This window comes from Sphingomonas carotinifaciens, assembly GCF_009789535.1.
Taxonomy (GTDB): domain Bacteria; phylum Pseudomonadota; class Alphaproteobacteria; order Sphingomonadales; family Sphingomonadaceae; genus Sphingomonas; species Sphingomonas carotinifaciens.
The window spans coordinates 1,401,458-1,482,500 of sequence record NZ_WSUT01000005.1 but is presented as its reverse complement, the minus strand read 5'-3'; the positions used below and the strand labels follow the sequence as shown (position 1 = coordinate 1,482,500).

The following is an 81,043-nucleotide window of genomic DNA, read 5'->3' as shown; positions in this document are numbered from 1 at the left end:
CGCGGCAGATAGGCGATGTGCGCGACGCCGATGATCGGCGCCATGTGATGCTCGCAATGCGATTGGAAGGGAATGTCCTTCAGCAGCACGATCTCGTCATAACCGCCCACCTCTTCGAACACGCGCGCCAGATGGATAGCGGGATCATCGGCATAGCCGGCGCAATATTCGCGCCAGGCCCGCGCCACCCGCTTGGGCGTATCGACCAGCCCTTCGCGCGTCGGATCGTCACCGGCCCATTCGATCAGCGTGCGGATCGCGTCGGTGACGTGCGAGGGAACGGCGATCTTGCCGTCGGCGGCGACGAGGTCGCCATCCTCCGGCTCGCCGGGAACGACGGTCATGCAGGGTCCTTTGCGTGAAGCCGTGCCGCCGCCCAGGCGACATGATCGGCCATGAAGGTCGAGATGAAATAATAGCTGTGGTCGTAGCCGGGCTGCATCCTGAGTGTCAGGTCGATGCCTGCCGCCGCGCAGGCCGCGCGCAGCCGCTCGGGCTGGAGCTGCTCGTCGAGAAACTGGTCCGCATCGCCCTGATCGACCAATATCTCGGGCAGTCGCGCGCCATCCTCGATCAGCGCCACCGCATCATGCTGGCGCCAGCTACCCCGGTCGCTGCCCAGATAGCCGCCCAGCGCCTTTTGCCCCCACGGCACCTGCGACGGCGCGACGATCGGCGCGAACGCGCTGACCGCGCGGAAGCGATCGGGGTTGCGCAAGGCCAGCGTCAGTGCGCCGTGGCCGCCCATCGAATGACCGGTGATCGCCTGTCGCGCCAGATCGGCCACCGGGAACTCCGCCGCGATCAGCGCGGGCAGTTCGTCCTCGATATAGCTTCGCATGCGGAAATGCGGCGTCCAGGGCTCCTGCGTCGCATCGACATAGAAGCCGGCGCCCTGCCCCATGTCATAGGCCTCGTCGTCCGCGACGCCTTGCCCGCGCGGACTCGTGTCGGGCGCCACGAAGATCACCTTGTGCTCGGCGCAGGGCGCGCGATACTCGCCCTTGTCGGTGACGTTGGCGTGGGTGCAGGTCAGCCCCGACAGATACCACAGCACCGGCAGCCGCTCGCCGGGGTCGTGCGGCGGCACATAGACCGAAAAGGTCATCGGCGTGCCCGTCGCATGGCTGTCATGCCGGTACACGCCCTGCGTCCCGCCGAACGCCGTGTTGGTCGAAACCGTTTCCATCGTCATCGGAATATCACCGTCCGGTTGCCGTTGAGAAAGACCCGCCGCTCGCCCACCCAGGCGACCGCGCGCGCCAGCACCTGCGCCTCGATGTCGCGGCCGATGCGGATCAGATCGTCGATGCTGGCGCGGTGATCCACCCGCTCCACCGCCTGTTCGATGATCGGCCCCTCGTCCAGGTCGGCGGTGACGAAATGCGCGGTCGCGCCGATCAGCTTTACCCCGCGCGCATGCGCCCGGTGATAGGGCTGTGCCCCCTTGAAGCCGGGCAGGAAGCTGTGATGGATGTTGATGCACCGCCCCTCCAGCGCCGCCACCAGCCGCGGGCCCAGCACCTGCATGTAGCGCGCCAGCACCAGGTAATCCGCGCCCGATGCCGCCATCAGGTCGATGATCGCGCCCTCCTGCGCGTCGCGATTGTCCGCGCCGACGGGCAGGTGATGCCAGGGCAGCCCATGCCATTCCACCAGCGGGCGCAACGCATCATGGTTGGACAGCACCCCGACGATCTCGACCGGCAGCGTGTTCGTCCGCCAGCGGTGCAGCAGGTCGTTCAGGCAGTGCGACCCCTTCGATACCGCGACCAGCACGCGCGGCCGATCCCCTGGGCTCGCCACCTCCCAGTCGAAGCCGAAGCGTTCGGCGACCGGCCCCAGCGCCGCCGCCACCGGCTCCCGCGCCGCCGGAAAGCGCTCGCCGCCGCGCCCGAAGACGACGCGCATGAAGAAGCGCCCCGTCTCCAGATCGGCATATTGCTGGCTGTCCAGGATGAAGCCGTCGATCCCTGCCAGCGCGCCCGCCACCGCCGCGACGATGCCGGTCCGGTCCTGGCATTGCAGTGTCAGGACGAAGGGCGCCTCCCCGCTCATCCGATGCGGTGCAGCGCGCAGAGCTTGTTGCCCCATGGATCGCGCAGATAGGCGAGGTACAGCAGGCGCCCGCCCGTCGCATGGCGCACGCCCGGCGGATCCTCGATCGCGGTGCCGCCATGCGCGACGCCGGCCGCCTGCCATGCATCGGCCTGCTCGGGCGACGCGGCGAGGAAGCCCAGCGTACTGCCATTACCGAAACTGGCGGGCTCGCCGTTGATCGGCCGGGTGATGCCGAAGCGTCCGCCGGCATGGGCATAGAACACCCTGCCCCATTCATCGACCACGCCCTCGGGCACGCCGAGCACGCCCAGCACCGCGTCGTAGAAGCGTTTGGCCTCGGCGATATCGTCCGCACCCAGAATCACATGGCTGAACATCAGTAGACCACCACCGAGCGGATCGACTCGCCCGCATGCATCAGGTCGAAGCCCTTGTTGATCTCCTCCAGACTCAGCACATGGGTGATCATCGGGTCGATCGCGATCTTGCCGTTCATGTACCAGTCGACGATCTTGGGCACGTCGGTGCGCCCCTTGGCGCCGCCGAACGCGGTACCGCGCCAGTTGCGCCCGGTAACCAGCTGGAAGGGACGCGTGGAGATTTCCTTGCCCGCCTCGGCCACGCCGATCACGATCGACGTGCCCCAGCCGCGGTGACAGCATTCCAGTGCGGTGCGCATCACCTCGGTATTGCCGGTGCAGTCGAACGTATAGTCCGCCCCGCCATCGGTCAGCGCGGCGACGGCGGCGACCATCTCCTCACGGCTCAGCCCCCGCGCATCGATGAAGTCGGTCATGCCGAACTGGCGGCCCCAGCTTTCGCGCTCCGGGTTCAGGTCAACGCCGATGATGCGGTTCGCCCCCACCATCCGCGCGCCCTGGATGACGTTCAGGCCGATGCCGCCCAGCCCGAAGACAACGACATTGTCACCCACCTGCACCTTGGCAGTGTTGGTGACCGCGCCCACGCCCGTCGTCACGCCGCATCCGATGTAGCAGCTCGTCTGGAACGGCGCGTCCTCCCGGATCTTGGCCACTGCGATCTCGGGCAGCACGGTGAAGTTCGAGAAGGTCGAACAGCCCATGTAATGAAAGATCGGCTGGCCCTTGTAGCTGAAGCGGGTGGTGCCGTCGGGCATCAGGCCTTTCCCTTGCGTGGCGCGGATCGCGGTGCACAGGTTGGTCTTGCCCGACAGGCACGACTTACACTGGCGGCATTCGGGCGTGTAGAGCGGGATGACATGGTCGCCCGGCGCCACGCTGGTCACGCCCGCACCCACCTCGCGCACGATGCCGGCGCCTTCATGGCCCAGCACGCTCGGGAACAACCCCTCGCTGTCCAGCCCGTCCAGCGTATAGGCATCGGTGTGGCAGATGCCCGTCGCCATGATCTCGACCAGCACCTCGCCCGCGCGCGGACCCTCCAGGTCCAGTTCCACGATCTCCAGCGGCTTCTTGGCCTCGAATGCAACGGCGGCACGGGTCTTCATCGACGATCTCCTTGGGCGTGCTGCCCTAACGCCGCTTGGGGGCGCCATGCAACCAACCGGCGCTCCCCGCGATTGACGCGTGGTTACAGGAGACGATCCATGACCGATTTCAAGAAGGGCGACGAAGTGACCTGGAAGAGCCATGGCGGCACCGCACATGGCACCGTCGAGAAGAAGGTCACCAACGATACCAAGATCAAGGGCCATCAGGTCCGCGCGTCCAAGGACGAGCCGCAGTACATTGTAGAGAGTGACAATGGCGGAAAGGCGGCGCACAAGGCGGGGGCGCTCCATAAGGCGTGATTCACACGCCCCCCGCACAAGGGGGACCGCTAGAGAATAGGAAGGACAGAGATGGCCACTGCCAAGCAGGAAGCCGGCGCCAAGAAGGCCGCGACGAAGCAGACCAACGAGGGCACGGGCATCCACGCCCCGGTCCAGCCGTCCGAGGAACTGGGCGCCATTGTCGGCAACGACAAGCTGCCGCGCAGCCAGGTGATCAGCAAGGTCTGGGACTATATCAAGTCCAACAACCTGCAGAATCCTGAGAACAAGCGCGAGATCCTCGCCGACGACAACCTCAAGAAGGTGTTCGGCAAGGACAAGGCGACGATGTTCGAGATGAACAAGTTCATCTCCGCCCATCTGAAGAAGTAAGACCGGCCGGGGGCCCCGCCGCGCAGGCCGCAGGCGGCGCCCCCCGCCTCCTATAGACCGAACCGGAAGCCGTATCCCACGCCCAGCGTGAACTGCGCCCGGCGCCCCCGTTCGCGGACCAGCGGCGAGTCGCCCGCGGCCTCGCCCAGCCGTTCCAGGCTGCCGAACACGGTGATCGCGCTGCGCCGGTCCAGCGGATGCACCATCGACCCGCCGACGCCGTAGGACAGCACGCCGCCATCCGCATCGTATCGCGCCAGCCCGGTGCGCAGCGACTGGCCCGCATCCACCCCGAAATAGGTTTGCATGAAATCCGCGCTGGCGAGCGTCGCGCGCGGCCCGAACCGCACGATGCTGCGCCCCAGCCGCGCGCGGTAGCTGCCGCCGATATCGGCCACCACCCCCTGATGCCCGCCAAAACCCCGCCGCACCTCGCCGCGCAGGCTCCACTGCCGCGCCGGGCCGAACGCCTTTTCGACGAAGCCGCCCGCCTCGCCCGCCGCCTTCACATTGCCCATGCCGACCAGCGCGTCGCTCCCGCCCGCGATCAGGAAGGGCGATCCGCCATCGCGCTCGTCACGCCCGAACCGGATCTTGACCAGCGGCCCTGCACGCCACCCGCCGCCGTTCACCGCATTCCACCCGATCCCGTCGGGCACGGAGGCGAACAGCACGTCCCGGTAATTGATCCGCAGGTCCGGAAACACCGACAGCGACACGTCTCGTGATCCCAGCCACGCCGGGCTCAACACCGGCGCCGCGCCGATCGTGATGCTCCACCCCTCGGGCTGCGCCGGCGGTATCCGCGCCGGTGCCGCCTCCGGTCGCGACTCCTGCGCCGCCACCGGCACGGCCAGCAACGCCGCCACCATCAACGCCATTCCACGCATCACCATCATCCCCGATCAGCAGAGTTCGGCGGATACTGCCCCGTCGGCAGCGAGATGGCGATAGCGGCGCAACCAAAATCGCCAGCCGCCCGGCATACCACGTGCCAGTTAGAGTGGGCTTCGATCGCCTTCGCTCACCCTTCCGCGGCCGCGCCGCTCCCTCCAGCATCGGGTCGGTCATGCCCCCGGCATGACCTGAACAGTGAGGGGCACTGTTCACCCGATGCTCCCGGCGGGAGAGGGAAAAGACGCCGAAGGCGGCGAAGGGTGAGGGCGACCACGTCTGATCGAATTCGACCCTAAAGCATCATGCGCAAAACCTGATGCAACATCCGTTCGGCCTGAGCGAAGTCGAAGGCCAAGCGCCAGGGGCTGTGCTTCGACTTCGCTCAGCACGAACGGAACGGGATGGAGCGGATTTAACGCAGCTTGCTCTAGTGCCGCGCCCAACGACACAGCCCGATCACACCCCTCCGCCGCGCCCCCCCCATCCGTTCGTCTCGAGTAGCCGTCGAGTAGCGGCGCAGCCGCGTATCGAGACGGCGTATCGAGAGACAGGTTGGCGCACGCAGCGATGCCCCGGTACACCCCTGTCAGCTCTACTCAGCACAACGGATCAGGTGCCCCGAAACACGAGTTATCGCAGGTCGAGTTCCAACGGCTTGCGCGCAGCGCGCTTCGCCGGCGTCGGACTCGCCTTCGCTACCGGCACCCGCACCGCACGCGCCACCGGCGGCCGCGGCGCAGGCGTCGCTACCGCCACCGGCACCGGCTCAGGCTTGTCGACCACCCCCGCCTCGACCCGCGCCAGCCGATCCGCGACCAGTGTCGCATCCAGCATCTGCCGCGTATCCCGCAGCGCCGCCACCTCGCGTTCCAGCGCGTCGATCCGCGCCGCCATCATCTTCCACCGCACGGCATCCTGCGTTTCGGCGACCATCGCCTGTGCGGCCTTTTCCTGATGCGCCCGCTCGGCCCGATCGGCGGCATCAAGGCGCGCGGTATTGTAATCCCCCGCCGGTGCCCGCTCGCAACCGCCGAGCATCATCGTCGCCACCAGCATCACGACAGGCAACGGCACCAATGGTCGCATCGCGGCAGCATCCGGCTGGATGGGAAAGGAAGGTGGTGACCCCGACTGGATTCGAACCAGTGGCCCCCAGATTAGGAATCTGATGCTCTATCCGACTGAGCTACGGAGTCACGTCGCGTCCTGATACAACCGCCATCGCGACGGGTCCAGTGGCCCCGGCGGCTCCGACAGGCCGACGCCGGATCAGTTCAACTGCTTGGGCGGCGCCACCGGCAGGGGCAGCGGCGCGATCGGCACACCCTCGTCAATCAGCGCCCGGGCTTCCGCCAGGCTGGCCTGTCCATGGATCACCGTTTCGGCCGCCTCGCCGGCATGGATCGCCCGCGCCTTTTCGGCAAAGGCGCTACCCACCCAGGTCGAGGATTCCAGCGCCTTGGCCTGTGCATCCGCCAGCATCTTCAGCGCCGCCTTCACCGTGTCCGGCGAAGGCGGGTTCCGGGACGGCTCCTGGCGCTGGTTGCCCTTGGCGGCGATCTGCGGGGCCATCACCGCCTTTTCGATCGTCGCATCGTCGCACATGGGGCAGCGCACCTGCCCCGCCTCGCGCTGCGCGGCATAATCCGCCGACGATCCGAACCACGCCTCGAAGACATGGCCGCCGCCGCAGCGCAGGTCGAACACGATCATGCCGGCACGACCTGCACCGGCGGAATCGCGCGTCGATGCGACAGGGCCGGTACGCGTGCGCGCACCTCGGCCGTGCGCGCCGCGTCGATCTCGGCAAAGCCCAGTCCCGCCGCCTCGCCCAGATCGAGCAACACCTCGCCCCAGGGATCGACCAGCAGCGAATGGCCATAGGTCGCGCGGCCATCCTCGTGCAGCCCGGCCTGTGCCGCCGCCACGACATGCACCCCCGCCTCGATCGCCCGCGCCCGGAGCAGGACATGCCAGTGCGCCGCCCCGGTCGGCCGGGTAAAGGCGGCGGGCACGCTCATCACCGTCGCCCCCGCTTCCGCCAGCCCCGCGAACAGCGCCGGAAACCGCAGGTCGTAACAGATGGCCAGCCCCAGCCGCCCGACCGGCGTATCGACCGCAACCGCCGCCTCGCCCCCGGCATAGCTCGCCGATTCGCGCCAGCTTTCCCCGGTCGGCAGGTCGACGTCGAACAGATGCATCTTGTCGTACCGCGCGCGCACCGCACCGCTGCCGTCGATTACGAAGCCGCGATTGGCATAGCGGCCATCCTCGCGCCGCACCGCCAGCGATCCCAGATGCACCCAGACGCCGTGCTTCGCCGCCGCCTCGCGCGTCGCGGCCAGCACCCGATCCTCATCCTCCGCCACGATCGCCGCGGCGGCCCGCCCCCGATCGCGGTCAAGCGCCCCCGACATTTCCGGCGTGAACACCATCGCGGCGCCCTCGACCCGGCTCGCCGCCACCGCCTCGGCCACGGTGCGCGCGTTGACGGCGGGATCGATCCCGCTCGTCATCTGGAGGACACCGACCCTCATGCCGCCAGCAGCGGGTCCAGTCCTCCCTGCCGGTCCAGCGCCGCCAGATCGTCCGAGCCGCCGATATGCCGCCCGTCGATGAACACCTGCGGCACGGTGGTGCGCCCGTTCGCGCGCTGGATCATCTCCGCGCGCCGCGGGCCGCCCATCGTGATGTCGAACTCCTCGGGGCTGACGCCCTTGGAGGCGAGCAGCGACTTGGCGCGCGTGCAATAGGGACAGAACGCCTTGGTGTAGATTTCGACCTTTGCCATGCACGAACAGGTGTGGATGCCGGCCGGGCTTGTCAATCATCCTCTGCCAGCACGCGTGCCCAGCACAACAGCGTCACCGACGCCGCGCCCGCCGCCAGCAGCGCGCGGGCGCACGCATCCGCGGTCGCTCCGGTCGTATAAACATCGTCGATCAGCACCACCCGCCGCCCGGCCACCGCCGCGCGCTCCACCACGCAGAAGGCGCCGCGCGTCACCCGCGCGCGTGCCTTGCCGCCCAGTCCGCGCAGCAGGGGCGTGCGCCGCCACCGCACCAGGACACCAGATTCGTGCGCCACCCCGGTCAACCGCGATAACGCCTGCCCCAACAGCGCCGCCTGGTTGAACCCGCGCGACCATAGCCGCCAGCGATGCAGCGGCACCGGGATCAGCACCTCCGCCCCCGCCGGCATCCGCGCCAGCATCAACCGCGCCATCGTCTCGGCCAGCCCGATCCGCCCGCCATGCTTCAGCTTGACCGGCAACATCCGCGACACCGGCCCATAGGCCACCACCGCGCGCACCCCCGCCAGCCGCGGCGGCCGGGCGATGCATGACGCGCACCGCGCCCCCGCGCCCCGATCATGCGAAAACGGCCGGTCGCATCCCGCACAGGCCGGCGCGCCCAGAAACCGCAGGCCGGACCAACAGGCGGTGCACAGCCGGTGATCCGCCTCCACCACCACCCCGCATGCCGGACAGCGCGGCGGCAGCGCCCAGCTTACCACCAGCGCACCCGTTCGCCGCCACGTCTTGCCCCACCACCCCATGCCGATGCTTGTCGTTGAGCCCGGATCGGCGCACAAGCCGGCGCGTGAACGCTCCTGCCATCTTCGACCGCGCGGCGCGCCGCCGCCGCCGCGACCGCGCCGCATCCCATTTCGCCGAATACGACTTTCTGCGCGCCGCCATGCTCGACGGCATCGCCGAGCGCTTGGGCTCGGTAAAGCGGTCTTTCGAGGCGGTTCTCGATCTCGGCTGTTTCGATGCCGGCTTTGCGGCCCCGCCCGGCGCTCGCGTCGTTCGCGTCGATCCCGGCTTCGCCTTTGCCCGCGCCGCCCGCGGCGTGCAGGCGGACGAGGATCACCTGCCCTTTGCCGACGCCTCCTTCGATCTGGTGGTCAGCGCCGGCGTCCTCGACCAGCTGGACGACCTGCCCGGCGCACTCACCCTGATCCGCCGCGTGCTACGCCCCGACGGACTGTTCCTCGGCGCCTTCACCGGCGCGGGCAGCCTGCCCCGCCTGCGCGCCGCCCTGCGCGCCGGTGAGGCGGAGCGTCCCGTCGCTCGCCTCCACCCCCAGGTCGATGTGCGATCCGCCGGCGACCTGCTGATGCGCGCCGGCTTTGCGTTGCCCGTCGCCGATATCGAGACGCTCGATGTCGGCTACCGCGACATCGGCCGCCTGATGGACGATCTGCGGGGCATGGCGGCGTCCAACGTGCTGGCCGACCGGCGCGCGATCACCCGCACCGCGCTCGCCGCCACTGCCGCCGCCTTTGCCGCGGATGCCGGCGACAATGGCCGCACCGTGGAGCGGTTCGGGATCGTCTTCCTGACCGGCTGGGCGCCCGATCCCTCGCAACCGCTGCCCGCCCGCCGCGGCAGCGCCACCACCTCGCTCGCCCAGGCGCTCAAGCCCCCCGGCTGAGGCGTCAGAGGATCATCCCGCCCGCGTCGCGCGCCAGGATACGGCCCATCGCGTCGAACAACTGATCCATCGCCACCGGCTTGAAGATCACCTCGTCCGCGCCCGCATCGATGCAGCGCGCGCGCAGGTCGATCGCGGTGTCGGCGGTGACGACGATGATCGGCACCTGCCCGCGCGCGTCGCCGCGTGCGCGGATGTGGCGGATCGCGGTGATCCCGTCCATGCCGGGCATGCGCAGGTCGATCAGCACCACCTGGAAATCCTGCGCATCGATCAGGGCCAGTCCGCGCTCGGCATCCTCCGCCTCGGTCATGCTCGCCCCAGCTACATCCAGCATGTCGCGAACCACGCGCCGGTTCATGCGGTCATCCTCGATGAAGAGCACGTTCATGGCGCTCGTCAGGCTCCTGCCGGCAGCGGGTCGTGGCGGCTGTTCATGGTCCGGCTGTAGTCGCTAAGCCGCTTGCGAGACAAGCACTTGCTCACCGTGACGCGACGGACCGAACAACGCGGCGACCACCGCGGCGCCGGCCACCGGCTTTGCTATCACCTGCGTTATGCCAGCCGCTTTCCAGGCGGCGATCCGCTCGGGATCGGGGGCCGGCCACAACAGGGCCACGGGCGGTCCGCCCCGCGCGGCGGCCGCGATCGCCTCCACCGCGCCTTCGTCGCGCACGCTGGCCTCGTCTACCAGCACGGCGGCGACATGGCCCTGCGCCATCCGCGTCGCCGCGTCCTCCGCCGATGCGGCAAAGGCGACCGCGCCGTGCGCCGCGAACAGGCTGCGCCACATCGCGCGCTGGATGGGGTTGCGATCGACCACCAGCAGCACGCGCTCATCCGGAATTTCCACCGCATCCGGCGCCGCGGCGCGCACCAGCGGCAGGGTCAGCGTGAAATCGGCGCCTTCGCCGACCCGACTCGCCACCGCGACATCGCCCCCCATCGCCCGCGCCAGATTGCGGCAGATGGCCAGTCCCAGGCCGGTGCCACCGAACCGCCGCGTCGTGCTGGCATCCGCCTGCCGGAACGATTCGAAGATATCCTCCAGCTTGTCGGGCGGGATGCCGATGCCGGTATCGCGCACCCGGATGTGGAGCATCTCCCCTTCGCACCAGCCGGACAGGCCGACCGATCCCGCCTGGGTGAACTTCATCGCATTGGACAGCAGGTTGAACACGATCTGGCGGACGCGCGCGGCATCGCCCTGCACCCAGCGCGGACATTCGCCCAGCGCCAGCGCGAAGGACAAACCCTTGGCCGCCGCCTGTTCTTCCCACAACCGGCTGGCATCGCGGATCGTCGCTTCCAGATCGTACGGCGCCTGCTCGATCGTCAGCCGCCCCGTCTCCATCTTCGCCACGTCCAGGATATCGTCCACCAGCGCGCGCATCGTGATCCCCGCCCCATGCACCACCCCCAGCCGATCGCGCAGGTCGGCCGACAGGCCACGGTCGGTCAGCATCACCTCGGTCATGCCCAATATGCCGTTCAGGGGCGTGCGGATTTCATGGCTGGTGGTCGCCAGGAACTCGGTCTTGGCGGCCAGCGCCTTGCCCAGCGCCGCGTTCGTCTCCGCCAGGTCGTCGTTGGCCGCCCGGATCGCATTGCGGCTGCGTTGCAGGGTGAACAGCCAGATGCCGAGCAGCGCGATGATGATCGCGGTCGCCGCCACCGTGCCGATCAAGATCCATCGCTGCGTCCGCGCCTGTGCCCGCTCGAACAGGACCTTGCGCTGAAGGTCGTTGGCCTTCAGCGTGGCGATGCGGAGTTCCTGGTTCGCGAAGTCGAACCGCGCGCCCATCAGCGCCGTGCTCGTCGTCGTCGCCAGCTTCGTCGCCTCGTCGTCCAGCCGCTTCAGTGCCACCAGATGCGCCAGCGCCCGCTCCGCCTCCCCCAGCGCGCGATAGGTCTCGAACGCCGTCTGATGCGCCTCGCGCTGCACGATCGTGGTCCTGCTCAGGTCGACGCCCGCGAAACTCTCCCCGATCAGTTGCCCGGCCCGCGCTACGTCCCCCTGCTGCAACGCCGCCTGCGCCGACACGCTGAGCAACGACCGCCGATCGGTGTCGTCCGGATTGGGGAGCACCGTACGTGCCTGCTGGATTGCACGATTGGCAGCGGCAATCTGATGCACCTTGAGCCTGTTGCGCGCCAGATTCCGAAGGATTTGCCCCTGCAGAATAGGACTGTCGATCCGTGTTGCGGCAGCTAGAGCGTCGTTGAGCGGAGCCTTTGCCTTGTCATGCCTGCCCATCTCATCCCAAATAACCGCCATGTTGTTGAATACCGCGATCGTCAAGGAATCGTCGGCCTTGTAGTCCTGGCGCGCCTGTGTGAGATATTTTATCGCATTCTGGTAATCTTTCGCGTCACTGTACAATGCCGCCATCAGAACGAGCGTCAGTGCTTGACTACGCCCGTTATCGAGCTTCCGGTATATACGAAATGCCGCCTGATAGGAGCGAAGCGCCTGAGCGACACGAAGCTTTGCCGCATCTATCCCCCCTTTGGACAACATCACGTCTGCGTGTAGTTTCGAGGTCGGGGCATAGGCATCGGTCAATGCATATGCGTCGTTTATCAACGACTCCGCCTTGTTGAGCTGGCCAAGGCGCATATAGGCCTCCCCCTTCAACCAGTAAGCAGTCGCGGTTGCGACGTTTCTGGCAACGGGGGTGGAAAGCTGCCCGATCAATGCCTCTGCCTGATCCGCGCTTGCGATGGTGATCTGCGGATTGCGCAGCATGGCATCTTTGGCATCGGCGACGGCTGCGTCGAACGCGGCTTGCGCAGCAGGTTGAGCCGACACGGAAACCGAAATGCTCAAAAGCACTGCCGTCAGCAGTGCCTTCAAGAACTTAGCCACGCTGCACCCCGGAAAAGCGGGCAAATGGCACACGCGCTTCGGATGTGGCCGCAAGATGCCGCCCCTCGTCGAAGAATTGCAGCAAGGCATCCAATCCGATCGGGCGACTGATCAGGAACCCCTGCACCATGTCGCACCCCATCACGGTCAGCAACGCAAGTGCCGCCTGCGTCTCCACGCCCTCGGCCACCACCTCCATCTCCAGCGCATGCGCCAGATCGATGGTCGACCGCACGATCAGCGGATCGCGGTTGGAACTGGTCAGTTGCGTGACGAACAGCTTGTCGATCTTCAACTCGCACGCCGGCAACTGCTTCAGATAGGCCAGCGACGACAGCCCCGCGCCGTAATCGTCGATCGCGACATCGATGCCGATCTCGGCAAAGATCTTCAGATTGGCGATCGCGCTTTCCGGATCGCGGATCACCGAGGTTTCGGTGATCTCGAATCCGATCTTCGCGCCGCCATGCTGCACCAGGGTGCAGGCTTCGGCTACGAAGCGCGTATCGCTCAGCAACACGCCCGCGATATTGATGAAGACCGGCACGTCATAGCCGCGTGCCGCCATCGTTTTTTGATCGGTGATGACCTGGCGCAGCGTCCACAGCGTCAGAGCGACGATGTCGCGCGAGTCTTCGGCAATGGGAATGAAGTCGCCCGGCAGCACCAGACCGCGCGTCGGATGCCGCCACCGGATCAATGCCTCGACACTGGCGATCTGCTGGCGCCGGACATGAACCTTGGGCTGATATTGCAGAAACAATTCGTCCGACCGGCCGATGGCGACATGCAGGTCGCGCGCTAGGGCGATCCGGTCGATCCGCGCCGTTTCCACCGGCAGGTCGCGCTCCACCGGGCGCCGCTCGATTCGGGCATCGGCCAGCGCCTGCTCGGCCTCCTCGATCATCCGCACATCGTCATGGTGCGGCATGGAGGCTGCGGTGGCTCCCAGTGCCACATCCAGCGCATATTGCTCGCCATCGATGTCCACGGGCGAATCGAACAGCGCGGTCAGCACGTCCAGCATGGCGGCCAGCACGTCGCGGTCCGCGCCGAACGCGACGATCTCCACTTGCGCCGGCCCCAGCACACGCACCTGGGCGCCATCGATCGCCAGCAACGCCCGTTCGGCGACATCGGCCATCAGGACATCGCACCGCTGGCGTCCGACATGGCGGCGCAAAATGGCGAAGTTAACGATCTCGACCAGGATCAGGAACTGGAATCGCTTGCCCGCTCCGACAGGGGGAAAGCCGATTTCCCCCTGATCTTCGAGCGGGATCGACGCCGGATCGAGCCGGGACAGGGAGGACGGGCTGCGCTTCACGCCTCCACCGCTACGCGTCGCGCCTTGAAGATTGGGTTAAGGATCCCACCCGAATTCCGCATTAAACGCCCGCAACAAAGATGGTTAATGGGTTCTTAACTGCGTTGTAGGGTGGTTAATTTTCTCTTAATAGATAGGGGCACCTCTTCCGGGGGTGCCAATGAGGAGAAAGCAAAATGCTGAAGTTCATTCTGGCGCTGATCCACGGCGAGAACATCCGCCCCTGGTAAGCGGTACCCGGTCCGGTGAACATGCGCTCGCGGTGCGGGGGCATGGTGCACCGGGCCACCTGCATGCCGCCCGGCGCTATTGGTGTCAGGCGCGCAGCGCGTCGATCAGGCGCAGCATGAACGCCGCGCCTCGCTGCATCTGATCGATCTCGATATATTCGTCCGGCTGATGCGCCTGCTCGATCGAGCCCGGGCCGCAGATGATCGTTGAAAATCCCGCCTGCTGGAACTGCCCCGCCTCCGCGGCATAGGGTACCGCCCGCACCGGTCCGTTATCGCCTGCCAAGCGGCGTGCCAGCGTCTCGGCGGCGCCGTTCTGCTCGGGCGCGAAGCTCGGCGTCAGGGATCGGCGCACCACCTCCACGCCTGCCCCTGGAAAGCGCGCGCGCAGCGACGCGTCTGCCTCCGCGCAGGCTCGCAGGAAGGGCGCCAGGATCGCCTCCGGATCCTGCCCCGGTATCGTGCGCAGATCGAAGGCGAAGCGACATTCGCGCGCCAGGATGTTGACCGCCGTTCCCCCCTCCACCTGTCCGATGGTCAGGGTGGCATGATGGGGACAAAATGGTCCGTCAGGATCGCCCTGGGTCGCCAGTCGCTCCGCCAGATCCGCCAGCCGCTGCATCAGGCGCACCGCCACCATGTTCGCCGAAATTCCCAGGTGAGTCAGGCTCGAATGCGCCTCATGACCGGTGACGGCCACCACCCACGTCGCGATCCCCTTGTGCCCGGCGACCACCTCCATGTTCGTCGGCTCCCCCACCACCACCGCCGCCGGTCGGGGCAGCGTCCGCGCGATCTCCCCGATCATCGCCGGCGCCCCCAGGCACCCCACCTCCTCGTCATAGGAAAAGGCCAAATGCACCGGGCGTTGCAAATCGCGCCGCATGGCGAGCGGTGCGGTGGCCAGCGCCAGCGCCAGATATCCCTTCATGTCGCACGTACCCCGCCCGAACAGGCGGTCGCCCCGCTGCGTCAGCACCCAGGGGTCGCTCGTCCATGGCTGGCCGTCGACCGGCACCACATCGCTATGCCCCGACAGCACGACCCCGCCCTCCACGACGGGCCCCAGCGTGGCATAGTAATTCGCCTTTGAGCCATCGGCGTTGCCGACCCGCCGTCCCGTCACGCCGAGCGGCGCCAGCCGATCCTCCACATAGTCGATCAACGCGAGGTTCGACTCGCGCGAGGTGGTGTCGATCGCGATCAGATCGGACAGGATCGCGGTGGCTTCGGCGGCAAGCGTGTCTGGGGTCATCCTCCACCTTAGTCAGCCATGGCGCCCCGGCTCAACCCGTTGCAATCCGACATGGAACGGCCGCCGGACCCGCATGGTCCCGGCGGCCGCCCATCGTCACCCCCCTTAGCGTCAGTAATCGCGCGAGTAGCGAAGAGCCCCGCTCGACCCACCGAACGAGCCGGTGGCGGTCAACAGGCTCAGCGTCCGGGTCAACGCGATCTCCAACTGTGTCGCGGTGAAGCCACGGGCATCGGTGACGATCTCGATATAGATATCGTCGGTCAGATATTTGCCCGCCGCCAGGCTGGTGCCGCGACCGGTCGCCTCATCGCCGCCCAGCACCCGCAGCCGGTCGAAGCCGGTGGCCGAGCGCAGCTTGCCCAGCGGATTCAGCCCGCCGCCCGAACCACGCAGCGAGTTGAGCGCGGAGGCCAGCTGGATCGCCTCGGTCGCCGACAGGTTCTCGGGGTTGGTTCCGAACAACAGACGGCTCAGCACCTCGTCCTGCGGCAATGCGGGTGTCGAGGTGAAGGCGATCTGCGGCCGCTGGCCGGTGCCCGTCACGTTGATGACCGCGGTGATGCCATCGGTCGTGGTCGTCGCCTGGATGTTGATGTCCGGATCGGTCAGCGCACCGCCGCGGAAGCGGACGATGCCGCGGTTCACGTCGAACCGCTTGCCGGCGAACGAGTAGGTACCGCGCACCAGGTCCAGCCCGCCAGAGATCGTCGGCGCCGCGCTGGTGCCGCCCACGCGCAGGTCCATTTCCCATTCGGACTCGAGGCCCATGCCCGAGACGAACAGCTGGTTGTCGGCGCGGACGCGGATGTCGAGTTTGAACAGGCCGGCGGGAGCGGGTGCGGGCCGATCGGTGGGACGACCGGGGCGCAGTTCGGAGCGGCGGCGGATGCCGGTCAGTTCGGGCACCTCGGCCTGCCCCTGGCGGATGATCTGATACCGTGCGTTGGGCACGGTCAGGTCGCCCTGGATCAGCCCGCCGTCGCGCCCGTGGGTCAGCCGGATCGTGCCGCTGGTGGTGGCCGCCAGCGCATCGCTGTTCGCCAGCCGGGCATTGTTCAGCTGCGCGCGGATATCGACCGGATAGCCGCTGTCCGCTGCCAACCCGACCGTCCCTTGCGCCTGCACGGTGCCGTCGCCGGCGCGCGCCTGCATCCGGGTGATCTCCAGCCGGTCGTTGGAGAAGCGTGCCTGCAACTGCATCTGCGACAGGCGCGTGCCATAGGTTTCGTTGTCGTAGGTAAGGTTGTCGGCGCGGATCAGGCCGTTCAACTGCGGTGCCGACACCCGACCGGAGAAATCCGCCGCGATGGCGATCGGCCCGGTCAGTTGCTGCTCGGGCAGCGCCGCGAACGAGAACAAAACGGCAGACGGACCATTATAGCGGATACCGCCGGACAGCGGCGCGGACATCAGCCGCTCCGTCCATGATCCGGCACCCGGCGGCAGCGGGCGGAGATTGGCGAGCATGCGGCCCACCACGGTCTGCCCGCGACGCACCAGCGCCCGCGCCTCGCCACCATCGGCCAGCAGGCGACCGGCGAACACCACGTCCACCGGCTCCGACACCGCCGCAAGGCCGGTGCGCTGGAAGCCGCTGATCGTCAGTCGTGCGTCGGCGGTCGGGAAGGTCGCCCCGCTCGCCTGCGCATAGTCCAGGCTGCCGGTCGCCTGCCCGGAGATGCCCAGATTGGGCATGAAGGCGCTGAGCACCGCCAGGTTCATCCGGTCCAGCCGCACCTGCGCCTGGGTTGCCGCGCCATAGGAGCCGGCAAGACGCGCCGATCCCTGGTCGAACGTGATCTGCGTCGGCGCCAGGCGATAGGTACCGTTCGCATTGGTGATGCGGGCCGGATTGGCGGTGCGGAAATTGATTCCGTTCGCCAGCCCCTGCAACGCCACCAGATACTGGTTCGGCGAAAGCTGCGCATTGGCCGCCACGCGGAACGGCACGCCGCTCGATCCGGTCAGCAGCGCCTGCGCCGTGCCGCGCCCGCCGGTATAGTTCACCTTGGCCCGCGCCGCCTCGATCACCGTCGGGCCGTAGCGCGTATCGCCGAGCTGCACATCGGCCACGACCTGCGGGGCGGAGGGCAGCATGACGATGCTGGCATTGGCCAGCGCGCGGCCGATGGTGAAATCGACCATGCCGGGCACGCGCGCATTATAGGCGCGCGCGTTCACGTCGGCGCGCTGGTTGCCGCCCTGATCGGCGAGACGCACCTGACCGGAGATGCCCTGACCGGCGAATTGCAGCCCGCCCGCAAAGGGCCCGCGCGGGCTCTGCACGATGCGGCCATTGGCGGTGATCCCCGCGAACAGCACGCGGCGCACGTCGACCGCCAGTTGATTGCCGGGCCGCACCAGCACGTCCGCGGTGAACGGGCCGTAATTGGTGCCGCCGGTGGCGTTCACCGCATAAGCACCGCCCTGCCCCACGACCCGCGCGTTGAGGTCGACCAGACCCACGCCGACGCCCGGCCGCGGCGCGCGCAGCACCACCACCGGATTGGTCTGCGATCCCGTCACCCGCGCGAACAGCGGGCCATATTGGGTGGAATAGGCATCGGCATTCACCGCCACCGCGCCGGAGGCCGGATCGTAGCGCCCCTGCCCCTGCGTGATGCGGAATTGCGGCGCGTTCATCCGGAGATTGCGGAAGGTGACGATGCCTTCCGGGCTGTACCCGACATCGGCGCGGATCGCCGCATTGCCGCCCAGGAAGCTGCGTGCCCCTTCGTTGAAGATCTGCGAGGTACGCGCCACCACCCGGCCGGTCACGCCGAAGCCCGTCGGCGTCGCCACCAGATTGGCATCGGTCGACAGGTTGATGATGCCGATGCTCTCCACGCGGTAGTTGTTTACCCGCCCCTTCAGCGCACCGGTGTAGCGGCCCGTCTCCATGTTCGCGACGATCACCGCGGTCGCATCGATATTGTCGGAGCGGATGCGCAGATTGTCCGACAGGATGTTGGGCATCGCGATCGCGAAGTCGCCCTGGATGGCGACGTTGTTGGCCAGCCCGCCCACCGCGGCGTTCAGCCCGGCGACGCGCTTCGCACGCGCCTTGACCGGCACCAGGATGCGGTCGCTGTTCACCCGTGCCAGACCTTCGGCGTACAAATTCTCGACACTGGTCTCGCCAAAGCCGATGGCACCTGCGCGGACCTTGTAATCCACGGTCGGCGTCGCGAACGCACCGTCGAGGACCACGCGGGCCAGCACGTCCCGCCCGGTCAGGTTCGGCGCGATCGCACCCGGCGTCAGCAGCCTGGCATCGACCGCGAAGTTGCCGAAGCGGCTGTTCGCCAGATCGATCAGACCGCCCGCATCCACCACCAGGGCATCGGAGCGCAGCTTGGCGCGGGTATCGGCCCGCCGCTCGTTCAACGTGGTATCGATCGCCACCTGCAATGCAGGCGCGGTCAGCCGTTCGACCGGCCCTTCCAGATACAGGCCGGGCCGCGTCTGTCCGCGAACCTCGATATGCCCGTCGCGCGCTGCAACCCGCAGATTGGCGAGTTCACCCCCGCCCAGCGTCGCCAGCGCGCGCCCGTTCCACGCCTTCCAGCCGCCCGCGCCGTCCACCGACACGTTCAGCGGCGCCTTCAGCGAGGCCATCGACGCCACCACGCCGCCCACCGGCGCGGACAGCTTCACATCGACGCTCAGCTTGTCCTGATCGGGTACCGCATCCAGCATCAGGCGCAGCGAGTCGCCGCCCGCGACGCCCTGCCCGCGCAGCGCGTTGGCGGATGCCTGGATCTGTGCGCGGCGGTCCGCGATATGGACCGCGCTGTCGATGCCCAGCACATGGCGCTGGCCGGTCACCGCCGGCTCGATCACGAAGCGCGCGATCCGCAAACGGTTCACGTCGATGTCGAGATCGGGCAGCAGCGGCGCATTGGGGTCGCTCGGCGTCGGCTTCAGCTCGGGCTGGCGCGCCAGCGTGACGAGCCCGGCCGACAGGCTGCGCACATCGACATGGTTGTTCGCAAAGGCAAAGGGGCGCCAGTCCACCTCCAGCCGCGGGCTGGACAGGAACACGCCCTTGGGATCGCTGACCCTCAGGTCGGACAGCGTCATGCGGCCATAAAGCGACCCGTCGATCCGCCCGACCTTGATGTTCAGCCCGGATGCGGTCGTGTACCCGCCCAACTGGTCCGCCACGAAGCGTCGGCCGGGATCGGTGTTGATCCCGAACACGATGATCGCCAGCAGGGCGACGATCGACAGGATGGCGATGCCGATCCATTTCAGCACGCGCTGCCACAAGGGGCGCTTGGCAGGCACCGGCGCCTGATGCGCGTTGTCCGGCTGCGGCTCGGCCATGGTCCGTTCGTCCGTCATCAGAAGGCCTGCCCGATCGAGATATAGAGCGCGATTCTGCCGTCTCCCGGTCGCTTGTTCAGCGGGGTCGCCACGTCGACGCGCATCGGCCCGAAATTGGTATAGAAGCGCCCGCCGATGCCTGCGCCGAAGCGCAGGTCGGAGAAGGAGGGCAGCGTGCTTTCATAGCTGTTGCCGGCATCGATAAAGGGCACGATGCCGAAATTGCCGAAGCGGTAGCGCGCCTCCAGCGCGAATTCGTTCAAGGAGCGCCCGCCGACCGGATTGCCGTCCGGATCGAGCGGCCCGAGCCGCTGGAAGCCGTAACCGCGCACCGATCCGCCGCCGCCGCCATAATAACGCCGCGACGGCGCCAGATCGTCCCGGTCGATGCCGAAGATCGATCCGGCGCGCGCGCGTCCGGCGATCACGATGCTGCTGGTCGCGGGGTAGTAGAAGGTGCCTTCCACCATGCTGCGGCCATAGGGGCGCACCGCGCCGCGTACCGACGTTTCCGGGCTGAGGTTCAGCTTCAGGCGGAAGCCCTTGGCCGGGTTCAACAGGCTGTCGGACCGATCCCACACCACCTGTCCGGGCAGGGCCGCGATGCCATAGGTGCCACGCCGCCGCTCGCCGCGGGCGAAATCATACACGCTCTCGTTGGTGCCGGTCAGCTCGACGCCGTAGCTGTAGGTGAACGGCTTCTGCCAGATCGGGGTCGAGTCATAGCTCCACCGTGCCGACAGCGTGCCGATAAAGGCGTCGAACGCATCGTAATTCAGCCGGCTGGCGGAGGCGACGGCGGTAAAGGTCCGGTCGCGGCGTCCGGCGTTGGAACGGCGGAACGTGCCGCTTGCACCCTGCTCCTGCGTACCGGCGACGACGCTGGCGATCAGCGCGCCCTCCTGTGGGAAGAGGTTGCGATGCGTCCACGTCCCCTCGACGCGGATGCCCTGCCCGACCTGATACCCGGCCGAGCCGCCCAGCGACCGGTCCGGCCCCTTGGTCTGGTTCACCATCAGGTCGATCTGCTCGGTCCCGTCCGGGTTCATCCGGCCGGTCCGCTGTGGCTGGACGGAAACCGAGCGGAACAGGCTGGTGGCGATCAAGGCCTCGCGCAGGTCGTCGGTCAGACGCGAATCGTACAGCTCACCCTGCTTGAAGCGCGGAAAGACGTTCAGATGCTCCAGATCGAAGACCGGGTCGCCGCTGGTCGTCAACTGGCCGAACGACGATCGCGGCCCGGTTTCCACCGGCAGGGTGTAGGCACCGGTCGGCTCGGGGCTCTGGTCTTCCAGCAAGATGTCGCGCTCGCCGACCTTGGCGAAGGGATAGCCCCGCTGCGGCAGGACTAGGCTGACATTGGCTTCCGCGCCCTGGATGCGCGCCGCCTCGATCGGGTCGCCCACCTTCAGCGGCAGGTTGCTGCGGATCAGGTCCGGCGGCGTGACCGGCTCGGCGTTGATCGTCACCGAAGACAGGCGATACAGCCGCCCCGGAGTCGCGGTGACCACCGCGCGCAGGCGGCCGGGCTTGCCATCCTCGCCCGGCACCTGCTCCACCGTCGAGATCGCGGTCGCGTCATAATAGCCCAGGCTGCGCATCAGGCGGATCGCCAGTTGCTCGTCCTCGCGGGCACGCGCCGATACCTGCGTGGCATTCGCCGCCTTGCCACCGCCTTCGCGCAGCGCCGACAGCGACTTGAACTCGTCCTCCAGGTTCAGCGGTTCCAGCCCGCGGACCGCGGTTTCGTAGCGGATATCGGGCTGGTCGGCGTCCTTCACATCGGCGGCGGTCTGCAGCGGGGTGGTGTCAAAGGTCGCGAGCGGCTCCAGCGGCTGCGCCAGTACCGGATCCTCGGGGGTGGGCGCGCCCAGCGTGTCGCCCACCTGCGGCACCGTGGCACCGTTCGCCGGCGGCAGGGGCTGCGTGGTCGGGCGGGTCGCCGTGCCGGAGGCGGCGGGCTGCGCCGGAGCATTCTGGATCATCGGCTCCAGCGGCGCATTGATGTCGCCGCTCAGCGGCGGCAGCGCGGCATCGAATTCGGATTCCGGAACGATCGGCGCGTTCCCCTGGGGGTCCGCTTCCTGATCATCGGCGCGCGGTGCATCGGGGCCTTGCGCGGGCGCACTACCGGGCTGAGCGATCTGCGCCGAGGCGGGAGACACGGCCGCCAGAGCGAACGCCAACCAATATTGCCGGCCATGAAGTACTGCCACGCGAACGAAGTCCCCTTTCCGCTGCGGGGGACCCGTGTTCGGTTTGAACCCCGCCTCGACCCGTAACGTTTCGGGTCTGTGTTGGTTTCACTCGGTCACGATCCGGCCCTATCGGCGGCACAGCCGACCAGCCCGGCCAGCGGCGCGACCAGTCCGTCCTGCCCCTCGCGCTCCAGGCGCAGCGTCGCGGCGGACACCAGCGCACCACCGGTCAGGTCGGCGCGCGGCTGCACCGTCAGGTCCAGCGTCGCGGTCGTGCTACCGGTCCGGTACACCGTGGTCGCGGCCAGCCCCAGGCCTGCCATGCCCGTCGCACTGGCGGCGGCCAGATCGACCGGCTTGCCGTCCAGCACGATGCGCAGCCGCCCCGGCTCGGCCATGCCGACGAAGCGGCGGTCGGACGGGCTCCACAGATAGGCGGCACAGCCGGTGCTGGGCAGCGCCTGTGCCGGCAGCGTGCCCAGCGTGGGCTCGGCGAACGGGGCGAAAGCGGCGGCAAGGATCGCGATCATGGGCCCCCTCCTACCATCAGCAGCCAGGCCGGGTAAGCCGCCGCGGCAAGCAGCACGCCCAGCGGCACCGCATCGCTTGCCCGCACCGTGTGTCCGCGCAGCATCCGGATCAGCACGACGGCCAGCCCCAACAGGCTCGCCGCCAGCAGGACCGGGGGCAACATCCGCCACCCCAGCCACAATCCGATCGCCCCCAGCAGCTTGGGGTCGCCGCCGCCCAGCCCCTCGCGCCCACGCAGGTGCCGATAGGCAAAGGCGATCGCCCACAACGCGCCGAAGCCCGCCACCCCGCCGATGATCCGGTCGGCAAGCGCCGGCAGGCCGGCGATCAGCCCGAGCACCGCCAGCGGCCCGGTCAGCCGGTCGGGCAACCAGAAGGCGCGCAGGTCCAGCGCGCCGAGCGCCAGCAACAGCCATCCGAACGCCGCCCCCGCCATGCCCGGCCAACCGGCCACCCAGCCGGCGGACAGGCCGATCGCCAACCCCAGCCCCTCGATCCGCCAATGAACCGGATCGATCGCCGCGCCGCAGCGGCGACACCGGCCACGCTGGATACAGGCGCTGACGATCGGCACCAGCTCGCGCGCACGCAGCGTCACGCCGCATCCGTCGCAGGCGGAGCGCCCGGTGGCGATCGATCGTCCCTCGGGCCACCGGATCACCAGCGCCGCGATGAAACTGCCAAGGATCGCGCCCAACAGGCCGAGCGCGATGGCTGCCTCAGTCACCGACCATCCGCCATAGATACCGATACACCCCCAGCAGGTTGATTCCGAACAGCACCACATTCTGCGTGCCCAGCGCCCAATCCTGCGACAGGATCGCCCCGCTGATCCAGCAGATCGACGACGCGGTAAAGATCACGAATCCCCATCCCGTCACCCGTCGCCCGAAATCCAGCGACACCATGAAAGCGGCCAAGATGCCCGACAAGGCCGCCGCCCATTTCAGCGTGGTCATCAACGTTTCCATGATCGCGCCGGCATCCCTCTGCTAAAGCGAGGTTCCACAACGCGGGATCGACCGCCTCTATCCCCCGGCCCCTTGGCGCCCTATGTCGCTCCCGAAAAAATAGAGTCCTCTGGAGAGAAGCATGTCCACCGATCCCGTCGTGATCCTGTCCTATGCCCGCACGCCCATGGGCTCGTTCCAGGGTTCCCTGGCAGGCGCCACCGCGACGGAGCTCGGAGCCGCCGCCGTCGCCGGCGCGGTCGGGCGCGCGGGTGTTGCGGCCGACGCGGTGGAGCGGATCCTGATGGGCTGCGTGCTTCCTGCCGGCCTCGGGCAGGCGCCCGCCCGCCAGGCGGCGATCGGCGCCGGCCTTGGCACCCATGTCGAGGCGACGACCCTCAACAAGATGTGCGGATCGGGCATGCAGGCCGCGATCATGGCGGCGGAGGGGTTGGCTGCCGGATCGGCCGACCTGATCGTCGCGGGCGGCATGGAGAGCATGACCAACGCGCCCTATCTGTCGAAAAAGCATCGCGGCGGCGCGCGCATCGGTCACGACACGATGTACGACCACATGTACCTCGACGGGCTGGAGGATGCCTATGAGCCCGGCCGCCTGATGGGCAGCTTCGCCGAGGATACCGCGGCGGAATATCAGTTCACGCGCGAGGCGCAGGACCGCTTCGCGATCGCCTCGCTGGAACGGGCCCAGGCCGCGCAGAAGAGCGGCGCCTTCGACCGCGAGATCGTGCCCGTCACCGTGCGCGGCCGCAAGGGCGACACGCAGGTCACCCTCGACGAGCAGCCCGCGCGCGGCGATATCGCGCGCATCCCGACGCTGAAGCCCGCCTTTTCGCGCGACGGCACGATCACCGCGGCCAACGCGTCCTCGATCTCGGACGGTGCCGCGGCACTGGTCATGACCCGGATGAGCGTCGCCGAGCGCCTTGGCCTGACGCCGATCGCCCGCGTCGTCTCGCACGCCGCGCACGCCCATGCGCCCGCGCGCTTCACCACCGCGCCCGTCTTCGCGATGCGCAAGGCGCTGGGCAAGGCCGGCTGGCAGGCAGGCGATGTCGACCTGTACGAGGTGAACGAGGCGTTCGCCTGCGTCGCGATGATCGCGATGCGCGACCTGGACCTGGGTCATGAGCGGCTGAACGTGCATGGCGGCGCCTGCGCGCTGGGCCATCCGATCGGGGCCAGCGGCGCCCGCGTGCTGGCGACCCTGTTGTCGGCGCTGGAGACGCGCGGCGCACGCCGCGGCGTCGCATCCTTGTGCATCGGCGGCGGCGAGGCGACGGCGATGGCGGTGGAGCGCCTCTAGCCCCGCCTCAGGGCAGGCGCTCGCCCGGCTCCACACCCCAGAGCCGGTCGACGGTGACATAGCCCGCCTGCCCCTTCACGTCGAACCGGCACCAGCCGCCGCCGCACGCGCTCAGCCGCCCGACCACGCCCGGCGCCGCGCGCCACGCGATGCTGGCGCCGTCGCTCGGCCGGGCATACATCGGCGCCGGCTCCGTTCCGCGCACGATCGCGGTGCGGGTATCGCGCAGCAGCGCGGCCAGCATCCAGCCCTCGGTACCGTCCGGGTCCTGCACGCGGCGCCATTCCTTGAACACCGCCACCACCTTCACCGGCAGGTCGACGCGCTGGTACAGCCAGCTGGCCGGATAGCTGCGCGCCGGCCCGGTGCGCATCCGCGCCTGCCCCGCCCCGATCGAGGCATAATAGGGCAGCGCCCGCTTGCCCGGGGCATCGGCCGCCCCGGCATGGTCCGGCATCACCCCCGCCAACACCAGTGCCGCCACGGCACCCGCGATCCACCTGCGCATCGTCAACCAGCCCCCAGTTCGTCTATCCGCGCTCTACGCCGAGCCGCCCGGCTCCATCAACCACCGTTGACGTTGGCGGGCGCATGGCTCAATCCGGCGTCATGTCCGACACGCGCCGCTGCCCCCATCCCCGGGTCATCGTCACCCGCGAACTGCCCGATGCGGTGGCCGACCGGATGACCGCGCTGTTCGATGCCAGGCTGAGCCGCGGCGACGCCCGGATGACCACGGACGAGCTGGTCGCCGCCGTCGCCGAGTGCGACGTGCTGGTCCCCACCGTCACGGACGTGATCGATGCCGACCTGATCGCCCGCGCCGGCCCGCGCCTGCGCCTGATCGCCAATTTCGGCGCAGGCGTGAACCATATCGACCTTGCCGCCGCCCGCGCGCGCGACATCATCGTCACCAACACCCCCGGCGTCCTGACCGAGGATACCGCGGACATGACCATGGCGCTGATCGTCTCGGTCCCCCGCCGGCTGGCGGAGGGCGAGAAGCTGGTCCGCTCGGGCGAGTGGAAGGGGTGGAGCCCCGGCGGCATGCTCGGCCACCGCATCGGCGGCAAGGCGCTGGGCATCGTCGGCATGGGCCGCATCGGCCAGGCGGTCGCGCGCCGTGCCCGCGCCTTCGGCCTGTCGATCCATTACCATAATCGCCGCCGCCTGCCGCGCAGCATCGAGGACGAACTGGGCGCCACCTGGCACCCCGATCTCGACGAGATGCTGGCGATCGCCGACATCGTCACCATCCACACGCCCCTCAATGCCGACAGCCGCGACCTGATCGATCGTCGCCGCATCGGCCTGATGCGGCCCCATGTCTATCTCATCAACGCCAGCCGCGGCGGCATCGTCGACGAGGAGGCGATGGTCGATGCGCTGGAGGGCGGTCGCCTTGCCGGGGCCGGGCTGGACGTGTGGCGCCATGAACCGCGGATCGACCCGCGCCTGCTGGCGCTGCCCAATGTGGTGATGATCCCGCACATGGGTTCGGCCACCCTCGAAGGGCGCGTCGCGTCGGGCGAAAAGGTGATCGCCAATATCCGCATGTGGGCCGACGGCCATCGCCCGCCCGATCAGGTTCTCGACGGCTGGGCCTGAACAAAGTTTTGATCCAGATCAATTAACTGATCGGAACCGATCGCGGCCCTGCTGCATTGGCCTGTTGCAATTTACCGCAACAGGAGCTTCCAACCATGAAGAAAGTCGCGCTTTGCGTGGCGCTTGCCGCGTCCGCCCTCTCCATGTCCGCCTGCTCGACGCTGCGCGGCGCTGCGATCGGTGGCGCCGGTGGTGCGGGCGTCGCCGCCGCCACGGGTAACAGCGTGGAAAAGGGTGCCGCCGCCGGTGGTGCCGCGGGCGCCGTGATCGGCACCGTCGCGGACTAAACGGAATGGCGTCAGCCTGACCCGACCAACCGTTCGTGTCGAGTAGCCACCGGGTAGCGGCAAGGCCGCGTATCGAGATGGTGTATCGAGAGGCATGTTGCCGCCCATGGCAGCGATGTCCCGATACGCTCCTTTGGAACTACGCGACACGAACGGATTGGAATGAGAGTGCTCGATAAGAACTGCTGACGTCGGGCCTCTTATTTCGCCTGCTGCTCGACCGGCACCGGCGTCAGCTCATAGACCTGCAGGTCCTCGCCCGGCAGCACCAGCCGCCAGCGAAACGGCCCGATCCGCTCGACCACGCCGAACAGGTCGCGTTCCGGATCCTCGCCATAGCCGAGCGATCCGTCGCCCGCCTGTTTCTGGCGCGCCCCCATGAACACATAGCGCTTCGTGCCATCGGGATAGAGCCACCCGCCCGGCAACGCGCTTCCCGTCTGCTTGGTGAAGCTCAGCCGCTCGCCATCCTCGCTGCCGACATAGCAGAAGAATGCCGGAAAACTCCGCACCACCCGCCCGCTCATCACCAGCAACCGGCATTTGTACGATCCGGGTGGCAGGGCGGCATGGTCCAATGCCGCATCGCCGCGCAACAGGTCGCCCTCGCTGGCCACCGTCGCCCGGCCGCGTCGCTCCAGCCCGGCCTGTGCCGCCGCCCACCGTGCCGGCAGTCCTTCCAGCCGCAGGGCATCGCCGGGGCTGATCGTGCTGCGCCAGGCGGGTTCCTCCTGCGAGGTCACGACCGGCGTCACCGCCGGGCGCACGGGTGCGTGCCGCCCACCGCCACAGGCCGCCAGCGCGCCGCACAGGCCCATCCCGATCCACCGCATCATGTTCCCGCCCCTTCGCACCACCGAACCCGGCGATGCCGATACAGACGTTAACGAATGGTTAGGGCAACCCCGGCGATCGGGGTAGTCCGTATCACCAGCGCGACCGGCGATCCGTGAACGGCGCGATGTCGGTCTGAGGCCGATCGGGGCGGCGCGCGGTGCCTTGTGCAAACGGTTCGATCGCGACCGCGGCAAAACCGGCATAGCGCATGTCGGTTTCGGGCGGCATCGCGCATCCCTCCCCCGCCACCGCCATTTCCACCTGATCGATGCCACCGGTCTGGAGCACGTTGCGCACGGACCGGAAACGGTTCCAGGCGACCTGTCGCCCTTCCTCGTCGCGCGTTTCCAGCGGCATGCAGACCAGCGTCGTGCCCTCGGTCCACGCGGCGCCTTCCGGCGTCATCGCGTCCAGCACCGGGCGCTGATTGGGGTGGAGTTCGCCCACCCCGCGCGAGAAATAGACCTTGCGAATGCCCGGCGCCACGACCGGCGGCACGCCGTCGGCGGCCGGGCTCGCCGCCTGCAACGCCATCACCACGAGACCGACGATCATCGCATCATGCTCCTTCGCATCCTACAACGAAGAATAGGCGATTTCGGCCCCGATGCCCAGTATGCGGCCCGACCGATCAGTCGCCGGTCAGGATGCGATCGACCAGTTGCTTCACCGACGGCACGAAGCCGTTGGAATAGAAGGGATCGCGTTTGAAGTTATACGCGGCATGGCCGGCAAACATCAGGTTGCTCTCCACATCCCCGCCATGCGCGATCTCCTGCAACGTCTTCTGGATGCAGAAGCTGCGCGGATCGGCCAGTCGCCCGGTCGAATTCGTCTCGGTGTCCGCCCAGCTCGAAAACAGGCACTGCGACAGGCAGCCCATGCAGTCCGCCTGATCCTTGCGGATTTCCTTGGTTTCCTCGGGCGTGACGAAGACCAGCGTATTGTCCGGCGTCTTCAGCGCGGTGGTGAAGCCATGCCCGAACCATTCGCGCGCGCGCAGCAGGTCGTTGCGCGTCACCCAGAAATTCTTGCCCTTCACGCCCACGTCGAGCTGAAAGACATGGTCGCCCGCTTCCTGCGTGGAAAAGGCGATCTGCCGGTCCGACCGCGCTTCCAGGTTGCGCAGGAAGGGATTGCGCACCGCCGACGAATAGAAACCGGTCGGGCTGAACCGGTGGAGCAGCACGTCGCCCTCCTCGATCGTCATCAGCCGCGCCTTCCACGCCTCGGGGATCGGGCTTTCGCGGGTCAGCAGCGGGCGGGTGCCGAACTGGAAGGCGATGCGCCCCAGCTCGGGATTGTCGATCCAGTCGTTCCAGTCGCGCAGGTACCAGACGCCGCCGGCCATCACGATCGGCACCTCGTCCGAAATGCCGCCCTCGCGCATCGTCTCGCGCAGCGCCTTGACGCGGGGATAGGGATCTTCCGGCTTCAACGGATTTTCGGCGTTGGACAGGCCGTTATGCCCGCCCGCCAGCCAGGGGTCCTCATAGACCACGCCCGCCAGCCACTCGGCCGCCTTGGAATAGGCGCGCTTCCACAGCGCGCGGAACGCCCGGCCAGAGGACACGATCGGCAGATAGCTGACCTGATGCTCGGCGGCGATCTCGGACAGCTTGTACGGCATGCCCGCACCGCAGGTGACACCCGCGACCAGCCCCTTTGTCCGCTCCAGCACACCCTGCAACACGCGCTGCGCGCCGCCCATTTCCCACAGCACGTTGATGTTGATCGCGCCGTTGCCGCCGGCAATGTCCCAGGCGCGCTTGACCTGCTGCACCGCGCCCTCGATCGCGTATTCGATCAGTTCCTCGTGCCGCTCGCGCCGGGTCAGCGCGCGGTACACCTGCGGGATGATCTTGCCTTCGGCGTCGTAACTATCTGCATTTACGGCAGAAACCGTGCCGATGCCGCCCGCGGCGGCCCAGGCGCCGGCGGATGCGTGGTTCGTCGCGGCCACACCTTTGCCCCCTTCGACGATCGGCCAGACTTCGCGGCCGTTATACAGGATGGGGCTAAGGCCTTTGAACACGACGACACCTTATGGGGGACAGCAAAGCCCCCATATAGCGATTGCCTCGCGCCGTGCGAGCGAATTGCGACTCACCGCGCTGGGCGCAGGAACCCGCAAGGCCTCGCAAGCGCTTGGGCTCCCATGTCCGACACCGGCCTGACCGCCCGCATCCGCGAGAACATCGTCCTGTTCGGCGCCCTGGCCGCCAATCTGGGGATCGGCATCGCCAAGTTCGTCGCCGCCGGGATCACCGGATCGTCCTCCATGTTGACGGAGGGCGTCCATTCGGTCGTCGACAGCGGCAATCAGGTACTGCTGCTCTATGGCCAGAAAAAGGCCCGCCGCGCCCCCGATATCGTTCACCCCTTCGGCTATGGCCGCGAGCTGTATTTCTGGGCCTTTGTCGTCGCGATCCTGATCTTCGCGATCGGTGCCGGCGTCTCGATCTATGAAGGGGTGCGCCACATCCGCACGCCCGAGCCGTTGCGCGACCCCACCGTCAACTACATCGTCCTCGTCATCGCCTTTGTGCTGGAGGGTGCTTCCTGGACGATCGCGGTGCGCGAGTTCGCCAAGGCCAAGGGCGATACCGGCTGGTGGCGCGCGATTCACCAGTCCAAGGACCCCGCCGGCTTCATCGTTCTGTTCGAGGATTCGGCCGCCTTGGCCGGCCTCGTCATCGCCGGCATCGGCGTCTGGGCCAGCCATGCCTATGCCGACCCCCGCATCGACGGCGTCGCCTCCGTCCTGATCGGGTTGATCCTTGCCGCGGTCGCGGTGCTGCTCGCCCGCGAGGCCAAGGGGCTGCTGATCGGGGAGCGCGCCGATCCGGTCACCGTTGAGCGCATCCGTGCGCTGGTCGATGCGCAGCCGTGGATCACGCACGTCAACCATGTCCGCACCGTCCATACCGCGCCAGACAGCATCTTCGCCGCGATCAGCGCCGACTTCGTCGACGACCTGCCCATGGGCGAGGCGGAGACGCTGATCGAGCATCTGGAGGACGATCTGCGCGCTGCCGTACCGATGCTCTCGTCCATCTATATTCGCCCCGAAAAGCGCGAAAATGCCCCTCCGCTTGGGGCCCGACCTGCGATATGATGGGCCATGCGCCCGCTCCTTCGCCTGCTCGCTCCCCTGCTGCTCTGGCTGGCATCGGCGATGCCGGCGCAGGCCGCGGTCACCATCACCTTCTGGAGCCATGAGCTCGGCAACAGTTTCCCGCACACCTTTTTCAGCCTGCGGGGCGTGGCCGATGCCGGTGGCCCGCCGGTCGACAGCTATTTCGGCTTCACCGCCCGCTCGGTCAGCCCGGCGCTGTTGTTCGGATCGGTGGCGGGCCGTCTCGATCGCCCCACCCCCGGCTATGTCGCGGGCAGCGACGCGCAATTCTCGGTGGTGATGACCGATGCGCAATATGCCGAGATCCTGGCGCTGATCGCCGGCTGGAGCGAGGATGGCGGCGACAGCCGCTACGATCTGGGCACGCGCAACTGCATCCATTTCGTCAAGGAGGCGGCCGGCCGCCTCGGCCTGACCGGGCTCGACCAGCCGAAGCTGATGCGCAAGCCGCGCTCCTATCTGAAGGCGGTGGCCGCGGCCAATGCCGGCCGCGTCACTCCGATCGGCCAGCATGGCAGGGCGTATCTCGCCACGCTGCCGCCGATCGCGCCGGTGGCCGCGGCTCAGCCCGCCGGCACGATCTCCACCACGTCCAGCAGCGATTCATAGGCGGGATAGGGCATCGCGATCCGCCAGCGCGCCGGCCCGACCCGCTCGACGATCCCCACCATGTCGCGCGCCCGGTCCCGGCCATAGGCCAGCGGCCGCGCCTCGTCCGCCAGCATCAGCGTTCCCAGAAACACCGCGCGCGCATCGGTATCGGCATAAAGCCGCCCGGCGAAGCGCTGCGATCCGTCCAGCTTGACCAGCCGGCTGCCGCCCTCCGACACCCGGCATCCGAAGAAGGGATAGGCGACGTAGCGCAGGCGCGTCATGCCCTTGGCGCCCAGCTTGATCGTGCGGCAGCGATAGTCGCCGTCGGGCAGCGCGGGGTCGGCCAGCGCCCGGTCGCCATCCACCAGCGCGCCCAGCGCGGCCGCTGCCCGGGCATGTTCGCTGGCCCGTACCTGCGCCATCGCCTCGACCCATGCGTCGCGCCACCGCCGCAACCGTCCCCGATCCTCCTTGGTGGCCACCCGCCGCCAGTCCGCCCGATCCGCTGCCACGGCCGACCCCGCGACCACCACCAGCACCGCCGCCCCTAACACCCCCCTCATGCCGCAGTCCACCCCCCGTCCATCGCCAGGTTCGCCCCCGTGATCGAACGCGCCTCGTCCCGGCACAGAAACAGCGCCATCGCGGCCACCTCCTCACAGGTCACGAACTGCTTGGTCGGCTGCGCGGCCAGCAGCACGTCGTTGATCACCTGATCACGGCTCAGCTTGCGCGCGGTCATCGTGTCGGGGATCTGCTGCTCGACCAGCGGCGTCCAGACATAGCCCGGCGAGATGCAGTTCACGGTAATCCCGTCCGTCGCCACCTCCAGCGCCACCGTCTTGGTGATCCCCACCACGCCGTGCTTGGCCGCGACATAGGCCGACTTGTTGGGGCTGGCGACCTGGCTGTGCGCCGACGCGGTGGAAATGATCCGCCCCCAGCCCTTGGCCCGCATGTGGGGCACCGCCGCGCGCATCATGTGCCACGCCGCCGACAGGTTGATCGCGATGATCGCGTCGAACTTGTCGACCGGGAACGTGTCGATCGGCGCGACATGCTGGATGCCGGCATTGTTGACGATGATGTCGCACGATCCCGTCTCGGCCACCGCCTGCTCGACCATCGCCGCGATCTCGTCGGGCTGGCGCATGTCGGCGGGCACGTACAGCGCCGCCGCCCCGCTCGCCTCCGCCAGCCGGGCGCGCTTCTCCTCGATCGCCTCCGCCTCGCCAAAGCCGTTGATGACCACCGACGCGCCCGCCTTGGCCAGCACCTCGGCAATCGCAAAGCCGATCCCCGAGGTCGATCCGGTCACGATCGCCGTCTTGCCCTGCAGGAACATGCTCATCCCCCTCACCCTTGCCTTGTGTTCGCCATCAGCATGACGCGAACCCATCGCCCCGTGCAACCGTCGAGGCCGGTCGGGGGTTCATCACGCCAACGCAACTTTCGCCAGGGAAGAGGGGCGCCCATGCGGCTCGACGATTATGACAACGACATCAATGTCGGTGAGGCGCAGGGTGGCGGCGGATTCGGCGGCGGTGGCGGCGGTCTGCTGTTCGGGCTGCTGCCGCTGATCGGCAGCCGCTTCGGATGCGGCGGCATCGTCGTCGTGCTGATCATCCTCGCCGTTCTCGGAATGAACCCGCTCAACCTGCTTGGCGGCGGCGGTCAGGTCGGCACGCCGGTCAGCCGCGGTCCCTCCACGGGTACCGACGTCCGTCAGGTCTGCGACGCCACCCCGGCCAGGCGGGAGACGTGCCAGGCTTACAGCAATGCGCAGAATACCTGGGAACAGATTTTCGCGCAATCGGGCCAGCGGTTCGAGGTGCCGATGCTCCGCTTCTACACCGGTTCCGGCCAGTCCGGCTGCGGCGCGGCACAGTCCGCCATGGGGCCGTTCTACTGCCCGTCGGACAACGGCATCTATCTTGACACCAGCTTCTTTGACGAACTCGCCAATCGCTTCGGCGCCCAGGGTGATTTCGCGCGCTATTATGTGATCGCGCACGAATTCGGCCACCACATCCAGCATCTGCTCGGCACCTCGACCGAGGTCAGCCGGGCGCAGGCCAGCGCTGGCCGCGCAGAGGGCAACGCCCTGTCCGTCCGCCTGGAGCTACAGGCCGATTGCTATGCCGGCGTCTGGGCCGCCCGCAACCGCAACCGCCTGGAACCCGGCGATATCGAGGAAGGCATGACTGCCGCCCGCGCGATCGGCGATGACACGCTGCAACGCGAAGCCGGCGGTCGCGTGGTCCCCGACAGCTTCACCCATGGCACCTCCGAACAGCGGATGCGCTGGCTGCGCCGTGGCCTGGAAACCGGCGACCCGGCGCAGTGCAACACCTTCGACGCCGCGATCGGCTAGAACCGATCGGCTAGAACAGAATATGGGGGGCGGTGACATCACTGCCCCTGACGCCGCGGAGCCAACCGCCGGATCAGAAAGGATGAATCGATCGCCGCCGGCGATCCGACCGGTCGAACGGGTAATGCCGCTGCCGGTCGGCGCCGCTCGGGCGCCAAAGGCCCACCTCCAGCGTCTGCCACCCCGACGGCATCGCATGATAGCCGTTGATCGACCAGAAAACCCGGCTCGGCATCACCGCGGGAGGATCGGTCACGCGCGTGCCCGGCGCCCCCTGCGGGATCGTCCGGGGAAGCGGCGCGCTTTCGACCGCGTCGTTTGCCGGTATGGCGAATACCGGCGCCTCCAACGGCGTCACTTTCTCGACCGCGGCAGTCCAACGCGCCTGATGCTCCGCCGCCTTCTCGCGCCGCCATGCATCGCGGCGCCTTTCACGCCGGCTACGAACGAAGTTGGAAACGGCGGCACCACTGCCGGCAAGCAGCGTGCCGCCCAAGACGATCTCGACAATCACGATCAAACCCACCCACCCGATTACTCCGGACGGGTATATCAATTTTGATGATTAGGAACCTGCGTTGTTTTACAACTAACCAAAAGGTTCCCGGCCATCTCAAACTTATCTGGCCAAGATCCGGTCACAGCTTCACAAGCATCTTTCCGGTGTTACCCCCGGAAAACAGGGCTAAAAATGCCTCCGGTGTGGCATCAAGTCCTTCAAACACCGTTTCCTGCCGCTGTAAGGCGCCGTTCTTCACCAGATCACCCATGTCGGCATAGAATTCACCGGCGCGATCCAAATAGTCGCTGACGATAAATCCCTGCATTCTCACACGCTTGCCGATCATCTGCGCCAGATGCCGGAGGCTGGTTGGCTTTGCCTCGTTATACACCTCGATCATCCCGCAAATCGCGAAGCGCGCGCGCAGACGGGCCTGGGCCAGCGCCGCATCCAGATGGTCGCCGCCAACATTGTCGAAATACACGTCGATCCCCTTGGGTGCGGCCTCGCCCAGCGCTTCGGCGATCGGACGCCCGGACTTATAGTCGATCACCGCGTCCGCGCCGATCTCACGCACCCAAGCGCATTTTTCCGCGCCGCCGGCCGATCCGATCACGGTCATGCCCTTGGCCTTGGCCAGTTGCACTACCGTCGATCCGACGGCACCGGCCGCGGCGGAGACGAACACCGTGTCGCCGGCCTTGGCCTCGGCCACCGCCAGCAGGCCGAAATAGCCCGTCACTCCCGGCATGCCGAGCTGCCCCAGAAAGGCCTGCGGCGCGACATCGATCGGCGGCAGCGCCTGTACCTGATCGGCAGGCAGCACCGCCTCGTCCCGCCATCCGGCCATGTGGCTGACCATCGTCCCGACCGGCACGGCATCGGCCCGGCTTTCCACGACCTCGCCCAGCGCATGGCCCTGCATCGGCTGCCCCAGTTCGAACGGCGGGACATAGCTTTTCACGTCGTTCATCCGGCCGCGCATATAGGGGTCGACCGACAGCCACCGGTTGGCGACGCGCACCTGCCCGTCCTCCAGGCTACCCGATTGCTGCTCGACCAGCGCGAAATCGCTGGCCTTGGGCAATCCCTTGGGCCGGTTCGTCAGCGTCCATGCCTGTGCCATCGCGGTGTCTCTCCTGCTTGTTTCTGCGCGGCGATCATGCCGCGCGCCCTGCCAAATCGAAAAGGCCAAATCAAAAAGGCCCGGGCATGCGGCCCGGGCCTTTTCCTTGAACGTTCCGGCGGCGCACCGCCGGATCACCTCACCGGATCAATAGGTCCCGGAAAAGCTCTTGTTCAGCCCGTGCGAACCGTCCTGCCCGGCCTGACCCGACTGGCCGGCCTGATTCGCCTGGCCGGTCTGGTTCGACTGCCCGGCCTGACCCGTCTGGCTCGTATGGTTGGACTGGCCAGTCTGGTCGCGCCGCCCGTCCGGCCGATCACCGAACAGCGCCTGTGCGTCTTCCTCGTCACGCCAATGCTTCTTGGCTTCGTCCGCGGTCTTCGCCAGCGTCACCTTGGTATCCACGGTCTGCAACCAGCGCGACGGGATGGAGTGATGACGACCACCCGCATCGCTGTCGTTCTTGGTCAGCAGGATGCGGTCGCCACGAACCTTGTCGACCGTGCCGACATGCGTCCCGTCGGAGCCGACCACGTCCATATGCTCGGTCACCTTGTTCAGCAGGTCGCGCTGCCCCTGGCGCTGGGTGCGCCACGTGCCGAACTCGTTCTCGAACTTGGAGCGGTTCTCGCTCCGATACTCGTCATAATCGCGGTCGAGTGCCGCAATCTGGCCGGAGCGCCAGCTGTGATAATCATTGTCGCGCTCGGCATAATAACGCTCGTCATAGCGCGAATCGGCCTCGCGCCGACGCTCGGCCTCCTCGTCGCCGAACCAGGAACGGACCTCGTCCCCGGCGCGCGCCATGAAGCCGCGCTCCTCATAGTCATAGCCCTGCGGCTGACGCCCGTAATCCTGCGAGGAACGGCCGCCGCCGCGATGATCCTGCTGCTCGCGATAGCGCGAGTCCTGGCCGTATCCACCGCCGCGATAGTCGCTGCGCGCCGGACCGTAATCCTCGCCGGCAAAACGACGATGCCCGTCGCCACGCGAGCCCTCGTCGCGCACGCCGTAGCGTTCGTGATTGCGATAGCCGCCATATTCGCCGCCGCGGCCATAGCCGCGCTCGCCGCCACCGAATCGGCTACCCTGATAATCCTGACCCCGGTAATCCTGGCTCCGATAGTCCTGGCTGCGGTAATCCTGGCCCTGCCCGTATCCGCGATCACGCTGAGCGTAACGCTGATGCCCATAGTCGCGCGCGCCATAGCCGCGGCGCTCATCGTCGAACGACCCGGCGGCGTCGTAATCACGCGCGCTGGAATAGGTGTAATCACGACCCGATCCATAATCGCGACCATAGTCGAAATCGCGGTCGTCCCGGTTACCGCTCCGCGAATTGCGATCGTACGGCATGGTATCCTCCTGATGTTCGGTCCTACGGCATCCGCCGTGCTGTAACGGCCCGGTCGGATATTCCAGATTGAACAAGGGTCGAGGCGAATGATGGTTCCCGCCGGCCCGGACGAGCCGGTCGCCTCCCGCGACTAAATCTGGATCAATGCCGCCCGCCGGCGGTGCAGCCGAAAATACCGGGCGGGTGAAACCGCTGTTGCATCGCCCGATCGGCCTCGCTAAGGGCATCACTTCCGGCCCTCGGGGCCGGACCGGGGCGGGGCCGTAGCTCAGATGGGAGAGCGCTGCAATCGCACTGCAGAGGTCAGGGGTTCGATTCCCCTCGGCTCCACCACCCCGCCTTTTCTGACATCATCCGCATCGAACCGCCCTGGCACGGGACCCGCGCCCCCGATCCGCCACCTCGCGCGTTCCCCTGTCATGCCTCCTTCTGCGATGCCTGATGCCATCCCGGCCGCTACCCTGATCCTGATGCGCGACCGCCCTGATGCGGCGCCTGAAATCCTGATGGTCGAGCGGGCCGCGGCACTCGCCTTTGCCGGCGGCGCCCTGGTATTCCCCGGCGGCCGCATCGATCCCGCCGACCTCGCGCGCGCCGATGGTCACGGCCTTCCCGTCGATGACGCTGCCGCACGCATCGCTGCCATCCGGGAGACGATCGAGGAAGTCGGCATCGCTGTCGGCCTGGATGCAGCGCCGGGCGCCGTGTCCGACCGGGCCGCACTTGCCGGGTCGCTCAGCGCGGCGACACTCGATCTTGCCGCGTTGATCCCCTTTGCCCGCTGGCGCCCGGATCATGCAGTGGCGCGCATCTTCGACACGCGCTTCTATCTCGCCCGCCTGCCCGCCGATGCCCCCGCGCCGGAACCGGATGGCGGGGAAACCGTGCGGGCTTTCTGGACGACGGCACAGGCCGTGCTCAACGCCGCCGATGCCGGTCGGGCCATGCTCATCTACCCCACCCGCCGCACGCTGGAGCGCCTTGCCCGCTTCGCCAATTTCGCGGACGCCGCCGCCGACGCGGCCCGTCATCCCGTCCGCACGATCACGCCCTTTGTCGATCACCGCGCCGACGGCGACTGGCTCTGCATCCCGGAGGATAGCGGTTATCCGGTCACCGCGGAACGCCTCGCTGCGGCGACCCGCGGCTGATGCGGACGCTGCGCCGAACGATCGCCGCGCTGGTCATCGGCGCCGTCGTCGCGGCGCTGCTGTTCGTCGCCTGGGGAATAATGCGGGGCCGCCCGCAGGATCTGCCCTGGACCCCGCTCGATCTCGGCGCGCCGGTCGGGCTGTTCACCGGCCGCAAGTTGACCGCATTGGGCAGCGAATTTCCGCAATGCCGGCGCCTGCTCGACAAGGCCGGGGTCCGCTACACGGTTTTGCCCCCGCGACGGGACAGCGCGCAATGCGGCTATGACGATGCCGTCCGCCTGACCGGTACGGGGGCGCAGCGTATCGGCTATCGTCCCGCCGGGCTCGGCATCGCCTGTCCGGTCGCCGCAGCCCTGTCGCTCTGGGAATGGACCGTGGTCCAGCCTGCCGCCCAGAAGCGTTTTGGCAGTCGCGTCACCGCCATCGACCATTTCGGCAGCTATAACTGCCGCCGCATCTCCGGGCGCGACAGCAGCACCTGGAGCGAGCATGCCACGGCGGACGCCATCGATATCGCCGGCTTCCGCCTGGCGAACGGGCGGCGCATCACCGTCGCGCGCGACTGGACCGGCGGGGCGGAGAATGCCGCGTTTCTGCGCGAGGTGCGCGACGGCGCCTGCCGGCTGTTCGCCACGACGCTGTCGCCCGACTATAATGCGGCCCATGCCGATCATCTTCACCTCGACCAAGCCGATCGCGGCACCGCCGGCTGGCGGGCATGTCGCTGACTGAAAGCTCTTTTATGCCCCAATCACGCAGCTACGCCGCCTTCCTCTTCGACATGGACGGCACCCTCCTGAACAGCATTCCCTCCGCCATCCGCGCCTGGACCCGCTTCGCACAGCGCCACGACCTGCCGGTCGAACACGTCCTCTCGATCATGCACGGCGTCCGCGCCATCGAAACGATCCGGCGCCTGGCACCGGCCGGCGTCGATCCGGTGGCGGAGGCGGAGGCGCTGACCCGGGACGAGATCGCCGATGTCGGCGATGTGGTGGAGATCCCCGGTGCTGCATCGATGCTGGCGACGCTGCCGCCGGATCGGTGGGCGCTGGTCACCTCCGCGCCGCGCGCATTGGCGCGCGCCCGCCTTGCCGCCGCCGGCCTGCCCTTCCCCGCCCACAGCGTCACGGCGGACGATGTCTCGCGCGGCAAGCCCGCTCCCGACGCCTTCCTCCTCGGTGCCCGGCGCCTCGGGGTCGACCCGGCCGATTGTCTGGTCTGGGAGGATACCGTCGCCGGCATCACCGCGGCCGAGGCGGCGGGTGCCGACGTGATCGCGGTCACCGCCACCCATGCCGCGCCGATGGCGACCCCCCATGCCACCATCACGGACTATCGGACGCTGTCGGTAACCCAGGATGCCGATGGCAGGCTGATGCTGCGGTTCGACTCCGAGACGTAAGGCGTGGAGGGCGCGGTCGAGCCGTGACCGGGCCCGCCACCTCAATTCGCCAGCGACGTTCCCGAATCCACCTTTTCCACCCAATGCGGGAAAAAGGCCGGCTGGCGGTTCGACCAGCCCGATGCGGTCGCCGCCGCCTCGCTGATCGACTGGAGCAGCTTGCGCCGCAGTTCGGGGTTGAGATGCGGCAACGCCGCCGCCGCGCAAAAGGCCGCGGGCAGCCATGGCCGTACCTCGGCCCCGATCAGCCGCTCGTACAGGAAGCGGAATGCCGCAAAGCTGGTCAGCCGCCCCTGCCCCAGATCGAACGCCGCCAGCGTGATAAGCGGCGCCAGAAACGGCTCGGCCGCCTCCAGTCCGCTGTCACCCGGAATGCCGCGGCGCAGCTCCGGCAATGCGTTGTAGAGCCGCGCCTGCGCCCGGATGCTTGCCGCCTCCACCACGTCGCGCGACCAGCGGAGCATGGCATCCTCGCGGTCCAGCCCGATGTCCAGCGAGCGGCGGATATAGCGCTGGGTCGCCGCGCCGAAGCCGGCAAATTCCTTCATCTCGGCCAGCGTCATCGCGCCTTCCGCCGGTCTCATTCTCGATCCCATGTCCATCACCCCGCCCGCTCGCTCATCGACCGGATGATGATGCACCAGGATGGTTAACATGATCCTGAACGGCCACCACCGGCCTTGTCATCAAAGGATCATGGAACGCGCTGCGTCGCAACAAAGATTGCGACGAACCGAAGCCCGCCGCAATCCCCGAAGCCTGTGATGATGCCAAAGGGCAACAATCCGTTGCGTCAGCCGTCCTTCAGGCGACGTTCCGCTTCTTCGTCATAGCCCGACGAGGGTGCCGGACCGTGATTGTGGACCGGCTGGGTCGAGGAGGGCGGATCGCTGGCATCCATCGACTCGTCCAGCCCGGCGTCGAGTCTCGCATCCCGGCTTTCCGGGTCACGCGCCAGCCGCTTGCCGATCGAACGATCGCGCCCGGCATCCTGCCGTTCGTTGCGGCCCTCGTTGTTGCTGCCGCTGGTGGATTCGGTGTCGTCGCTGCTCATGGCACACTCCCCATGTGAATACTCGTGTCGCAGGGAGAACGATCAAGCCCAACCGCCGTTCCTCCTGATACGGATCAGCACAGTTCGCGCACGGTGACCGACTGGCCATACATCACCGCCTCGCCCCAGATCGTCATGAAGGCGATATCCGTCGCATCCCGCCCGACCGCGACGCGCGCGATATCCCGGCACGACGCCATGCCCGTCGGGTCGACCAGGCGCCATGCTCCGTCCAGCCACAGCTCGGCCACCGCATGGAAGTCGGGCGGATCGACACCGGGCGCATAGGCCGAGACGCACCGCGCCGGGATCGCCGCCGCCCGTGCCAGCGCCACCAGCAGATGGGCATAGTCCCGGCACACACCGGCGCGCATCGCAAAGGTGTCGAGCGCCGTGGTCACCCCGCTGCTCGTCCCCGCCCGGTAGCGCAGGGACGCCCGCACCCAATCGGCCAGCGCCTGCGCCAGCGCCCCGCCGGACAGCCCGGCGAATTCGGCCCGGACAAAGCCTTCGAACCGGTCGGACGGACAATATCGGCTCGGCATCAGATAGGCGACCACCGCACCGGGCAGCGCACGGGCCGGGGTCGCGCCGTAGTCTGCCAGCACCACCGCCGGCCGCTCCACCTGCACCACCGCGCGATATTCGGCGACCAGCCGCCCCTCGCCGCGTGCCCAGCATCGCTGCCCGATCCCGTCCTCGCCCGGCACTGCGGCGATCGCGGTATCGGACCAGAGGATGAGCGACTCCTGCTCGATACGCTGATCGGCCATCGCGGCGGCCTCCACCTGCAACAGCACGTCCGCCGGTTCGGCAAAGCCGTAGTCGAGCCGCACTTCGATCGACAGCCGCATCGCCCACCCCCAAAAAGAAAGGGCCCGCCGGGGTCGTCCCGACGGGCCCTGATCGCTCCGTTATTCCCTGGCGTCAGTCGCGATTGCCGCCGAACAGGCGCAGGATGAACAGGAACATGTTGATGAAGTCCAGATACAGGCTCAGCGCCGACATGATGACCACCCGGCCCTGCATGTCCGTGCCGCGGACCTGATAATACATCTCCTTGGTCCGCTGCGTGTCATAGGCGGTCAGTCCTGCGAACAGCAGCACACCCACCGCGCTGATCACCATGCCCATCGGGCCCGATTGCAGGAACATGTTGATGATGCTGGCGACGAGCAGGCCGACGACACCGATGATCAGGAAGGTGCCGAACACCGACAGGTCACGCTTGGTGGTGTAGCCATACAGGCTCAGCGCCGCGAAACCGGCCGCGGTGGCGAAGAACGCCTGCGCGATCGCCAGCGGGCTGTAGACCAGGAAGATCGTCGACAGCGACAGGCCCATCACGATCGCGAATGCCCAGAACAGCATCTGCATCGTCGAGGTCTTCATCCGCATCTGGCCGAAGCTCAGCGCGAACACGAAGCCCAGCGGCGCGAACATGATGACGTATTTCAGCAGCCCGCCGCCCATGAACACCTGCGCGGCCGGGCTCGATGCACCGCCCCACGCGAACAGCAGCGCGACGATACCCGTCAGCAGCACGCCGGAGGACATGTAGTTGTAGACGGACAGCATGTACGAGCGCAGACCCGCGTCGACCGCGGTAGAGCCCGTCTTGTTGGCGGTGGTTCCGAACGGCGCGGCGCTCGGCCGTGGATCAGACCAGTTAGCCATGGTGAAATTCGCTCCTTTGCCCGGCCATATGCCGGTTGTTGGAAATATCGCTCTGACGACGACTCTTTTCAAGCCACCCGGTTCCGCTCCGCGTCGCAGACATGTTTTGTAACAGCCCGCCCGATTGATGCCCCGGATCGCCGGTTCGAATCGACGACCATGCGGATCGCGCCTACAGTTGCGCCATGCCCCGCCTGTTCGTCGCCCTGCGCCCGCCCCCCGCCATTCGCGACCGGCTGATCGACGTGATGGACGGCGTGCCCCATGCCCGGTGGCAGGAGGACGAGCAGCTTCATTGCACCCTGCGCTTCATCGGCGAGGTGGAGCGGCCGGTAGCGGAGGACATCGCCGCCGCGCTGGCGCAGGTCCATGCGCCCGTGCCGGTGGTATCGCTGGCCGGCGTCGGTGCGTTCGACCATCGCGGTCGCGTCGACACGCTCTGGGCGGGGCTGCACCCGGTCGATGCGCTCGCCCATCTCCATCGCAAGGTCGATCAGGCCTGTGTGCGGGCCGGGCTGCCCCCCGAACGGCGCGCCTATCGCCCGCACATCACGGTGGCGCGCCTGTCCCGCTCCGCCGGCACCGCGCCCGAGATCGCCCGCTGGCAGGCCCGCCACCTCGCCTTGTCCAGCGCCCCCTTCCCCCTCCCCCACCTCATCCTCTACCAGAGCCACCTGACCACCCACGCCGCCCACTACGAACCCGTCGCCCGCTGGCCGCTGGAACCGGGCGAGGATTCAAGCGGTTCGCATGATGGATCACCGACAAACGATATCAGGGAGTGACAGGATGAAGACGCTTTCCATCGCCACCACCACGCTGCTGCTGACGCTTGCCGCCTGCAACGACGATCTGAAGACGGGCGCCCCCGTGCCGGAGGGCCGCTCGGCGACCGCCATGCTGCGCACCGCCGCCGGGGCCGATGCCGGCCGCGCCACCGCGACCGAAGTCGCCGACGGCATCCGCATCACGGTGGACGCCAGCAACATACCCGCCGGCACGCACGGCACCCATGTCCACACCACCGGCCGCTGCGACGCGCCCGACTTCACCACCGCCGGCGGTCACTGGAACCCCACCGAGCGCAAGCACGGCACGATGAACCCGCAGGGGCCGCATCAGGGCGACCTGCCCAACATGATCGTCGGCACCGACGGCCGCGGCACGATCGCCCTCACCGTTCCGGGTGCGACACTCGCCTCGCTGCTCGATGCCGATGGCGCCGCGATGGTCGTCCACGCGGCTGCCGACGACCTGAAGACCGACCCATCGGGCAACAGCGGCGGCCGCATCGCCTGCGGCGTGTTCCAGCCCGCCTGATCCGCGGCAAGCCGTGCGGGAGCGGGATGACACCGGATCGATCCATCCCCTCCCCTGCGTGTCGAGTAGTTGCCGCTCCTCGACGCGAACGGATCAAGGTGATGTCATCACCCTTTAATTGATCGACCGCCCCCGGCGCAGCGTGCCGCGCTCCAGCCGGTCGAGCAGCGAATCGATGCTCGGCGGCTCGGCCTCGTCGTCGATCCGAGGTTCGGCCGCGATCGGCATCGGCGAAGCATCCTCCTCCACCCGGCGGATGGGCGTCACCGCAAAGGTCTCGATGCGCTCGATTTCCTCGGCCGAGGGGAAGGTCGCGACCTCGCCCGGCGGATCGATCCGGATGGTCGATCCCACCGAACCCGCCGGCGACAGCGGCCGGACCGGTTCGCGCGGCACCGCCAGGATCGCGGACGGATCGAACGCGGCAAGCGGCTGGTCCAGGTCCTCGGGCAGTGTCCGTTCCTCGGGCGGCGGCGCAGGCACGACCGGCACTTCCAGTTCGGCCGCATTCAGCGGTCGGCGCGGCGGCGCATCCGGATGCGCGTCGGCCCGGCGGATTTCGGGCAAGTCCTCGTCGCTACGGCGCGCGCGCGGCGCCAGCAGCCCGCCCGTGCCCCATAACAGGAACAGGGCGGACCAGACGATCGCCGCCGCGCACCCGCCGCCGACCAGCGCCAGCAACAGCCGTGCGGTCGATCCCAGCGGCGGGTTCGCCGCGGGCACCAGCGCCGCGATCCCGGTCTGGCGCACCCAGCTTTCCAGCGCCTCGGCCGGCGAGGTGAAGACCAGCGCCAGCACCGCCAGCCCGGCGGCCAGGCCACCGGCGATCGGCAGATATCGGGTGGGGGCGGTGGCAGCCATCAGTGATCCATCGGCGCGACATCGATCAGCCGCTGATAGACAGGGGCATAGCGCGCAATATTTGACGACCAGTTACGCTCGTCTTCCACGAACTTGCGCCCCTTGTTCCGTCGTTCGTCCCATTGCCCGCGATTGTCCAGCAGCGTCGCCAGCGCATCCGCCAGCGCCGCCGGATCGTCGGGCGGGAACAGCGTGCCCGTCTCGCCATCGCGAATCAACTCGCGATGTCCCCCCACGTCCGATGCCGCGACCAGCCGCCGCTGCGCCATCGCCTCCAGCGGCTTCAACGGGGTGACCAGATCGGTCAGCCGCATTCGCTTGCGCGGATAGGCCAATATGTCGACCAGGCTGTAATATCGCTCCACCTGGTCATGCGGCACACGGCCGACGAAGCGGATCGCCGCGGCCACCGGCGACGCCGCCGCCTGCGCGCGAAGCGCCGCCTCCATCGGCCCGCCGCCGACCATCAGCAACCGGGCCAGCGGCCGCGCCGCCACCAGCCGCGGCATCGCCGCGATCAGGTCGTCCAGCCCTTCATAATCATAAAAGCTGCCGATGAAGCCGATCACCTCGCCGCCCTCCAGCCCCAGTTCCGCCGCCAGCGCCGCATCCCGCGGCACCGGCGTGCCGAACACTCCGAGGTCGACGCCGTTGGGCGAGACGGTCAGCTTGGCCGGGTCGATCCCCCGTCCGATCAGGTCGGTCTTCAGCCCTTCGCAGATCACCGCCACCGCATCGGCCCGGCGACAGGCCCATGTCTCCAGCGCGCGCGTGGCGCGGTAGCGCGCCGATCCTTCGCGCCCCGTGCCGTTGCCGACCGCCGCATCCTCCCAGAAGGCGCGAATCTCATACACCAGCGGCAATTTGCGCCGCCGTGCGACGACCAGCGCGGCCAGGGCATCCAGCACCGGCGAATGGGCATGCAGGATGTCGGGCCGAAACGCATCCACCGCCGCCTCGATCCGGCCGGCATAGCGCGCCACCCCGCCGATCTCGCCGCGCCATCCCGCCGGCACCGGCCCTGCTGTGCGGTGAAAGGTCAGGCCGTCCACCGCTTCCACCGCCTGCGCGCTCGTGCCCTGGCGCGGGCCGGTCACCGCCGCGACCTGCCACCCGCGCGCTTCCTGGGCTTTCAGGATCGCGCGGGTGCGGAAGGTGTATCCGCTTTGCAGCGGCAGGCCATGGTCCAGTATGTGCAGGATACGCATGATGGTCTTGTGAACGTCCCTGCCTTAACGCCGCGTCAATCCCGCCCGGCCTACGGCATGTCGCAACAAGGGCCGTATGGGGCGGGTCATGAGGGCGAAGCAACAGGCATGACGGGGGGTGGGCGATGATCGACAATTTCGCGCTCGGCCTCACCCACGGCCTGATGCTGCTGGCGGCGTGGCTGCTCCTCAAACGCCCCGATCTCGACCGCGAGGATGATGCGGGCGGTCCGCCTGCCCGGTTCAAGCGACGACGCCCGCGTGCGTGATCTCGTCTTTATCGCATTTCTGGCGGCGCTGTTCGGCTTCGGGCTGAAACGGCCGTTCCTGCTCGTCCTCGTCTATATCTATATCGACATCGTCTCGCCGCAGCGGCTGACCTATTATCTGCTCAACGCGGTGCCGATCTCGCTGATCGCGGTGCTCGCCGCGGTCGGCGGCTGGGCCCTGACCGACGACAAGCGGGGCCTGCGCATCGCGCCCCGCCAGATCCTGATCGGGCTGCTGCTCGTCTATTGCGGCATTACCACGCGCTTCGCCGATTTCCCCATCGAGGCGGCCGACAAATGGGATTGGGTGTGGAAGGCGCTGGCATTCGGCGCGTTTCTGCCGTTCACGCTGCGCACCCGGCTCAGGATCGAGGCGCTGTTGCTGTTCATGACGCTGTCGGCCGGGTCGATCATCATCGTCGGCGGGATCAAGACGCTGGCATCGGGCGGCGGCTATGGCGAGCTGAACCTGATGGTGACCAACAATACCGGGCTGTACGAGGGCAGCATCATCTCGGCGGTGGCGATCACGATGATCCCGATCATCCTGTGGCTGGCGAAATACGGCACCATCTTCCGGCCCGACTGGCGGGTGCGCGGCTTTGCCTGGGCGCTGGTCTTCGCCTGCCTGTTGATCCCGGTCGGCACCTCGGCGCGCACCGGCCTGCTCTGCATCGGCCTGCTCGCGGTCCTGATGCTGCGCGACGTGAAGCGGCGCCTGCTCTATCTGGCCGCACTCGGTGTCGCGGGGCTGATCGCCACCCCGCTGCTGCCCTCTTCCTATACGGAGCGGATGGGTACGATCAAAACCTATCAGGGCGACGAATCCGCCTCCACCCGGCTCGCCGTCTGGGCATGGACCTGGGATTACGCCAAGTCGCACCCCCTGGGCGGCGGCTTCAACGCCTATCTGCAGAACCGGGTGAGCTACGAACTGGTCGAGACCTCGGGCACCGCGGCCAACACGCAAACCGACCGCCGCCGCGCGCAGGACAAGGCCCGCGCCTATCACAGCAGCTATTTCGAGGTGCTGGGCGAACAGGGCTGGCCCGGCGTCATCCTGTGGCTGTCGATCAATATCGGGGGACTGATCCGCATGGAAATCCTACGCCGCCGCCACCGCTCGGAGGACGATCCCCTGCGCTGGGGCGGCGCGCTCGCCGGCGCGCTCCAGCACGCGCACCTCGTCTATCTGCTCGGCGCCGCCTTTGTCGGCATCGCCTTCAACCCCTTCATCTACCAGTTGATCGGCGCCCAGATCGGCCTGGACACCTATCTCACCGCCAGACGCAGCGCCGCCACCAAACGCAACTTCGCGCGCCATGCCGCCGCAGCGGCTGCCTGATCCCCATGGCCGGACTGTTCCTCCACGCCCAGGGCGCCCGCGGCCTCGTCGCCGACCCGCACGCCGCCGCCACCGCGCAGTTCACCGCGCTCGGCTTTACGCATCCCCACCATTTCGCCTTTCCCGGCTGGCACGGCCTCCATGTGCCCTACATCCTCGGCGGCCCCGACACCCTGCTGGTCGACGGCCCCGACATGGTCGCGGTCGCAGGCACCCTCGCCTTCGACGGACAACTCGGGCAGGACGCCCTGCGCGCCCTGCTCACCGCGTTCGAGCCACCGCGGCTCGACTGGTCGCGGCTTGCCGGGCAGTTCGCGGTGCTGATCCGCAAGCGCGGACGCAACTTCCTGTTCACCGACTGGTTCGGCGCCTTTCAGCTTTTCCATGACGAGGACGGCCAGGTCTTCTCGACCTCGCTTCTCGCCGCGCTGGACGTACAGCAACGCGTGCGCTTCTCGCCCCAGGGGCTTTACGAATACGCCTTCAACGTCACGCCCATCGGCGACGATACCGTGTTCGAGGGGCTGCGCACGCTGGAGCCCGACCGCATCGTCGAGCTGCTGCCCGACGGCATCCGCTACCACCCGGTCACACGCACGCTGCCCGGCATCGATCCCGCCCGCGCGCTGCCCGACCGGATCGCCTCGGCTAGGACGCGGCTCCATGCGGTCGTCGCGCCGCATGTCGCGGCGTTCGACCGCATCAACAGCCCGCTGTCCGGCGGCCTCGACTCGCGCCTGCTCCTTGCCGCCCTGCGCGAAGCTGGCGCCCGGCCCGACCTCTACGTCTATGGCCCGCCGGGCAGCGAGGACGTCGCCGTCGCGCAGGCGATCGGCCGTGCAGAGGGCGTGCCCGTCGCCTGGATCAACAAGGCCGACACCCATATCGCGCCCGACGCCTTTGCCGACCATGTCGCGCGCGAGTTCCATGTCTGGGACGGCCTGCCCAATTACGGCAACATCTTCGACGGCGGCGGCAACACTGCCGCCGCCCATGCCCGCCATGCCAACGGCGCGCTCGCCGCCTCGGGCGGTTGCGGAGAAATCTTTCGCGATTTCTTCTATCTGCCCGACCGCGCGATGACCGCGGATGCGGTGGCCGCCACCTTCTTCGCCCGCTTCCTCGCCACCGACGCGACCGCGCGCTTCGACCCGCACGCCTTTCTCGACCGCATCGCCGCCAAGATCGCCTCCGCGATCGCCATGCCCCGCCACGCCCGCATCCCCCGCGACCGCATCGAACACATCTACCCCGCCGTCCGCTGCCGCGCCCTGTTCGGCCGCGAGATCAGCACCGAGGCGCGGTTCGGCGCCTATCTGATGCCGTTTCTGGACCACGGCGTCGTCGCCGATGCGATGACGCTGCCCCTGGCCCTGAAGCGCGCCGGCCGGTTCGAGGCGCAACTGATCGCCGCGATCGATCCCGGCCTTGCCGCGCATCCCTCGGCCTATGGCCATGACTTTTCCGGCCCGCCCTCGACCCGGCACCGTTTTTCCGAATGGCAGTCGCGCATCCGCCCGCCCTGGCTGCGCCGGCAAAGCTATGCGCTGCGCCGCCGCCTCGCCGCGCAGGGTGACGAGCATGGCGGCCTGCTCGCCCCCGAATATATGCACCGGGTGATCGATCCCGATTTCCCCGTCATGCGCCGCTGGTTCGAAATGGACCGCGTCGCCGACAGCGGGCTGTGGCGCCGGCTGGCGTGCCTGGAATATCTCGGCCAGTGGCTGGGCAGCCGACTGGCCGAGTGAGCCGGATCAGCGGCCGATCCACCCGCCAAGGCCCAGCATCGCCGGCACGCCGTCCATGACCTTGTTCAACGCCCGGTTCGTCGGCGATATGCAGCCGCGATCGTGCGTCAGCACCGTCTCGCGCCCATCGTCCCCGACCCAGGCGATGCGATAGCCCTGCTGGTCGCTCACCTGCTGCTCGCACCGGGTCTGCGCGGTGGCCCCGGTCATCGGGCGATAGGGGGCCAAAGCGGCGGCAAGGCGGCGATAGGCGGCGACGCCCGCCTGTCGTTCCTGCTGCCCCCTGGCGGCGACATGCTCCTGCCCGTCGAACGTCACCTGCCCGTTCGGCAACACCGTCACCGCATAGACCGGGCACGTCCCGTAGCAGGGCGACACGCTGTAGCGGATCGTCTCACCCGTTGCAGCCGCGGCCCCGTCCGCCGCGCTATCCGTCATCGTCGTGCAGCCGGCCAGCACTGCGGTTAGTGCGATCAGGCTCAAAGTCTTCGTCATGCGTCATGTCTCCCGTGCAATCGATGACAGGACGAAGCCGCCGGCCTCCAGCCTTTATCCCCCAGCCCTTATCTCGGCGTCACCAGCGCCTTGCGGTCAGGCTGATCCCCGCACCCAGCCGGTTGCCGCGCAGCACCAGCGCCTCGCCGGACCAGTTGCCGACCAGCACCGGCTTGTACGTCACCCCCGGCGCCAGCGTGGCGATGTTGTTCTCGACCACCAGCCCGGTCGAATCGTTCTTCGCCCCCTCGGGCGCGACGGTGATCAGCGTGGAATGATTGTCCTTGTTGCGCCCCACCACGAAGGTGTTGCCCGCAATCCGGCCCTGTGCGCCGTTGGACAGGTCGATCATGTAGTTGGTCGCCTGCCCGCGCGTATCGTCGAAGCTGCTGTCGGTCACCGTGATCCGCTTGGCGCGGCTTTTCAGATAATGACCGCCCGTGCCCCGCTCGAACCGGCTGGCAGTGACGGTCAGCCCGCCATAGCCGCCGATATAGATGCCATGCGCGCCGTTACCGGTCGGGTCCTTGCCCAACCCGGCAAAGGTCGAATGATCGATGGTGACCGTGGCGGCGGGATCGTCGGCGGACAGGATGCCCGACTGGCTGTCCAGGAACATCGCGTTCTCGACCGTCAGCGGGCCTTTTTCCAGACGGATACCCGCGCCATTGCCGTCCGCCACCTCCAGATGGGAGAACACGATACCCTCGACACGCGCACCGCGCCCGCGCAGCACCAGCGCCGCCTTGTCCTCGCAGGTGACGCGCGTGAACACCACCCGGCCCGGCACCGCCGCGACATAGGCTATGCGACCCGCATCCTGCACCGCGCATTCGCGGTAGGTGCCCGGTGCGATGCGGATGGTCCCCTCGCCATCGCCGATCGCGCCCACCGCCTCCTGCAACGTCGCAAAGCCGCGGTTGCCGACGGTAAACGGCGCGCCACTTCCCTGTGCCACCGCCGGGCCGGCGATCAGGATCAGGGCAAGGGGAAGCATGAATCGCATCGCGGACTCTCCGACCGGGGGAATGTGCCCGCGATGCCATAGCGGGGCCGCAGACGCGACGGCGGCCCCGCTCATCCGCGTCCCGTTCCGGGTCAGGCCGGCTCGTCGGCCAGTTCCTCGACCAGCGCATCAATGATCGCCTGGTTGAAGGCGGGAATGTCATCCGGCTTGCGGCTGGTGATCAGGTTGCCGTCGACCACGACTTCCTCGTCCACCACATCGGCGCCGGCATTTTCCAGGTCGGTGCGGATCGAGGGGAAGCTGGTCAGCCGCCGGCCGTCGACCACGTCCGCCTCCGCCAGCAGCCAGGGGCCGTGGCAGATCGCGGCGACGATCTTGTCGTCCTCCATAAATTCGGTGACGATCTCCACCGCGCGCTCGTTCAGGCGCAGCTTGTCCGGGTTGCAGGTGCCGCCCGGCAGCACCAGCGCGTCATAATCGTCGGTGTCGACCTCGTCGACGGTCAGGTCCGGCGTCGCGGTCTCCGCCTTGTTCAAATCCTGCTCCATGCCCTGGATCGGGTCGCGCTTCAGCGAGGCGAGGCTCACCTTGGCGCCCGCCGCCTCCAGCGCCTTGCGCGGTTCGAACAGCTCGACGGTCTCGAACCCGTCTGCCGCCAGCATCAGGACGCGGGCTTGGGATAGATCGGCCATGACAATTCTCCATGGGAGGAAGGGGTATCGGTGAAGGGGAACGCCGCCTCAACCCGCCGCCCCCTGCCCCCGTTCCGGAACGAAGCGACCGCCGGCGCATTTCCCAAGACCATCCGAGGGAGCAACGATGCCCACCAAACTCGTCTATTGCGATGACACCAAGCCCGGCATCACGCGCAAAAAGGTGCGTGGCGGCTGGGGCTATTGGAACGCGAAGGGCGAGCGCATCACCGACCGGGACGAGATCGACCGGCTGAACCGGATCGGCCTGCCCCCGGCCTATGTGAATGCCTGGTATTGCCCCCGGGCGAACGGCCACGTCCAGGCGGTCGGCTGGGACGAGAAGGGCCGCAAGCAATATCGTTATCACACCGACTTCCGCGAAGCGCAGGAAGCGGCGAAATACGAACGCTGCGCCGAATTCGGCCACGCGCTGCCGCGTTTGCGTAAACGGGTGGAGGCGGATCTGGCCTTGCGCGGGCTTTGCAAGGAGCGCGCCGTGGCCGCCGTCGTCCGGCTGCTCGACATCGCGCATATCCGCGTCGGGAACGAGGCCTATGCCGCCGCCAACAAGAGTTTCGGCGCGACCACGCTGCGCAAGCGCCATGGTAAGGTAAAGGGCCAGACGCTCAAGCTGCGCTATCAGGGCAAGTCGGGCAAGGTGCGCGACTGCCGCATCACCGATCGCTCGCTCGCGCGCTTCGTCAAAAGCTGCCAGGATCTGGACGAACAGCATCTGTTCGCCTGGCTGGACGATGCGGGCGAGGCGCATCCCGTCACCTCTTCCGACGTGAACGCCTATATCAAGCAGGCGACGGGCGGCGATTTCACCGCCAAGCATTTCCGCACCTGGGCCGCCAGCGTCACCGCGTTCGAGGCGCTGGCCCGCGCCGAAAGCGACCTCAGTTTGAAGGCGCTGCTCGAACCCGTCGTCGCACGGCTCGGCAACACCCCCGCCATCGCACGCAAAAGCTATGTCCACCCTTCGCTGATCGCCCTGGTCAAGAAGGGTCAGTCCAGCTTTCGCCAGGCGCTGCGCCTCCCGCGCGCAAAGCGCCACCTCAGCCGAGAGGAATGCGGCCTGATCGCCTTCCTCGAACAGGGCACGCCGGCCTTAGCGGCCGCCTGACCGGGAAGATTGATGTCGAATAATTCCGCCGCTGCCAAAGAGCCCATTTTCGATACCACCAACGTCCCCCGCCAGATCGATCGCCTGATCGACGCCAGCACGCTTTGGGTGCAGACGCACTGGCTGCAGGTGCTGATCGCCTTTGGCATCGGCGCGGTCATCGTCATTGCGCTCCATGCCGCCCGCCGCCTGGGCAATCGCCTGTGTGCGCGCCCCGGTCTCGCTGCGGGCTGGGGCATCATCATCGGCCGTGCCGTGGTGCGGACCAACAACTTCTTCATCATCATGCTCGCGGCGCAACTGGTCGTCGGCTATGCCGGTGCGCCGCGCGAGGTCGCCAGCACCGTCGGCTTCCTGTTCACCGTCGCCGCCGTGTTCCAGGCCGCGATCTGGGCGCGCGAGCTGATCCTGGGCGCGATCGAACACCGCACCCAATCCGAGCATTATTCGGGCGAGGCGTTGCTCTCCGCGATGGGCCTGATCCGCCTGCTCGTCACCTTCGCGCTGTTCGCGATTGCGCTCGTCGTCGTGCTCGACAATCTCGGGGTCAACGTCACCGGCCTGGTCGCCGGTCTCGGTGTCGGCGGCATCGCGATCGGTCTGGCGGCGCAGGGCATCTTCGCCGACCTGTTCGCCGCGCTCGCCATCATCTTCGACCGGCCGTTCCGCCGCGGCGACACGATCAGCTACGGCACGACCAGCGGCGTGATCGAATCGATCGGGCTGAAATCGACCCGCATCCGCGCCTTTACCGGCGAGCTGCGCGTCATCTCGAACCGCCAGCTTCTCGACAAGGAGATTCAGAACACCACGGTGCGCAACCATATCCGCATCGGCTTCACCATCGGCGTCACCTATGAAACCGCGCCCGAGACGCTGGAGCGCGTGCCCGCCCTGCTGCGCGAGATCGCCGAGGCCGAAGAGGTGACCGTCGCCCGCGCCGGGTTCGAGACGTTCGGTGCCAGCAGCCTCGACTATGCGCTCCAGTTCGACATCGCCGGCAATGACTGGCCGACTGCGCACGCCAAGCGCGACCGGATCATGGTCGCGATCATCCGCCGCTTCGCCGCCGAGAAGATCGGCATCGCCTATCCGACCCAGACCACCTACACCGCCGCACCCGACGGCACGCTGGTCATGCCCTACGCCCCTTCGCTCACCAAGGGGGCGTAGGGGTCGGGAAGGCTGTATCGACCTTCCCTACCCTAACGCCCGAAGACGATTTCGATCCGCCCCCCATGCCGTTCGCCTCGAGTAGGGATCGAGCTTGTCGAGAGCCCGTATCAAGAGGTACCCCCCCCTCGAAGGCCTCTCGATACGCCGTCTCGACAAGCTCGCCGGCTACTCCAGACGAACGGATTCAGATCCCCCCTTCGTCCAGCGACAACAGCGTCGCGTTGCCGCCGGCCGAGGTGGTGTCCACCGACACCGCCCGTTCCGCGCAGAAACGATACAGGTAATGCGGCCCGCCCGCCTTCGGCCCGGTGCCGGACAGCCCCTCGCCGCCAAAGGGCTGCGACCCGACCACCGCGCCGATCATCGACCGGTTGACGTACAGATTGCCCACTTCCGCCTCCGCCTCGGCGACTTCCACGGCGCGCGCGATACGGCTGTGCAGGCCCATGGTCAGGCCATAGCCCTTGGCATTGACTCGCGCGATCGTCTCGCTCAGCGTCCCCGCCGCCCAGGTCGCGACGTGCAGGATCGGGCCGAACCATTCGCGGTCCAGATCCTCGATCCGGTCCAGCCGGACCAGCGTCGGCGGCACGAACAGGCCGTCCGCCGGTGCGTCCAGCGTCTTGATGACGCGCGCGCCCGCCTGCTGCCGATACGCCATCAGCTTGTCATAGGCGGCCCGGTCGATCACCGGCCCGACATCGGTCGCCGGGTCGCCCGTCGGCCCCAGCTTCAGCGTCTCCATCGCACCCGTCAGCATCGCGATCACGCCGTCCGCCACTTCCTCCTGCACCAGCAGCAGGCGCAGCGCCGAACACCGCTGCCCCGCCGACCGGAAGGACGAGGTGACGACATCGGCGACCACCTGTTCGGGCAGAGCGGTCGAATCGACGATCATCGCGTTGATCCCGCCGGTTTCCGCGATCAGCGGCACGATCGGGCGGTCGTCATCGGCCACCAGCGTGCGGGCGATCCGCTTGGCGGTGGCGGTCGATCCGGTAAAGGCGACGCCCATCACCCGCGCATCCTCGGTCAGCGCCTGTCCGACCTCCGGTCCGCCCGTCACCAGCACCAGTGCGTCGGCCGGTACGCCGGCCCGGTGGGCAAGCGCGACCGCAGCCCGCGCAATCTCCGGCGTCTGCGGCGCAGGCTTGGCGACGACGGTATTGCCCGTCACCAGGGCCGCGACGGTCTGTCCCAAGAAGATCGCCAGCGGGAAATTCCACGGCGCCACCGTCGCCCACACGCCGCGCCCGTCCATATGCAGCGTGTTGCGCTCGCCCGTCGGTCCGGGCAGCTCCACCGGCTGCAGCCGCGCCCGGGCTTCACCGGCGTAGTAGCGGCAGAAATCGGCGGCCTCGCGCACTTCCCCGATCGCGTCCGGGATCGTCTTGAACGCCTCCTGCACCAGGATCGCCATCAGGCGGTCGCGCTCCTCCTCTAGCAGATCGGCCAGCCGCTCCAGGATCGCCGCCCGTTCCGCCACCGGCCGCTTGGACCACTCTCCGAACGCCGCCTGAGCACGCGATACGGCGGCCTTGACGTCGGCGGCCTGCGTGTCGCCGGTTTCGCGCGCCACCGGCACATTGACGGCGGATCGAGTCCGCTCCAGCGTCGAAATGTCGCTCAGGTCGATGCCGCCCGAATTGCGATGCCCCGGCCGGAACAGATCGATGGGCAGCGGGATCGACGGGTGCCGCGCCCCGCCGACCGCCGCGATCTTCGCCACCGGGTCCGCCAGTATCTCCGCCTCGGTCAGCCGCGCATCGGCGAGCTGGTGCACGAAACTGGAGTTCGCCCCGTTCTCCAGCAGCCGCCGGACCAGATACGCCAGCAGGTCGCGGTGCCCGCCCACCGGCGCATAGATGCGGCAATGATACCCCTGCTCCCGCACCAGCCGCTCGTACAGCCCATCGCCCATCCCATGCAGCCGCTGAAACTCGAAATCGCGGTGGTTGCCCGCCCATTCCAGGATGGTGGCGACGGTCAGCGCATTGTGGCTGGCAAAGGCGGGACGGATATTTTCGGCCGCCAGCATGTCCTTGGCGACCGCCAGATAGGACACATCGGTCGCCGCCTTGCGCGTGAACAGCGGATAGTCCGCCAGTCCCTCGACCTGCGTGCGCTTGATCTCCGAGTCCCAGTACGCGCCCTTGACCAGCCGCACGTTCATGATCCGGCCGAGGCTGTTCGCCCATTCGACCACCGGCCGCGCCCGCTTGCCATAAGCCTGCACCGCCATGCCGAAGCCTTCCCAGCCGTTCAGGCTGGGCAGCCCTGCGACCGCGCCGATGATGTCGAGACTCATCTCCAGCCGCTCGGACTCCTCGGCATCCACCGTCAGCGCGATTCCATGCCCCGCCGCCTGCACCGCCAGCGCCTCCAGCATCTCCGTCAGCGCCGGCACGCACTCCGCCCGCCGCGCGACCTCATACCGCGGATGCAATGCCGACAGCTTCACCGACACCGAATGCCCCGCCGCCGGATCGCGGCCCACCGCGTCGATCGCCTGCACATAAGCCTGGAAGTAGCGCTGGGCGTCCTCGTGCGTCCGGGCCGCCTCGCCCAGCATGTCGAAGCTGGCGGTAAAGCCCTTGTTCTCCGGCTTCTTCATCCGGCGCGTCGCCTCATCGATGGTGCGGCCCATCACGAAGATCTCGCCCATCATCCGCATCGCAGCGCCCACGCCCTGGCGCACGAACGGCTCCCCCGCCCGCGCGATCAGGCGCTTGAGCGGTCCCGTCTCGCCCTCGCCGACCAGCGCACGGCCGACGACCAGCCCCCAGGTGGCGGAGTTGACGAGGCGCGACGCCGACTTGCCGGTATGCGCACGCCAGTCCGCATCACCCAGCTTGTCCGCGATCAGCAGGTCCGCCGTTTCCGGGTCCGGCACGCGCAGGAATGCCTCGGCCAGGCTGAGCAGCGCGACGCCCTCGGACGAGTTCAGCCGATATTCCTGCAGGAACTGGTTCACCCAGCCCCGGCTCTGCGCCGCGCGCAGGTCGGCGAGCAGGCCCGAGGCATGCCCCATGATCCGCTCCCGTGATTCCGGACTGGTCGCCGCGCGGTCCAGAAGCGGTTTTAGAACATCGGGTTCGGCAGCGCGGTACAGCTTGGCCATGTCTTTGCGGGCGTTGGACGCGATGGCAGTCGTCATGTTCAAATATCCGGTCAGGCAAGGCTTGCCGAACGACCCGGCCAGCCCCTAGAAAAGCGATACAGCGCGCTTAGCGCCAAATTCGATGGAGGGGTACTCGCCTGTGACGACGATTACCGTTGCAGCCATGCGGGATCGCATCGGCACGGAAACCGTGTCCGACTGGATCACCGTCACGCAAGCGATGATCGATGGTTTCGCCGAGGCGACCGGCGATCGGCAATTCATCCATGTCGACCCGGCCCGCGCCGCGCAGACGCCGTTCGGCGGCACCATCGCGCATGGTTTCCTGACCCTGTCGCTGATGCCGCAGCTTGCCGAAAAGGTCGCGGATGCCCCCGTCGTACAGGGGATGCGCATGGCGGTGAACTATGGCGGCAACTCCGTCCGCTTCGTCACGCCTGTGCGCTCCGGCGCGCGGGTACGCGGCCGCTTCCACCTCGCCGCCTTCGATGAGAAGCGACCGGGACAATATCAGCAGGTCACCGATTTCACCGTCGAAATCGAGGGTGCCGATACGCCCGCGCTCGTCGCGCAGTGGATCACGCTGATCTATCTCTGACCATTGGCAAAGGATTGTTCCCCGATGCGCTCTGCCGTCCTCGTTTCCACCGCCCGCACCCCGATCGGCCGTGCCTATCGCGGCGCATTCAACGACCTGCCCTCGCCAACTCTGGCCGCCCATGCGATCAAGGCCGCGCTCAATCGCGCCCGCGTCGACGGCGCCGAGGTCGACGACGTGATCCTGGGTGCTGCGCTTCAGCAAGGCCATCAGGCGACCAACATCGCGCGCCAGTCGCTGCTCCGCGCCGGTTTGCCGACCAGCGTCGCGGGCATGTCGGTCGACCGGCAATGCGCCAGCGGCCTGATGGCGATCGCCACCGCCGCCAAGCAAATCGTCCATGACCGGATGGACGTGGTGATCGGCGGCGGCGTGGAAAGCGTCAGCCTGGTGCAGACGCCCAAGATGAACGTCGCGCCCGATCCGGAACTGAAGGCGATGCATCACGATATCTACATGCCGATGCTGCAAACCGCCGAGGTGGTCGCCAAACGTTATGGCATCACGCGCGCGCAGATGGACGAATATGGCCTGCGCTCGCAACAGCGCACCGCCGAGGCACAGGCGGCCGGCCGCTTCGATGCCGAGATCGTCCCCGTCACCGCGACGATGGCGATCATCGACAAGGAGACCAAGGCGATCAGCCACCGCGAGGTGACCCTCGCCAAAGATGAGGGCAATCGTCCGGAGACGACGGCGGAGGGTCTTGCCGCGCTCAAGGTCGTGCTGCCCGACGGCACGGTCACCGCCGGCAACGCCTCGCAACTATCGGACGGCGCCTCGGCCAGCGTGCTGATGGAGGAAAAGGAGGCGGAGCGTCGCGGCCTTACCCCGCTCGGCCGCTATGTCGGCATGGCGGTCGCCGGCACCGAGCCGGACGAGATGGGCATTGGTCCGGTCTTCGCCGTCCCCAAGCTGCTCGACCGGTTCGGTCTGAAGATGGACGATATCGGCCTGTGGGAATTGAACGAGGCGTTCGCGGTCCAGGTGCTGTATTGCCGCGACCGGCTCGGCATCCCCGATGATCGCCTGAACGTAAACGGTGGCGCGATTGCGATCGGCCATCCTTATGGCATGTCGGGCGCCCGCATGACCGGCCACGCGCTGATCGAGGGCAAGCGCCGCGGCGTGAAGCATGTCGTCATCACCATGTGCGTCGGTGGCGGCATGGGGGCGGCCGGATTGTTCGAGGTGCTGTAATTGAATCGATAAGCGCCATCGTTTATATATGATGGTGGCGAGGACATCCGCCTTTCTGCGAGCCCCGGTCGTTGCAGCGGCCGGGGCTCAAACGTTTGGGGCTCGGGTTGCAGCCCGAGCCCCGCCCGTGTGCTTACCTGCGTACGACCTCGATGATCTTCAGGACCAGCGTCCCGAAGGCAAAGAGCGTACCCAGGATCAGGCACAGATCGGCTACGGACATCCATTTTCCTTTGTGCGTCTGGCGGCGGGATTGCCGCCGGGACGGATCATGGCCGCCTAGTCAGCCGCCCGCAACCATCCGGCCGCCCCCGTCGTTCTCCCAGCGACCCCATAAAGGAGACGTTCGATGGCAGACCATGACAGCCCGCAGGAAATCGCCGCCAAGTTCATCGGCAAGCTGAAGGACAGCCCGTATGTGATGATCGGCCTGAACGACGGCCAGCATAGCGAGCCGATGACCGCGCAGGTGGATGACGATCATCCCAACACCCTGTTCTTCTTCGCCGGCAAGGACAACCGCATTGCCAAGGGCGGTCAGGCCATGGCCCAGTTCGTCGGCAAGGGGCATGACTTCTTCGCATGCCTGTCGGGCAAGGTCGGCCAGCATAACGACCGCGCTCTGATCGACAAGCTGTGGGACAAGCAGGTCGAGGCCTGGTTCCCGGGCGGCAAGGAAGATCCCAATCTTGCGCTGCTGCGCTTCGATATCGACTCGGCGGAACTCTGGGAAACCGACGTATCGGTCTCCGGTCGCCTGAAGATGCTGTTCGGCGGCACGATCAGCGCGGAGGAATCGTCCAGCCACGCCAAGGTGAATTCGGTCGCCTGACCTGGGAAATGCGGGCGGCGGTCATCCGCCGCCCGCACCCGTTGATCACGCGTTCGCCGCGATCCATTCCTCGACCACCGGCGCAATGCGGTTGCGCCACTTCGACCCGTTGAAGATGCCGTAATGGCCGACATTCTCGGCCATCAGATACTTCTTCTTGTTGTCAGGCAGTGCCGTCGCCAGCGTCAATGCCGCCTTGGTCTGGCCCAGCCCCGAAATGTCGTCGCGTTCTCCCTCGATCGCCAGCAGCGCGATGTCGGTGATCGCCGCCGGATCGACCGGACGGCCGCGATGTGTCATCTCGCCCTTGGGCAGGGCATGCGTCTGGAAAACCAGCTTCACCGTTTGCAGATAGAATTCGGCGGTCATGTCGCATACCGCGCGATATTCGTCGTAGAAGTCCTTGGTCTGCTCCGCACCCTGACCATCGCCCTGGACCAGATGCTTGAACATCTCCCAATGGCTGATCATGTGGTTGCCCAAGTTCATCGACATGAACCCGGCGAGTTGCAGAAAACCCGGATAGACGCGGCGGCCGGCGCCGGGATAGGTCATCGGCACCGTGGCGATGGCATTCTGTTCGAACCAGGCATGCGGCCGCTCGGTCGCCAGCGTATTGACGGCGGTCGGCGCCTCGCGCGTATCGACCGGGCCGCCCATCATCGTCAGCGACTTCGGCCGGCACGGATGCCCATCCGCGCTCATCAGCGCCGCCGCGGCATAGCTGGGAACGGAGGGCTGGCACACCGCCAGCATGTGCGCGCCCGGCCCGATCGCTTCCAGAAAGGCGATCAGATAATCGATATAATCGTCCAGATCGAACCGCCCGGCGGACACCGGCACCAGCCGCGCATCGCGCCAGTCGGTGATATAAACCTCGCATGACGGCAGCATCCGCTCGACGGTGCCGCGCAACAGCGTCGCATAATGCCCCGACATCGGCGCCACGATCAGCAGCTTGGGGCTGTTCTCCACGCCCTCGCGCCGGAACCGCTTCAACTGCCCGAACGGCAGGCGGGTCACGATCTCCTCGGTCACCGCCACCTCGCGACCGTCGATCGTCGTGTGCGTCAATCCGAAGGCCGGCTTTCCGCGAGTCGCGGACGCATGGGCGAACACCTCCAGCGCCGATCCGATAATCGCACCGCCGCCGAAATAAGCGAAGGGATTGGCGGGGTTCTGCAACAGGCCGGCCCCGAAATTGGCCAGCGCGCTTGCACCCGCCATCATCGAACGGTGCATTTCATAGGCGTCGTACAGCATTCGCGATCCTCACTCCCCAAATGGGGTTAGGCCCTGTTTATCACGAAGTGGTCGCCGAATGATGACCAATATATGGCGTCTTCGTCATGTCGGGGCGTTTCGTTCCGCCATCGGATTGATCCCTCAACGCACGAACCCGCCCGTTCGATGCGACGCCCGCACTGTGCCGATCGACCCGCCCCCCGTTGAGCGGCCTGCCCCACACTGCTAGGCGCTTGTCGCATGGCTCGTTCCGCCGCTACTCCGCCCCGCCGTCTCGGCAGCCTGTCGATGGTCTGGACCTTCGCCTCGCGCTATCCGCTGCAGATCGCGATCGCCGCGCTGTCGCTGCTCACCGCGGCGGCAGCGACGCTGTTCATCCCGCGCACCTTTCAGAAGGTCGTCGATAACGGTTTCGCCGCCGGTGCCGACAAGAGCGATGTCGCACCCTATTTCCAGGGGCTGTTGCTCGTTGTGCTGGTGCTGGCGGTGGCGACCGCGGTGCGCTTCTACTTCGTGTCGTGGCTGGGCGAGCGTACCGTTGCCGACATCCGCGCCGCCGTGCACCGCAACCTCCTGCGCCTCGCACCCCGCTATTTTGAGGAAAACCGTCCGTCGGAGATCGCCAGCCGGCTGACCGCCGATACCGCGATCATCGAACAGGTGGTCGGCTCCACCGTGTCGGTGGCACTGCGCAACATGGTGATCGGTGCGGGCGGCCTGATCTACCTGTTCGCGCTTGCCCCCAAGCTGGCGGCGGCCCTGCTGCTCAGCCTGCCGGTCATCATCCTGCCCATCGTCCTGCTCGGCAAGCGCGTGCGCAATTATTCGCGCGACAGCCAGGACCGGCTTGCCGATATCGGTGCGATCGCGGTGGAAACGCTGGGCGCGATGAAGGTGGTGCAGGCGTTCGGCCAGGAAGCCCGCGAGGCCGACCGGTTCGAGGGTGCGGTGTCGCGCGGCTTTGCGGCCTCGCGCCGTCGCTTTGCGCTGCGTGCGGTGATGACCGCGCTGGTCATCGGGCTGATCTTCACCGGCATCACCCTCATCCTGTGGGATGCCGTCGCCGACGTCGCCACCGGGGATCTGTCGGGCGGTGCGCTGACCGCGTTCGTCATCACCGGAATCATCGTCACCGGCTCCTTCCAAGCGCTGACCGAGGTGTGGGGCGACCTGCTGCGCGCCGCCGGCGCCGCGCAGCGCCTGGCCGAACTCCTCGCCGAACAGCCCGAGATCGCCGCGCCCCCCGCCCCCGTCGTTTTGCCGATCACCACGATGGGCGCGCTTCGGTTTGAGGATGTCCGCTTCCATTACCCCACCCGCCCCGAGATCGCGGCGCTGAACGGCTTCTCGCTCGACATCCATCCCGGGGAAACCGTGGCGGTGGTCGGCCCCTCGGGCGCCGGCAAGTCGACGCTGTTCCAACTGGCTGAGCGCTTCTACGATCCCGATGCCGGGCGTGTGCTGATCGACGGCGTCGACCTGCGCGAAGCGGACCCGAATGCGATCCGCAACCGCATCGCGATGGTCCCGCAGGAAACGGTGATCTTCGGCGCCTCCGCCCGCGACAATCTGCGCTACGGCCACTGGGCCGCCACCGACGAGGAATTGTGGGCCGCGGCCGAGGTCGCCAACGCCGCGGATTTCCTGCGCGCCCTGCCGGAAGGGCTCGACACCTTCCTGGGCGAAGGCGGCGCCCGCCTGTCGGGTGGCCAGCGCCAGCGCCTCACCATCGCCCGCGCGCTGCTGCGCGATGCGCCCATCCTGCTGCTGGACGAGGCGACCAGCGCGCTCGACGCGGAAAGCGAACGCCTGGTGCAACAGGCGCTCGAACGGCTGATGGAGGGGCGCACCACCCTCGTCATCGCGCACCGCCTCGCCACGATCCGCCAGGCCCAGCGCATCATCGTGATGGACGGTGGCCGCATCGTCGAGGAGGGCCGCCACGCCCAGCTTATCACCGAGGGCGGCCTTTACGCCCGCCTCGCCAGCCTCCAGTTCCACGAAGCCGCCTGAGGGATCGCCCGGGCGCCCCTTGCCCCGCCCGCCCGAACCGGCGATGGAGCCACCCGAAAAAAGGGAATCGTCATGTCCATCCTGTCCGACCGCTGGATTCGCGAAACGGCGCTCGCCGATCGCATGATTGAACCCTTTGTGGAGGGGCAGCGCCGCGACGGCTGCATCAGCTACGGCCTGTCCTCCTACGGCTATGACGCGCGCGTCGCCGACGAGTTCAAGATCTTCACCAATGTCGACAATGCGCTGGTCGATCCAAAGGACTTCGCCTCGAACAGCTTCGTCGATCGCAAGACGGATGTGTGCATCATCCCGCCCAACAGCTTCGCGCTGGCGCGCACCGTGGAATATTTCCGGGTGCCGCGCGACGTGCTGGTCATCTGCCTCGGCAAGTCGACCTATGCGCGCTGCGGCATCATCGTGAACGTCACCCCGCTGGAGCCCGGCTGGGAGGGACATGTGACGCTGGAATTTTCCAACACCACGCCGCTTCCCGCCAAGATCTATGCGAACGAAGGCGCGTGCCAGTTCCTCTTCCTGAGGGGGAACGAGCCCTGCGAGGTCAGCTATGCCGACCGCATGGGCAAATATATGGGCCAGCGCGGCGTGACCCTGCCCAAACTGTAAGGCCCCGCGTTACAGGGGCCCTCCCCGATCCCGCGGGATCATGACGCATGAAGGGCGCCGCTCCCCGCGGACAAGGCGGAGACACGGCACCCCTGTCACCGGACGGACGCCCGCCCCCGGAACGCCCGGCGGCGTGTCAGCGCGAGGCCATCGTCGGCGCGAGCCGGTTCAACCCGGCCTGCGCCACGGCATGCGACGACACCACCGCGCCGGAGGGCATGTCCATCTGCACCACGTCGCGCCGCAGCACGTCGCTGTACAGCGACCGCGCCTCGCTGGCCCGGTTCGTCGCGGCATAGATCGCCGCCAGGTTCAACATCAGTTCGGGACGATCGGGAAAGATGCGGCGTTCGGCTTGCAACGTCCGCTCCGCGCCCGAAAGGTCGCCCGCCGCGATCTGCACATAGCCCGTCCGCTCACCGGCCAATGCCGGCACTGCCATCGTCATCCCCGCCACGATCATCGCCACCCGCGCCACTGCACGCATCGCAACCTCCTATGTTTCACTTTTATGACGAGAGAGTGTCACTTTCGTGACGGAGATGCAAGCACCTATGTCCGGTTCGGCCACGCCCCGTCGCACGCTGTAACGACCACAAATTTTGCCGTTCCAATCCAGTGTTTTGATCCAGATCAGCATCAATCGGTATGCTGTTTGTACGATACCGGACCCTTTCTCGGCTGGCCGCGTTACCGGTTCGGACTATACCCACAATGAGGGTTAACGCCGGAACGGCAGCGGCCGGACGCCGTTCGTTCCCGCATGACTACACGTCCCATGATCCTGGTCGTCGAGGACCAGCCTCTCCTGCTCCTGCACTGCCGCCTGGCGTTCGAGGATGCAGGGTATGACGTCATCCAGGCGGACGACGCAGATACCGCACTGGAGGCGCTGTCACGTTATCCCGGAATCCGCACGGTGTTCACCGACATCGCGATGCCGGGATCGCTTAACGGCCTCGATCTCGCGGCGCTGATTCAGGCGCGCTGGCCGGACATTTCGGTGCTGGTCACCTCCGGCGCGGTTTCACCCCCGCTCAGCACCATTCCGCCGGGCGTCCGGTTCCTGCCAAAGCCCTATACGGTGCGTCAGCTCATCGACGCGCTGGCCTCGCCGCCGCCCCGTGCCCCGGCACAGGCGGCCGGCCCCGTTCACGACTGCACCGGTTCTCAGCCGGCCGCCGTCACCGCCACCGCCCCCGTCAGCTTGGCAGGTGCGCCGACCAGATACCCTTGAACCTGCGCGCACCCTTCGGCGCGCAGCATCCGCATCTGTTCCTCGGTTTCCACACCCTCGGCGACCACCAGCATGTCCAGGCTGCGCCCCAGCCCGATGGTGGCGCGCACGATGGAGCGCGAGGCCCGGTCGTCGCGCATATTGGCGACGAAACTGCGGTCGATCTTGATCTTGTTGAAGCCGAATTGTTGCAGGCTGCTGAGCGAGGAGCAGCCGGTGCCGAAATCGTCCATGACGACGCCCACCCCGGCCGATTGCAACGCCCGCAGATTGGCGACCACCACCTCGCGCTCGTCGATCACCACGCCCTCGGTCACTTCCACCTCGATCCGGTGCGCCGCGATCCGGTGGGCGCGCGCTAGACCGAGCAGCCGCGCCGCCAGCGCCGGGTCGCGCAGCTGTTCGGGCGACAGGTTCACTGCAATCCCCTGCGTCGCCGGCCATCCGGATGCGACCGCCAGCGCCTCTTCCAGAATCCAGTCGCCGATCTCGCCCATCAGGCCGTTTTCCTCGGCGACCGGCACGAACACCGCGGGTGACACCGCGCCCAGCGCCGGATGCGTCCACCGCGCCAGCGCCTCGTATCCGACGATCGTCCCCGTGGCGCAATTGGCGATCGGCTGGAACACGACATGCATCTGGCCGCGGTTCAGCGCATCGCGCAGTTCATGCGCCATCCAGCGCCGCTGCCGCCGTTCCTCGTCCATGCCGCCATCGTAAAGCCGAGCACGGTTCCGTCCGTCCGCCTTGGCCCGGTACAGCGCGATATCGGCGCAACTGTATAGTTCGTCGCCCTGCGTCGCATGCAGCGGCGCCAGCGCGACGCCAATGCTGAACCGTGCGCTCGGCTCGGCGGTTTCGCCGGCCGCCAGCGCGAAGATGCGATCGACCAGCGCAGCGGCATCGATCGCGCCGCCCGGCAGCGGGTGGATGATCGCGAACTCATCGCCCCCCATGCGCGCCACCGTGTCGGCCGAGCTCGACGCCGCGATCAGCACCGCCGCCATCCGCCGCAGCACGGCATCGCCCGCGGCATGGCCCAGCGTGTCGTTCACGCCCTTGAACCCGTCCAGATCGATCGCCAGCAAGGCGCACGGCGCGCCGCCCGCCAGCGTCCGCGCCAGCCGCTCCTCGAACAACAGTCGGTTCGCCAGCCCGGTCAGCGGGTCGTGATGCGCCAGGAACTCCACCTGCGCCTCGATCCGCCGCCGTTCCTCCATGGCGCGTCCCATGGTGACGAGGCCACGCGCCAGCATGCCCAGCTCGTCCTGACGATCGACGCCGGCTACCTGGTCGATCTGCTGCCCCGCGCTCAGCCGGCGAAGACTGCCGGCGAAGTGCACGATCGGCACCATCACCCGCCGCCGCAGCCAGACCGCCAGGCCGATGGTGAACAACAGGGCGACCAACGCGGCGAACGCCGTGCTGATCACGCCGCGTCGCCCCAGCCACAGCGACTGCGCGGTCGCCTGCTGCAACGCTTCGACCAGGCTCTGGCGGGTGGCGGTGCGACTGCTCTCCAGCGTCTTCAAAGCATCCAGAAAGGCCGGCATCCCCGCCTTGACCGATGCACCGTCGCGTTCGGCGGCATCCAGCAATGCCGTCGCCTGCATGCCGAAGACGCGCGCACCGGCACGGGTCCGGGCGATGCCGTCGCGCACGGCCGCCGGGCTTTCCGGCATCGTCGCCACCGCGGACAGGGCGTCGCCCGAGGCAAAGCGTCCGGCATCGTCGCGCAACGCCTGCAAACGCTCCGGCGCCACCGCCTCGCCGCGCTCCACCGCACGGGTCGCATCGCCGATCGCCAGGCGCAGACGGCGCAACTCGGCATCCGCGGCGTCCTGCTCGCGAACCAGCTGGGCAAGCGAATCGATCCGCTGATCGGCCCGCAACACCTGAAGCTCGGTCGACAGTCCCATTCCCAGGATGCCGAAGAACAACAGCAGCAAACCGATGCAGGTCAGGGAAACTCGGGTCCCAAGAGACGGAAGGTACGAGCCGGACTGCATGTCACGCCGGACTATAGCGAAAAGATTAGGATTGATTAAAAATGATATGCATGGACGCGGCGAAAGGGTTCAAATTGCTCCAAAACCGCAGCAGTAATCCTTTTTTGCCACGCCTCATCTCCGCGGCACCAGTGCACCGGGCCGCCCCAATGCTTCTTCGTACAGGGCGGCATAGCGCGCGATCATCACGCTTTCGTCGAACTCCGCCCGCGCCTTGGCCTGATTGGCCGCGCCGACCGTGCGGCGCAGGTCCGCATCGCGCATCAACGCCTGAATGGCATCGCGCAGCCGCACCTCACCGCCATGTTCGGTGATGAACGGCCGGTTCTCCTCCGCCACCATCAGCGGCACGTCGCCCACCGGCGGGCTCGCGATCGGCAGGCCCGCCGCCATCGCCTCCACCACCGAAATCGGGAACTGCTCGCTGCGCGACGACAGCGCCAGCAGGTCGAAGTGCCGGATGAAGCGCCATGGCCGATCGATGAACCCGGGCATCAGCAACCGGTCGCCGATCCCCATCGCCAGCGCCGCCTGCGCGATCCGCGCCCGCTCCGGCCCTTCGCCGACGATCACCAGCCGGAACCGGCCCGATACCCCGCCCATCGCGCGCACCAGCGCGGTCAGGTCCTTCACGTCGCGCAAGCCCGCCAGCGCACCGACGACGACCTCCCTGGGATCGCGCACGAACCCCGGAATGGCATCGGCTTCGGGCTCGCGGGCATAGGCCATGGTGGCGATGCCGTTATGGATGCGCCGCACCCGCTCGCGCGGCTGTTTCCAGATCTGGAGCGCGATCCCCTCCAGCGCCTGCGACGGCACCACCAGGGCGCGCACCGCGCCCAGCGCCATGCGGCGGTACAGGTTGCGCTCCACCTTCAGCCCGCCCGCCTCGTCGGCGTTGAACCCGTCCTCGTGATGGATGATCGGCGGCATGCCCTTGGCAAAGACGCGGGCCGCCATCGGCCCGTCGATCGCGCCCCAATTGTAACTCAGCACCAGGTCGAACCGGCGGATATAGGCGGCGATCGCCTCGTATCGCCGGACCGACGGCTTGCCGGTCAGCGGCGGCGCGTCCTGCGCGATCTCGTACCGGATACCCTTGGCGATGGCGTCGCGCGCGTCCAGTTCGCCGGGCACGCCCGACACGATCACATGCCGCGCGGCATCGCCGAACGCGTTCATCAGGCGTACCGCGCGCGCCTCCTTGCCGCCCAGCGAGAAGGCGGAATGCAGGTGCAGGATGCGAAGGGGGTTCGTCATGCCGCCACCCGCGCCAGCAGGCGTTCGATCGCGGCGACCGCAGGCGGCTCCGTCAGCGTCGGCGCATGCCCCACCTCCGGCACGGTCACCAGCTCCGCATCGGGCAGCGCCGCCGCCATCCGCTCCGCTACCCCGGCCGACAATATGTCCGACCGGCCGCCGCGCACCACCAGCACCGGCACCCCCGCCAGCGCCGCCAGCGCCTGCCACATGTCCGGCCCCGCCTCCGCCCCCGGCACCCGAAACGGCTCGGCGATCTTCAGGTCATAGTCCAGCACGATCCGCCCCGATCCAGTCAATCGGTACAGCCGCTTGGCCATGCCCAGCCAGTCGGAAATGTCCCAGCCGGGATAGCTGTCGCCGTGATTCTCCGCCACGCAGCGCGCGGCGTGCATCCAGGTCGGGAAGCTCGATGCGCGGCCGACATAGCCGCGGATGCGCGCCAGCCCCGCCGCCTCGATCTCCGGCCCGATATCGTTCAGCACCGCGCCGGCAATCCGCCCCCGCTCCGGCCCTGCCATCAGCATCGTCACGATACCGCCCAGCGACGTCCCGATCGCCACGAACCGCCCGATCCCGGCCTCCGCCAACAACGCCTCGATATCCTGCACATAGGTCAGCGGCACATAGGACATGGGGTCCTTGGCATAGGCGCTTTCGCCGCGCCCGCGCATGTCGACCGCGATGACCCGGCGACGCCCGGCGAAACGCTGCGCCACTCCCTCGAAATCGCGCGCGTTGCGGGTCAGGCCGGGCAGGCAGATCAGCGGCGGCAGCGCCGGATCGCCCGGATAGTCGCGCGCATGCAGGCGCAGGCCATCGTTCGACCACCAATATAAATTCTCATACGCCGTCATGCTTGCACCCCGCGCTTAGGCGTCACCATATCGCGGCATGCCCGTTTCCCCGCAAGCATATCGCCCCGAAACCGCAATCCTGACGCTCGGCCCTGCCTTTTACGATCCTGTGGAGGCTGCGAACTTTCCCCAAACGATCCTGCGCTTCCGCAATGACCGTGCCGCCGCTGAGGTCGGCCTGGACGGGCTGGACGATGCCGAATGGATCGCCCATTTCGGCCGCTTCACGCCCCTGGCCGGCACGCTGCCGCAACCGCTGGCGCTGCGCTACCACGGTCATCAGTTCCGCTCCTACAATCCCGATATCGGCGATGGTCGCGGCTTCACCTTTGCGCAGATGCGCGACGACCGGGGCCGCCTGATCGATCTCGGCACCAAGGGTTCGGGACAGACGCCCTATAGCCGCTTCGGCGACGGTCGCCTGACGCTGAAGGGCGGCGTCCGCGAAATCCTCGCGACCGAAATGCTGGAAGCGTTGAACGTGCCCACCTCGCGCACCCTGTCGCTGATCGAGACGGGCGAGGCGCTGGAACGCGGCGACGAGCCTTCGCCCACCCGCGGCGCCGTCCTTGTCCGGCAAAGCCACAGCCATGTCCGCATCGGCACCTTCCAGCGCCTTGCCTATGAACGCGACGAGGAGGCGATGCGCCGCCTCGTCCGCTATGTGCTGACGAACCTTTACGGCGAGGATGGCGACGATCCCGTCCGCCTGCTTACGCTGGTGGTGGAGCGGACCGCCACGCTGGCATCGCGCTACATGGCGGCGGGTTTCGTTCACGGCGTGCTCAATTCGGACAATATCAACGTCACCGGCGAGAGTTTCGATTACGGCCCGTGGCGCTTCGCACCCACCTGGGACCCGCAGTTCACCGCCGCCTATTTCGATCATGCCGGCCTCTACGCCTTTGCCCGCCAGCCCGAGGCGATCCACTGGGACGTGATGCAACTGGCCGCCTCGCTCCGCCTGATTGCCGAAAGCGATCCGCTGATCGCCGCGTTGCAGGGCTTTGCCGAGCGCTATCAGGTCGCCATCCGCGAGGCCTTGCTCTGGCGCCTCGGCGTCCGCCCCCGCGGCGAGACCGAGGACCGCACGCTGGTCCAGACGCTGGAGCGTACCCTGCGCGCCACCGATGCGGGCATCGACCGCGTCTTCTTCGACGCGTTCGGCGGCCCGCTCCCCGACCATTACGACGACGCATGGAACGACCTGCGCGCCGCCCTCCGGGGCTACATCCCCCGCAAACCCCGCACCCATCCCTATTGGCACCGTGAAGCGCCCTGCTCGATGCTGATCGACGAGGTGGAGGCGATCTGGGCGCCGATCGACGCGGCGGACGACTGGAGCGCGCTGAATGCGAAGATCGCGGCTATCCGCGTGATGGGGGAGGCGCTCGCCTGAGCCGCCCGGCGCCGTACCACGCAATCTTGCCCCCCATCCCCCGATCCCCTACCGATACGCGCAACAAGAGGGGCAGGAATGGCCGAAGAGTTGATCTCCTTCGAACCCGCAACGGGGACGGAACTGGCGCGGTTCGCGGTCGGCACCGCGGACGTGGAGGTTGCCGCCGCGCGGGAGGCCTGGGCCGGCTGGGCCGCCCGCCCGCTCGCCTTCCGGATCGAGACGATGCGCCGCTTCGCCAATGTCGTGCGCGCCAAATCGGATGCCTTTACCGACCTGATCGCGCGCGAAACCGGCAAGCCGCTGTGGGAAGCGCGCACCGAGGTGGATTCGGTCGTCGCCAAGGTCGATATCTCGGTGTCCGCCTATGCGGATCGCACGTCGCAGCGCCGGATGGAACAGCCGATGGGCGCGCGCATCGCGGTCCGCCACAAGCCGCACGGCGTGCTGGCGGTGCTGGGCCCCTATAACTTTCCCGCGCACCTGCCCAACGGCCACATCGTCCCCGCGTTGATCGCGGGCAATGCGGTGGTGTTCAAGCCGTCGGAGAAGACGCCGGCGGTCGGCGCCTTCATGGTCGACTGCTACCGCGAGGCCGGCGTGCCCGAAGGCTGCATCCGCCTGCTGATCGGCGGCCCGGCGGAGGGCAAGGCGCTGGCCGAGCATACCGGGATCGACGGGCTGCTCTTCACCGGCTCGGCGCGCACCGGCCTCGCCCTCAACCGCCTGTTCGCCGACCGCCCCGAAAAGATCCTCGCGCTGGAAATGGGCGGCAACAACCCGATCGTGGTGTGGGACACGCCGGACCTGCACAGCGCCGCGGTACTGGTCATCCAGTCCGCCTTCACCACCGCCGGCCAGCGCTGCACCGCCGCGCGCCGCCTGATCGTGGAAAGTCGCCTGTACGACCCACTGATCGAGACGCTATGCGGCCTTGTCCGGCGCCTGATCGTCGGCGCGCCGCATGACCAGCCTGCCCCCTTCATGGGTCCGGTCATCGACAATGACGTCGCCGACCAGCTGGGCGAAAGCTTTCTTGCGCTGCTGATGCGCGGCGGCCGCCCGATCCGTCACCTCGAACGCCCCGATCCGGCCCGCCCCTTCCTGTCGCCCGCGATCATCGACGTGACCGGCATGGCGGAGCGGCCCGACATCGAACTGTTCGGCCCCATCCTGCAGGTCAGCCGGGTCGACGATTTCGACGCGGCAATCGCGGAGGCGAACGCCACCCGCTACGGCCTGTCCGCCTCCCTGGTCAGCCAGACCCCCGGCCTCTACGACCGCTTCTGGGCCAACATCCGCGCCGGCATCGTCAACTGGAACAAACCCACCAACGGCGCGGCCTCCAACGCGCCGTTCGGGGGCGTCGGCTGGTCGGGCAATCACCGCCCCAGCGCCTATTACGCCGCGGACTATTGCGCCTATCCGGTGGTCAGCAGCGAAGCCGACTCGGCCCGCGCCAGCCTGGGCGTCGGCCTGCGCGATGCGTAACAAGTTGCGCTAAGGCCTGCCAAAGCATCGGTGCATTGCCGCGCCGCCCATGTCGCGCCACATGGACGATCATGGCTACGCTTCTCGATCCGACCGCGCGGGGACGCGTGATCCTGGTAGGCGCCGGACCCGGCGATCCCGGCCTGCTCACCGTGCGCGCGGTGGAGGCGCTGAAATCCGCCGACGTCGTCGTCCATGACGGGCTGATCGATCCCCGCGTGCTCGACATCGCACCGGCCGGGGCCAGCCGCATCTCGGTCGCCAAGCGCCGCGCCCACCACACCCTGCCGCAAGAAGCGATCAACGCGCTGATCGTCGCGCATGTGAAGACCGGCGCGATCGTCGTCCGGCTGAAGGGCGGCGACCCGTTCATCTTCGGCCGCGGCGGCGAAGAGGTGGAGGCGGTGCGCGTCGCCGGCCTGACCGTCGAGGTCATTCCCGGCGTATCGGCGGCACTCGGCTGCGCGGCGGAGGCGATGCTGCCGCTCACCCACCGCGATCACAGCTCGGCGGTGACCTTTGTCGCCGGCCAGTGCAAGGGGCTGACCGATCAGGACTGGTCCGGCCTTGCCGGCCAGGGCCGCACGCTCGTCATCTACATGGGCGTGGCGACCGCGGACGCGATCGCCGACAAGCTGATCGCCGATGGCGTCGCGCCCGACATGCCCGTCGCGGTGCTGGAAAAGGGCACGCTGGAGGGTCACCGCGCGCTGAAGACGCTGCTCGCCGATCTGGGCGCCATGGTCGGCCGCGAAAATGTGCAAAGCCCCGCGATCATCGTCGTCGGCGAGGTCGTGGAACTCTCCGATGCACAGGACCGGCTTGCCGGATGGGCGCGGGTGGCCGAAGGATTGTCGGCATGAAGCTGTTGACCGGAAACGATCTCGCCTCGGGCGATGTGGTGTGGTGGACCGGCGAAAGCTGGTCGCGCCATGTCGAGGATGCGGTGGACGTCGGCACCGGCGGCGAGGCGATCCTGCAGGCGGAGGAAGGCGCGCGCCGCGTCAACGTCCCCTATCTGATCGATGCCGAGGCCGGGCCCGACGGCCCCCGCCCCGCGCATATCAAGGACCGTATCCGCGCGCTCGGCCCCACCGTGCGCCCCGACCTGACGCTGAAACCCGCCGATCCGCAGGCGGGAAGCTGGGTGATCTGATGTACCAGTATGACGAATACGACCAGTCCATCGTCGACGCGCGCGTCGAGGAGTTTCGCGACCAGGTAGAGCGTCGCCTGTCCGGCGCGATGACCGAGGATCAGTTCAAGCCGCTGCGGCTGATGAACGGCCTCTATCTGCAACTCCACGCCTATATGCTGCGCATCGCGGTACCCTATGGCACGCTGGACGCGCGCCAGATGCGCATGCTCGGCCACATCGCGCGGAAATATGACCGCGGCTACGGCCACTTCACCACGCGCCAGAACATCCAGTTCAACTGGATCAAGCTGGCCGACGCACCCGATATCCTGGCCGAACTGGCGACGGTGCAGATGCATGCCATCCAGACGAGCGGCAACTGCATCCGCAACATCTCGTCCGACCAGTTCGCCGGCGCGGCCGCCGACGAGGTGACCGATCCGCGTCCCTGGGCGGAGCTGATCCGCCAATGGTCGACCTTCCACCCCGAATTCACCTACCTGCCGCGCAAGTTCAAGATCGCGGTCATCGCGGCGGACGAGGATCGTGCGGCAATGCGCCTGCACGATATCGGCATCCAGTTGCTGGAGCGGGACGGCCAGCTGGGCGCGAAGATCTTCGTCGGCGGCGGCATGGGCCGCACCCCGATGATCGCGCATGAGGTGAAGGACTTCATCACCGCCGACCATCTGATGAGCTATCTGGAGGCCTGCCTGCGGGTCTATAATCGCTATGGCCGGCGCGACAATATCTACAAGGCGCGGATCAAGATCCTGCTGCACGAGATCGGCCCGGACGAATATCGCCGTCAGGTCGAGGAAGAGTTCGCCCAGATCCGCGACCTCGGCATCGACCCGCCGGTCGCCGAACTGGAACGTATCTCGGCGATGTTCGCCGCGCCCGCCTTCGCCGCCGACGCGCCCGATATGGTGGATCGCAGCGATCCGGATTTCGCCGTCTGGCTCGACCAGAACGTGTCCGCGCACAAGCAGCCCAGCCACGCCGTCGTCACGATCAGCCTGAAGCCGATCGGCGGCATTCCCGGCGATGCGTCCGCCGACCAGATCGACCTGATGGCCGACCTGGCCGAACGCTACAGCTTCGACGAACTGCGCGTCACCCATGCGCAGAACATCGTGCTGCCGCATGTCCGCAAGGCCGACCTGTACGCCATCTGGCAGCAGCTTCGCGATGCCGGACTGGCCGAGGCCAATCTCGACCTCATCTCCGACATCATTGCCTGCCCCGGGCTTGATTATTGCAGCCTCGCCAACGCCCGCTCGATTCCCCTGGCGCAGAAGATCGGCGTGCGCTTCTCCGGCCGTGAGCGCGACCTGGGCGAGTTGAAGCTCAAGATTTCGGGCTGCATCAACGCGTGCGGCCACCATCATGCCGGTCACATCGGCATCCTCGGCGTCGACAAGAAGGGCACCGAGAATTACCAACTGCTGCTCGGCGGTTCGGGCGCGGAGGACGTGTCGCTCGGCAAGATCACCGGTCCCGGTTTTGACGAGGACGGCGTGGTCGATGCGATCGAGCGCGTCACCGACCGCTACATCGCGGTGCGCGAAGAGGGCGAGCGTTTCCTCGACACCTATCGCCGCGTCGGCATGCAGCCCTTCAAGGAAGCGATCTATGGCTGATCTGGCCGGCAACACCGACGCGCTGCTGCGCTTCCGCGACGACGAGCCGCATGACGAACCCGCCGTCACGCTCGACGCGTTCGCCAGCCAGACCAACGCCACCGCGGTCCGGCTGGAAGCGGGCGACGATGCGCGCGTCCTGATCCCGCATCTCGGCCAGATCGCGCTGGTGGAGGTCAGCTTCCCCACCTATCGCGACGGTCGCGGCTATTCCGCCGCACGGATCCTGCGCGAAGCAGGCTATGCGGGCGAATTGCGCGCCGCCGGCGACGTGCTGGTCGATCAACTGCTGCACATGCGCCGCTGCGGGTTCGACAGCTTCGCGCCCGAGGCGCCGATCGATGCCGCGGTGCTGGAACGCAGCCTGGCGCGTTATCCCACGCCCTATCAGGCCGCCGCCGATGCGCGCGTGCCCGTGTGGAAGCTGCGCCATGGCTGAAGCCGCCCGCACGATCGACGCGATCGATACCGCACCGGCCTTCACGCCCGCCGACGCCGCCCGGATGCAGGCGCGCTTTGCCGGCGTGCCCGCGCCAGCGATGCTGGCCGAGCTGCTGACCGGCGAACTGGCCGGGCGGGTTGCGGCGGTATCGTCCTTCGGTGCGGAGTCGGCGGTGCTGCTCCACATGGTCGCCGCGGTCGATCCGGGCATTCCCGTACTCTTCACCAACACGCAAAAGATGTTCGGGGAGACGCTTGCCTATCGCGACATGCTGGTCGAGCATCTGGGGCTGACCGCGCTGCGCGTCTTTCGCCCCGATCCGCATCTCCTCGCCATCAAGGACCGCGAGGGCATTCGCCACGGCTATGACCCCGACGGCTGCTGCGACCTGCGCAAGGTAGAGCCGCTGGCTCGCGCCCTCGCCCCCTTCGACGCCTGGATTTCGGGCCGCAAGGGTTTTCAGGCCGGTACCCGCGCCGCCCTGCCCCGCTTCGAAGCGGATGGCGGGCGCCTGAAGATCAACCCGCTCGCCGACTGGGCGAAGGCCGATCTCGACGCCTATTTCGCCACCCATGCGCTGCCCCGCCATCCGCTCGAAGCGCAGGGCTATCTGTCGATCGGTTGCGCGCCCTGCACCAGCCCGGTGAAGCCCGGCGAAGATGCGCGTGCCGGCCGCTGGCGCGGCATGGGCAAGGTGGAATGCGGCATCCACCAGCCGGTGAGCGAACTCTCGCCACGCTGACTTGTGGCCGTCACAGGACGGATGCAGACTGGCGACATGAGAGGATCGATCATGCTCGCCGCCGCACTGGCGGCGCATCCCGTCGGCGCGGCGGCGCCCTTCGACGTGCCACCTCCGCCAGACGCTGATCGACCGCTTGTCGCCTGGATGCCCGGAACGGTGCAGTGCGATGGCGCCGTGGTCAGCCCCGTGACGATGCGACGCCCCTTGACCCGTCTCGGCTGGAGCGGATCGATGCCGCAGATCGCCAGCCTCGCCGTCTCGTTCGACATCGACCAGGCAGGCCGTCCGCTGTCGATCCGCCGGGTCTCCCCGGAATTTCGCCCGTTGTCAGAAGATGTCCTGCCCTCACTCGCCGCCAGCCGCTTTCCGGCGGGCGACGCCCGCGCAGGATGCCGGATCATCTATACGCACCGAATGACCGCGATGACGGAAACGCCGGTGGAAGACCTGGTCTCCTACTCGCTGTACCGTCCCGATGGCGCGCTGCCCTGGTCTGGCTGGAACCGCATCTTCGCCATGAACGGCAACTGCGCAGACAGGCCGCTCCCGCCACCTCTGGTGCAGGTCTATCCCGATTTTCAGAAGATTCCGGCAACACCGGGATCCCGCGACTGGTCGATGGTGACCTATGACCAGGACGCACGCGGCCGGACGCGAAACGTCCGCACGCTCTACAGCACCGGAAACGCCGCCCTGGATGCGGCAAGCGTCAAAGCGATGCGCGCATCCCGTCATAGCGGCGGCGCGCGTGCAGGCTGCGTGTATCCCTATTGGCGCGCGCCGATGCGGCTGGTGGCACCCCCCTCACCCGACACCATGTCGCTTCGCCCGACGACGAGCAACTGCGACGCAAGCGACGACACGTACGCGACACAGCCGCGGCTGACCTATCCCGAAGCCTATAGTAAGCGATCGATCGAGGGGTGGGCGATCGTCGCTTTCGATGTCGCGCCCTGGGGCGAACTCGGCAATCTGCGCGTGCTGGCCAGCCAGCCCAGCGAGGATTTCGGTCAACAGGCGCTTCAGGTCCTGCGATCGGCACGCAAGGCGCCGTCGCAGGCCGGGCGCGTCGGTTGCGTGGACAAGGTCGTCTTCCGCATGGGGCCGACCGACGAAGAGGCATCCGCTCTTTAAGGGCGGCTGCCTCTGTCTCCCTGCGCCCTCAATACCCCGCGTAGTCGGTAAAGCGGGTGATCGTCGGATCGAACTTCAGCACCACCTTGCCGGTCGCACCGTGGCGCTGCTTGGCGACGATCAGCTCGGCCAGACCGTACACCCGCTCCACCTCGCTCGCCCAGCGCGAATGGTCCTCGAACACCTTGCCGTCATCGCCCTCCATCGGTCGCTTCGGCTCGCGCTGCATCATGTAATAATCCTCGCGAAACACGAACCACACCATGTCCGCGTCCTGCTCGATCGATCCCGATTCGCGCAGGTCCGACAGCATCGGACGCTTGTCCTCGCGCTGCTCCACCGCGCGGCTGAGCTGCGACAGCGCCAGCACCGGCACGTTCATGTCCTTGGCCAGCGTCTTCAGGCCGCGCGAGATTTCGGAGATTTCCTGCACGCGGTTGTTCTCGGACGATTTGCCCGATCCGCTGAGCAACTGGAGATAGTCGACCACGACCAGGCCGATCTGGTTGTTGTGCCGCCGCTGCAACCGGCGGACGCGGGTGTGCAGCGCGGAGATCGACAGGCCGCCGGTATCGTCGATGAACAGCGGCAACTGCTCCAGTTCTGCCGCGGCGGCCGCCAGCTGCGCGAACTCGCTGCGGCTGATCTTGCCCATGCGCAGCGACTCGGAACTGATCCCGGACTGTTCGGCCAGGATACGCGTCGCCAGCTGGTCGGCCGACATTTCCAGGCTGAAGAAGGCGACCTTGGCGCCCACCGATTCGGCCGGCGGAATGCCGTCCTGCATGTCGCGCATCCAGCGGCGCGCGGCGTTGAACGCGATGTTGGTCGCCAGCGAGGTCTTGCCCATGCCCGGGCGGCCGGCAAGGATCATCAGATCCGAATGATGCATGCCGCCGATCTTGGCGTTGACCGAGTCGAGACCCGTGGTGATGCCCGAGACGTGCCCGCCGGAATTCAGCGCGCGTTCCGCCATCTTCACCGCGATCGTCGTCGCCTGCGCGAACGTCTTGGTCGCTCCCTCGGCCCCCCCGTCGGCCGCCACCTTGTACAGCTCGTTCTCCGCCAGCTCGATCTGCGCGCGCGGGTTCACCTCCTCCGACGTGTCCATCGCCCGGTCGACCAGCGTGCGGCCCACCTGCACCAGCGAACGCAGCATCGCCAGATCATAGATCTGCGTAGCGAACTGCCGCGCCCCGATCAGGCCGGCGCCCGATCCGGTAAGGCTCGCCAGATAGGCCGGGCCGCCCAGTTCCTTCATGCCCTCATCGGCGTCGAACATCGGGCGCAGCGTGACGGGCGTCGCCAGCATGTCGTTGCTGCGCAGCGTCTTGATCGCCGCAAAGATGCGGCCGTGGACCGGCTCGAAAAAGTGAATGGGCTCCAGCCGGTCGACCAGATCGTCCGCCAGCCGGTTGTCGATCATCATCGCGCCGAGCATCGCGGCCTCGGCCTCGACGTTGCGGGGGAGCTGCTGCGGTTCGGCAGCGGCGGCAGGGGTCGGGAATGCAAGGGTGGCCATATCCGCCCGTTAGACCCGGCAGCCCGCGCCACTCAAGCGAGATTGCGGCGAATGGCCGCGATTGCAGGCGGTCTGGATCGTGTCTATCGCAACAATCCATGATGGCGGACCCGCGGATCATCAGCGTCGATCTGGACGAGCACAGCCTGGGCTGGCGCTCGGCCGACATCGAGCAGGAGCGGCGGATCGCGATCTTCGACCTGATCGAGACCAATTACTTCGCGCCGCAGCGGCCACAGGCGGACGGCTATGCCGGTCCCTACCGGATCAAACTGGAATCCGAGGAAGGCCGCTTGGGCATCCATATGCACCGCGAGGACGGTACGCATATCGAAACCCTCGTCCTCGCCCTTGGCCGCTTCCGCCGCCCGATCCGCGACTATTTTGCGATTTGCGACAGCTATTTCCAGGCGATCCGGCAGGCGAGTGCACAGCAGATCGAGACGATCGACATGGCGAGGCGCGGTCTGCACAACGATGCGGCGGAAATGCTGATGGAACGGCTGGCCGGCAAGATCGAGGTGGATTTCGATACCGCGCGTCGCCTGTTTACTCTGCTCTGCGTCCTGCATATCCGCGGCTGATGCGTCTTCTCCTGCGATTCGGGGCTGCGCTGGCGGCACTCGGCGGGCTCGGGGTCGGCGGCTGGAGCTATGCGACCGGCTGGCATCCCCCGACCGAACGATATCCACTGCAAGGCATTGATCTGCCCGAAAACCCGCCGCCGGTGGAGTGGAAGACGCTGCGCGCGAACGGCGCGGACTTCGCCTATCTGGTCGCGACCTCGGGCGCGGATCGCCGTGATGCGGCGTTCGAGGCGAACTGGGCCGCACTGCCCGATGCCGGCATGCGGCGCGGGGCGGTGCACCTCTTCTCGCTATGCCAGGACGCACTGGCGCAGGCCAACGCCTTCAACACCTTCGTGCCTCGCGCCGGGGACGCTTTGCCCGCCGCGATCGACATCAGCTATCATGACGATTGCACCGCACGGCCCGAACGCGCCGAACTGGTGGAGGATCTGCAGCACTTTATCCAGCGGGTCGAGACGCATCTCGCCAAGCCGGTGCTGCTGCGCGTGTCAAAGGCCGTGGATGCGGATTACCAACTGTCCGGTGCGCTGCCGCGTCCGATCTGGGCGATGGGCAACATGCTGGAACCCGACTACGCCGCCCGCCCCTGGCGGATGTGGCGTGCCACCGACTTCCGCCGCATCGACGGCGTGGAAGGCCCCGTGAATTGGAACGTCGTCGCCCCATGACCCAAGCCGAAACGCTGATCGCCGCCGCCCGCGCCGCTGCCGTCCACGCGCATGCACCCTATTCGCGCTTCGCGGTGGGTGCCGCCTTGCTGATGAAGGACGGCAGCATCGTCACCGGTGCCAATGTCGAGAATGCCAGCTACGGCCTGTCACTCTGTGCCGAGACGGTGGCCGTTGCCACCGCCAGTGCGGCGGGCCGTATCCGGGAGGTGGTCGCCGTCGGGGTGATCGGGGGGGCGATGGACGGGACGGGCCGCGCGACCGGCACCACCCCGGTCAGCCCCTGTGGCCGTTGCCGCCAGGTCCTGAACGAAGCCGCGCAACTGGGCGGCGTCAACCTGCCCGTCCATTGCGGATCGGCAGAGGGCGATGCGATCCGCAGCTACCGCCTGTCCGAGCTGCTGCCCGACGCTTTCGGCCCGGCCGATCTGGGCATGGGGTGACGTAAGCCCCCCGCCCCCCTATCTCGTCACGATGAAGAAGCCGAAACAGGGCCTGCCCACCCGCGAACAGATCCTCGCCTTTATCGAGACATCCGACCAGCCCGCCGGCAAGCGGGAGATCGCGCGCGCCTTTGGCCTCGTCGCGCAGGACAAGATCGCGCTGAAGGCGCTGCTCAAGGACATGGGGGACGAGGGGCTGATCGACAGCGCCCCCGGCCGCGCCTTCCACCGCATGGGTGGACTGCCCCGCGTCACGGTGCTGCGCGTCGCCGATGTCGACGATGCCGGCACTATCTGGGCCGTTCCGGAGCGTTGGGAGGCCGAGGACGCGCCGCCGCCGCGCCTGAGGGTGCGCGAGCGCAAGCGGGGCAGCCTGGGGATCGGCGATCGGGTGCTGGCGCGGACCGAGCAGGACGAGCGGGGATGGACCGCGCATCCGATGAAGACGCTGCCGCGTGCGTCGGAGCAGGTGCTGGGCGTGCTGCGCGAGGAAGGCGGGCGGCTGTGGCTGACCGGCGTCGAGAAGAAGGAGCGGCGCGAGTTCCTCGTCGCCGACGCGGGCGATGCGGGTCCTGGCGACCTGGTGCTGGCCGAAAAGGCAGGGCGGCCGCCGCGCGTCACGGTGCGCGTGACCGAGCGGCTGGGCGATCCGTTCGCCCCGCGCAGCTTCTCGCTGATCGCGATCCACCGCCACGAGATCCCCGACCAATTCAAGCCCGAGACGCTGGAGGAAGCGACACGTGTCGCCGCACAGCCGCTGGGCGACGATCGCGAGGATCTGCGTGCGCTGCCCATCGTCGCGATCGACCCGGCGGATGCGCGCGACCATGACGATGCGGTCTGGGCCGCCCCCGACGACGACCCCGCCAATCCCGGCGGGTGGAAGGCGGTGGTCGCGATCGCCGATGTCAGCTTCTATGTACGCCCCGGCTCCGCGCTGGATCAGGACGCCCGGCGCCGCGGCAACTCGGTCTATTTCCCCGACCGCGTCGTGCCGATGCTGCCCGAAATCCTGTCCGCCGAGGTGTGTTCGCTGAAGGAAGGCGAGAACCGGGCCGCGCTCGCCTGCCACCTTCAGGTCGGCCGCGACGGCACGTTGAAGGGCTGGCGCTTCAGCCGTGCCGTTGTCCGCATCGCCGCCAACATCGCCTATGAGGATGCGCAGGCGGCGATCGACGGCACGGTGCCACATGCATTGACCGAGACGGCGCTGCGCCCGCTATGGGATTGCTGGGCAGCACTCGCCAAGGCGCGCGATGCACGCGAGCCGCTGGACCTCGATCTGCCGGAACGCCGCGTGGTGCTGGACGAAAAGGGCCGCATCCTGTCGGTCGCGCCGCGCGAGCGGCTGGATGCGCACCGCCTGATCGAGGATTACATGATCGCCGCCAATGTCGCGGCGGCCAAGGCGCTGGAAGCGCGCAAGGCGCCCGTCATGTACCGGGTCCACGAACCGCCCTCGCGCGAGAAGCTGGCGGCGCTGAAGGATTATCTGGAAACCTTCGACGTCGCCTTCACCCTTGGACAGGTGATCCGCCCGGCGACGTTCAACCGGGTGCTGGAGCGTGTCGGCGATGCCGATTTCCGCCCGCAGGTGATGGAACAGGTGCTGCGTACCCAGACCCAGGCCTATTATGCGCCGGCCAATCACGGCCATTTCGGCCTGTCGCTGGGCAGCTACGCGCATTTCACCTCGCCGATTCGCCGCTATGCCGATCTGGTCGTCCACCGCGCGCTGGTCGCCGCCTATGCGCTCGGTCCCGGCGGTGTGAAGCCCGATCCGGCCGAGATGGACCGCATCGGCGAGGGGATCAGCCGGCTGGAGCGCCGCGCGATGGAGGCCGAGCGCGAGACGATCGACCGCTATGTCGCGGCCTATCTGTCCGAGCATATCGGCAGCATCGTCGAGGTGCGGGTGACGGGCGTGCAGAATTACGGTCTGT

82 protein-coding genes, 2 tRNA genes and 1 pseudogene (2 of these 85 cut by a window edge) are annotated in these 81,043 nt (G+C 67.8%); 38 read left to right on the top strand and 47 right to left on the bottom strand.

The features are described 5' to 3' along the window. The 5 genes in view from folE to GQR91_RS09010 are tightly spaced (each overlapping or abutting the next) and all read right to left on the bottom strand, a layout consistent with a single transcriptional unit that may run on beyond the window. Nucleotides 1–344 carry the 5' portion of a GTP cyclohydrolase I FolE gene (gene folE, locus GQR91_RS09030; RefSeq protein ID WP_112382232.1) on the bottom strand. The gene continues 283 nt to the left of window position 1, outside the view, so 344 of the gene's 627 nt are visible here — the first part of the coding sequence; the start codon lies at nt 342–344; its stop codon lies off the left edge, out of view. Next, nucleotides 341–1,195, bottom strand: coding sequence for an S-formylglutathione hydrolase (gene fghA, locus GQR91_RS09025; protein WP_149682028.1), 855 nt, complete (start codon nt 1,193–1,195; stop codon nt 341–343). The genes folE and fghA overlap by 4 nt, the downstream gene beginning before the upstream one ends. Continuing rightward, nucleotides 1,192–2,058 (bottom strand): formyltetrahydrofolate deformylase, encoded by an 867-nt coding sequence (gene purU, locus GQR91_RS09020; protein ID WP_149682029.1) that lies wholly within the window; start codon nt 2,056–2,058, stop codon nt 1,192–1,194. The genes fghA and purU overlap by 4 nt, the downstream gene beginning before the upstream one ends. Continuing rightward, on the bottom strand, nt 2,055–2,438 hold the full coding sequence (locus GQR91_RS09015) for a VOC family protein (RefSeq protein WP_149682030.1): 384 nt from the start codon (nt 2,436–2,438) through the stop codon (nt 2,055–2,057). The genes purU and GQR91_RS09015 overlap by 4 nt, the downstream gene beginning before the upstream one ends. Further along, complete coding sequence (locus tag GQR91_RS09010) at nt 2,438–3,550, bottom strand: S-(hydroxymethyl)glutathione dehydrogenase/class III alcohol dehydrogenase (RefSeq protein WP_112382228.1); 1,113 nt, start codon at nt 3,548–3,550, stop codon at nt 2,438–2,440. The genes GQR91_RS09015 and GQR91_RS09010 overlap by 1 nt, the downstream gene beginning before the upstream one ends. Before the next feature lie 99 nt (nt 3,551–3,649). Between GQR91_RS09010 and GQR91_RS09005 the strand changes: the two genes are divergently transcribed. Beyond that, nucleotides 3,650–3,853, top strand: coding sequence for a hypervirulence associated TUDOR domain-containing protein (locus tag GQR91_RS09005; RefSeq protein ID WP_112382227.1), 204 nt, complete (start codon nt 3,650–3,652; stop codon nt 3,851–3,853). Nucleotides 3,854–3,904: 51 nt separating this feature from the next. Beyond that, complete coding sequence (locus tag GQR91_RS09000; protein ID WP_174236620.1) at nt 3,905–4,207, top strand: SWIB/MDM2 domain-containing protein; 303 nt, start codon at nt 3,905–3,907, stop codon at nt 4,205–4,207. Between the two features lie 50 nt (nt 4,208–4,257). On the opposite strand, the gene GQR91_RS08995 is transcribed toward GQR91_RS09000, so the two are convergent. The 7 genes from GQR91_RS08995 to GQR91_RS08965 all read right to left on the bottom strand — a co-directional run bounded on the left by GQR91_RS08995 (nt 4,258) and on the right by GQR91_RS08965 (nt 8,662). Next, nucleotides 4,258–5,097, bottom strand: coding sequence for a MipA/OmpV family protein (locus GQR91_RS08995; protein ID WP_235903976.1), 840 nt, complete (start codon nt 5,095–5,097; stop codon nt 4,258–4,260). Nucleotides 5,098–5,734: 637 nt separating this feature from the next. After that, nucleotides 5,735–6,178 (bottom strand): hypothetical protein, encoded by a 444-nt coding sequence (locus GQR91_RS08990; protein WP_149682032.1) that lies wholly within the window; start codon nt 6,176–6,178, stop codon nt 5,735–5,737. 45 nt (nt 6,179–6,223) lie between these two features. Continuing rightward, nucleotides 6,224–6,300, bottom strand: a tRNA-Arg gene (locus tag GQR91_RS08985). A gap of 73 nt (nt 6,301–6,373) precedes the next feature. Beyond that, nucleotides 6,374–6,817 carry a DUF1178 family protein gene (locus GQR91_RS08980; protein WP_149682033.1) on the bottom strand — a complete coding sequence of 148 codons (444 nt, stop codon included), beginning with the start codon at nt 6,815–6,817 and terminating at the stop codon, nt 6,374–6,376. Further along, nucleotides 6,814–7,641, bottom strand: coding sequence for a carbon-nitrogen hydrolase family protein (locus tag GQR91_RS08975; RefSeq protein WP_149682034.1), 828 nt, complete (start codon nt 7,639–7,641; stop codon nt 6,814–6,816). Before GQR91_RS08975 ends, GQR91_RS08980 begins: the two co-directional genes overlap by 4 nt. After that, the gene (gene grxC / locus GQR91_RS08970; protein WP_112382222.1) at nt 7,638–7,895 is read right to left on the bottom strand and encodes a glutaredoxin 3; all 258 of its coding nucleotides are present in this window, start codon (nt 7,893–7,895) and stop codon (nt 7,638–7,640) included. The genes GQR91_RS08975 and grxC overlap by 4 nt, the downstream gene beginning before the upstream one ends. A gap of 32 nt (nt 7,896–7,927) precedes the next feature. Further along, the gene (locus GQR91_RS08965; RefSeq protein ID WP_174236621.1) at nt 7,928–8,662 is read right to left on the bottom strand and encodes a ComF family protein; all 735 of its coding nucleotides are present in this window, start codon (nt 8,660–8,662) and stop codon (nt 7,928–7,930) included. A 44-nt stretch (nt 8,663–8,706) separates the two neighbouring features. Between GQR91_RS08965 and GQR91_RS08960 the strand changes: the two genes are divergently transcribed. Continuing rightward, complete coding sequence (locus tag GQR91_RS08960; protein ID WP_149682035.1) at nt 8,707–9,543, top strand: class I SAM-dependent methyltransferase; 837 nt, start codon at nt 8,707–8,709, stop codon at nt 9,541–9,543. Between the two features lie 4 nt (nt 9,544–9,547). Here GQR91_RS08960 and GQR91_RS08955 read toward each other — a convergent pair whose 3' ends face one another. The 10 genes and pseudogenes from GQR91_RS08955 to GQR91_RS08915 form a co-directional block, all read right to left on the bottom strand. Next, nucleotides 9,548–9,934: a response regulator gene (locus GQR91_RS08955; RefSeq protein ID WP_112382220.1), complete on the bottom strand. Its 387-nt coding sequence runs from the start codon at nt 9,932–9,934 to the stop codon at nt 9,548–9,550. Nucleotides 9,935–9,997: 63 nt separating this feature from the next. Next, nucleotides 9,998–11,680, bottom strand: a complete 1,683-nt coding sequence (locus GQR91_RS08950; RefSeq protein ID WP_235904014.1) for a sensor histidine kinase — start codon at nt 11,678–11,680, stop codon at nt 9,998–10,000. 75 nt (nt 11,681–11,755) lie between these two features. After that, nucleotides 11,756–12,064: pseudogene (locus GQR91_RS19885) on the bottom strand (tetratricopeptide repeat protein); the annotation flags it as partial. Between the two features lie 340 nt (nt 12,065–12,404). Beyond that, nucleotides 12,405–13,739, bottom strand: a complete 1,335-nt coding sequence (locus tag GQR91_RS08945) for an EAL domain-containing protein (protein WP_235903980.1) — start codon at nt 13,737–13,739, stop codon at nt 12,405–12,407. A 315-nt stretch (nt 13,740–14,054) separates the two neighbouring features. Beyond that, nucleotides 14,055–15,224 (bottom strand): acetylornithine deacetylase, encoded by a 1,170-nt coding sequence (gene argE, locus GQR91_RS08940; RefSeq protein ID WP_149682037.1) that lies wholly within the window; start codon nt 15,222–15,224, stop codon nt 14,055–14,057. A gap of 111 nt (nt 15,225–15,335) precedes the next feature. Continuing rightward, nucleotides 15,336–19,574: a translocation/assembly module TamB domain-containing protein gene (locus tag GQR91_RS08935; RefSeq protein WP_149682038.1), complete on the bottom strand. Its 4,239-nt coding sequence runs from the start codon at nt 19,572–19,574 to the stop codon at nt 15,336–15,338. Beyond that, on the bottom strand, nt 19,574–21,772 hold the full coding sequence (locus tag GQR91_RS08930; RefSeq protein WP_235903981.1) for a BamA/TamA family outer membrane protein: 2,199 nt from the start codon (nt 21,770–21,772) through the stop codon (nt 19,574–19,576). The genes GQR91_RS08935 and GQR91_RS08930 overlap by 1 nt, the downstream gene beginning before the upstream one ends. Before the next feature lie 95 nt (nt 21,773–21,867). Continuing rightward, complete coding sequence (locus GQR91_RS08925; RefSeq protein WP_149682039.1) at nt 21,868–22,284, bottom strand: hypothetical protein; 417 nt, start codon at nt 22,282–22,284, stop codon at nt 21,868–21,870. Beyond that, a complete protein-coding gene (locus GQR91_RS08920; RefSeq protein WP_235903982.1) occupies nt 22,281–23,012 on the bottom strand; it encodes a prepilin peptidase in 732 nt (243 codons plus the stop codon). Before GQR91_RS08920 ends, GQR91_RS08925 begins: the two co-directional genes overlap by 4 nt. Beyond that, on the bottom strand, nt 23,005–23,244 hold the full coding sequence (locus GQR91_RS08915; protein WP_249042530.1) for a hypothetical protein: 240 nt from the start codon (nt 23,242–23,244) through the stop codon (nt 23,005–23,007). Before GQR91_RS08915 ends, GQR91_RS08920 begins: the two co-directional genes overlap by 8 nt. Before the next feature lie 133 nt (nt 23,245–23,377). On the opposite strand from GQR91_RS08915, the gene GQR91_RS08910 reads away from it, so the two are divergent. Beyond that, nucleotides 23,378–24,562 carry an acetyl-CoA C-acyltransferase gene (locus GQR91_RS08910; protein ID WP_149682041.1) on the top strand — a complete coding sequence of 395 codons (1,185 nt, stop codon included), beginning with the start codon at nt 23,378–23,380 and terminating at the stop codon, nt 24,560–24,562. 7 nt (nt 24,563–24,569) lie between these two features. Here the strand turns inward: GQR91_RS08910 and GQR91_RS08905 are convergent, their stop codons facing one another. Continuing rightward, nucleotides 24,570–25,070, bottom strand: coding sequence for an SH3 domain-containing protein (locus GQR91_RS08905; RefSeq protein ID WP_174236624.1), 501 nt, complete (start codon nt 25,068–25,070; stop codon nt 24,570–24,572). Between the two features lie 101 nt (nt 25,071–25,171). On the opposite strand from GQR91_RS08905, the gene GQR91_RS08900 reads away from it, so the two are divergent. Beyond that, nucleotides 25,172–26,170, top strand: a complete 999-nt coding sequence (locus GQR91_RS08900; protein ID WP_149682353.1) for a 2-hydroxyacid dehydrogenase — start codon at nt 25,172–25,174, stop codon at nt 26,168–26,170. A gap of 95 nt (nt 26,171–26,265) precedes the next feature. Next, nucleotides 26,266–26,457 (top strand): hypothetical protein, encoded by a 192-nt coding sequence (locus GQR91_RS08895; RefSeq protein WP_112382211.1) that lies wholly within the window; start codon nt 26,266–26,268, stop codon nt 26,455–26,457. Between the two features lie 200 nt (nt 26,458–26,657). On the opposite strand, the gene GQR91_RS08890 is transcribed toward GQR91_RS08895, so the two are convergent. The 3 genes from GQR91_RS08890 to GQR91_RS08880 all read right to left on the bottom strand — a co-directional run bounded on the left by GQR91_RS08890 (nt 26,658) and on the right by GQR91_RS08880 (nt 29,329). Further along, a complete protein-coding gene (locus tag GQR91_RS08890; RefSeq protein WP_149682042.1) occupies nt 26,658–27,293 on the bottom strand; it encodes a DUF4893 domain-containing protein in 636 nt (211 codons plus the stop codon). Between the two features lie 91 nt (nt 27,294–27,384). Further along, nucleotides 27,385–27,849: a hypothetical protein gene (locus tag GQR91_RS08885; RefSeq protein WP_149682043.1), complete on the bottom strand. Its 465-nt coding sequence runs from the start codon at nt 27,847–27,849 to the stop codon at nt 27,385–27,387. Nucleotides 27,850–27,925: 76 nt separating this feature from the next. Further along, nucleotides 27,926–29,329 carry an NAD(P)H-dependent flavin oxidoreductase gene (locus GQR91_RS08880; protein WP_112382208.1) on the bottom strand — a complete coding sequence of 468 codons (1,404 nt, stop codon included), beginning with the start codon at nt 29,327–29,329 and terminating at the stop codon, nt 27,926–27,928. Between the two features lie 123 nt (nt 29,330–29,452). Between GQR91_RS08880 and GQR91_RS08875 the strand changes: the two genes are divergently transcribed. Then, entirely contained in the window at nt 29,453–30,412 is a 960-nt protein-coding gene (locus tag GQR91_RS08875) for a cation diffusion facilitator family transporter (protein WP_149682044.1), read from the top strand. Between the two features lie 6 nt (nt 30,413–30,418). Further along, nucleotides 30,419–31,042 (top strand): hypothetical protein, encoded by a 624-nt coding sequence (locus tag GQR91_RS08870; RefSeq protein ID WP_112382206.1) that lies wholly within the window; start codon nt 30,419–30,421, stop codon nt 31,040–31,042. Here GQR91_RS08870 and GQR91_RS08865 read toward each other — a convergent pair. Both GQR91_RS08865 and GQR91_RS08860 read right to left on the bottom strand, forming a co-directional pair. Then, nucleotides 30,997–31,590: a DUF4893 domain-containing protein gene (locus tag GQR91_RS08865; RefSeq protein ID WP_149682045.1), complete on the bottom strand. Its 594-nt coding sequence runs from the start codon at nt 31,588–31,590 to the stop codon at nt 30,997–30,999. The two genes, GQR91_RS08870 and GQR91_RS08865, sit on opposite strands and share 46 nt — an antisense overlap. Further along, complete coding sequence (locus tag GQR91_RS08860) at nt 31,587–32,372, bottom strand: 3-hydroxybutyrate dehydrogenase (RefSeq protein ID WP_149682354.1); 786 nt, start codon at nt 32,370–32,372, stop codon at nt 31,587–31,589. Before GQR91_RS08860 ends, GQR91_RS08865 begins: the two co-directional genes overlap by 4 nt. Nucleotides 32,373–32,501: 129 nt before the next feature. Between GQR91_RS08860 and ypfJ the strand changes: the two genes are divergently transcribed. Next, a complete protein-coding gene (gene ypfJ, locus GQR91_RS08855; protein ID WP_149682046.1) occupies nt 32,502–33,401 on the top strand; it encodes a KPN_02809 family neutral zinc metallopeptidase in 900 nt (299 codons plus the stop codon). A gap of 73 nt (nt 33,402–33,474) precedes the next feature. On the opposite strand, the gene GQR91_RS08850 is transcribed toward ypfJ, so the two are convergent. The 3 genes from GQR91_RS08850 to GQR91_RS08840 all read right to left on the bottom strand — a co-directional run bounded on the left by GQR91_RS08850 (nt 33,475) and on the right by GQR91_RS08840 (nt 36,385). Beyond that, nucleotides 33,475–33,927 carry a hypothetical protein gene (locus GQR91_RS08850; RefSeq protein WP_149682047.1) on the bottom strand — a complete coding sequence of 151 codons (453 nt, stop codon included), beginning with the start codon at nt 33,925–33,927 and terminating at the stop codon, nt 33,475–33,477. A 112-nt stretch (nt 33,928–34,039) separates the two neighbouring features. Then, on the bottom strand, nt 34,040–35,029 hold the full coding sequence (locus tag GQR91_RS08845) for an NADP-dependent oxidoreductase (protein ID WP_149682048.1): 990 nt from the start codon (nt 35,027–35,029) through the stop codon (nt 34,040–34,042). A gap of 147 nt (nt 35,030–35,176) precedes the next feature. Beyond that, nucleotides 35,177–36,385 (bottom strand): DUF2171 domain-containing protein, encoded by a 1,209-nt coding sequence (locus GQR91_RS08840; RefSeq protein ID WP_149682049.1) that lies wholly within the window; start codon nt 36,383–36,385, stop codon nt 35,177–35,179. Nucleotides 36,386–36,643: 258 nt separating this feature from the next. On the opposite strand from GQR91_RS08840, the gene GQR91_RS08835 reads away from it, so the two are divergent. From GQR91_RS08835 to GQR91_RS08820, 4 genes are all read left to right on the top strand, one after another. Continuing rightward, nucleotides 36,644–36,719, top strand: a tRNA-Ala gene (locus tag GQR91_RS08835). 101 nt (nt 36,720–36,820) lie between these two features. Next, nucleotides 36,821–37,537, top strand: a complete 717-nt coding sequence (locus GQR91_RS08830) for an NUDIX hydrolase (protein ID WP_149682050.1) — start codon at nt 36,821–36,823, stop codon at nt 37,535–37,537. Next, complete coding sequence (locus tag GQR91_RS08825) at nt 37,537–38,268, top strand: extensin-like domain-containing protein (RefSeq protein ID WP_149682051.1); 732 nt, start codon at nt 37,537–37,539, stop codon at nt 38,266–38,268. Before GQR91_RS08830 ends, GQR91_RS08825 begins: the two co-directional genes overlap by 1 nt. A 14-nt stretch (nt 38,269–38,282) precedes the next feature. Further along, nucleotides 38,283–38,945, top strand: a complete 663-nt coding sequence (locus tag GQR91_RS08820) for an HAD-IA family hydrolase (protein ID WP_149682052.1) — start codon at nt 38,283–38,285, stop codon at nt 38,943–38,945. Nucleotides 38,946–38,986: 41 nt separating this feature from the next. Here GQR91_RS08820 and GQR91_RS08815 read toward each other — a convergent pair whose 3' ends face one another. The 4 genes from GQR91_RS08815 to GQR91_RS08800 form a co-directional block, all read right to left on the bottom strand. Continuing rightward, the gene (locus tag GQR91_RS08815; RefSeq protein ID WP_112382299.1) at nt 38,987–39,541 is read right to left on the bottom strand and encodes a hypothetical protein; all 555 of its coding nucleotides are present in this window, start codon (nt 39,539–39,541) and stop codon (nt 38,987–38,989) included. A gap of 197 nt (nt 39,542–39,738) precedes the next feature. Next, complete coding sequence (locus GQR91_RS08810; RefSeq protein ID WP_235903983.1) at nt 39,739–39,999, bottom strand: hypothetical protein; 261 nt, start codon at nt 39,997–39,999, stop codon at nt 39,739–39,741. 74 nt (nt 40,000–40,073) lie between these two features. Next, nucleotides 40,074–40,853, bottom strand: coding sequence for a transglutaminase-like domain-containing protein (locus GQR91_RS08805; RefSeq protein ID WP_149682053.1), 780 nt, complete (start codon nt 40,851–40,853; stop codon nt 40,074–40,076). A gap of 73 nt (nt 40,854–40,926) precedes the next feature. Next, nucleotides 40,927–41,676 carry a Bax inhibitor-1/YccA family protein gene (locus GQR91_RS08800; protein ID WP_112382197.1) on the bottom strand — a complete coding sequence of 250 codons (750 nt, stop codon included), beginning with the start codon at nt 41,674–41,676 and terminating at the stop codon, nt 40,927–40,929. 185 nt (nt 41,677–41,861) lie between these two features. Between GQR91_RS08800 and thpR the strand changes: the two genes are divergently transcribed. Then, complete coding sequence (gene thpR / locus GQR91_RS08795) at nt 41,862–42,461, top strand: RNA 2',3'-cyclic phosphodiesterase (protein ID WP_149682054.1); 600 nt, start codon at nt 41,862–41,864, stop codon at nt 42,459–42,461. A 4-nt stretch (nt 42,462–42,465) separates the two neighbouring features. Then, nucleotides 42,466–42,996, top strand: coding sequence for a superoxide dismutase family protein (locus GQR91_RS08790; protein WP_112382195.1), 531 nt, complete (start codon nt 42,466–42,468; stop codon nt 42,994–42,996). A gap of 114 nt (nt 42,997–43,110) precedes the next feature. Here GQR91_RS08790 and GQR91_RS08785 read toward each other — a convergent pair whose 3' ends face one another. Then, on the bottom strand, nt 43,111–43,857 hold the full coding sequence (locus GQR91_RS08785; RefSeq protein ID WP_149682055.1) for a hypothetical protein: 747 nt from the start codon (nt 43,855–43,857) through the stop codon (nt 43,111–43,113). After that, nucleotides 43,857–45,065, bottom strand: a complete 1,209-nt coding sequence (locus GQR91_RS08780; RefSeq protein WP_149682056.1) for a TIGR04063 family PEP-CTERM/XrtA system glycosyltransferase — start codon at nt 45,063–45,065, stop codon at nt 43,857–43,859. Before GQR91_RS08780 ends, GQR91_RS08785 begins: the two co-directional genes overlap by 1 nt. Before the next feature lie 125 nt (nt 45,066–45,190). Between GQR91_RS08780 and GQR91_RS19120 the strand changes: the two genes are divergently transcribed. Genes GQR91_RS19120 through GQR91_RS08770 form a run of 3 tightly spaced genes read left to right on the top strand, consistent with a single transcriptional unit; the run spans nt 45,191 to nt 48,427 of the window. After that, complete coding sequence (locus GQR91_RS19120; protein ID WP_162843983.1) at nt 45,191–45,334, top strand: hypothetical protein; 144 nt, start codon at nt 45,191–45,193, stop codon at nt 45,332–45,334. Then, nucleotides 45,327–46,679 carry a putative O-glycosylation ligase, exosortase A system-associated gene (locus tag GQR91_RS08775; protein ID WP_149682057.1) on the top strand — a complete coding sequence of 451 codons (1,353 nt, stop codon included), beginning with the start codon at nt 45,327–45,329 and terminating at the stop codon, nt 46,677–46,679. The genes GQR91_RS19120 and GQR91_RS08775 overlap by 8 nt, the downstream gene beginning before the upstream one ends. Before the next feature lie 5 nt (nt 46,680–46,684). Next, nucleotides 46,685–48,427, top strand: coding sequence for an asparagine synthase (glutamine-hydrolyzing) (locus GQR91_RS08770; protein WP_149682058.1), 1,743 nt, complete (start codon nt 46,685–46,687; stop codon nt 48,425–48,427). 6 nt (nt 48,428–48,433) lie between these two features. On the opposite strand, the gene GQR91_RS08765 is transcribed toward GQR91_RS08770, so the two are convergent. The 3 genes from GQR91_RS08765 to GQR91_RS08755 form a co-directional block, all read right to left on the bottom strand. Continuing rightward, nucleotides 48,434–48,922: a DUF6438 domain-containing protein gene (locus tag GQR91_RS08765; RefSeq protein WP_149682059.1), complete on the bottom strand. Its 489-nt coding sequence runs from the start codon at nt 48,920–48,922 to the stop codon at nt 48,434–48,436. A 79-nt stretch (nt 48,923–49,001) separates the two neighbouring features. After that, the gene (locus GQR91_RS08760; RefSeq protein ID WP_249042529.1) at nt 49,002–49,919 is read right to left on the bottom strand and encodes a right-handed parallel beta-helix repeat-containing protein; all 918 of its coding nucleotides are present in this window, start codon (nt 49,917–49,919) and stop codon (nt 49,002–49,004) included. A gap of 101 nt (nt 49,920–50,020) precedes the next feature. Further along, on the bottom strand, nt 50,021–50,581 hold the full coding sequence (locus GQR91_RS08755; protein WP_112382188.1) for a type 1 glutamine amidotransferase domain-containing protein: 561 nt from the start codon (nt 50,579–50,581) through the stop codon (nt 50,021–50,023). A gap of 127 nt (nt 50,582–50,708) precedes the next feature. On the opposite strand from GQR91_RS08755, the gene GQR91_RS08750 reads away from it, so the two are divergent. Further along, nucleotides 50,709–51,710, top strand: a complete 1,002-nt coding sequence (locus GQR91_RS08750) for a DNA topoisomerase IB (RefSeq protein ID WP_149682061.1) — start codon at nt 50,709–50,711, stop codon at nt 51,708–51,710. 12 nt (nt 51,711–51,722) lie between these two features. After that, entirely contained in the window at nt 51,723–52,883 is a 1,161-nt protein-coding gene (locus GQR91_RS08745; RefSeq protein ID WP_112382186.1) for a mechanosensitive ion channel family protein, read from the top strand. A 187-nt stretch (nt 52,884–53,070) separates the two neighbouring features. Here GQR91_RS08745 and GQR91_RS08740 read toward each other — a convergent pair whose 3' ends face one another. Continuing rightward, complete coding sequence (locus tag GQR91_RS08740) at nt 53,071–56,043, bottom strand: L-glutamate gamma-semialdehyde dehydrogenase (RefSeq protein ID WP_235903984.1); 2,973 nt, start codon at nt 56,041–56,043, stop codon at nt 53,071–53,073. A gap of 103 nt (nt 56,044–56,146) precedes the next feature. Here GQR91_RS08740 and GQR91_RS08735 point away from each other — a divergent pair, with 103 nt between their 5' ends. The 3 genes from GQR91_RS08735 to GQR91_RS08725 all read left to right on the top strand — a co-directional run bounded on the left by GQR91_RS08735 (nt 56,147) and on the right by GQR91_RS08725 (nt 58,637). Continuing rightward, a complete protein-coding gene (locus tag GQR91_RS08735; RefSeq protein ID WP_149682062.1) occupies nt 56,147–56,605 on the top strand; it encodes a MaoC family dehydratase in 459 nt (152 codons plus the stop codon). Between the two features lie 24 nt (nt 56,606–56,629). Next, nucleotides 56,630–57,805, top strand: coding sequence for an acetyl-CoA C-acyltransferase (locus tag GQR91_RS08730; RefSeq protein ID WP_149682063.1), 1,176 nt, complete (start codon nt 56,630–56,632; stop codon nt 57,803–57,805). Nucleotides 57,806–58,154: 349 nt separating this feature from the next. After that, nucleotides 58,155–58,637, top strand: coding sequence for a pyridoxamine 5'-phosphate oxidase family protein (locus GQR91_RS08725; RefSeq protein ID WP_112382182.1), 483 nt, complete (start codon nt 58,155–58,157; stop codon nt 58,635–58,637). Nucleotides 58,638–58,682: 45 nt separating this feature from the next. Here the strand turns inward: GQR91_RS08725 and GQR91_RS08720 are convergent, their stop codons facing one another. Further along, nucleotides 58,683–59,900: a polyhydroxyalkanoate depolymerase gene (locus GQR91_RS08720; RefSeq protein WP_112382181.1), complete on the bottom strand. Its 1,218-nt coding sequence runs from the start codon at nt 59,898–59,900 to the stop codon at nt 58,683–58,685. A gap of 222 nt (nt 59,901–60,122) precedes the next feature. Here GQR91_RS08720 and GQR91_RS08715 point away from each other — a divergent pair, with 222 nt between their 5' ends. Further along, on the top strand, nt 60,123–61,895 hold the full coding sequence (locus GQR91_RS08715; RefSeq protein WP_112382180.1) for an ABC transporter transmembrane domain-containing protein: 1,773 nt from the start codon (nt 60,123–60,125) through the stop codon (nt 61,893–61,895). A gap of 72 nt (nt 61,896–61,967) precedes the next feature. Continuing rightward, nucleotides 61,968–62,522 (top strand): dCTP deaminase, encoded by a 555-nt coding sequence (dcd, locus tag GQR91_RS08710; protein ID WP_149682064.1) that lies wholly within the window; start codon nt 61,968–61,970, stop codon nt 62,520–62,522. 136 nt (nt 62,523–62,658) lie between these two features. On the opposite strand, the gene GQR91_RS08705 is transcribed toward dcd, so the two are convergent. Continuing rightward, complete coding sequence (locus GQR91_RS08705) at nt 62,659–63,009, bottom strand: tetratricopeptide repeat protein (RefSeq protein WP_235903985.1); 351 nt, start codon at nt 63,007–63,009, stop codon at nt 62,659–62,661. A 276-nt stretch (nt 63,010–63,285) separates the two neighbouring features. On the opposite strand from GQR91_RS08705, the gene GQR91_RS08700 reads away from it, so the two are divergent. Next, nucleotides 63,286–63,759 (top strand): response regulator, encoded by a 474-nt coding sequence (locus tag GQR91_RS08700; protein WP_149682065.1) that lies wholly within the window; start codon nt 63,286–63,288, stop codon nt 63,757–63,759. Here GQR91_RS08700 and GQR91_RS08695 read toward each other — a convergent pair. From GQR91_RS08695 to GQR91_RS08685, 3 genes are all read right to left on the bottom strand, one after another. Beyond that, complete coding sequence (locus GQR91_RS08695) at nt 63,693–65,708, bottom strand: putative bifunctional diguanylate cyclase/phosphodiesterase (RefSeq protein WP_160146757.1); 2,016 nt, start codon at nt 65,706–65,708, stop codon at nt 63,693–63,695. The two genes, GQR91_RS08700 and GQR91_RS08695, sit on opposite strands and share 67 nt — an antisense overlap. A gap of 174 nt (nt 65,709–65,882) precedes the next feature. Then, nucleotides 65,883–67,028 (bottom strand): glycosyltransferase, encoded by a 1,146-nt coding sequence (locus GQR91_RS08690; RefSeq protein WP_149682067.1) that lies wholly within the window; start codon nt 67,026–67,028, stop codon nt 65,883–65,885. Continuing rightward, nucleotides 67,025–67,885, bottom strand: a complete 861-nt coding sequence (locus GQR91_RS08685; RefSeq protein WP_149682068.1) for an alpha/beta fold hydrolase — start codon at nt 67,883–67,885, stop codon at nt 67,025–67,027. Before GQR91_RS08685 ends, GQR91_RS08690 begins: the two co-directional genes overlap by 4 nt. 37 nt (nt 67,886–67,922) lie before the next feature. Here GQR91_RS08685 and GQR91_RS08680 point away from each other — a divergent pair, with 37 nt between their 5' ends. The 8 genes from GQR91_RS08680 (at nt 67,923) to GQR91_RS08645 (ending at nt 75,877) form a co-directional block, all read left to right on the top strand. After that, the gene (locus tag GQR91_RS08680) at nt 67,923–69,284 is read left to right on the top strand and encodes a protein adenylyltransferase SelO family protein (protein WP_149682069.1); all 1,362 of its coding nucleotides are present in this window, start codon (nt 67,923–67,925) and stop codon (nt 69,282–69,284) included. 78 nt (nt 69,285–69,362) lie between these two features. Beyond that, nucleotides 69,363–70,775 carry a succinylglutamate-semialdehyde dehydrogenase gene (gene astD / locus GQR91_RS08675; protein ID WP_149682070.1) on the top strand — a complete coding sequence of 471 codons (1,413 nt, stop codon included), beginning with the start codon at nt 69,363–69,365 and terminating at the stop codon, nt 70,773–70,775. A gap of 71 nt (nt 70,776–70,846) precedes the next feature. Next, a complete protein-coding gene (gene cobA, locus GQR91_RS08670; protein ID WP_149682071.1) occupies nt 70,847–71,638 on the top strand; it encodes a uroporphyrinogen-III C-methyltransferase in 792 nt (263 codons plus the stop codon). Then, nucleotides 71,635–71,931, top strand: a complete 297-nt coding sequence (locus GQR91_RS08665; RefSeq protein ID WP_112382171.1) for a DUF2849 domain-containing protein — start codon at nt 71,635–71,637, stop codon at nt 71,929–71,931. The genes cobA and GQR91_RS08665 overlap by 4 nt, the downstream gene beginning before the upstream one ends. Further along, nucleotides 71,931–73,556, top strand: a complete 1,626-nt coding sequence (locus GQR91_RS08660; RefSeq protein WP_149682072.1) for a nitrite/sulfite reductase — start codon at nt 71,931–71,933, stop codon at nt 73,554–73,556. Before GQR91_RS08665 ends, GQR91_RS08660 begins: the two co-directional genes overlap by 1 nt. After that, a complete protein-coding gene (locus tag GQR91_RS08655; protein ID WP_149682073.1) occupies nt 73,549–73,995 on the top strand; it encodes a DUF934 domain-containing protein in 447 nt (148 codons plus the stop codon). Before GQR91_RS08660 ends, GQR91_RS08655 begins: the two co-directional genes overlap by 8 nt. Next, a complete protein-coding gene (locus GQR91_RS08650) occupies nt 73,988–74,740 on the top strand; it encodes a phosphoadenylyl-sulfate reductase (protein ID WP_149682074.1) in 753 nt (250 codons plus the stop codon). The genes GQR91_RS08655 and GQR91_RS08650 overlap by 8 nt, the downstream gene beginning before the upstream one ends. 36 nt (nt 74,741–74,776) lie before the next feature. Continuing rightward, on the top strand, nt 74,777–75,877 hold the full coding sequence (locus GQR91_RS08645; RefSeq protein WP_235903986.1) for a TonB family protein: 1,101 nt from the start codon (nt 74,777–74,779) through the stop codon (nt 75,875–75,877). Nucleotides 75,878–75,905: 28 nt separating this feature from the next. Here the strand turns inward: GQR91_RS08645 and GQR91_RS08640 are convergent, their stop codons facing one another. After that, complete coding sequence (locus tag GQR91_RS08640) at nt 75,906–77,399, bottom strand: replicative DNA helicase (protein ID WP_112382166.1); 1,494 nt, start codon at nt 77,397–77,399, stop codon at nt 75,906–75,908. Between the two features lie 101 nt (nt 77,400–77,500). Between GQR91_RS08640 and GQR91_RS08635 the strand changes: the two genes are divergently transcribed. The 4 genes in view from GQR91_RS08635 to GQR91_RS08620 are tightly spaced (at most 31 nt apart) and all read left to right on the top strand, a layout consistent with a single transcriptional unit that may run on beyond the window. After that, nucleotides 77,501–77,983 carry a UPF0262 family protein gene (locus GQR91_RS08635; protein ID WP_149682358.1) on the top strand — a complete coding sequence of 161 codons (483 nt, stop codon included), beginning with the start codon at nt 77,501–77,503 and terminating at the stop codon, nt 77,981–77,983. After that, nucleotides 77,983–78,657 carry a GH25 family lysozyme gene (locus GQR91_RS08630; protein ID WP_149682075.1) on the top strand — a complete coding sequence of 225 codons (675 nt, stop codon included), beginning with the start codon at nt 77,983–77,985 and terminating at the stop codon, nt 78,655–78,657. The genes GQR91_RS08635 and GQR91_RS08630 overlap by 1 nt, the downstream gene beginning before the upstream one ends. Further along, nucleotides 78,654–79,100, top strand: a complete 447-nt coding sequence (locus tag GQR91_RS08625) for a cytidine deaminase (protein ID WP_149682076.1) — start codon at nt 78,654–78,656, stop codon at nt 79,098–79,100. Before GQR91_RS08630 ends, GQR91_RS08625 begins: the two co-directional genes overlap by 4 nt. A 31-nt stretch (nt 79,101–79,131) precedes the next feature. Continuing rightward, nucleotides 79,132–81,043, top strand: the 5' portion of a protein-coding gene (locus GQR91_RS08620; protein WP_149682077.1) for a ribonuclease R family protein. Its footprint extends 317 nt past the window's final position; only the first 1,912 of its 2,229 coding nucleotides appear in the window; its start codon is at nt 79,132–79,134; the stop codon falls past the right edge of the window.

Excerpts from the sequence above, each read along its gene's own strand:
- fghA (WP_149682028.1), bottom strand. The coding sequence starts at position 1,195 with ATGACGATGGAAACGGTTTCGACCAACACGGCGTTCGGCGGGACGCAG.
- purU (WP_149682029.1), bottom strand. The coding sequence starts at position 2,058 with ATGAGCGGGGAGGCGCCCTTCGTCCTGACACTGCAATGCCAGGACCGG.
- GQR91_RS09015 (WP_149682030.1), bottom strand. The coding sequence starts at position 2,438 with ATGTTCAGCCATGTGATTCTGGGTGCGGACGATATCGCCGAGGCCAAA.
- GQR91_RS09010 (WP_112382228.1), bottom strand. The coding sequence starts at position 3,550 with ATGAAGACCCGTGCCGCCGTTGCATTCGAGGCCAAGAAGCCGCTGGAG.
- GQR91_RS09005 (WP_112382227.1), top strand. The coding sequence starts at position 3,650 with ATGACCGATTTCAAGAAGGGCGACGAAGTGACCTGGAAGAGCCATGGC.
- GQR91_RS09000 (WP_174236620.1), top strand. The coding sequence starts at position 3,905 with ATGGCCACTGCCAAGCAGGAAGCCGGCGCCAAGAAGGCCGCGACGAAG.
- GQR91_RS08995 (WP_235903976.1), bottom strand. The coding sequence starts at position 5,097 with ATGCGTGGAATGGCGTTGATGGTGGCGGCGTTGCTGGCCGTGCCGGTG.
- GQR91_RS08980 (WP_149682033.1), bottom strand. The coding sequence starts at position 6,817 with ATGATCGTGTTCGACCTGCGCTGCGGCGGCGGCCATGTCTTCGAGGCG.
- GQR91_RS08975 (WP_149682034.1), bottom strand. The coding sequence starts at position 7,641 with ATGAGGGTCGGTGTCCTCCAGATGACGAGCGGGATCGATCCCGCCGTC.
- grxC (WP_112382222.1), bottom strand. The coding sequence starts at position 7,895 with ATGGCAAAGGTCGAAATCTACACCAAGGCGTTCTGTCCCTATTGCACG.
- GQR91_RS08965 (WP_174236621.1), bottom strand. The coding sequence starts at position 8,662 with ATGGGGTGGTGGGGCAAGACGTGGCGGCGAACGGGTGCGCTGGTGGTA.
- GQR91_RS08955 (WP_112382220.1), bottom strand. The coding sequence starts at position 9,934 with ATGAACGTGCTCTTCATCGAGGATGACCGCATGAACCGGCGCGTGGTT.
- argE (WP_149682037.1), bottom strand. The coding sequence starts at position 15,224 with ATGACCCCAGACACGCTTGCCGCCGAAGCCACCGCGATCCTGTCCGAT.
- GQR91_RS08935 (WP_149682038.1), bottom strand. The coding sequence starts at position 19,574 with ATGACGGACGAACGGACCATGGCCGAGCCGCAGCCGGACAACGCGCAT.
- GQR91_RS08925 (WP_149682039.1), bottom strand. The coding sequence starts at position 22,284 with ATGATCGCGATCCTTGCCGCCGCTTTCGCCCCGTTCGCCGAGCCCACG.
- GQR91_RS08915 (WP_249042530.1), bottom strand. The coding sequence starts at position 23,244 with ATGACCACGCTGAAATGGGCGGCGGCCTTGTCGGGCATCTTGGCCGCT.
- GQR91_RS08910 (WP_149682041.1), top strand. The coding sequence starts at position 23,378 with ATGTCCACCGATCCCGTCGTGATCCTGTCCTATGCCCGCACGCCCATG.
- GQR91_RS08905 (WP_174236624.1), bottom strand. The coding sequence starts at position 25,070 with ATGCGCAGGTGGATCGCGGGTGCCGTGGCGGCACTGGTGTTGGCGGGG.
- GQR91_RS08900 (WP_149682353.1), top strand. The coding sequence starts at position 25,172 with ATGTCCGACACGCGCCGCTGCCCCCATCCCCGGGTCATCGTCACCCGC.
- GQR91_RS08895 (WP_112382211.1), top strand. The coding sequence starts at position 26,266 with ATGAAGAAAGTCGCGCTTTGCGTGGCGCTTGCCGCGTCCGCCCTCTCC.
- GQR91_RS08890 (WP_149682042.1), bottom strand. The coding sequence starts at position 27,293 with ATGATGCGGTGGATCGGGATGGGCCTGTGCGGCGCGCTGGCGGCCTGT.
- GQR91_RS08885 (WP_149682043.1), bottom strand. The coding sequence starts at position 27,849 with ATGATCGTCGGTCTCGTGGTGATGGCGTTGCAGGCGGCGAGCCCGGCC.
- GQR91_RS08875 (WP_149682044.1), top strand. The coding sequence starts at position 29,453 with ATGTCCGACACCGGCCTGACCGCCCGCATCCGCGAGAACATCGTCCTG.
- GQR91_RS08870 (WP_112382206.1), top strand. The coding sequence starts at position 30,419 with ATGCGCCCGCTCCTTCGCCTGCTCGCTCCCCTGCTGCTCTGGCTGGCA.
- GQR91_RS08865 (WP_149682045.1), bottom strand. The coding sequence starts at position 31,590 with ATGAGGGGGGTGTTAGGGGCGGCGGTGCTGGTGGTGGTCGCGGGGTCG.
- GQR91_RS08860 (WP_149682354.1), bottom strand. The coding sequence starts at position 32,372 with ATGTTCCTGCAGGGCAAGACGGCGATCGTGACCGGATCGACCTCGGGG.
- ypfJ (WP_149682046.1), top strand. The coding sequence starts at position 32,502 with ATGCGGCTCGACGATTATGACAACGACATCAATGTCGGTGAGGCGCAG.
- GQR91_RS08845 (WP_149682048.1), bottom strand. The coding sequence starts at position 35,029 with ATGGCACAGGCATGGACGCTGACGAACCGGCCCAAGGGATTGCCCAAG.
- GQR91_RS08840 (WP_149682049.1), bottom strand. The coding sequence starts at position 36,385 with ATGCCGTACGATCGCAATTCGCGGAGCGGTAACCGGGACGACCGCGAT.
- GQR91_RS08830 (WP_149682050.1), top strand. The coding sequence starts at position 36,821 with ATGCCTGATGCCATCCCGGCCGCTACCCTGATCCTGATGCGCGACCGC.
- GQR91_RS08825 (WP_149682051.1), top strand. The coding sequence starts at position 37,537 with ATGCGGACGCTGCGCCGAACGATCGCCGCGCTGGTCATCGGCGCCGTC.
- GQR91_RS08820 (WP_149682052.1), top strand. The coding sequence starts at position 38,283 with ATGCCCCAATCACGCAGCTACGCCGCCTTCCTCTTCGACATGGACGGC.
- GQR91_RS08815 (WP_112382299.1), bottom strand. The coding sequence starts at position 39,541 with ATGGGATCGAGAATGAGACCGGCGGAAGGCGCGATGACGCTGGCCGAG.
- GQR91_RS08810 (WP_235903983.1), bottom strand. The coding sequence starts at position 39,999 with ATGAGCAGCGACGACACCGAATCCACCAGCGGCAGCAACAACGAGGGC.
- GQR91_RS08805 (WP_149682053.1), bottom strand. The coding sequence starts at position 40,853 with ATGCGGCTGTCGATCGAAGTGCGGCTCGACTACGGCTTTGCCGAACCG.
- GQR91_RS08800 (WP_112382197.1), bottom strand. The coding sequence starts at position 41,676 with ATGGCTAACTGGTCTGATCCACGGCCGAGCGCCGCGCCGTTCGGAACC.
- thpR (WP_149682054.1), top strand. The coding sequence starts at position 41,862 with ATGCCCCGCCTGTTCGTCGCCCTGCGCCCGCCCCCCGCCATTCGCGAC.
- GQR91_RS08790 (WP_112382195.1), top strand. The coding sequence starts at position 42,466 with ATGAAGACGCTTTCCATCGCCACCACCACGCTGCTGCTGACGCTTGCC.
- GQR91_RS08785 (WP_149682055.1), bottom strand. The coding sequence starts at position 43,857 with ATGGCTGCCACCGCCCCCACCCGATATCTGCCGATCGCCGGTGGCCTG.
- GQR91_RS08780 (WP_149682056.1), bottom strand. The coding sequence starts at position 45,065 with ATGCGTATCCTGCACATACTGGACCATGGCCTGCCGCTGCAAAGCGGA.
- GQR91_RS19120 (WP_162843983.1), top strand. The coding sequence starts at position 45,191 with ATGATCGACAATTTCGCGCTCGGCCTCACCCACGGCCTGATGCTGCTG.
- GQR91_RS08770 (WP_149682058.1), top strand. The coding sequence starts at position 46,685 with ATGGCCGGACTGTTCCTCCACGCCCAGGGCGCCCGCGGCCTCGTCGCC.
- GQR91_RS08765 (WP_149682059.1), bottom strand. The coding sequence starts at position 48,922 with ATGACGAAGACTTTGAGCCTGATCGCACTAACCGCAGTGCTGGCCGGC.
- GQR91_RS08760 (WP_249042529.1), bottom strand. The coding sequence starts at position 49,919 with ATGCTTCCCCTTGCCCTGATCCTGATCGCCGGCCCGGCGGTGGCACAG.
- GQR91_RS08755 (WP_112382188.1), bottom strand. The coding sequence starts at position 50,581 with ATGGCCGATCTATCCCAAGCCCGCGTCCTGATGCTGGCGGCAGACGGG.
- GQR91_RS08750 (WP_149682061.1), top strand. The coding sequence starts at position 50,709 with ATGCCCACCAAACTCGTCTATTGCGATGACACCAAGCCCGGCATCACG.
- GQR91_RS08745 (WP_112382186.1), top strand. The coding sequence starts at position 51,723 with ATGTCGAATAATTCCGCCGCTGCCAAAGAGCCCATTTTCGATACCACC.
- GQR91_RS08740 (WP_235903984.1), bottom strand. The coding sequence starts at position 56,043 with ATGACGACTGCCATCGCGTCCAACGCCCGCAAAGACATGGCCAAGCTG.
- GQR91_RS08730 (WP_149682063.1), top strand. The coding sequence starts at position 56,630 with ATGCGCTCTGCCGTCCTCGTTTCCACCGCCCGCACCCCGATCGGCCGT.
- GQR91_RS08725 (WP_112382182.1), top strand. The coding sequence starts at position 58,155 with ATGGCAGACCATGACAGCCCGCAGGAAATCGCCGCCAAGTTCATCGGC.
- GQR91_RS08720 (WP_112382181.1), bottom strand. The coding sequence starts at position 59,900 with ATGCTGTACGACGCCTATGAAATGCACCGTTCGATGATGGCGGGTGCA.
- GQR91_RS08715 (WP_112382180.1), top strand. The coding sequence starts at position 60,123 with ATGGCTCGTTCCGCCGCTACTCCGCCCCGCCGTCTCGGCAGCCTGTCG.
- dcd (WP_149682064.1), top strand. The coding sequence starts at position 61,968 with ATGTCCATCCTGTCCGACCGCTGGATTCGCGAAACGGCGCTCGCCGAT.
- GQR91_RS08705 (WP_235903985.1), bottom strand. The coding sequence starts at position 63,009 with ATGCGTGCAGTGGCGCGGGTGGCGATGATCGTGGCGGGGATGACGATG.
- GQR91_RS08700 (WP_149682065.1), top strand. The coding sequence starts at position 63,286 with ATGACTACACGTCCCATGATCCTGGTCGTCGAGGACCAGCCTCTCCTG.
- GQR91_RS08690 (WP_149682067.1), bottom strand. The coding sequence starts at position 67,028 with ATGACGAACCCCCTTCGCATCCTGCACCTGCATTCCGCCTTCTCGCTG.
- GQR91_RS08685 (WP_149682068.1), bottom strand. The coding sequence starts at position 67,885 with ATGACGGCGTATGAGAATTTATATTGGTGGTCGAACGATGGCCTGCGC.
- GQR91_RS08680 (WP_149682069.1), top strand. The coding sequence starts at position 67,923 with ATGCCCGTTTCCCCGCAAGCATATCGCCCCGAAACCGCAATCCTGACG.
- astD (WP_149682070.1), top strand. The coding sequence starts at position 69,363 with ATGGCCGAAGAGTTGATCTCCTTCGAACCCGCAACGGGGACGGAACTG.
- cobA (WP_149682071.1), top strand. The coding sequence starts at position 70,847 with ATGGCTACGCTTCTCGATCCGACCGCGCGGGGACGCGTGATCCTGGTA.
- GQR91_RS08665 (WP_112382171.1), top strand. The coding sequence starts at position 71,635 with ATGAAGCTGTTGACCGGAAACGATCTCGCCTCGGGCGATGTGGTGTGG.
- GQR91_RS08660 (WP_149682072.1), top strand. The coding sequence starts at position 71,931 with ATGTACCAGTATGACGAATACGACCAGTCCATCGTCGACGCGCGCGTC.
- GQR91_RS08655 (WP_149682073.1), top strand. The coding sequence starts at position 73,549 with ATGGCTGATCTGGCCGGCAACACCGACGCGCTGCTGCGCTTCCGCGAC.
- GQR91_RS08650 (WP_149682074.1), top strand. The coding sequence starts at position 73,988 with ATGGCTGAAGCCGCCCGCACGATCGACGCGATCGATACCGCACCGGCC.
- GQR91_RS08645 (WP_235903986.1), top strand. The coding sequence starts at position 74,777 with ATGAGAGGATCGATCATGCTCGCCGCCGCACTGGCGGCGCATCCCGTC.
- GQR91_RS08640 (WP_112382166.1), bottom strand. The coding sequence starts at position 77,399 with ATGGCCACCCTTGCATTCCCGACCCCTGCCGCCGCTGCCGAACCGCAG.
- GQR91_RS08635 (WP_149682358.1), top strand. The coding sequence starts at position 77,501 with ATGGCGGACCCGCGGATCATCAGCGTCGATCTGGACGAGCACAGCCTG.
- GQR91_RS08630 (WP_149682075.1), top strand. The coding sequence starts at position 77,983 with ATGCGTCTTCTCCTGCGATTCGGGGCTGCGCTGGCGGCACTCGGCGGG.
- GQR91_RS08625 (WP_149682076.1), top strand. The coding sequence starts at position 78,654 with ATGACCCAAGCCGAAACGCTGATCGCCGCCGCCCGCGCCGCTGCCGTC.